At 69.8% G+C, this 111,478-nt stretch carries 119 protein-coding genes, 3 tRNA genes, 1 other RNA gene and 1 pseudogene (2 of these 124 cut by a window edge); 54 read left to right on the top strand and 70 right to left on the bottom strand.

Annotated features, from left to right (window positions below; genetic code table 11):
* Both BJ964_RS08495 and BJ964_RS08500 read left to right on the top strand, forming a co-directional pair.
* Positions 1–213, top strand: the end of a protein-coding gene (locus tag BJ964_RS08495; protein ID WP_188120166.1) for an ATP-binding protein. 1,794 nt of this gene lie to the left of the window's left edge; 213 of the gene's 2,007 nt are visible here — the last part of the coding sequence; its start codon lies off the left edge, out of view; the stop codon is at positions 211–213.
* Between the two features lie 101 nt (positions 214–314).
* Positions 315–965, top strand: a complete 651-nt coding sequence (locus tag BJ964_RS08500; protein ID WP_188120167.1) for a hypothetical protein — start codon at positions 315–317, stop codon at positions 963–965.
* Between the two features lie 103 nt (positions 966–1,068).
* Here BJ964_RS08500 and BJ964_RS08505 read toward each other — a convergent pair whose 3' ends face one another.
* From BJ964_RS08505 to BJ964_RS08525, 5 genes are all read right to left on the bottom strand, one after another.
* Entirely contained in the window at positions 1,069–2,067 is a 999-nt protein-coding gene (locus BJ964_RS08505; RefSeq protein ID WP_188120168.1) for a serine/threonine-protein kinase, read from the bottom strand.
* Positions 2,068–2,098: 31 nt separating this feature from the next.
* Positions 2,099–5,674 (bottom strand): adenylate/guanylate cyclase domain-containing protein, encoded by a 3,576-nt coding sequence (locus tag BJ964_RS08510; RefSeq protein ID WP_188120169.1) that lies wholly within the window; start codon positions 5,672–5,674, stop codon positions 2,099–2,101.
* Entirely contained in the window at positions 5,671–6,468 is a 798-nt protein-coding gene (locus BJ964_RS08515) for an MBL fold metallo-hydrolase (RefSeq protein WP_188120170.1), read from the bottom strand. The genes BJ964_RS08510 and BJ964_RS08515 overlap by 4 nt, the downstream gene beginning before the upstream one ends.
* A gap of 95 nt (positions 6,469–6,563) precedes the next feature.
* Complete coding sequence (locus BJ964_RS08520) at positions 6,564–7,025, bottom strand: RidA family protein (RefSeq protein ID WP_188120171.1); 462 nt, start codon at positions 7,023–7,025, stop codon at positions 6,564–6,566.
* Positions 7,022–7,177 (bottom strand): DUF4177 domain-containing protein, encoded by a 156-nt coding sequence (locus BJ964_RS08525; RefSeq protein WP_093619400.1) that lies wholly within the window; start codon positions 7,175–7,177, stop codon positions 7,022–7,024. The genes BJ964_RS08520 and BJ964_RS08525 overlap by 4 nt, the downstream gene beginning before the upstream one ends.
* A gap of 133 nt (positions 7,178–7,310) precedes the next feature.
* Between BJ964_RS08525 and BJ964_RS08530 the strand changes: the two genes are divergently transcribed.
* Genes BJ964_RS08530 through BJ964_RS08540 form a run of 3 tightly spaced genes read left to right on the top strand, consistent with a single transcriptional unit; the run spans position 7,311 to position 10,249 of the window.
* On the top strand, positions 7,311–8,090 hold the full coding sequence (locus BJ964_RS08530) for an Rv0361 family membrane protein (RefSeq protein WP_188120172.1): 780 nt from the start codon (positions 7,311–7,313) through the stop codon (positions 8,088–8,090).
* A 23-nt stretch (positions 8,091–8,113) separates the two neighbouring features.
* Positions 8,114–9,064 (top strand): ArsA family ATPase, encoded by a 951-nt coding sequence (locus BJ964_RS08535; protein WP_188120173.1) that lies wholly within the window; start codon positions 8,114–8,116, stop codon positions 9,062–9,064.
* 36 nt (positions 9,065–9,100) lie between these two features.
* A complete protein-coding gene (locus BJ964_RS08540) occupies positions 9,101–10,249 on the top strand; it encodes an ArsA family ATPase (RefSeq protein WP_188120174.1) in 1,149 nt (382 codons plus the stop codon).
* Here BJ964_RS08540 and BJ964_RS08545 read toward each other — a convergent pair whose 3' ends face one another.
* Positions 10,250–10,552 carry a WhiB family transcriptional regulator gene (locus BJ964_RS08545; protein ID WP_041832981.1) on the bottom strand — a complete coding sequence of 101 codons (303 nt, stop codon included), beginning with the start codon at positions 10,550–10,552 and terminating at the stop codon, positions 10,250–10,252.
* A gap of 308 nt (positions 10,553–10,860) precedes the next feature.
* On the opposite strand from BJ964_RS08545, the gene BJ964_RS08550 reads away from it, so the two are divergent.
* Positions 10,861–13,272, top strand: a complete 2,412-nt coding sequence (locus tag BJ964_RS08550; RefSeq protein WP_188120175.1) for a transglycosylase domain-containing protein — start codon at positions 10,861–10,863, stop codon at positions 13,270–13,272.
* Positions 13,273–13,325: 53 nt separating this feature from the next.
* Here BJ964_RS08550 and BJ964_RS08555 read toward each other — a convergent pair whose 3' ends face one another.
* Positions 13,326–13,778, bottom strand: a complete 453-nt coding sequence (locus BJ964_RS08555) for a GatB/YqeY domain-containing protein (protein WP_188120176.1) — start codon at positions 13,776–13,778, stop codon at positions 13,326–13,328.
* A 25-nt stretch (positions 13,779–13,803) separates the two neighbouring features.
* Here BJ964_RS08555 and BJ964_RS08560 point away from each other — a divergent pair, with 25 nt between their 5' ends.
* The 3 genes from BJ964_RS08560 to BJ964_RS08570 all read left to right on the top strand — a co-directional run bounded on the left by BJ964_RS08560 (position 13,804) and on the right by BJ964_RS08570 (position 15,503).
* Positions 13,804–14,697 carry a metallophosphoesterase gene (locus tag BJ964_RS08560; RefSeq protein WP_188120177.1) on the top strand — a complete coding sequence of 298 codons (894 nt, stop codon included), beginning with the start codon at positions 13,804–13,806 and terminating at the stop codon, positions 14,695–14,697.
* A gap of 74 nt (positions 14,698–14,771) precedes the next feature.
* A tRNA-Pro gene (locus BJ964_RS08565) sits at positions 14,772–14,848 on the top strand.
* A gap of 214 nt (positions 14,849–15,062) precedes the next feature.
* Positions 15,063–15,503 carry a hypothetical protein gene (locus tag BJ964_RS08570; RefSeq protein ID WP_188120178.1) on the top strand — a complete coding sequence of 147 codons (441 nt, stop codon included), beginning with the start codon at positions 15,063–15,065 and terminating at the stop codon, positions 15,501–15,503.
* 327 nt (positions 15,504–15,830) lie between these two features.
* Here BJ964_RS08570 and BJ964_RS08575 read toward each other — a convergent pair whose 3' ends face one another.
* Positions 15,831–16,100 carry a hypothetical protein gene (locus tag BJ964_RS08575; protein ID WP_183224301.1) on the bottom strand — a complete coding sequence of 90 codons (270 nt, stop codon included), beginning with the start codon at positions 16,098–16,100 and terminating at the stop codon, positions 15,831–15,833.
* A 151-nt stretch (positions 16,101–16,251) separates the two neighbouring features.
* On the opposite strand from BJ964_RS08575, the gene pyrE reads away from it, so the two are divergent.
* Entirely contained in the window at positions 16,252–16,779 is a 528-nt protein-coding gene (gene pyrE, locus BJ964_RS08580) for an orotate phosphoribosyltransferase (RefSeq protein ID WP_188120179.1), read from the top strand.
* Positions 16,780–17,092: 313 nt separating this feature from the next.
* On the opposite strand, the gene cutA is transcribed toward pyrE, so the two are convergent.
* From cutA to BJ964_RS08595, 3 genes are read right to left on the bottom strand one after another with little or no spacing between them, the layout of a single operon-like run.
* Positions 17,093–17,416 (bottom strand): divalent-cation tolerance protein CutA, encoded by a 324-nt coding sequence (cutA, locus tag BJ964_RS08585; protein ID WP_188120180.1) that lies wholly within the window; start codon positions 17,414–17,416, stop codon positions 17,093–17,095.
* On the bottom strand, positions 17,413–18,480 hold the full coding sequence (locus tag BJ964_RS08590; RefSeq protein WP_188120181.1) for an aspartate-semialdehyde dehydrogenase: 1,068 nt from the start codon (positions 18,478–18,480) through the stop codon (positions 17,413–17,415). The genes cutA and BJ964_RS08590 overlap by 4 nt, the downstream gene beginning before the upstream one ends.
* Positions 18,481–18,488: 8 nt before the next feature.
* Positions 18,489–19,754: an aspartate kinase gene (locus BJ964_RS08595; protein WP_188120182.1), complete on the bottom strand. Its 1,266-nt coding sequence runs from the start codon at positions 19,752–19,754 to the stop codon at positions 18,489–18,491.
* Positions 19,755–19,916: 162 nt separating this feature from the next.
* On the opposite strand from BJ964_RS08595, the gene BJ964_RS08600 reads away from it, so the two are divergent.
* From BJ964_RS08600 to BJ964_RS08640, 9 genes and pseudogenes are all read left to right on the top strand, one after another.
* On the top strand, positions 19,917–20,681 hold the full coding sequence (locus BJ964_RS08600; RefSeq protein WP_188120183.1) for a hypothetical protein: 765 nt from the start codon (positions 19,917–19,919) through the stop codon (positions 20,679–20,681).
* Positions 20,682–20,871: 190 nt separating this feature from the next.
* Positions 20,872–22,593, top strand: coding sequence for a 2-isopropylmalate synthase (gene leuA, locus BJ964_RS08605; protein WP_188120184.1), 1,722 nt, complete (start codon positions 20,872–20,874; stop codon positions 22,591–22,593).
* A 61-nt stretch (positions 22,594–22,654) separates the two neighbouring features.
* Positions 22,655–23,299 carry an HNH endonuclease family protein gene (locus BJ964_RS08610; protein ID WP_188120185.1) on the top strand — a complete coding sequence of 215 codons (645 nt, stop codon included), beginning with the start codon at positions 22,655–22,657 and terminating at the stop codon, positions 23,297–23,299.
* 16 nt (positions 23,300–23,315) lie between these two features.
* Positions 23,316–23,558 (top strand): annotated as a pseudogene (locus BJ964_RS08615) (hypothetical protein); the annotation flags it as partial.
* 97 nt (positions 23,559–23,655) lie between these two features.
* Positions 23,656–24,762, top strand: coding sequence for a calcium-binding protein (locus BJ964_RS08620; protein ID WP_188120187.1), 1,107 nt, complete (start codon positions 23,656–23,658; stop codon positions 24,760–24,762).
* Between the two features lie 163 nt (positions 24,763–24,925).
* A complete protein-coding gene (locus BJ964_RS08625) occupies positions 24,926–26,305 on the top strand; it encodes a calcium-binding protein (RefSeq protein ID WP_188120188.1) in 1,380 nt (459 codons plus the stop codon).
* Between the two features lie 35 nt (positions 26,306–26,340).
* Positions 26,341–27,900 carry a beta-N-acetylhexosaminidase gene (locus BJ964_RS08630; RefSeq protein WP_229806974.1) on the top strand — a complete coding sequence of 520 codons (1,560 nt, stop codon included), beginning with the start codon at positions 26,341–26,343 and terminating at the stop codon, positions 27,898–27,900.
* A 34-nt stretch (positions 27,901–27,934) separates the two neighbouring features.
* Positions 27,935–29,326, top strand: coding sequence for a calcium-binding protein (locus tag BJ964_RS08635; protein ID WP_188120190.1), 1,392 nt, complete (start codon positions 27,935–27,937; stop codon positions 29,324–29,326).
* A gap of 30 nt (positions 29,327–29,356) precedes the next feature.
* Positions 29,357–30,760, top strand: coding sequence for a calcium-binding protein (locus BJ964_RS08640; protein ID WP_188120191.1), 1,404 nt, complete (start codon positions 29,357–29,359; stop codon positions 30,758–30,760).
* Positions 30,761–30,816: 56 nt separating this feature from the next.
* Here BJ964_RS08640 and BJ964_RS08645 read toward each other — a convergent pair whose 3' ends face one another.
* The 10 genes from BJ964_RS08645 to ffs all read right to left on the bottom strand — a co-directional run bounded on the left by BJ964_RS08645 (position 30,817) and on the right by ffs (position 41,926).
* Positions 30,817–31,857, bottom strand: a complete 1,041-nt coding sequence (locus BJ964_RS08645) for an ABC transporter ATP-binding protein (RefSeq protein ID WP_188120192.1) — start codon at positions 31,855–31,857, stop codon at positions 30,817–30,819.
* Positions 31,858–31,859: 2 nt separating this feature from the next.
* The gene (locus tag BJ964_RS08650; protein ID WP_188120193.1) at positions 31,860–32,897 is read right to left on the bottom strand and encodes an ABC transporter ATP-binding protein; all 1,038 of its coding nucleotides are present in this window, start codon (positions 32,895–32,897) and stop codon (positions 31,860–31,862) included.
* A complete protein-coding gene (locus BJ964_RS08655) occupies positions 32,897–33,910 on the bottom strand; it encodes an ABC transporter permease (protein ID WP_188120194.1) in 1,014 nt (337 codons plus the stop codon). Before BJ964_RS08655 ends, BJ964_RS08650 begins: the two co-directional genes overlap by 1 nt.
* A 94-nt stretch (positions 33,911–34,004) precedes the next feature.
* Positions 34,005–35,759 (bottom strand): ABC transporter substrate-binding protein, encoded by a 1,755-nt coding sequence (locus tag BJ964_RS08660; protein WP_188120195.1) that lies wholly within the window; start codon positions 35,757–35,759, stop codon positions 34,005–34,007.
* A 75-nt stretch (positions 35,760–35,834) separates the two neighbouring features.
* Positions 35,835–36,830, bottom strand: coding sequence for an ABC transporter permease (locus BJ964_RS08665; RefSeq protein ID WP_188120196.1), 996 nt, complete (start codon positions 36,828–36,830; stop codon positions 35,835–35,837).
* Between the two features lie 392 nt (positions 36,831–37,222).
* Complete coding sequence (recR, locus tag BJ964_RS08670; protein WP_188120197.1) at positions 37,223–37,816, bottom strand: recombination mediator RecR; 594 nt, start codon at positions 37,814–37,816, stop codon at positions 37,223–37,225.
* 3 nt (positions 37,817–37,819) lie between these two features.
* On the bottom strand, positions 37,820–38,119 hold the full coding sequence (locus tag BJ964_RS08675; protein WP_223150040.1) for a YbaB/EbfC family nucleoid-associated protein: 300 nt from the start codon (positions 38,117–38,119) through the stop codon (positions 37,820–37,822).
* Positions 38,120–38,180: 61 nt separating this feature from the next.
* Complete coding sequence (locus tag BJ964_RS08680) at positions 38,181–38,372, bottom strand: hypothetical protein (protein ID WP_188120199.1); 192 nt, start codon at positions 38,370–38,372, stop codon at positions 38,181–38,183.
* Between the two features lie 86 nt (positions 38,373–38,458).
* Positions 38,459–41,746 (bottom strand): DNA polymerase III subunit gamma and tau, encoded by a 3,288-nt coding sequence (locus BJ964_RS08685; protein ID WP_188120200.1) that lies wholly within the window; start codon positions 41,744–41,746, stop codon positions 38,459–38,461.
* Between the two features lie 83 nt (positions 41,747–41,829).
* Positions 41,830–41,926, bottom strand: an RNA gene (gene ffs / locus BJ964_RS08690) — signal recognition particle sRNA small type.
* Positions 41,927–42,009: 83 nt separating this feature from the next.
* Here ffs and BJ964_RS08695 point away from each other — a divergent pair.
* A tRNA-Ser gene (locus BJ964_RS08695) sits at positions 42,010–42,094 on the top strand.
* A gap of 74 nt (positions 42,095–42,168) precedes the next feature.
* Here BJ964_RS08695 and BJ964_RS08700 read toward each other — a convergent pair.
* The 20 genes from BJ964_RS08700 to BJ964_RS08790 all read right to left on the bottom strand — a co-directional run bounded on the left by BJ964_RS08700 (position 42,169) and on the right by BJ964_RS08790 (position 53,568).
* A complete protein-coding gene (locus tag BJ964_RS08700; protein WP_188120201.1) occupies positions 42,169–43,488 on the bottom strand; it encodes a tyrosine-type recombinase/integrase in 1,320 nt (439 codons plus the stop codon).
* 13 nt (positions 43,489–43,501) lie between these two features.
* Positions 43,502–43,714, bottom strand: a complete 213-nt coding sequence (locus tag BJ964_RS08705; protein ID WP_188120202.1) for a helix-turn-helix domain-containing protein — start codon at positions 43,712–43,714, stop codon at positions 43,502–43,504.
* A 326-nt stretch (positions 43,715–44,040) separates the two neighbouring features.
* Positions 44,041–45,267, bottom strand: coding sequence for a DUF3631 domain-containing protein (locus BJ964_RS08710; RefSeq protein ID WP_188120203.1), 1,227 nt, complete (start codon positions 45,265–45,267; stop codon positions 44,041–44,043).
* A gap of 31 nt (positions 45,268–45,298) precedes the next feature.
* Positions 45,299–46,180 carry a bifunctional DNA primase/polymerase gene (locus tag BJ964_RS08715; RefSeq protein ID WP_188126859.1) on the bottom strand — a complete coding sequence of 294 codons (882 nt, stop codon included), beginning with the start codon at positions 46,178–46,180 and terminating at the stop codon, positions 45,299–45,301.
* Positions 46,181–46,350: 170 nt separating this feature from the next.
* Entirely contained in the window at positions 46,351–46,650 is a 300-nt protein-coding gene (locus BJ964_RS08720) for a hypothetical protein (protein ID WP_188120204.1), read from the bottom strand.
* Positions 46,651–46,653: 3 nt separating this feature from the next.
* Positions 46,654–46,848 carry a hypothetical protein gene (locus BJ964_RS08725; RefSeq protein ID WP_188120205.1) on the bottom strand — a complete coding sequence of 65 codons (195 nt, stop codon included), beginning with the start codon at positions 46,846–46,848 and terminating at the stop codon, positions 46,654–46,656.
* A complete protein-coding gene (locus BJ964_RS08730; RefSeq protein WP_188120206.1) occupies positions 46,845–47,186 on the bottom strand; it encodes a hypothetical protein in 342 nt (113 codons plus the stop codon). The genes BJ964_RS08725 and BJ964_RS08730 overlap by 4 nt, the downstream gene beginning before the upstream one ends.
* Entirely contained in the window at positions 47,183–47,455 is a 273-nt protein-coding gene (locus tag BJ964_RS08735) for a hypothetical protein (protein ID WP_188120207.1), read from the bottom strand. The genes BJ964_RS08730 and BJ964_RS08735 overlap by 4 nt, the downstream gene beginning before the upstream one ends.
* A 136-nt stretch (positions 47,456–47,591) precedes the next feature.
* Positions 47,592–49,748 carry a cell division protein FtsK gene (locus tag BJ964_RS08740; protein WP_229806972.1) on the bottom strand — a complete coding sequence of 719 codons (2,157 nt, stop codon included), beginning with the start codon at positions 49,746–49,748 and terminating at the stop codon, positions 47,592–47,594.
* Positions 49,745–50,128, bottom strand: a complete 384-nt coding sequence (locus tag BJ964_RS08745; protein WP_188120209.1) for a hypothetical protein — start codon at positions 50,126–50,128, stop codon at positions 49,745–49,747. The genes BJ964_RS08740 and BJ964_RS08745 overlap by 4 nt, the downstream gene beginning before the upstream one ends.
* 12 nt (positions 50,129–50,140) lie before the next feature.
* Entirely contained in the window at positions 50,141–50,305 is a 165-nt protein-coding gene (locus BJ964_RS08750) for a hypothetical protein (RefSeq protein WP_188120210.1), read from the bottom strand.
* A 6-nt stretch (positions 50,306–50,311) separates the two neighbouring features.
* Entirely contained in the window at positions 50,312–51,004 is a 693-nt protein-coding gene (locus BJ964_RS08755) for an NUDIX domain-containing protein (protein ID WP_188120211.1), read from the bottom strand.
* 91 nt (positions 51,005–51,095) lie between these two features.
* Positions 51,096–51,248 carry a hypothetical protein gene (locus BJ964_RS08760; RefSeq protein ID WP_188120212.1) on the bottom strand — a complete coding sequence of 51 codons (153 nt, stop codon included), beginning with the start codon at positions 51,246–51,248 and terminating at the stop codon, positions 51,096–51,098.
* Entirely contained in the window at positions 51,248–51,400 is a 153-nt protein-coding gene (locus BJ964_RS08765) for a hypothetical protein (protein WP_188120213.1), read from the bottom strand. Before BJ964_RS08765 ends, BJ964_RS08760 begins: the two co-directional genes overlap by 1 nt.
* Before the next feature lie 77 nt (positions 51,401–51,477).
* Entirely contained in the window at positions 51,478–51,609 is a 132-nt protein-coding gene (locus BJ964_RS47850; RefSeq protein ID WP_262479324.1) for a hypothetical protein, read from the bottom strand.
* The gene (locus BJ964_RS08770; RefSeq protein WP_188120214.1) at positions 51,609–51,794 is read right to left on the bottom strand and encodes a hypothetical protein; all 186 of its coding nucleotides are present in this window, start codon (positions 51,792–51,794) and stop codon (positions 51,609–51,611) included. The genes BJ964_RS47850 and BJ964_RS08770 overlap by 1 nt, the downstream gene beginning before the upstream one ends.
* Positions 51,794–51,958 (bottom strand): hypothetical protein, encoded by a 165-nt coding sequence (locus BJ964_RS08775; RefSeq protein ID WP_188120215.1) that lies wholly within the window; start codon positions 51,956–51,958, stop codon positions 51,794–51,796. The genes BJ964_RS08770 and BJ964_RS08775 overlap by 1 nt, the downstream gene beginning before the upstream one ends.
* 92 nt (positions 51,959–52,050) lie before the next feature.
* Positions 52,051–52,929, bottom strand: a complete 879-nt coding sequence (locus tag BJ964_RS08780) for an ABC transporter permease (RefSeq protein ID WP_188120216.1) — start codon at positions 52,927–52,929, stop codon at positions 52,051–52,053.
* A gap of 34 nt (positions 52,930–52,963) precedes the next feature.
* A complete protein-coding gene (locus BJ964_RS08785) occupies positions 52,964–53,317 on the bottom strand; it encodes an RRQRL motif-containing zinc-binding protein (RefSeq protein ID WP_188120217.1) in 354 nt (117 codons plus the stop codon).
* Complete coding sequence (locus tag BJ964_RS08790) at positions 53,317–53,568, bottom strand: DUF6284 family protein (protein ID WP_407650796.1); 252 nt, start codon at positions 53,566–53,568, stop codon at positions 53,317–53,319. Before BJ964_RS08790 ends, BJ964_RS08785 begins: the two co-directional genes overlap by 1 nt.
* 410 nt (positions 53,569–53,978) lie before the next feature.
* Between BJ964_RS08790 and BJ964_RS08795 the strand changes: the two genes are divergently transcribed.
* From BJ964_RS08795 to BJ964_RS08805, 3 genes are read left to right on the top strand one after another with little or no spacing between them, the layout of a single operon-like run.
* Positions 53,979–54,836 carry a GntR family transcriptional regulator gene (locus tag BJ964_RS08795; RefSeq protein ID WP_188120219.1) on the top strand — a complete coding sequence of 286 codons (858 nt, stop codon included), beginning with the start codon at positions 53,979–53,981 and terminating at the stop codon, positions 54,834–54,836.
* 6 nt (positions 54,837–54,842) lie between these two features.
* The gene (locus BJ964_RS08800; RefSeq protein WP_188120220.1) at positions 54,843–55,376 is read left to right on the top strand and encodes a kinase; all 534 of its coding nucleotides are present in this window, start codon (positions 54,843–54,845) and stop codon (positions 55,374–55,376) included.
* A complete protein-coding gene (locus BJ964_RS08805; protein WP_188120221.1) occupies positions 55,377–56,090 on the top strand; it encodes a beta/alpha barrel domain-containing protein in 714 nt (237 codons plus the stop codon).
* A 380-nt stretch (positions 56,091–56,470) separates the two neighbouring features.
* Here BJ964_RS08805 and BJ964_RS08810 read toward each other — a convergent pair whose 3' ends face one another.
* From BJ964_RS08810 to BJ964_RS08825, 4 genes are all read right to left on the bottom strand, one after another.
* Positions 56,471–59,395, bottom strand: coding sequence for a hypothetical protein (locus BJ964_RS08810; RefSeq protein ID WP_188120222.1), 2,925 nt, complete (start codon positions 59,393–59,395; stop codon positions 56,471–56,473).
* A gap of 113 nt (positions 59,396–59,508) precedes the next feature.
* Positions 59,509–59,850 (bottom strand): STAS domain-containing protein, encoded by a 342-nt coding sequence (locus BJ964_RS08815; RefSeq protein WP_188120223.1) that lies wholly within the window; start codon positions 59,848–59,850, stop codon positions 59,509–59,511.
* A gap of 190 nt (positions 59,851–60,040) precedes the next feature.
* A complete protein-coding gene (locus BJ964_RS08820) occupies positions 60,041–60,250 on the bottom strand; it encodes a hypothetical protein (RefSeq protein WP_183224254.1) in 210 nt (69 codons plus the stop codon).
* Between the two features lie 343 nt (positions 60,251–60,593).
* Positions 60,594–60,683 (bottom strand) — tRNA-Ser (locus BJ964_RS08825).
* A gap of 115 nt (positions 60,684–60,798) precedes the next feature.
* On the opposite strand from BJ964_RS08825, the gene deoD reads away from it, so the two are divergent.
* Positions 60,799–61,512, top strand: a complete 714-nt coding sequence (gene deoD, locus BJ964_RS08830; RefSeq protein ID WP_188120224.1) for a purine-nucleoside phosphorylase — start codon at positions 60,799–60,801, stop codon at positions 61,510–61,512.
* Here the strand turns inward: deoD and BJ964_RS08835 are convergent.
* The 3 genes from BJ964_RS08835 to BJ964_RS08845 form a co-directional block, all read right to left on the bottom strand.
* Positions 61,509–61,925 carry a nucleoside deaminase gene (locus tag BJ964_RS08835; RefSeq protein ID WP_229806985.1) on the bottom strand — a complete coding sequence of 139 codons (417 nt, stop codon included), beginning with the start codon at positions 61,923–61,925 and terminating at the stop codon, positions 61,509–61,511. The genes deoD and BJ964_RS08835 overlap by 4 nt on opposite strands.
* 26 nt (positions 61,926–61,951) lie before the next feature.
* Positions 61,952–62,455, bottom strand: coding sequence for a tRNA adenosine deaminase-associated protein (locus BJ964_RS08840; RefSeq protein WP_188120226.1), 504 nt, complete (start codon positions 62,453–62,455; stop codon positions 61,952–61,954).
* 360 nt (positions 62,456–62,815) lie between these two features.
* Complete coding sequence (locus BJ964_RS08845) at positions 62,816–63,118, bottom strand: hypothetical protein (RefSeq protein ID WP_188126860.1); 303 nt, start codon at positions 63,116–63,118, stop codon at positions 62,816–62,818.
* Positions 63,119–63,306: 188 nt separating this feature from the next.
* On the opposite strand from BJ964_RS08845, the gene BJ964_RS08850 reads away from it, so the two are divergent.
* The 3 genes from BJ964_RS08850 to BJ964_RS08860 are packed head-to-tail and all read left to right on the top strand — an operon-like array spanning position 63,307 to position 65,640.
* Positions 63,307–64,077, top strand: coding sequence for a M23 family metallopeptidase (locus BJ964_RS08850; protein ID WP_407650837.1), 771 nt, complete (start codon positions 63,307–63,309; stop codon positions 64,075–64,077).
* A 10-nt stretch (positions 64,078–64,087) separates the two neighbouring features.
* Complete coding sequence (locus BJ964_RS08855) at positions 64,088–65,032, top strand: prephenate dehydrogenase (RefSeq protein WP_188120228.1); 945 nt, start codon at positions 64,088–64,090, stop codon at positions 65,030–65,032.
* A gap of 35 nt (positions 65,033–65,067) precedes the next feature.
* The gene (locus tag BJ964_RS08860; RefSeq protein WP_188120229.1) at positions 65,068–65,640 is read left to right on the top strand and encodes a DinB family protein; all 573 of its coding nucleotides are present in this window, start codon (positions 65,068–65,070) and stop codon (positions 65,638–65,640) included.
* A 19-nt stretch (positions 65,641–65,659) separates the two neighbouring features.
* On the opposite strand, the gene mtnA is transcribed toward BJ964_RS08860, so the two are convergent.
* Positions 65,660–66,622, bottom strand: coding sequence for an S-methyl-5-thioribose-1-phosphate isomerase (gene mtnA, locus BJ964_RS08865; RefSeq protein WP_188120230.1), 963 nt, complete (start codon positions 66,620–66,622; stop codon positions 65,660–65,662).
* The gene (locus tag BJ964_RS08870) at positions 66,622–68,472 is read right to left on the bottom strand and encodes a M48 family metallopeptidase (protein ID WP_188120231.1); all 1,851 of its coding nucleotides are present in this window, start codon (positions 68,470–68,472) and stop codon (positions 66,622–66,624) included. The genes mtnA and BJ964_RS08870 overlap by 1 nt, the downstream gene beginning before the upstream one ends.
* Before the next feature lie 104 nt (positions 68,473–68,576).
* Between BJ964_RS08870 and BJ964_RS08875 the strand changes: the two genes are divergently transcribed.
* From BJ964_RS08875 to BJ964_RS08925, 11 genes are all read left to right on the top strand, one after another.
* Entirely contained in the window at positions 68,577–69,635 is a 1,059-nt protein-coding gene (locus tag BJ964_RS08875; RefSeq protein WP_188120232.1) for a PHP domain-containing protein, read from the top strand.
* A gap of 20 nt (positions 69,636–69,655) precedes the next feature.
* Positions 69,656–71,326 carry a DUF885 domain-containing protein gene (locus BJ964_RS08880; protein ID WP_188120233.1) on the top strand — a complete coding sequence of 557 codons (1,671 nt, stop codon included), beginning with the start codon at positions 69,656–69,658 and terminating at the stop codon, positions 71,324–71,326.
* A 514-nt stretch (positions 71,327–71,840) separates the two neighbouring features.
* Positions 71,841–72,905, top strand: a complete 1,065-nt coding sequence (locus BJ964_RS08885; protein ID WP_229806971.1) for a hypothetical protein — start codon at positions 71,841–71,843, stop codon at positions 72,903–72,905.
* Complete coding sequence (locus BJ964_RS08890; RefSeq protein WP_188120235.1) at positions 72,892–75,825, top strand: ATP-binding protein; 2,934 nt, start codon at positions 72,892–72,894, stop codon at positions 75,823–75,825. The genes BJ964_RS08885 and BJ964_RS08890 overlap by 14 nt, the downstream gene beginning before the upstream one ends.
* Complete coding sequence (locus tag BJ964_RS08895; RefSeq protein WP_188120236.1) at positions 75,822–76,268, top strand: roadblock/LC7 domain-containing protein; 447 nt, start codon at positions 75,822–75,824, stop codon at positions 76,266–76,268. The genes BJ964_RS08890 and BJ964_RS08895 overlap by 4 nt, the downstream gene beginning before the upstream one ends.
* The gene (locus BJ964_RS08900; RefSeq protein WP_188120237.1) at positions 76,265–76,726 is read left to right on the top strand and encodes a DUF742 domain-containing protein; all 462 of its coding nucleotides are present in this window, start codon (positions 76,265–76,267) and stop codon (positions 76,724–76,726) included. Before BJ964_RS08895 ends, BJ964_RS08900 begins: the two co-directional genes overlap by 4 nt.
* Positions 76,704–77,330, top strand: a complete 627-nt coding sequence (locus BJ964_RS08905; RefSeq protein ID WP_220147543.1) for a GTP-binding protein — start codon at positions 76,704–76,706, stop codon at positions 77,328–77,330. The genes BJ964_RS08900 and BJ964_RS08905 overlap by 23 nt, the downstream gene beginning before the upstream one ends.
* Before the next feature lie 122 nt (positions 77,331–77,452).
* Positions 77,453–78,226: a hypothetical protein gene (locus BJ964_RS08910; RefSeq protein WP_188120238.1), complete on the top strand. Its 774-nt coding sequence runs from the start codon at positions 77,453–77,455 to the stop codon at positions 78,224–78,226.
* A gap of 291 nt (positions 78,227–78,517) precedes the next feature.
* The gene (wecB, locus tag BJ964_RS08915; protein WP_188120239.1) at positions 78,518–79,681 is read left to right on the top strand and encodes a non-hydrolyzing UDP-N-acetylglucosamine 2-epimerase; all 1,164 of its coding nucleotides are present in this window, start codon (positions 78,518–78,520) and stop codon (positions 79,679–79,681) included.
* Between the two features lie 5 nt (positions 79,682–79,686).
* Positions 79,687–80,037 carry a hypothetical protein gene (locus BJ964_RS08920; RefSeq protein WP_188120240.1) on the top strand — a complete coding sequence of 117 codons (351 nt, stop codon included), beginning with the start codon at positions 79,687–79,689 and terminating at the stop codon, positions 80,035–80,037.
* A gap of 38 nt (positions 80,038–80,075) precedes the next feature.
* Positions 80,076–80,498, top strand: a complete 423-nt coding sequence (locus BJ964_RS08925) for a VOC family protein (protein WP_188120241.1) — start codon at positions 80,076–80,078, stop codon at positions 80,496–80,498.
* Here BJ964_RS08925 and BJ964_RS08930 read toward each other — a convergent pair.
* The gene (locus BJ964_RS08930; RefSeq protein WP_188120242.1) at positions 80,491–81,246 is read right to left on the bottom strand and encodes a dienelactone hydrolase family protein; all 756 of its coding nucleotides are present in this window, start codon (positions 81,244–81,246) and stop codon (positions 80,491–80,493) included. The two genes, BJ964_RS08925 and BJ964_RS08930, sit on opposite strands and share 8 nt — an antisense overlap.
* Before the next feature lie 58 nt (positions 81,247–81,304).
* Here BJ964_RS08930 and BJ964_RS08935 point away from each other — a divergent pair, with 58 nt between their 5' ends.
* On the top strand, positions 81,305–81,868 hold the full coding sequence (locus BJ964_RS08935) for a TetR/AcrR family transcriptional regulator (protein WP_188120243.1): 564 nt from the start codon (positions 81,305–81,307) through the stop codon (positions 81,866–81,868).
* Between the two features lie 6 nt (positions 81,869–81,874).
* On the opposite strand, the gene BJ964_RS08940 is transcribed toward BJ964_RS08935, so the two are convergent.
* Positions 81,875–82,474 (bottom strand): TetR/AcrR family transcriptional regulator, encoded by a 600-nt coding sequence (locus BJ964_RS08940; protein WP_188120244.1) that lies wholly within the window; start codon positions 82,472–82,474, stop codon positions 81,875–81,877.
* Positions 82,475–82,586: 112 nt separating this feature from the next.
* Here BJ964_RS08940 and BJ964_RS08945 point away from each other — a divergent pair, with 112 nt between their 5' ends.
* The 3 genes from BJ964_RS08945 to BJ964_RS08955 all read left to right on the top strand — a co-directional run bounded on the left by BJ964_RS08945 (position 82,587) and on the right by BJ964_RS08955 (position 86,764).
* A complete protein-coding gene (locus BJ964_RS08945) occupies positions 82,587–84,158 on the top strand; it encodes an MDR family MFS transporter (RefSeq protein ID WP_188120245.1) in 1,572 nt (523 codons plus the stop codon).
* A gap of 119 nt (positions 84,159–84,277) precedes the next feature.
* Complete coding sequence (locus BJ964_RS08950; protein ID WP_188120246.1) at positions 84,278–85,852, top strand: GGDEF domain-containing protein; 1,575 nt, start codon at positions 84,278–84,280, stop codon at positions 85,850–85,852.
* A 48-nt stretch (positions 85,853–85,900) separates the two neighbouring features.
* A complete protein-coding gene (locus BJ964_RS08955) occupies positions 85,901–86,764 on the top strand; it encodes an SAM-dependent methyltransferase (protein ID WP_188120247.1) in 864 nt (287 codons plus the stop codon).
* Between the two features lie 172 nt (positions 86,765–86,936).
* Here BJ964_RS08955 and BJ964_RS08960 read toward each other — a convergent pair whose 3' ends face one another.
* A complete protein-coding gene (locus BJ964_RS08960) occupies positions 86,937–87,296 on the bottom strand; it encodes a hypothetical protein (RefSeq protein ID WP_229806970.1) in 360 nt (119 codons plus the stop codon).
* The gene (locus BJ964_RS08965; protein WP_188120248.1) at positions 87,289–87,522 is read right to left on the bottom strand and encodes a hypothetical protein; all 234 of its coding nucleotides are present in this window, start codon (positions 87,520–87,522) and stop codon (positions 87,289–87,291) included. The genes BJ964_RS08960 and BJ964_RS08965 overlap by 8 nt, the downstream gene beginning before the upstream one ends.
* Positions 87,523–87,783: 261 nt before the next feature.
* On the opposite strand from BJ964_RS08965, the gene BJ964_RS08970 reads away from it, so the two are divergent.
* The gene (locus tag BJ964_RS08970; RefSeq protein WP_043533013.1) at positions 87,784–88,020 is read left to right on the top strand and encodes a DUF397 domain-containing protein; all 237 of its coding nucleotides are present in this window, start codon (positions 87,784–87,786) and stop codon (positions 88,018–88,020) included.
* A gap of 59 nt (positions 88,021–88,079) precedes the next feature.
* On the opposite strand, the gene BJ964_RS08975 is transcribed toward BJ964_RS08970, so the two are convergent.
* Complete coding sequence (locus tag BJ964_RS08975; RefSeq protein WP_188120249.1) at positions 88,080–88,970, bottom strand: helix-turn-helix domain-containing protein; 891 nt, start codon at positions 88,968–88,970, stop codon at positions 88,080–88,082.
* Between the two features lie 282 nt (positions 88,971–89,252).
* Between BJ964_RS08975 and BJ964_RS08980 the strand changes: the two genes are divergently transcribed.
* From BJ964_RS08980 to BJ964_RS08995, 4 genes are all read left to right on the top strand, one after another.
* Positions 89,253–89,552 (top strand): hypothetical protein, encoded by a 300-nt coding sequence (locus BJ964_RS08980; RefSeq protein WP_188120250.1) that lies wholly within the window; start codon positions 89,253–89,255, stop codon positions 89,550–89,552.
* Complete coding sequence (locus BJ964_RS08985) at positions 89,549–89,743, top strand: hypothetical protein (protein ID WP_188120251.1); 195 nt, start codon at positions 89,549–89,551, stop codon at positions 89,741–89,743. The genes BJ964_RS08980 and BJ964_RS08985 overlap by 4 nt, the downstream gene beginning before the upstream one ends.
* A 10-nt stretch (positions 89,744–89,753) precedes the next feature.
* Positions 89,754–90,092, top strand: a complete 339-nt coding sequence (locus BJ964_RS08990) for a winged helix-turn-helix transcriptional regulator (RefSeq protein WP_183224188.1) — start codon at positions 89,754–89,756, stop codon at positions 90,090–90,092.
* A 196-nt stretch (positions 90,093–90,288) separates the two neighbouring features.
* On the top strand, positions 90,289–90,894 hold the full coding sequence (locus tag BJ964_RS08995) for a malonic semialdehyde reductase (protein ID WP_188120252.1): 606 nt from the start codon (positions 90,289–90,291) through the stop codon (positions 90,892–90,894).
* 47 nt (positions 90,895–90,941) lie between these two features.
* Here BJ964_RS08995 and BJ964_RS09000 read toward each other — a convergent pair whose 3' ends face one another.
* Entirely contained in the window at positions 90,942–91,778 is an 837-nt protein-coding gene (locus tag BJ964_RS09000; protein ID WP_183224183.1) for a phosphoribosylaminoimidazolesuccinocarboxamide synthase, read from the bottom strand.
* Between the two features lie 172 nt (positions 91,779–91,950).
* On the opposite strand from BJ964_RS09000, the gene BJ964_RS09005 reads away from it, so the two are divergent.
* Positions 91,951–92,727, top strand: a complete 777-nt coding sequence (locus tag BJ964_RS09005) for a hypothetical protein (protein WP_188120253.1) — start codon at positions 91,951–91,953, stop codon at positions 92,725–92,727.
* Positions 92,728–92,784: 57 nt separating this feature from the next.
* Here BJ964_RS09005 and BJ964_RS09010 read toward each other — a convergent pair whose 3' ends face one another.
* Positions 92,785–94,032 (bottom strand): MFS transporter, encoded by a 1,248-nt coding sequence (locus tag BJ964_RS09010; RefSeq protein ID WP_188126862.1) that lies wholly within the window; start codon positions 94,030–94,032, stop codon positions 92,785–92,787.
* A gap of 190 nt (positions 94,033–94,222) precedes the next feature.
* On the opposite strand from BJ964_RS09010, the gene BJ964_RS09015 reads away from it, so the two are divergent.
* Positions 94,223–94,636 carry a hypothetical protein gene (locus BJ964_RS09015; protein ID WP_188120254.1) on the top strand — a complete coding sequence of 138 codons (414 nt, stop codon included), beginning with the start codon at positions 94,223–94,225 and terminating at the stop codon, positions 94,634–94,636.
* On the opposite strand, the gene BJ964_RS09020 is transcribed toward BJ964_RS09015, so the two are convergent.
* From BJ964_RS09020 to BJ964_RS09040, 5 genes are all read right to left on the bottom strand, one after another.
* On the bottom strand, positions 94,617–95,750 hold the full coding sequence (locus tag BJ964_RS09020) for an outer membrane protein assembly factor BamB family protein (RefSeq protein WP_188120255.1): 1,134 nt from the start codon (positions 95,748–95,750) through the stop codon (positions 94,617–94,619). The two genes, BJ964_RS09015 and BJ964_RS09020, sit on opposite strands and share 20 nt — an antisense overlap.
* A gap of 83 nt (positions 95,751–95,833) precedes the next feature.
* Positions 95,834–96,451: a DUF305 domain-containing protein gene (locus tag BJ964_RS09025; RefSeq protein WP_229806969.1), complete on the bottom strand. Its 618-nt coding sequence runs from the start codon at positions 96,449–96,451 to the stop codon at positions 95,834–95,836.
* Positions 96,448–97,248 (bottom strand): lytic polysaccharide monooxygenase, encoded by an 801-nt coding sequence (locus BJ964_RS09030; protein WP_188120256.1) that lies wholly within the window; start codon positions 97,246–97,248, stop codon positions 96,448–96,450. The genes BJ964_RS09025 and BJ964_RS09030 overlap by 4 nt, the downstream gene beginning before the upstream one ends.
* Before the next feature lie 104 nt (positions 97,249–97,352).
* A complete protein-coding gene (locus BJ964_RS09035) occupies positions 97,353–98,657 on the bottom strand; it encodes an ATP-binding protein (protein ID WP_188120257.1) in 1,305 nt (434 codons plus the stop codon).
* Positions 98,654–99,340, bottom strand: coding sequence for a response regulator transcription factor (locus BJ964_RS09040; RefSeq protein WP_188120258.1), 687 nt, complete (start codon positions 99,338–99,340; stop codon positions 98,654–98,656). Before BJ964_RS09040 ends, BJ964_RS09035 begins: the two co-directional genes overlap by 4 nt.
* A gap of 36 nt (positions 99,341–99,376) precedes the next feature.
* Between BJ964_RS09040 and BJ964_RS09045 the strand changes: the two genes are divergently transcribed.
* The 3 genes from BJ964_RS09045 to BJ964_RS09055 all read left to right on the top strand — a co-directional run bounded on the left by BJ964_RS09045 (position 99,377) and on the right by BJ964_RS09055 (position 102,824).
* A complete protein-coding gene (locus BJ964_RS09045) occupies positions 99,377–99,967 on the top strand; it encodes a DNA mismatch repair protein MutL (RefSeq protein WP_188120259.1) in 591 nt (196 codons plus the stop codon).
* A 137-nt stretch (positions 99,968–100,104) separates the two neighbouring features.
* Complete coding sequence (locus tag BJ964_RS09050; protein WP_188120260.1) at positions 100,105–102,075, top strand: M4 family metallopeptidase; 1,971 nt, start codon at positions 100,105–100,107, stop codon at positions 102,073–102,075.
* A gap of 158 nt (positions 102,076–102,233) precedes the next feature.
* A complete protein-coding gene (locus BJ964_RS09055) occupies positions 102,234–102,824 on the top strand; it encodes a biotin transporter BioY (RefSeq protein ID WP_188126864.1) in 591 nt (196 codons plus the stop codon).
* A 63-nt stretch (positions 102,825–102,887) separates the two neighbouring features.
* Here BJ964_RS09055 and BJ964_RS09060 read toward each other — a convergent pair whose 3' ends face one another.
* Both BJ964_RS09060 and BJ964_RS09065 read right to left on the bottom strand, forming a co-directional pair.
* Positions 102,888–103,607, bottom strand: a complete 720-nt coding sequence (locus BJ964_RS09060) for a YqjF family protein (RefSeq protein ID WP_188120261.1) — start codon at positions 103,605–103,607, stop codon at positions 102,888–102,890.
* Positions 103,608–103,668: 61 nt separating this feature from the next.
* Positions 103,669–104,040, bottom strand: a complete 372-nt coding sequence (locus BJ964_RS09065) for a hypothetical protein (protein WP_188120262.1) — start codon at positions 104,038–104,040, stop codon at positions 103,669–103,671.
* A 286-nt stretch (positions 104,041–104,326) separates the two neighbouring features.
* Here BJ964_RS09065 and BJ964_RS09070 point away from each other — a divergent pair, with 286 nt between their 5' ends.
* Positions 104,327–104,665 (top strand): ArsR/SmtB family transcription factor, encoded by a 339-nt coding sequence (locus BJ964_RS09070; RefSeq protein ID WP_183224422.1) that lies wholly within the window; start codon positions 104,327–104,329, stop codon positions 104,663–104,665.
* Here the strand turns inward: BJ964_RS09070 and BJ964_RS09075 are convergent.
* The 3 genes from BJ964_RS09075 to BJ964_RS09085 all read right to left on the bottom strand — a co-directional run bounded on the left by BJ964_RS09075 (position 104,662) and on the right by BJ964_RS09085 (position 108,390).
* Positions 104,662–105,864, bottom strand: coding sequence for a calcium-binding protein (locus tag BJ964_RS09075; RefSeq protein ID WP_188120263.1), 1,203 nt, complete (start codon positions 105,862–105,864; stop codon positions 104,662–104,664). The two genes, BJ964_RS09070 and BJ964_RS09075, sit on opposite strands and share 4 nt — an antisense overlap.
* 86 nt (positions 105,865–105,950) lie before the next feature.
* Positions 105,951–107,366, bottom strand: a complete 1,416-nt coding sequence (locus BJ964_RS09080) for a calcium-binding protein (RefSeq protein WP_188120264.1) — start codon at positions 107,364–107,366, stop codon at positions 105,951–105,953.
* A gap of 88 nt (positions 107,367–107,454) precedes the next feature.
* On the bottom strand, positions 107,455–108,390 hold the full coding sequence (locus BJ964_RS09085; protein ID WP_188120265.1) for a protein kinase family protein: 936 nt from the start codon (positions 108,388–108,390) through the stop codon (positions 107,455–107,457).
* A 201-nt stretch (positions 108,391–108,591) separates the two neighbouring features.
* On the opposite strand from BJ964_RS09085, the gene BJ964_RS09090 reads away from it, so the two are divergent.
* Complete coding sequence (locus tag BJ964_RS09090; protein ID WP_188120266.1) at positions 108,592–108,918, top strand: TfoX/Sxy family protein; 327 nt, start codon at positions 108,592–108,594, stop codon at positions 108,916–108,918.
* 133 nt (positions 108,919–109,051) lie between these two features.
* Here the strand turns inward: BJ964_RS09090 and BJ964_RS09095 are convergent, their stop codons facing one another.
* The 3 genes in view from BJ964_RS09095 to BJ964_RS09105 are tightly spaced (each overlapping or abutting the next) and all read right to left on the bottom strand, a layout consistent with a single transcriptional unit that may run on beyond the window.
* The gene (locus BJ964_RS09095; RefSeq protein WP_188120267.1) at positions 109,052–109,843 is read right to left on the bottom strand and encodes a sugar phosphate isomerase/epimerase family protein; all 792 of its coding nucleotides are present in this window, start codon (positions 109,841–109,843) and stop codon (positions 109,052–109,054) included.
* The gene (locus BJ964_RS09100; protein WP_188120268.1) at positions 109,840–110,979 is read right to left on the bottom strand and encodes a dihydrodipicolinate synthase family protein; all 1,140 of its coding nucleotides are present in this window, start codon (positions 110,977–110,979) and stop codon (positions 109,840–109,842) included. The genes BJ964_RS09095 and BJ964_RS09100 overlap by 4 nt, the downstream gene beginning before the upstream one ends.
* Positions 110,976–111,478, bottom strand: partial view of a Gfo/Idh/MocA family protein gene (locus BJ964_RS09105; RefSeq protein ID WP_188120269.1) — the 3' end only. It continues 640 nt past the right edge of the window; only the last 503 of its 1,143 coding nucleotides appear in the window; its start codon lies beyond the right edge, outside the window; it ends in the stop codon at positions 110,976–110,978. The genes BJ964_RS09100 and BJ964_RS09105 overlap by 4 nt, the downstream gene beginning before the upstream one ends.

Consider the following 111,478-nt stretch of genomic DNA (forward strand, 5'->3'; position numbering starts at 1 on the left):
TCCCTGATCGCCCCGCTGCCCGGCGCCGTCCGCCGCGTCCTGGTGGTGCCCGGCCAGCGGGTCCGCGCCGGTGAGCTGCTGCTCACCCTGGAGGCGATGAAGCTCGAACATCCGGTCCACGCGCCCGCCGCCGGCGTCGTCGCCTCCCTGCCGGTCCAGCCCGGCGCCGAGGTCGACACCGGCGAGCTCCTGGCGGTCCTCGACCCCGAATAGCCGTTATCCGGCCGTTATAAAGATCCACGAACCACGGGCCGTACCGTCGCATCGCACCTCATGACAGAACGACAGAGCCTGTGAAGAAAGAAGCGACAGCGATGCGACGTACGGTTCCGTTCCTGGGTGCGGTCCTCGGCCTCACCTTCGCCGTCACCGGATGCGCGGCGGGCCCGGAGCAGGTCGGTGGCGTCGCGGCCCCGGTCGGCGCGGCGGTGCCCACCACGGCGGCCACCTCGGCATCCCCCACCACGGCCGCCAGCCCCTCGGCGTCGAAGTCGAGCGCTCCGGCCAAGGCCGCGGCGCTGGTCCTCGGGCCGGACGGGCTGGGCGCGCTCGAACTGGGGATGACCCGTGCCGAGGCCCTCGCGACGGGGAAGGTCGTCAAGCAGTCCGCCTCCACGCTCGCGGAGTGGCAGGAGGTGAACGAAGGCTGCGTTCCCGAGTTCCGCCTGAAGGGCTCCCAGTCGGAGAGTGGCTGGGTCTGGTATCAGGGGATCGATGGCCTCGCCGCCATCCCCGCCCCGAAGGGCGTCGCCACGCCGGAGGGCATCAAGGTCGGCAGCACGCTCGACGACGTCCGCCGCGCCTACCCGAAGGCCGTGGACGAGCAGTTCCTGGAGGACACCGGCCGGGTGATGGCCAAGGCGCCCGGAAACCGGCAGACCGTCTACCGGATCCAGATCGACGGCGACAGCCGGAAGGTCACCTCGCTGACGCTCCAGCTGACCTTCCAGGAGTGCTACGAGTAGGTCTCGTGGCAGCTCAGCCCGGCGGGCGCGGCAAAGGCCCGACCCGGCAGAGGCTCGCGGGGAACTCCGGGAGCCTTTCCCGACGCGTACGAGAAATGGGTCTTCAGTTGCCGAGGAACCACTTGCTGAAGAAACCCTTGCGAGCCGGATTGTTATGGACCGTGGGGGTTTCGTCCAGAGTGGGGGTGCTCGGCGGGATCGGGCGCGGACGCTGCGGCGGCACGTTGTTGGCCGCGGCCGGACGGTAGACGGCCGGCGGCGGCTGCGGAACGCTCGGGTCCAGGTGCAGATTGCTGAGCAGGTCGCGCAACTGCTCCGCGGTGGGCCGGGCGGACGGGTCGTTGTCCATCCCGAAGCGGAGCACGTTGGTGAGCGCCCGCGGCACCCCGGGCAGATCGGGGATGGCCTGGTGGAACAGGTCCATCAGGGTGAGGATGCTGGGGCTGCGGTTGGACTCCCAGCGCGGTGGCCGGCCGCTCATCACCGCGTAGAGGGTGGCGCAGAGCGCGTAGACGTCGGCGGCGCCGGAGGGATTGTCGTGGCGGAACATCTCCGGCGGGGCGTAGGCCGGGGTGAGCACCTCGAGGGTGACCGCTGAGTCGCGCATCTCGCCGAGCACGGCCAGGCCGAAGTCGGCGAGGACGGCCGCGTTGAACTCCGAGTAGAGGATGTTGGCCGGTTTCACGTCGCGGTGCAGGACGCCGTTGGCATGCGAGTGCACCAGCGCGTCGGCGATCTTGATGCCGATGTCGCGGGCCTCGACGGCGTCGAGCGGGGAGACGCGCATCCGGTCGAGGTACGACCCGTCACAGAGCTCCATGATCAGGTACGGGTGCTGGTCGACCGTGACCCCGACGTCGAAGAGGTCGACCACGTGCGGGTGCGACGACATGCGGCCGGCCGCACGCGCCTCGCGCAGGAAGCGAGCCTGGTCACGGGCGCTGTCGAGGGTCCGGTTCTCCACCTTGATGGCGACGTCGCGGCCGACGGAATCCTGGGTGGCCCGGTAAACAGTGGCATAGCCGCCACGGGCCATGACCGACAAGCCGGACATGCCGGGCACGTATGGCACCGGCAGGGCACCGGGCGGAGTCTCCGTCACGGAATAGAAAATACGCCAGCCGCCACGGAGATCATCCGGGCACGTCAGACGCGTAGGCGACAGTTTCCTCGACGATGGTCGAAGAGAGCGTTTCGCGTAGTTCCTCAGCGGCCGCCCGCTCGCTCGCCTGCTCGGTCGAATATGCCAATCGGACCGCCTCCTCGGCCGCCGCCCGCGCCTCCTCGCACCGGTCCGCGGCGGCCAGCACCCGGGCCCGGACCATCGAGGCGATCACACCACTGCGGACGTCCTCGGCGGGCGCCGCGGCGGCCCGCTCGATCCATGTCAGCGCGGTGTCCACCCGGCCGTCGGCGAGCAGGGCGGAGGCGTACGAAGCGAGCGCGTGCCGCCGGGAGAACAGCAGCGACGGCGCCGACGTGTCACTGGCGATCGGCGCCAGCAGCCCGATCGCGGTCGCCGCGTCCCCGGCCCGGTTCCGCGCCTCGGCCAGCAGCACCCGCGGCCCGACCTGGGCCGGGGCGAGCGGGTTGTGCGGCTCGACGGCGACCATCACCCGGCGCGCGTCGGCCTCGGCGGTCTCCAGGTCGCCACGTTGCAGGGCGACGAACCCGCGCAGTGTCCCGGCCATGCCGAGCAGCAGCGGGTGCCCGGTCTTGTCGGCGTAGCCCAGAGCATCGGTGAGCAGGTCGTTGGCGTGCTCCGGCTCGTTCAGCCCGCGGGCGACCGCGCCGCGGACCACGAGCGCCAGCCCGCAGCCCCAGTCGTCGGAGACCTCGAGGAACTCCCGGTACGCCCGCCGCGCCTGCCCGTCGGCCGCACCGAGATCGCCGAGTTCGGCGGCCGCGTACGCCTCGACCACGCGCAGCGTGCCGACCGCCCAGCCCTCACCGACCCGGCCACCGAACGGCAGGAACAGCCTTGCCAGCCGCCGTGCCTCCTGCAACCGGCCGGCCAGCAGCCGGGCGAACGCCGTGGTGCCGCGCAGCCAGGCCCGCCCGACCGGGTCGCCCAACTCGGCGAAGAGCCGCGCGGCCCGGCCCAGCACCGCGTCGGTGCCGGCGAAGTCCCCCCGGGTGGTGGTCACCCAGGCCAGGCTCTGCAACGCCCAGGCCTGCCCGTGCCGGTCCCCGGCCGCGAGCGTCACCTGGTACGCCGCCGCGAACCGGCTGCTCGCCTGGCTGAGCCGGCCGTTCAGGAAGTCCGCCATGCCGAGCCGGCGCATCGCGTTGGCCCGCTCCGGCAGCAGCTGCGCCTCGGTGGCCACGTCGAGGGCCTCCTGCCAGGCGGCGACAGCCCTGGCGGTGTCGCCGAGCGCCTCGTACGCCCGGCCGACCACGATCATCGCCTCGGCCCGGCTGACCGGCTCCGCGGCGGAGCTCACCGCGATCTTCTCGCCCTGGGCGAGCGCCTCCTCGGCCCGGTTCAGCCGCAGCAGCGCACGGGCCTGCACCAGCTGGTCCGGCAGCGGCAGGTCGCCCTTGGCCAGGGCGGCGGCGCGTTCGCCGTACTCCAGGGCGGCGGCCGGCTCGATGTCGGCCAGCGCGCGCCGGGCCATCCGGCCGAGCGCCTCGACGCCCAGCGGGGCCACCTCCCGGGCGGCCGCGTCGGGGCGCAGCCGGACCGCGTCGGCCAGCTCGACGGCGTGCTCGGCGTGGAGGGCGATGAACGCGTCGCGCTCGCCGTCGGACAGGTTGAGCCGGACCGCGCCGTCGTGGCCGGGCTGGTGCACACTCTCCGGCGCCGCCCACGTCGCCAGGTACGCGTGCCGCTCGGCCAGGTCGCCCTTGCCGATCCCCGCGTACGCCGCCTCGCGCATGAGCGGGGTGGTGAACTGGTAGCCGCCCCGCGACCGGTGCAGCATGCGGCGTTGCAGCAGTTCGTCGACGGCCCGCTCCAGCTCGACGCCGCCGGTGGCCGCACGCCGCTCCTGGAGCGCCTCCAGGACCCCGCTCGGCACGGTGGTCCCGGCGACCGAGGCGTCACGCAGCACCGACCGGGGCTCGACGGCGAGCGCGTCGATGCGGGCGGCCAGGACGGCGGCCAGGTCCCGGGAGAGCAGCCGGCTGCCGAGCGAGCCGGCGGCCAGCTCCCACCGGCCGGCCGCGTTGGCGCCGATCGCCGGGGTGAGCGAGCCCCGCTCCATCAGCAGGGTGACCATCTCGGCCAGGTAGAACGGGTTGCCCTGGGCGGTGGCGAGCAACCGGTCGCTGTCCGCCGGGGACAGCTTGCCACCGCCCAGATAGGACGTGAGCAGCCGGGACGCGTCGGCGCCGCGCAGCGGGGGCAGGGCGTGCACCTCGGCGTCGGCGAGCCGGGTCATGGCGCCGGCGGCACGGACCAGCTCGGGCCGGCCGAGCAGCAATGCCACCGCCGGGCCGTCCAGCTGGTTGAGGGTGAGGCCGATCGCGTCGAGCGTGGTGGCGGTGGCGTCGTGCAGGTCGTCGACGATCACCACCAGCGGCTCCTCGGCGGCGAGCGCGTTGAACAGGCCGCTGACCGCCACCGAGACCGCCTCGGCGTCGATCCCCCGGGTGGCCGGGCGGTCGGCGGGGGCGGTCGGGCCGACCGGGCGGTCCGGGGCCTCGCCGTAACCCAGCAGCACCAGCAGCCGGTCGACGTCGAGGGTCACGTTGAGCCGGCCGGCCAGCTTGCGGAGACGCTCCTCCGCGACCGTACGGGCGACCGTGGTGGCCACGTCCTTGGGCAGGCCGGCCGCCTTGCGCACCAGGTCGGCCAGCGGCGCGTAGCGGCGGCGCTCACCGAACGCCCGGCAGCGGACCCGCAGCACCCGGGCGCCGTGCCCGGGGTATCCGGAGGCCAGCCGCTTGACCTCGCCGGCGAACCGGGACTTGCCGATGCCCGCCTCGGCGGTCATCACCAGGATCCTCGGGGTACCGGTGTCGATCGCCTCGGACAGCCGGCCGGAGACCCGGCCCAGCTCGGCCTCGCGGCCCACGAACGGCGCCTCGACGCCCAGCCCGGAGCGGGTGCCCGGGGCGTCGTGCAGGCCGAGCAGCTCGTACGTCGGGACCGGCTCCCGCTTGCCCTTGAGCCGCAGCGGCCGCAACTGCCGCCAGGAGGCGACGTGCCGGGTGCCGCCGCTGGTCCGCTCGCCGGCGTAGACCCCGCCGATGGTGGCGGCGTCGGCGAGCCGGGCCGCCGTGTTCACCGTGTCGCCGATCACCGTGTATTCGATGCCGGCCTGCATGCCGGCGACCACCTCGCCGGTGTTGAGCCCGATCCGCAGGCCGAGCGGGGCGCCGCCGCCGCGCTCGTCGTCGAGCACCCGGCGGACCGCGCGCTGCATGCTGAGCGCGGCCCGGACGGCCCGCTCGGCGTCGTCCTCATGGGCCACCGGGGCGCCGAAGACCGCCATGATCCCGTCGCCGGTGAGCTTGTCGACGTGGCCGCCGAACGTCTTCACGGCGCCGGCCAGGGCGGCCAGCACCCGGTCGGTGACCGCGCCGACGCGTTCCGGATCGAGGTCCTCGGAGAACGAGGTGAAGTCGGAGAGGTCACCGAAGAGCACGGTGACGATGCGCCGCTCGGCCGCCGGAAGCTGCGCGGCCACCGGAAGCGCGGCGCCGCAGTGATGACAGAAACGGGCGCCGGGAACGGGGACGGTCCCGCACACCGGGCAGGTCACGGCGTCATCCGTTTCCGGCGCAGATAGTCGAGTTGCGCGGCGGCCGACCACTCGGCCGCGAAGCGCACGCCCGGGTCGATGTCCGGATAGACCAGGTCGACCACGGCCGCGGGCGTCTCCGCCCCGGCCGCCATCGCGGCCGCCACCTGCGCCAGGCGCTCCCGGCGGTGGTCCAGATAGAAACGGGCACGCTCGGCGGTGTCGGCGCGGGCCGGTCCGTGGCCGGGCAGCATCAGGACCTCGGGGTACGCGCTGAGCAGTTCCAGACTGTCCAGGTATGCCCCGAGGTCGCCGTCGGGCTGGGCCACCACCGTGGTGCCGCGCCCGAGAATGGTGTCGCCGGTGAACATCGCGCGGTCGTCCCCACACTCGACGAGAAAGGACACCGAATCACTCGTGTGCCCCGGAGTGTCGACGACGCGTATTTCGAGACCGTTCCCACCGAGGGACTCGAAGGGGTCCAACGGCTCACCGTTACGGCAGTGCGCCGGGTCGGCGGCCAGCACCGTGGTGCCGCCGAGCAGTTCGGACAACCGGTCCGCGCCCTCGACGTGATCGTGATGACCGTGTGTGATCAGAATGAACTGGAACGGCCCGAACTCGGCGATCCGCCGCAGGTGCCCCTCGTCGAGCGGGCCGGGGTCGACCACGGCCGCGACATCGGCGCCGGGCGCCCGCAGGATCCACGTGTTGGTGCCGTCCAGCGTCATCGGCCCCGGGTTGGGCGCCCGCAGCAACGTCACCCAACCCGGTAGCCGGTCGACCTCGGCCGACTCGGGCGCAGCACCCCGCATGACCCGAATCGTACGTCGGCCCGGCGACGATGACCGAGACACGATGTCCGATCCGGTCACCTTCGGTGAGCAAATGCGCCCGAATCACCGCAAGATCAGGCCACTTCGGCGATGACCTCGACCTCGACGGGAGCACCGAGCGGCAGCTCGGCCACGCCGACGGCGGCGCGGGCGTGCCGGCCCTGCTCGCCCAGAACCGCGGCGAACAGGTCGGAGGCGCCGTTGATCACGGCCGGCTGGGCGGTGAAGCCGGGCGCCGACGCGACGAACCCGCCCACCTTGACGATCTTGACGATCCGCTCCAGGCCGACGAGCGCGTCGATGGCGGCGAGCGCGTTGAGGGCACAGAGCCGGGCCAGTGCGGCCGCCTCCTCCACGGTGACCTCGGCGCCGACCTTGCCGACCTGGGTCAGCTTGCCGTCCACGAACGGCAGTTGCCCGGAGACGAAGACGTGGTTGCCGGACTGCACGGCGGGCACGTACGACGCCACCGGCGCGGCCACCGACGGCAGGATCAGACCGAGCTCGGCGAGGCGGGCGTGCGCCGGCGTGGTCACGACTTGGGCCGCTTCAGGTAGGCGACCAGTTGCTCGGGGTTCGGCCCCGGAACGACCTGGACGAGCTCCCAGCCGTCCTCGCCCCAGTTGTCGAGGATCTGCTTGGTCGCGTGGACCAGCAGGGGCACGGTCACGTACTCCCACTTCTGCATGGCTTGCGCTCTCCCTTACGTCGGATACGCGCACAGCTTAGGACGCGGACGACCAGCGGGTTGGCTAGGCTGAGCGGGACTGTGTCACGGATTGAACACATGCCATCACGAAGAGCGATGAGCGGAGGAGGACATGACGCAGGACCCCTGGAACGGGCCGGGCGGGCACCCGGAGCCACCTCCCACCCCCGAGCCGGAACCACCGATGCCGATCCCGCCGGAGGAGCCGATCCCGGTGCCGGAGCCGCCGCACACGGCCGACCAGGACACCGCCGAGCATCCGGCGGTGCCGGGGTGGCAGCAGCCACCCCCGGCCGGTCCGTGGCACGCCCAGCACGAGAAGCCCGGCGAGTGGCAGCACCAGCCGCCGCCCTACCTGGCGTACGAGCACTCGCCCCCCGCCGAGATCCAGCCCCCGCCCGAGCCGATCTGGCTGGACCCGCCGACCGCCCATCTGCCCCCGGTGACCGACCGGCGGCGCCCGACGGTGTTCCTCTCGATCGCCTTCGTGGCCACCCTGGCCCTCTGCGGCGGCGGCGCGGTCTCCGCGTACTACCTGCTCCGGGACGCCGACAACCCGGGCGCGCCGGATCCGGCCACCGCGGTCGACCAGTTCCTCACCGCGGTCTTCACCCAGCAGGACCCGAACGCGGCGCAGGACCTGGTCTGCCGCAAATCACGGGACGAGGCGAAACTCGCCACCCGGATCAAACAGATCAGCTCGTACGCGGCCGGCTACCCGGGCCCGGCGTTCCGCTGGAACGAGCCGGACGTCGCGAACCGGGACGACAAACGGGCGCTGGTGGACGTACAGGTCGTGATGTCGACCGAGGATGAGCGGTCCGCCGCCCAGGACCTCCGGTTCACTGTGATCCGCAAGGCCGGCTGGCTGGTGTGCGAGGTGTCCGGCTGACGGGTGGCCGTACCGTTGGGTGCATGGGTGAACACCGCAACTGGCCGGAGCGGCTGCACGTGGTGACCGGCAAGGGCGGCACCGGCAAGAGCACGGTGGCCGCCGCGCTGGCGCTGGGTCTGGCCGCCGGTGGCCGCCGCACCCTGCTCGTCGAGGTGGAGGGCAGGCAGGGCATCGCCCAGCTGTTCGGGCTGGACCCCCTGCCGTACTCGGAACGCCGGGTCGCGACCACCTCCGGCGGCGGCGAGGTGCGGGCGCTGGCGGTGGACGCCGAGGAGGCCCTCCTCGAGTACCTGGACATGTTCTACAAGCTCGGCGCGGCCGGGCGGGCCCTGCGCAAGGTCGGCGCCATCGACTTCGCCACCACCATCGCCCCCGGGCTGCGCGACGTGCTGCTCACCGGGAAGGTGAAGGAGGCCACCACCCGGGCGCAGGACGGCCGCCGGTTCTACGACGCGGTGGTCCTGGACGCGCCGCCCACCGGACGGGTGGGCCGGTTCCTCAACGTCACCGAGGAGACCGCCCGGCTGGTCAAGGTCGGTCCGATCAAGACCCAGAGCGAGAGTGTGGCGTCGCTGCTGCGCTCACCGATGACCGCCGTGCACGTGGTCACGCTGCTCGAGGAGATGCCGGTCCAGGAGACGCTGGACGCGATCACCGAGCTGTCCGCCCTGAACATCCCGGTCGGCCGGGTGGTGGTGAACGGCGCGAGGCAGGCGCTGCTGGCCGAGGGGAAGGTCACCAAGGCCGAGATCAAGCGGGGGCTGAGCGCGGCCGGGCTGCCCGCGCCGCCGGCGATGGTGAGTCAGCTCACCGCCGAGGCACAGGCCCACCTGACCCGGCGGGAGCTGGAGGAGTCTCTGCGGATGGAGTTGACCGAGCTGAACCGGCCGATGGTCGAACTGCCGCTGCTGCCGGACGGGGTCGACCGCCCGGCTCTCGACGAGCTGGCCGCACTCCTCATGCGAGCTTGATCGAGGAAACGTCCGATCAAGACGCACTACCCTGAAATGGTGGCTGATTTGAGCGCTCCACGGCTCGACATCGACGGTCTCCTGGCCGATCCGGCCATCCGCATCGTGGTCTGCTGCGGAGCCGGCGGTGTGGGGAAGACCACGACGGCCGCCGCGCTCGGGTTGCGCGCGGCCGAGATCCACGGGCGCCGCACGGTGGTGCTCACCATCGACCCGGCCCGCCGGCTCGCCCAGTCGATGGGCCTGACCGAGCTGGACAACACCCCCCGCCAGGTCAAGGGCATCGACGTGGAGCGCAGTGGCGGTGAGCTGCACGCCATGATGCTGGACATGAAGCGCACCTTCGACGAGGTGGTCGAGCAGCACACCTCGCCGAAACGCGCCGCCGAGATCTTCGCGAACCCGTTCTACCAGGCCATGAGCTCGACCTTCGCCGGCACGCAGGAGTACATGGCGATGGAGAAGCTGGGCCAGCTGCGGGCCGGCGAGGAGTGGGACCTGATCGTGGTGGACACGCCGCCGTCCCGGTCCGCCCTGGACTTCCTGGACGCGCCGGCCCGGCTGTCCCGCTTCCTCGACGGCCGGATGCTACGGCTGCTGCTGGCCCCGGCCCGATCCGGCGGCCGGAGCATGTTCAGCCTGGTCACCGCGTCGTTCGGGCTGTTCTCCCGGGCCGTGCAGAAGATCCTCGGCGCCCAGCTGCTCACCGACCTGTCCGGTTTCGTGGCGGCGCTGGACTCGATGTTCGGCGGGTTCCGGCAGCGGGCCGACCAGACGTACCAGATCCTGCAGGACCCGCAGACCGCGTTCCTGCTGGTCGCGGCCCCGGAGCGGGACGCGATCCGGGAGGCCGCCTACTTCGCCGAGCGGCTGGTGGCCGAGCGGATGCCGCTCGGCGGCCTGGTGCTCAACCGGATGCACACCACCGAGCCGGGCGGGCTGACCGCCGAGGCGAGCGAGGCCGCGGCCGAGCGGCTGGACGAGACCGGCGACAACCCGGTCACCGCGGACGTGCTGCGGATCCACGCCGCGCTGCTGCGGCAGGCGGAGCGGGAGGCCGCGGTGGCGGCCGGGTTCACCGAGTCCTTCCCGTCGGTGCCGGCGGCCTCGGTCGCGGCGCAGCCCGCCGACGTCCACGACGTCGACGGGCTGCGAACGATCGGAGCTCTACTCGCACTCTCCTGATCAGCGGGTGGAGACGAGCACCTTGTCGGCGCCCTTCTCCCGCAGTGCGGCCTCGAACATCTTCCGCCAGCTCGCCACATGCGGGTGCCTGCGGAGCAGTGCCCGCCGCTCCCGTTCCGTCATGCCTCCCCAGACGCCGAACTCGATGCGGTTGTCCAGGGCGTCGGCGAGGCACTCGTAGCGGACCGGGCAGCTGCGGCAAATCCTTTTCGCCACGTTCTGCTCGGCGCCCTGCACGAACAACGCGTCAGGGTCGCCACTCTGACACGCCGCCATGCTGGGCCAGTCGCTGATCATCCCCACGGTAAACGTCCCCCCTTGCTGTCACCCCCTGACGCCGGCGGCTCCCTGTTCCCCCATGCCGGTCCGGCGTCCGTGTCTCGCCGCACCATCATGCTCTGTAGTTGGGTGATTACGCAACGTTGTCACTCAAATACGTATAGGCCGGTAGTTCCGGGCATCTCGACTGAGTAGCAGTGGCCGAACGGGGGTATCTTTGGTGCAGATGTGGGAAATCGCTCCGCCAACAGGGGTGACGGGTCACACTCGTATCGGGCGAGGGTGGCTCTCTCGGGGGGCACGCGCGTGCGTTGTTCGCGTACCCTGCTCGCGTGTCCTCCTGGTTTCGCAGACGCGATCACAACATCTTCACGAACGCGACCTCGCTTCTGATATGCGGCCTGCTGGCCGGCGTGGTCGTGGCGGCGGCGGCGTTCCCGGCCGCCGCGATGACCGGCCTCGCGGCCAAGGCGGGCGGTCAGACGTTCGCGAACCTGCCGAGTGAACTCAAAGAGTTCAGCTCACCGCAGATCACCCGCGTGTACGCGTCCGACGGCAAGACCCAGATCGCCGTGTTCTACGACGAGTTCCGCAGCGACGTGCCGCTGAAGGACATCTCGAAGCACATGCAGGCCGCGATCCTGGCCGCCGAGGACCGCAAGTTCTACGAGCACAACGGCGTCGACCTCAAGGGCATCGCCCGCGCGTTCGTGAGCAACAACCAGGGTGGCTCGCAGCAGGGCGCCTCCACGCTCACCATGCAGTACGTGCGGATGTCGCTGGCCTACTCGGCCACCAAGCCGCAGGAGGTGATCGACGCGACGGAGGACAGCCCGAAGCGCAAGGTCACCGAGATGAAGTACGCGTTGCAGATCGAGAAGCAGCTCACCAAGGACCAGATCCTGGAGCGCTACCTCAACATCGCGCCCTTCGGCAACCAGGCGTACGGGGTCTACGCCGCCAGCCAGGTCTACTTCAACAAGAAGCCCAAGGACCTGACCGTCGCCGAGGCCGGCATGCTCGCCGGCATGGTGAAGGCGCCGAGCGCGTTCAACCCGACCACGCCGAGCGGCAACGAGCAGATCACCGCGCGCCGCGACAACTACATCGTCCCGGCCATGGTCGAGATGGGCGCCATCACCCAGGCCCAGGCCGACGAGTCGAAGAAGGCCAAGGTCCCCACCAAGGTCCGCCAGGTGGGCAGCGGCTGCGTCTCGGTGGCGAAGAACCACTGGGGCTTCTTCTGCGACTACTTCCACCGCTGGTGGCTGAGCCAGGAGGCGTTCGGCGCCACCACGTACGACCGGGACCGCCGCCTCAAGAGCGGTGGCTACCGGGTCGTCACCACGATGGACCTCAAGGGTGAGGCCGGCGCCCGCCGGGAGATCGCCAAGCGGCAGTCCGACAAGAGCCAGAACGCCCTGCTGCTGGCCGGCATCGAGCCCGGCACCGGCAAGGTGCGGCTGCTCGCGACCAACCGCAAGTACAAGCTCGACGACCCGGACAATCCGCAGAACGAGAAGTCCTCGGACCCGAAGAAGCGGAACAAGGGCATCCGCGGCACCCACCCGTACACGACGAACCCGCTGCTCAGCGGCGGTGGCGACATCACCGGCTACCAGGCCGGCTCGGTGTTCAAGATCTTCCCGATCATCGCGGCGCTGGAGTCGGGCTACCCGCTCGGCTACACGATCAAGGCGGAGAAGGTCTACCACTCCGGGTACCCGGTCGGTTCCGGCCCGGCCTCGTGCGGCGGCTACTACTGCCCGAAGAACGCGGGCGGCGGTGGTGAGGGCGTCTACACGATGTGGTCCGCCTTCGCGAAGTCGATCAACACGTACTTCATCCCGCTCCAGGAGCGGGTGGGCGCCGACAAGGTGGTCGCGGTCGCCAAGCGCTTCGGCGTCCAGTTCCGCGTGCCCGACCCGGACGCGAAGTACGCCAACGACCCCGAGTCCGCCCGTAACTGGGGCGCGTTCTCCCTCGGCGTCTCGGCCTCGACCCCGCTCGACATGGCGAACGCGTACGCGACGCTCGCCGGTGACGGCAAGTACTGCCAGCCGACCCCGGTCGAGCAGATCACCACGCAGGACGGCGAGAAGATCGACGTCGGCAAGCCGCACTGCATCCAGGCCACCTCGAAGGACGTGGCCCGGGCCGCCCTCGACGCGGCACGCTGCCCGGTCGGCGACGACGCCCAGCTCGGCGCCTGCAACGGCAACACCGCGGGCGACACCCGGGGCATCGTGGGGCACCCGGTCTTCGGCAAGTCCGGCACCACCGACGCGTCCAAGACCGCCTCGCTGATCGTGGGCACCACGAAGATCGTCGTCGCGGGCTACATGGCCAACCCGGACTACCCGGACCACCGGGACCAGATGGACCACCACATCATCAACCCGGCCGTCCAGTTCACCGTCAAGGAGTACATGGAGGGCAAGGACAAGGAGCAGTTCAAGAAGCCGGGCAGCACCAAGATCGCGTACGGCGAGCAGCGCTCGATCCCGGACGTGAAGTGTGACTCGGTCTCCTCGGCGCGCAACCGCCTGGAGGACGCCGGCTTCCACGTCTCGACCGGCGCCGAAGTCGACTCGGAGTGCCCGAAGGGCACCGTGGCGGGCACCAACCCGTCCGGCCGCACGATCAAGAACGGCGCGGTGGTCATGGAGATCAGCAACGGGAAGAAGGAAGAGGAACCGCCGGTTCCCGGCCAGAACCCCAGCACACCACCGAGACGTAACTAGCGCAGACAGCGAACGGGCGGGAGAGTCACTCTCCCGCCCGTTCTCTTTGCCTCTCAGACGAGCTGGCGCCGCACCTCGGCCGCCACCCGGCCGCCCTCCGCACGCCCCGCCACGGCCGCCTGAACCGCCTTCATGGCCTGACCCATCTGGGCCTTGCCGGTGAAGCCGCCCTCGGCCAGCGCCCGGGTCACCAGATCGGCGATCTCCGCGTCGGTGAGCTGCTTCGGCAGATAGCGGTCGAGCACCTCGCCCTCGGCCGTCTCCTTGGCCGCCTGCTCGGTCCGGCCGGCGTCGGCGAAGGCGGTGGCCGCCTCCCGGCGCTTCTTCGCCTCCTTGGTCAGCACCGCCAGCACCTCGGCGTCGGTGAGGTCGCGGGCCTCCTTCCCGGCGACCTCGGCGGTCCGAACCGCGGCCAGGGCCATCCGCAACGTCGACGTGATCAGGTCGTCCCGGGACTTCATGGCGGCGTGCAGGTCATCGTTCAGGCGGTCTTTCAACGTTCCCATGGACGGAGAAACTACCCTTGCGGGCATGCGTAAGCGCTCCCTTATTTCGGCCGCCGCCACACTCACCGCACTGGGCGGCGCGACGCTCGCCTATGCCGCACTCGTCGAGCGGAACATGTTCACGCTCCGGCGCTTCGACGTACCGGTGCTGGAGCCCGACGCCGAGCCGCTGCGCATCCTGCACCTGAGCGACCTGCACATGATGCCCGGCCAGCGGCGCAAGCAGGAGTGGGTGGCCGCGCTGGCCGGCGCCGACCCGGACCTGGTGGTGGTCACCGGCGACAACATGGCCGACCCGGACGCGATCCCCGGCGTGCTGCGCGCCCTCGACCCGCTGCTCGGCCTGCCCGGCGCGTTCGTCTTCGGCTCCAACGACTACCGCGGCCCGGTCTGGAAGAACCCGCTCCAGTACCTGCTGCCCGACCGGGAGTACGTGCAGGGCGTCGACCTGCCGGCCGAGGACCTGCGCGCCCGCTTCGTGGACGCCGGCTGGGCCGACCTCAACAACGCCCGCACCGTCGTGAAGGCCGGCGGCCGCTCGATCGAGATGGCCGGCGTCGACGATCCGCACATCGAACGCGACGACTACCCCTCGGTGGCCGGCCCGATCAGCAGCGGCGCCGACCTGCACCTCGGCGTCACCCACACCCCGGCCAAGCGGGTGCTGGACGGGATGGCCGCCGACGGGTTCGCCCTCCTGCTGGCCGGCCACACACACGGCGGCCAGGTCTGCGTGCCGGTCTACGGGGCGCTCACCACCAACTGCGACCTGCCCACCTCGATGGCCAAGGGCCTGCACCGCTGGCCCGGGTCGGACGCCTTCCTGCACGTCTCCGCCGGATTGGGCACCCACCCGACCGCACCGATCCGCTTCGCCTGCCGCCCGGAGGCCTCGCTGCTCACCCTGATCCCGCGCTGACCAGCGGTTTTCCGTTTCAGGGATACCGGTTGCAGGAGCCCCCGAAGCCTCCGCTAGTATTTATCTCGCAGCGACGGGGTGTGGCGCAGCTTGGTAGCGCGCTTCGTTCGGGACGAAGAGGCCGTGGGTTCAAATCCCGCCACCCCGACCAGAGTTGCAGCAGGTCAGGCCCGGATACCGGAAACGGTAGCCGGGCCTGAATTGTTTCTCCTCCCGGGATTTCCGGTAGGCCGAACGGCCCACACAGCTAGCCGCCTTGCGATTCGCCACGTTCGTTGTCGTCTGGCACGAACTGGGGAGCTAGCCAATTGATCAACATTGCTAGCTTCTTTCGGTCAGTGCCCCCTCGCACGAGGAGATACACGATGACCACCAAGCAAAAAGTCGCCGCCGGAGCTTTTTCGGTGATCGCGGCGACCGCGACCCTTGCCGGGGTTGCCAGCCCGGCCCAGGCCGCTTACCCGACCACTACCTTCACCTTGAAGTACGGCAACAGCTACGCGTCCGGCAACATCGCCTGGCAGAACCGGAGCGTAAGGCTCACCGGTAACATCGCGGTCACCGCCGGCAACTGTCGGTGGATTGAAGCTGGCACCTACTACCTCGACAGCAAGGGCGAGCACTACATCGACGGTGACGCGCGAGGCCCCTACTGCAACAGCGGCAGCTCGACGATGATCGATCAGTTCGACTTCACCGTGCCGGCCGACATCTCCGGTGGGGCCGAGATGGTGAAGGTCGAGTTCGGCGAGGACTTGGTCAACCCCTTTGTCTCCAAGAAGTGCTTCAAGGCGACGCCCTGCTGAGCAGGTTGATCTGACGCTGGACCCTTCGAGCAAGACCGCCGGCCGATGGCGTGCGGTACAGCACGGCCGGAACACCGAGAATCCCGCCGCAACAGATCAGCGGTGTCGGCATGGGCACGAACAGGACAGGGCGACGCCGGACCCACCAGCCCGTAACCCGACGCCGAGGCTGTCGTTGTTCCCAGCGTTCGTACTTACCTCTCGCGGCTGCATGCATACCGGTTGCGACAGGTGAGGGCCGGTCTCCGGAAACGGAGAGCCGGCCCTGATCCGTTTGGGGGCTGTTCGCTGACGCCGGGCCCTCGTCGATGGCCCGGCCGGTGATTCTCAGAGGGCCAGCTGCGGTCCGACCGTGCGCAGGGCCATCTGCTGGGGGACGGCGTAGGGCCCGATCATCGACTCCACCACCGGGGCGATCGACGGGCGATCGGAGAGCTGCATGAGCCGCGTGGCGCGGGCGAGCGAACCGGTTTCGCCGTCGCGGAAGCCCTCCCGGTAGCCACGCTCGTAGCGCTCGCCGCGGCCCAGCGCGCGGCCGAGGGCGAAACACGAGGATCCGGCGAGGGCGAGCAGGAAGAGCATCGCGAAGGGTGTCACAGAAACTATCCTTCCGGGCGCGGGCCAGTAATCAGGCGAAAGCTACACCAAACAGACATACGTTGCGTCGGATCGGTGATCGAATACGCCTTCGGGTGACCGCGAGGGGCGGCGTCCACCCGCCATCACCGGCCTGACAAGCTGGGACCTTGTGACAGACTCCATCGACCTCGCACGCCAGGTCCGCAGCGTGAGCCGCCTAACCGGCGAGTTCACCCTCCGCTCCGGCCGGACCGCCACCGAATACTTCGACAAGTACCAGTTCGAGGCCGACCCGGTCCTGCTCGACCGGCTCGCCGAGCGCCTCGCCGTACTGATCCCCGAGGGCACCGAGGTGCTCGCCGGCCTGGAGATGGGCGGCATCGCGGTGGTCACCGCCCTGGCCCGGCACGCCAAGCTGCCCACCGCCTTCGTCCGCAAGCAGGCCAAGCAGTACGGCACCGCCCGCCTCGCCGAAGGCGCCGAAGTGGCCGGCCGCCGCGTCCTGATCGTCGAGGACGTGGTCACCTCCGGCGGCCAGGTCGTCCTCTCCACCAACGACCTGCGCAAGCTGGGCGCCCACGTCGACCACGCGCTCTGCGTGATCGACCGCCAGGAGGGCGGCACCCAGGCCCTGGCCGCCGAGGGCATCACCCTCCGAGCCCTCCTGACTCGGGCGGATCTCGACGCCGCCGCCTGATCATCGCCACGGTCGCGGGCCCACCCAGGGCCCGCGACAGGGCCGGCGTCACTTCCACTTCAAACCATTTCCGGTACGCGTTTCGCAAAGTCCCCGAAGCACCCCGCGAGCGTCTGCCGGGTCAAGCCTTTGCCGCGCCCGCCGGGCTCAGATCGCCACTCCCGCGGGCCCGGCCAGGCGTTCCCCACCCACCTGCCGCCGCTCCCGCAGGCCCGGCCAGGCGCGAGAGAGTGGCCACCGATCTACGCCCGGCGGGGGCGGCACAGGCGCGACCCGGCAGGGGATCGCGGCTTTGTGCGTACAGGAAAATGGGTTAAGGGGTTTGGGTTTCTGAATTGACCCAGGCGATGTAGGCGGGGTTGGCAGCCGACACCGGTAGCGCGATGACGCACGGGACGTCGTAGGGGTGTTCGGCGTCGGCGCGTTCGACGATCTGGGGGACCAGGTCGAGGCGGGTGTGCAGGGCCACCCGGGCTTCGGGATCGTCCTGGATGGAGCCGTCCCAGCGGTACAGGGAGCGGATCGCGGTGATCTGCTGACCGCAGGCGGCCAGGCGGTCCTCGATCAGGCGGCGGGTGAAGGCGGCCAGCCACTCCGGGTCGGCGGCCGTGATGATCACCTCGCAGATGCCGGTCATGCGGGGGCGCCCTTGGCCAGTTCGGCGGCGATGAGTTCGGCGATCTGGACGGTGTTGAGGGCGGCGCCTTTGCGCATGTTGTCGCCGGTGATGAAGAACGACAGGGCGCGGGGATCGTCCATCGCCCGGCGGATGCGGCCCACCCAGGACGGGTCGGTGCCGACCGCGTCGATCGGCATCGGGAACTCGCCGGCCTCCGGATCGTCGACCAGGATGACGCCGGGGGCGTTGCGCAGGACCTGACGGGCGCCGTCCGCGGTCACCTCGGCGGCGAAGACGGCGTGCACGGCGATCGAGTGGCCGGTGACGACCGGGACCCGGACGCACGTGGCGGAGACCTTGAGCGCCGGCAGGCTGAGGATCTTGCGGGACTCGTTGCGGAGTTTCAGCTCCTCGGAGGACCAGCCCAGGTCGGCCAGTTCACCGGACCAGGGCACCACGTTGAGCGCCAGCGGGGCCGGGAACGGGCCCAGATCATCGCCGACGGCCTGCCGGACGTTGCCGGGGCGGCCGCCGAGGAGCCGGTCACCGGCCACCTTGGTGAGCTGGTCGTGGAGGGTGTCGACGCCGGCCTGGCCGGCCCCGGAGGCCGCCTGGTAGGACGCCAGGACGAGTTCGCGGAGCCCGTACTCGTCGTGCAGCGGCGACACCGCGATGATCATCGCGGCGACCGTGCAGTTGGCGCTGGACACGATGCCGACCGGGCGGTCGTGGACCGCCTCGCGGTTGACCTCGGGCACGACGAGCGGCACGTCCGGGCGCATCCGGAAGGCGGACGAATTGTCCACCACGGTCGCGCCCCGGGAGACCGCGATCGGCGCCCAGTGCTCGGACACCGCGTCGGGGACGTCGAACATCGCCACGTCGACGCCGTCGAACGCCTCGGCGGTCAGCTCGCGGACGTCGAGGCGTTCGCCGCGGCAGGTCAGTGTCTTGCCGGCGGACCGCGCCGACGCGATGAGCCGGATCTCGCCCCAGACGTTGCGCCGGGACGAGAGCAGCTCCAGCATGACGGACCCGACGGAGCCGGTGGCTCCGACGACGGCGAGCGTGGGCTGCGCCATCGCCCGGGTTACCGGCCGGTACCGCCGTAGACGACGGCTTCCTCGTTACTGCCGAGCTCGAACGCGGCGTGCACGGCACGCACCGCGGTGTCGAGGTCGGTGTCCCGGCAGACGACCGAGACCCGGATCTCCGAAGTGGAGATCATCTCGATGTTGACGCCGGCGGCGCCGATGGTGGCGAAGAACTCGGCGGCGACACCCGGGTGCGAGCGCATGCCGGCGCCGACCAGCGAGACCTTGCCGATGTGGTCGTCGAAGAGCAGGCCCTTGAACTTGACCTGGTCCTTGATCTTGTCGAGCGCGTTCATCGCGGTCTGGCCGTCGGCCTTCGGCAGGGTGAACGAGATGTCGGTGCGGCCGGTGCCCTCGGTCGACACGTTCTGCACGATCATGTCGATGTTGATCTCGGCCTTGGCGACCGTCTCGAAGATGCGGCCGGCGGCGCCGGGCTCGTCGGGCACGCCGACGATCGTGATCTTCGCGTCGCTGCGCTCGTGCGCGACCCCGGTGATCAGTGCGTTCTCCACGTCAGGGTCCTCCATCGAGCCGGTGACGAGCGTGCCTTCTTTGTTCGAGTACGAAGAGCGTACGTGGATCGGCACGCTGAACCGGCGCGCGTACTCCACGCATCGCAACATCAGCACCTTCGCGCCGCCCGCCGCGAGGTCGAGCATCTCCTCGTACGTGATCTTCTTGATGTGCTTGGCGTCCGGCACGATCCGCGGGTCCGCGGTGAAGACGCCGTCCACGTCGGTGTAGATCTCGCAGACGTCGGCGTGCAGCGCCGCGGCCAGCGCGACGGCCGTGGTGTCCGAGCCGCCGCGGCCGAGGGTGGTGATGTCCTTGGTGTCCTGGGAGACGCCCTGGAAGCCGGCGACGATGGCGATGGCGCCCTCGTCCAGCGCGGTCCGCAGGCGGCCCGGGGTGACGTCGATGATCCGCGCCTTGCCGTGCACCGAGGTGGTCAGCACGCCGGCCTGGGAGCCGGTGTAGGACCGCGCCTCGTAGCCCAGGTTGTGGATCGCCATGGCGAGCAGCGCCATCGAGATCCGCTCGCCGGCGGTGAGCAGCATGTCGAGTTCGCGGCCGGGTGGCAGCGGGCTGACCTGGTTGGCGAGATCGAGCAGCTCGTCGGTGGTGTCACCCATCGCCGAGACCACGACGACCACGTCGTCGCCGGCTTTCCGGGCGGCCACGATGCGCTCGGCCACCCGCTTGATGCGCTCGGCGTTCGCTACCGACGAACCACCGTACTTCTGCACCACTAGAGCCACGGCGAAACCATTCCTTCGGCTAAACGGATCGTCACCACCCTAGCCGCGCGACTCGTACGCCTCGACATGCGATCCCAGAATCCGGCCAGGTTGGCGCGACACGCCGGGGGCGCTGGGCCGCCGTACCGGGGGCATCGCACGGTATGGGGCGAGAATGTCGCGATGCGCCTTCCCTCCGCGTTCACCGTCGCCGTGCTGGTGTTCGGCCTGGCCGGCTGCGGTGGTGAGAGTGCCCCCGAAGCGGTTCCCGAGACCGCCGCGTCGGTCGCCGACCCGGAGCCCGAGGCCCGGGATCAGCTGGCCGGACTGGCCGCGCTGGCCCTGGACCGCCGGTACGCCGCGCTGTACACGTTCGACGTCGGTGACGGCAGCCCACGGGACGTGGTCGCCTCGGTCGCCGACGACGGCACCTGGCGGGTGGACATCCCGCTCGGCGCGCTCGGCGGGACGGCCGGCGTCACGATCATCAAGGTGGCGGCCGGCGTCTACCAGTGCGGTCTGACCACGTCGACGCAGCCGGTGAGCCCCACCTGCATCCGGGTGGCCGAGCGCGGTGACAAGGTGCCACGCCGGTACGACCCGAAGGTGCAGCGCCTGTTCCGGCAGTGGCTGACCGTCTTCACCGACCGGAAGGCGCCGCTGGCGGTCTCCGCGGTGCGACCGCTGGCCGGAGCGCAGGGCGGCACCTGCTATGCCGTCGACTCGGTGAGCGCCGCCCTGGACCCGCCGGTGGACGTCGGCATCTATTGCTATTCGGCGGACGGGCTGCTGACCGCGGCCCGGGTCGAGTACGGCGTGCTCAAGCTGGTCCGTCAGGTCGCCGGGCCGCCCACCCTTCAGCTGCCCGGCCCGGAGGTGGCCGGTGAGCCGATGGGTATGAGCAGCCCGCCGCCGGTGGTGCAGCCGAGTGGCCTGACCCCGTCCTGACCGTTGCCCTTCCCACGATCCGGGCGTTCGGATAGCCGTCTGCAAACGCTTGACGTAACGTGGCTGGCGACATGTGGCAGGTGAACCTTCTCCTTCGCTGCCGCGACGAGGCCCCATCCCAGGTCGGCACCTCGTCGCGGAGGTGACGCACGCCGCCTGCTCGTCTTCTTCCTGACTGGAGCAGTCCCACATGTCCGTCTACGGCCCTCAGCAGCCCAGCCCGATGCCGTTCCAGCGCTACGAGGCGTACCAGAAACAGTTCTCCATCGCCCTGCCCGACCGGCAGTGGCCGAGCCGTGTCACCGAGAAGGCGCCGCGCTGGTGTGCGGTCGACCTGCGGGACGGCAACCAGGCACTGATCGACCCGATGTCGCCCGAGCGCAAGCGGCGGATGTTCATGCTGCTGGTGAAGATGGGCTACAAGGAGATCGAGGTCGGTTTCCCGGCGGCCAGCCAGACCGACTTCGACTTCGTCCGCCAGCTGATCGAGCAGGACCTGATCCCGGACGACGTCACCATCCAGGTGCTGGTGCAGTGCCGCGAGCACCTGATCGACCGCACCTTCGAGTCGATCCGCGGCGCCAAGCGCGCCATCGTGCACTTCTACAACTCGACCTCGGTGCTGCAGCGCCGGGTGGTCTTCGGCCTGGACCGGGACGGGATCACCGACATCGCGACGCAGGGCGCGCGGCTCTGCCAGAAGTACGCGGAGATCCACACCCCGGACACCGAGATCTTCTACGAGTACTCGCCCGAGTCGTACACCGGCACCGAGCTGGAGTACGCGCTGGAGATCTGCTCGGCCGTGATCGACGTGATCGACCCGACCCCGGCCCGGCCGCTGATCATCAACCTGCCGGCGACGGTCGAGATGGCCACGCCGAACGTGTACGCCGACTCGATCGAGTGGATGCACCGCAACCTGCCCCGGCGTGACAGCGTCATCCTGAGCCTGCACCCGCACAACGACCGGGGCACCGCGGTCGCGGCCGCCGAGCTGGGTCTGCTGGCCGGCGCCGACCGGATCGAGGGCTGCCTGTTCGGCAACGGCGAGCGCACCGGCAACGTCGACCTGGTCACCCTGGGGCTGAACCTGTTCTCGCAGGGCATCGACCCGCAGATCGACTTCTCGAACATCGACGAGATCAAGCGCACCGTGGAGTACTGCAACCAGCTGCCGGTGCACGAGCGTCACCCGTACGCGGGGGATCTGGTCTACACCGCCTTCTCCGGCTCGCACCAGGACGCGATCAAGAAGGGCTTCTCCGCACTGGAGGCCGACGCCACCGACGCCGGCACCCCGATCGACGACTTCACGTGGGGCGTGCCGTACCTGCCGATCGACCCGAAGGACGTGGGCCGCACCTACGAGGCGGTCATCCGGGTCAACTCGCAGTCCGGCAAGGGCGGCGTGGCGTACATCATGAAGGAGGAGCACAAGCTGGATCTGCCGCGGCGGCTGCAGATCGAGTTCTCCGGCGTGGTGCAGCAGCACACCGATGCCGACGGCGGCGAGGTCTCCCCGCAGCAGATGTGGGACTACTTCGCCAGGGAGTACCTGGTCGACCACCAGACCGACCCGACGATCCGGGTGGCCGGCTACAGCACGGCGACGGTGGACGGCAAGGTCGAGATCGACGCCCAGGTGGCGCTGGGCCCCGAGCGCCGGTCGCTGACCGGCGTCGGCAACGGCCCGATCGACGCGTTCGTGCAGGCCATCGCCCCGCTGGGGATCAAGGCCCGGGTGCTGGACTACAACGAGCACGCGCTGACCTCGGGCGGCGACGCGCAGGCCGCGGCGTACGTCGAGTGCGAGGTGGGTGACGTGACCGTGTGGGGTGTCGGCATCGACGCCAACATCGTGAGCGCGTCCATCAAAGCGGTGACCAGCGCGGTCAACCGCGCGAGCTGAGGTTCACTCCCCCGCGTGCGGCGATCTGCGGCGCGCGGGGGTCACCCTTACCCTGGGGTACGTGCCCCCGAGTAACGCCTTTCGATGGTTTCCCCTCGTCCTGACCGCCGCCCTGCTGACCGGCTGCACGGTGGTCGAGTCCTCCCCCGGCAGCACCGCGCCCGTCCCCGAGTCCGGGGAGGTGGGCCAGTCCGCTGATCTGCTGTCCGAATTGACCGTCGCCGCGCCCCAGTCGATGAAGGGCTACAGCCGGGACAGGTTCCCGCACTGGCGCAGTGCCGGCAAGAACTGCGACGTCCGGGACACCGTGCTGGAACGCGACGGCGACAAGGTCAAGCTCTCCGGCTGCAACGTCGTGGCCGGCACCTGGACCAGCCTGTACGACGGCGTGGTGCTGACCTCGCCCACCAAGGTGGACATCGACCACATGGTCCCGCTCGCCAACGCCTGGCGCTCCGGGGCCGACAGCTGGACCGACGACGAACGCGGCGACTTCGCCAACGATCTGGACCGCCCGCAGCTGCTCGCGGTGTCCGCCTCGTCCAACCGGTCGAAGGGCGACCAGGACCCGTCGACCTGGAAGCCGGCCGAGAAGAGCAGCTGGTGCACGTACGCTCAGGACTGGATCGAAGTGAAGTCCTTCTGGAAACTGACCGTCACGGAGAAGGAGAAGGACTCTCTCAACGAGATGCTGGGGACCTGCTGACATGGCCGACGAGCAGAGCCGAACCACCGACATCGTGCCCGGCCCGGGCGGGGTGATGACTGACGAGGTCGGGGTGGTGACCGGTGACCTGACCCTGCGCACCGAGCTCGCCGACGGTCAGGTCACCGTGCGCGTGCAGTACAAGGACGCCGACGAGTGGTACACGGTCACCGGCGGCCGTGCCGCGCTCGCCGACGCCGCCGACCTGGACGCCGTGCACACCGTCGCGGTCGGCCTGCTTCATCGTCCGGAGGGTTGACCACGGTCGACGTGGGCGTTACACAGTCGTAACCGACTACCGCGAACCAATCTCGCGGAAAGTGGATCGCACCTATCGACCGCACGGACCCACGGGGATGAAAGGCACCATCATGCAGCTGTTCCGCATCGGTATGACGCTTCTGGCCGGCATCGGCGTCGGGGTGCTCGCCGCACCGGTGGCGGCGCAGGCCGCTTCGACCGGTGTCGCGTCGACGATCGGCACCACCGTCGAGTACAAGGCGGCCTCCGGCAAGGCCAACCGGGTGGTCATCACCACGACCGACCGGGCCGTCGTCATCGACGACAAGTACCCGATCAAGGCCGGCACCGGCTGCAAGCCGGTCAAGGGCGACAAGACCAAGGTCACCTGTGTCACCGACGTGGTGGCAGCGCGGGTCCGGGTCTTCACGTACGACAAGGACGACCGGATCACCAACCGCACCGTGCTGCGCCTGGTCGCCTGGGCCGGCTCCGGCGCGGACACCGTCTACGGCGGCGCCTCCGGCGACTACCTGTACGGCCAGTCCGGCAAGGACGTGCTCGCCGGCGGCGGCGGCAACGACCGGATCTCCGGCGGCACCGCGGACGACAAGCTCTACGGCGGCGTCGGCCACGACTTCATCAGCGGAGACACCGGCCACGACTACCTCGACGGCGGCTCCGAAAACGACCACCTGATCGGGTTCAACGGCAAGGACGAGGTGTACGGCGGACGCGGCGACGACCTCATCGACATGCACAACACCAAGATCAGTGGCGACCGGGACAAGGTCTCCGGCGGTCCGGGCCGGGACACCGTCAGCTACCAGAGCTACCGCAGCATGGTCGTCGTCAACCTCCACGCGACCGCCAGCAGCGGCGGGAGCAACGGGTGGGAGCAGGACACCCTGGCCGACGACTTCGAGGTCGCCTACGGCGGCGAGGGCGACGACCGGCTCTACGGCTACGACGGGGCTCAGACCCTGGTGGGCTGGGACGGCAACGACCAGATCTCCGGTGGCGCCGGCAGCGACGTGCTGCTGGGTGGCGCGGGCCAGGACAAGCTCTACGGCAACGGCGGCGACGACCGCCTGGACGGCGCCGACGGCGCCAACAGCACCAACACCGAGGCCGACCTGCTCAACGGCGGCATGGAGAGCACCTCGGCCGGGGACCTGTGCATCGCGTACACCAATGACGTGAAGCAGTACTGCGAGCGTTGATCCAACAGCCCGGTCCTATCTCGACACGGGTTGGTCATCCTTTCGTGCCACGTTGAGCACCTACGGTTCGCGCCGGACGCGGTAGGCGGTGGGCTTCCATCGCTTACCGCGGATCAAACGGATCCTGCGCAATCGATGAAGTTCTCGGTACGGGGGAGAAAACATGTCTCGTCTCACCTGGGCGGTCAGAGCCGGCGCGGCTCTGCTCGGCACCACCGCCACGATCGCGATGGGCGCCGGCCCGGCCCAGGCCGCCTCGACCGGCGTGGCCTCGGTGTCCGGCTCCAAGCTCGTCTTCCAGGCCGGCAGCGGCCTCGCCAACCAGGTGCTGGTGACCGAGTCCGGTGGCACGGTGACCATCGACGACAAGCACAAGATCAAGGCGGGCAAGGGCTGCGCGGCGGTCGCCGGTGACAGGACCAAGGTGACCTGCACCGGCGCCAAGTACGCGAGCATCCGCCTGGGCAGCAAGAACGACATCATGGTGAACAAGAGCGGCCTGATCGTGTACGCGTTCGGCTCCACCGGCAACGACTACTTCCTCGGCGGCGCCGGCAAGGACTACCTGCACGGCGGCTCGGGCAACGACACCATCTTCGGCGCGGACGGCAACGACTGGCTGTACGGCGAGAGCGGCCACGACAACATCAACGGCGGTGACGGCGCCGACCGGCTGGACGACGGCAGCGGCAACGACCGCTCCAACGGCGGCTCGGGCAACGACACGCTGCTGGAGAGCGCCGGTAAGGACAAGCTCTACGGCTCGGCCGGCGACGACCACCTGTCCGCGAGCGGCCGCACCGAGGCCGACTACTTCAGCGGCGGTGACGGCGCCGACGTGGTCGACTACTTCGGCGCGAAGAAGCCGGTCACCGCGGACGCCGACGGGGTCAGGGGCGACGACGGCATCAAGGGCGGCAAGGACACCATCTCCTCCGACGTCGAGAACCTGTCCGGCGGCTCCGGCAACGACACCCTCATCGGCAACGCCGGCGCGAACGTCCTGCGGGGTGGCGGCGGCAACGACCGCCTCTACGGGCAGGGCGGCGACGACGCGCTCGTCGGCGACAGCGGGCACGACCTGCTGAACGGCGGCGCCGGCAACGACACCCTCACCGGTGACGACTCGGTGCACCACGACACCGAGAAGCTCTACGGCGACGTGCTGCTCGGCGGCCCCGGCGTGGACCTGGCCAACTACCACGGCTACTGGGAGCCGATCACCGTCGACCTGGACGGCCAGTCCGGCGACGACGGCGTCAAGGGTGAGCACGACTCGGTCGGCGCCGACGTCGAGAACCTGACCGGTGGCTGGGGCTCGGACACGCTGATCGGCAACGCCGCGAACAACGTCATCATCGGCGGCGACGACAGTGCCGACAAGATCCAGGGTGGCGCGGGCGACGACCGGCTCATCGCCGGCAGCGAGCCGGGCACCGCGGCCGACGGCGGCCGGGACGCCCTCGACGGCGGCACGCACGTCTCCGGTGACGCGTGCAGCTTCAACGCGGACGAGGACACCGCGGTCAACTGCGAGAGCTGAGACGGGGCTGGTGATCGATGGGTACGGTCGGGCGGGTGCGTCTCACCCGTCTGGCCGTCGCCCTCGTGACGGCTCTGCCCCTGGTCACCGCCACCGCCTCGGCGAGCCGGTCGCCGGAGCGCCCGGCGATCGCCCTGACCGACGTGCTTCCCGCGGTCGCCGAGGCGAACCCGGCCCCCGGCGACGGCTTCCGGCTCACCTCCGGCACCGTGATCACCGCGTCCGGCGCCGCGCTGCCGGTGGCCGGGCAGCTCGCGGAGGCTCTCCGGCCGGGCACCGGCTTCCCGCTGCCGGTGGTGGCGGACGGCGGGGCGCGGGCGATCGCCCTGGTGCTGGAACCGGGCCATCCGGACGAGGGTTACCGCCTCGACATCGGTCCGGCCGGCGTCGCATTGCGGGCGACCGGGCCGGCCGGGCTGTTCGCCGGGGTGCAGACCCTGCGCCAGCTGCTGCCGCCGGAGATCGAGTCGACGTCACCGCAGCGGCGCCGCTGGGTTCTTCCCGGCGGCACGATCATGGACCGGCCGAGGTACGCGTACCGCGGCGCCATGCTCGACCTGGCCCGCCACTTCCACGAGCCGGCCGAGATCCGCCGCTACATCGACCAGCTCGGCCGCTTCAAGATCAATCACCTGCACCTGCACCTGAGCGACGACCAGGGCTGGCGCATCCGGATCGACAGCTGGCCGAGGCTCACCGAGGTGGGCGGGGCGCCCGGGACCGGCGTGGGCGGCGACGGCGGCGGTTTCCTCACCAAGGACGACTACCGGCAGCTGGTCCGGTACGCCGCCGACCGGTTCGTCACGATCGTCCCCGAGATCGACATGCCGGGCCACGTGAACGCCGCACAGGTCGCCTACCCCGAGCTCACCTGCGACGGGGTGGCGCCGCGACCGCGGACCGACATGCGGGTCGGGTACAGCTCCCTCTGCGTCTCCGCCGACGTCACCTACCGGTTCGCCGAGGACGTCATCCGTGAGCTGGCCGAGATGACACCCGGGCCGTACCTGCACATCGGTGGCGACGAGGCGATGTCGACGCCGCACGGCAGCTACCTGACCTTTCAGAAACGGGTGCTGCCGCTGGTCCGGAAATACGGGAAGATCCCGTACGGCTGGCACGAGATCGCCCAGTCCCCGTCCGCGGCCGGCGCGGTGATCCAGTTCTGGGGCCGGGAGCGGAGCAGCCCCTCGGTGGCGACCGCCGTGGCCGCCGGCGCCCGGGTCGTCCTCTCCCCGGCGAACCGCTCCTATCTCGACATGAAGTACGACATGCTCACGCCGGGCGGGCTGGCGTGGGCCGGGTACATCGAGGTGCGGACCGCGTACGACTGGGATCCGGCCCGCCTGCTGTCCGACGTACCGGAAAGCGCGGTTCTCGGGGTGGAGGCCCCGCTCTGGTCCGAGACCCTCCGGGATTCCACCGACATCGATTTCCTTGCCTTCCCGCGTCTCGTGGCGATCGCCGAACTGGGCTGGTCACCGCGCTCGGCACACGACTGGTCATCCTTTCGTGCCAGGTTGGGCGCCTACGGTCCACGCTGGATCCGCGACGGGGTGGGATTCCACCGCTCACCGCAGATCAACTGGTCCTGAGCAATCGATGAATTTCTCGGTACGGGGGAGAAACATGTCTCGACTCATGTGGGCGGCCAGAGCCGGCGTGGCCCTGCTCGGCACCACCGCCACGATCGCGATGGGCGCCGGTCCCGCCCAGGCTTCCTCCACCAGCGTGGCCCGGGTGGACGCCTCCAACATCTATTTCAAGGCCGGCAGCGGCCTCGCCAACCGGGTGGTGGTGACCATGGCCCCCGAGGGCAAGGACTGGGTGATCATCGACGACAAGTACGAGATCAAGGCGGGCAACGAGTGCGTGGCGATCAAGGGCGACAAGACCAAGGTGACCTGCCACGTCATGCAGAACGCGAACTTCTACCTGGGCGACAGGAACGACACCCTGGAGAATCGGACCGGCGTCGCCCTGTACGCGTACGGCTCCTCCGGCAACGACTCGATCACCGGTGGCTCCGGACAGGATCACCTGTACGGCGGCTCGGGCAACGACACCATCTCCGGCGCGGACCGAGACGATTACCTGTACGGCGAGAGCGGCAACGACCGCCTCAACGGCGGTGACGGCGACGACCGGCTGTACGACGGCAGCGGCAACGACCGCTCCAACGGCGGCGCCGGCAACGACACGCTGCTGGAGGGCCCCGGCAAGGACCGCCTCTACGGCTCGGCCGACACCGACACGCTGCTCGCGAGCGGCCGTACCGAGGCCGACTACTTCAGCGGCGGCGCCGGCGACAACGACACGATCGACTACTCCCGCACGACAAAGGCGGTCACCGCGGACGCCGACGGGGTCAAGGGCGACGACGGCATCAAGGGCGGCAACGACACCATCGCCACCGACGTCGAGAACCTCAAGGGCGGCTCCGGCAACGACACCCTCATCGGGACCGCCGGCAAGAACTGGCTGATGGGTAACGGCGGCAACGACCGCATCTACGGGCGGGGCGGCGACGACTGGCTCCGAGGCGGCACCGGGAACGACCTGCTGAACGGCGGCGCCGGCAATGATCAACTTCGGGGCGACGGCGAGGTGGGGTACGCCACCGAGAAGCCCTACAGCGACGTGCTGATCGGCGGCCCCGGCGTGGACGAGGCCGACTACTACAACTACAGCACCCAGCCGATCGCCGTCGACCTGGACGGCCAGTCCGGCGACGACGGCCGCAAGGGCGAGCACGACTCGGTCGGCGCCGACGTCGAGAACCTGACCGGCGGCCGCGGCTCGGACATCCTGATCGGCAACGCCGCGAACAACGTCATCAGCGGCGGATGGGGGGGTGTCGACACGATCCAGGGCGGCGCGGGCGACGACCAGCTCATCGCCAACACCGATACGCCGTACGGCGACGGCGACCGGGACACCCTCGACGGCGGCACGCACGTCTCCGGTGACGCGTGCTTCTACGGCGTGGCCGAGGACACCGCGATCAACTGCGAGAGCTAGCAACATTTCGTACGGGGAAGGACCATGCACATGTCTCGTCGCACCTGGCTGACCAGAGCCGGAGTGGCGCTCCTCAGCACCACCGCCGCGGCCGGAGCGTTCGCCGGCCCGGCGCAGGCGGCCTCCACCGGCGTGGCCTATCTCGAATTCGACTCCGACGGGCCCAAGGTGGTCTACACCGCCGGCTCGGGCAAGACCAACGCGGTCGTGGTCAGCGGCAACAGCGGCGTGATCACCATCAACGACCGTGTGACCGTGAAGGCCGGCAAGGGCTGTAGCGCGGTCAAGGGCGACAAGACCAGGGTCCGTTGCACCGACCCGAAGCCGATCGCCAAGGTCCGGGTCGGGCTCGGCTCCGGCAACGACAGTGTCGTCAACAAGTCCGGCCTGCGGTTGCACGCGTGGGGCGGCAGCGGCAACGACCGGCTGACCGGCGGCGCGGCTGGGGACGAGCTCTACGGCAACGCCGGCGCGGACCGGCTCTACGGCCTGGGCGGTGACGACCGGCTGAGTGGCGACGACGGCAACGACGTGATCTACGGAAGCACCGGGAACGACTTCATCGAAGGCGGCAAGGGCAACGACCGCGAGTACGGCGGCGCCGGCAACGACGTCCACGCGCAGGGTAGGGACACCAAGTCGGCCGACGCGGACCTGGTCAACGGCGGTGCCGGTGTCGACGAGGTCTCCTACTTCCACCGCCGGAAGGCGGTCACCGCCGACTCGGACGCCAGTAGGCGCGACGACGGCCGCAAGGGCGAGGGCGACACCCTCACGGGCATCGAGGATTTCACCGGCGGGTGGGGCGACGACCGGCTGACCGGCGACAACGGCCCCAACCTGCTGCAAGGCCAGAACGGCAACGACATCCTGGTCGGCGGGGGCGGCGACGACTGGTTCCGCGACACCTACGGCGGCAACGACAAGTTCTACGGCGGCACGGGAGACGACCGGTTCGACACCGGCGCGGGCGCCGACCTCATGCTGGGCGGCTCCGGCTCGGACACGGTGAACTACACCCACCACTCCGGACCGGTCACCGTCGACCTCGACGGTGTCGCCGATGACGGCGGGGCCGGCGAGCGTGACACCGTCGGCGCGGACGTGGAGCAGATCTTCGGCTCCGCCTACAACGACGTGCTTACCGGCAACGGCGGCGGCAACCTGATCGCGGGCCTCGAGGGTGACGACACGATCCGCGGCGCCGGCGGCAACGACGTCACGGTCGGCGGCGCCGGTCTCGACAAGGTCTACGGCGAGGCCGGCGACGACGCCCTGTCCGGCGGGGATGTCGCGGACGGTAGCGCCGATCTCCTCGACGGCGGCGACAACGCCACCGCGACCGGTGACAACTGCGTCGCCGGCACCCTGGTGAACTGCGAATACTCGCAGCCGTTCAGCGTTCCAGGGCTCAAGGAGTACGGCGAGCTCTGATTGCACATGCACGAAGAAGGCCGCTCCCGGATCGGGAGCGGCCTTCTTCGTACCTCTCAGGCTTTGCCGACCACCGGGCGGCGGCCCGCCACCACCTCGTCGTCGGTCACCGGGAAGTGACAGGCGGTCAGGTGGCCGGACGGGTCGTCGAGCCGCTCGATCAGCGGCGGCTCCTCGGTCGCGCAGATGTCCTGCGCCTTCCAGCAGCGGGTGCGGAACCGGCAGCCGGACGGCGGGTTGATCGGGCTCGGCACGTCGCCGGTGAGCAGCACGCGCTCGCGCTGCGCGCGATCACGGCGGTTGGGGTCCGGCACCGGGACCGCGGACATCAGGGCCACGGTGTACGGGTGACGCGCCCGGCTGTACAGCTCGTCCCGGTCGGCGATCTCGACGATCTTGCCGAGGTACATGACGGCGACCCGGTCGGAGATGTGCTTGACCACCGACAGGTCGTGCGCGATGAAGACGTACGTCAGGTCGAACTCGCTCTGGAGGTCCTCGAGCAGGTTCACGACCTGGGCCTGGATCGACACGTCGAGGGCCGAGACCGGCTCGTCGGCGACGATCATCTTCGGGCGCAGGGCGAGCGTACGGGCGATGCCGATGCGCTGCCGCTGCCCGCCGGAGAACTCGTGCGGGTACCGGTTGTAGTGCTCCGGGTTCAGGCCGACCAGCTTGAGCAGGTCCTGCACGGCCCGCTTGATGCCGTGCTCGGTCTTGACGTTCTGGATCCGGAACGGCGCCCCGACGATCGTGCCCACGGTGTGCCGCGGGTTCAGCGACGAGAACGGGTCCTGGAAGATCATCTGCATGTCGCGCCGGAACGGGCGCAGCTTGCCCTGACCCAGGTGGGTGATGTCCTTGCCCTCGAACTTGACCGACCCGCCGGTCGGCTCGAGGAGCCGGGTGAGCAGCCGGCCGGTGGTCGACTTGCCGCATCCGGACTCGCCGACCAGACCCAGCGTCTCGCCCTTGAAGACCTCGAAGTCGATGCCGTCGACCGCGCGGACGGCGCCGACCTGGCGGCGCATCAGGCCCTTGACGATCGGGAAGTGCTTCTCCAGCCCTTTGACCGCCAGCAGTGGTTCCTGGGTCATGACTAGGCCTCCAGCTTCGGTTTCACTTCTTCCACCCAGAGTCGCTGCCGCTCCTCGGTGGGGAGGTGGCAACGGACCAGGTGGTTGGTGCCGCCGGCCCGGGTGAGCTCCGGCACCACGGTGGTGCCCAGGCCGCCGGTCCGCTCCTCGTACACGCAGCGCGGGCTGAAGGCGCAGCCCTTCGGCAGGTTGATCAGCGAGGGCGGGGAGCCGGCGATCGGCACCAGCCGCTCCTGGACCGGACGGTCCATCCGCGGCATCGAGCCGAGAAGACCCCAGGTGTACGGGTGCTCCGGCTGCTCGAAGATGGTGGTGGCGGAGGCGTACTCGATGCAGCGGCCGCCGTACATGACCAGCACGTCGTCGGCGAGCTCGGCCACCACGCCGAGATCGTGGGTGATCACGATGAGGGCCGAGTTGAACTCCGCCTGGAGATCGTGCATCAGGTCCATGATCTGCGCCTGGACGGTCACGTCCAGGGCCGTGGTGGGCTCGTCGGCGATCAGCAGGTGCGGGTCGTTGACCAGCGCCATCGCGATCATGGCGCGCTGCCGCATACCACCGGAGAACTGGTGCGGGTAGTCGTCCACCCGGCGGTCCGGCTGCGGGATGCCGACCCGGCCCAGCATGTCGACCGCCTGCTTGCGGGCCACCTTCTTGGAGACGTTGTGGTGGACCCGGTACGCCTCCACGATCTGGTGACCGACCGTGTAGTACGGGTGCATCGCGGACAGCGGGTCCTGGAAGATCATCGCCATCTTGTTGCCGCGGAGCTTGCGCACCTCGTCCTGGGCGGCGGAAACGATCTCCTTGCCGTCCAGCCAGATCTCACCGGAGATCTTCGAGTTCCGGTGGTTGTAGATCCCCAGGATGCCCAGGCTGGTCACCGACTTGCCGGAGCCCGACTCGCCCACGATACCGAGGGTCTTGCCGCGCTCCAGCTTGAAGTTCAGCCCGTCGACGCTGCGGACCACGCCGTCGTCGGTGGGGAAGTGAATCTTGAGGTCCTTGACCTCGAGGAAAGCCTGCCCGTCCGGCATCAGCCCAGCCTCACTCTCGGGTCGACGACCGCATAGAGCAGGTCCACGATCAGGTTCGCGACGACCACGAAGAACGCGGCCATCAGGGTCACGCCGAGTACCTTCGGCAGGTCGTTGTTGGTGATCGCGTCGACCGCGTACTTGCCCAGGCCCGGCAGCGAGAACACCTGCTCGGTGAGCACGGCGCCGCCCAGGAGCAGACCGAAGTCGAGACCGAAAATGGTCAGGATCGGGGTGAGCGCGGCGCGCAGGCCGTGCTTGACGTTGACGTCCCGCTCCCGCAGGCCCTTGGCCCGCGCGGTGCGGATGTAGTCCTCACCCATCGTCTCCAGCATGCCGGCACGGGTGAGCCGGGCGTACTGGGCGGAGAACTGCAACGCGAGCACCAGCCACGGCAACAGCAGGGCGTACGCCCATTCGCTGGGGCTCTCGGTGAACGGCGTGTAGCTACCACCCGGCGCCGTCCAGTCCAGCGTGTAGCTGAACACCAGCAGCGACACCATGCCGGTGAAGAAGATCGGCAGCGAGACGCCGGCCAGCGAGAAGGTCATCGCGGCCCGGTCCAGGAAGGAGCCCCGGCGCAGCGCCGACAGCGTGCCGATGGAGAGGCCGAGGAGCAGCCAGAGGATCGCGGCGCCGACGGCCAGTGACAGGGTCACCGGGAGGCGGTCGATCAACTCGGGCCAGACCGGCTGCTTCGTGATGAACGAGTAGCCGAAACACGGGGCCGGGCAGTGCTCGACCGTCGCGCCCAGGTCGTAGTCGGCACCGACGAAGATGGCCTTCACCCAGTGCGCGTACTGCAGCCAGAGCGGGTCGTAGAAGCCCAGCTTCTCGGCGATCAGGTGAACCGTCTCCGGTGTCGCGGCGCGGCCCACGTAGCGGGTCGCCAGCGTTTCCGGAGTCGCCCCGACGAGGCGCGGGATCAGATAGAAGATCCCGAAAGTGGCGGCGCTGATGATGAAGAGCAGCACGACTGCCGCGAAGAGACGCCTGATGATGTATGTGATCACAGAGTCCGGCTGAGGACGGCCGGCCCGGGGTCTCCGGGCCGGCCGCCTGCTGCCTTCACCTACCTATCGAGGTGTAGTGCGAGTCGGGAACGGGTTACGCGACACCCAGCGACAGGTAGTCGTACATGTTGTACGCGTCGCTGACGAAGACGTTGGTGAGCGTCTTCGGGCGGATGAGCAGGCTCTTCGCGGTGACGCCGGGAAGAATGACAGCCTCTTCCATGACGCGCTTGTCGATCTGGGCCCAGTAGGCGTCACGCTTCGCGGCGTCGGTCTCCGAGGAGGCCTTGTCCAGGAGGCCGTCGACCTCGGGGATCCGGACGCTGGTGTTGGACGAGCCACCGGTCTCCCGGATGACCCGGCTGTCCACGATCTGCGACAGGAAGCCGAAGCCGTCGTTCCAGTCCGCGCCCCAGCCGTTCAGGTTCAGGCCGAGCTTGTTGTTCTTCACGTACGGCGGGTTGCCGGCGTACTGGGAGAAGTAGTCACCCTGCGGGAACGGCTTCAGCGTGAGCTTGATGCCGACCCGGGCGAGCGACTGCTGCAGCGCCTCGGCGGTCGCCTTCTCCTTCGGGCGCTCGGCCCGGTACGCGATGTTGGTCTCGAAGCCGTTCGGCTGGCCACACGCCTTCAGGTGCTCCTTGGCCTTCTCCACGTCACCGGTGCCGTCGGCCGACGGGTACAGGTCGAACTTCTCGTAACCCGGGATCATCGGGGGCAGGATCGTCCCGGTGATGTCGCCGCCGGCGAGCGGGCCGCCGTACGCGGTCTGGTAGCCGACCTTGTCCGCGGCGTACTCGACGGCCTTACGGCAGTCGACGTTGTCCAGCGGGGCCACCGTCGGGTTGATCGAGGTGTACCAGAGCCGGGCCAGCGTCGGGTTGTCGGTGCTCGCCTTCAGGGTCGGGTCGCCGACCACGCGGCCGAGGGTCGCCGGCTGCACGCCGGTGCCCACCACGTCGACGTCCAGGTCGCCGGAGAGCAGCCGGTTGTCGATGTCGTCCGCGTTGACGTTCAGCTGAACGTCGTACGCGTCCGGGAGCGCCTTGCGGTTCGGGTCGGTCGCCGCGTCCCACTTGTCGTTACGGACCAGCTTGAAGCTCTTGCCGAGCTCGTTGGTCTCGAACTTGTACGGGCCCGTGGAGACCACGTGCTCCTTGTACTTGGCGCCGGTGTCCTTGGCCTCCGGAACCGGAACCGTCTGCGGCAGCGCGGCGAAGTAGTCGAAACCACCGAACGCCTGCTTCAGGTGGAAGACGATCGTCTGGTCGTCCGGCGTGGTGATCGCCGAGTCGGTGTTGACGCCCTTGGACTTGTACGGGCCCTTGTAGCCCTCCGGCAGGTTGAGGAAGCCCTCGAAGTACGCCGGACCGTTCGGGAACGTCTCCTTGTCGATGGAGCGCAGCACCGCGTACTTCACGTCCTTCGACGTGACCTCGGTGCCGTCCTCGAACTTGATGCCCTTACGGATCTTGTACGTCCAGGTCTTGCCGCCGTCGCTCGGCGTGCCCAGGCCCTCGGCCAGGTCGGGGGTGACCGAGTTGCCCTCGGCGCCCGGAACCGGCTTGAACATGAGCAGGCCACGGCCGTACAGGCGGAGGAAGTTCCACGAGTAGCCGTAGTAGGTCTCGCCCGGGTCGAGGGTGTCCCAGTCGCCGGAGTTCGCCAGGCGGATGGTGCCGCCCTTCTTCTCCGACGGGTTGAAGACCTGGGTCAGAGCCGCGTTGAACTCCGGCTTGGCGCCGCCGGAGCTGTCCGAGCCCTTGTCATCATTCCCACCGCACGCGGCGGCGGAGAAGGTAAGCGCAAGCGCGGCCGCACCGGCCACCAGCGCTCTGGATTTCCGCATCACTTGTAGCAACCTCCCTGGTGGAACGGTTCGGGTCCGAACCGCACGGCTGGTGGGAATGCGATCGGCGCCATGTCAGCGCCGCCCCTTGGGATCGAGCGCGTCACGCAGGCCGTCGCCGAAGAGGTTGAAGGCGAGCACGGTGATGAAGATCGCCATACCCGGGAAGAACATGAAGTGCCAGACCGTGTAGAATGTGGCGGCCTGCGAGAGCATGCCACCCCAGCTCGCCGTGGGCGGACGGATACCGACACCGAGGAACGAGAGCGCGGCCTCGAAGAGGATGTTCGTCGGGATCAGCAGCGTCGCGTAGATCAGGATGGGCGCCACCAGGTTCGGCAGCATCTCCTTGAAGATCACGTACGGGCCGCGGGCGCCGAGGCTCCGGGCCGCGTCGATGAACTCCCGCTCCCGCAGCGACAGCGTCTGACCGCGGACGATCCGGCCGATGTACGGCCAGCTGAAGAACCCGATGATGAAGATCAGCAGGGAGATCCGCAGCGAGTCGCCGGAGAGCCCGAACGCCTCGTCCGGGATGACACCGGCCAGCGCGATCGAGAAGACCAGCAGCGGGAACGCCAGGAACACGTCCATCGCGCGGCTGATCAGCGAGTCCACCCAGCCACCGAAGTAGCCGGCCACCACACCCATGGTGGCGCCGATGGCCACCGACAGCAGCGTCGCCAGGAAGGCGATCAGCAGCGAGATCCGCGCGCCGTAGACGACCCGGCTGAAGATGTCCCGGCCGTTCTGCGGCTCCACGCCGAACAGGTGCTCACCGCTGATGCCGGTGCCACCCTTCGGGACGAGGGTGCTGGTATCGATCAAGTTCTGGTGGAATTGGTTCGGCGGGTGGCCGAAGGCGTCCACGATCCACGGCGCCAGGACGGCCACCAGGATCAGGAAGATGACGACCGATCCACCGGCCATCGCGACGCGGTCCCGCTTGAGGCGGTTCCACGCGATGCGCCCGAGTGAGCGCCCTTCGACGGCCTTACCGGGAACGGCCCCCTCAGCGGGGTCCGGAACCACCGGAAGCTGGTCCGAGACCGTGCCGGGTCCAACGACCATGTGAAGTGTCCGGTCCTCTCCCGGCCGACCGAACGGCAGGAGTCCACAGCCACCGGGCACGGGCACACGGGGCCCTGACCGATGACGATGGCCCACGCAGCGAACGGCAACCGATCGGTTAACGCATGCCTCGAGTGCCGACCCCCGTCGCACCGACCCAGATCAGACCGACGCCACGAAGGCACTCGACGGCGGGTGTTGCCGCCATCGAGAGGAACATTCACCTAGCGCGGTACCTCGGGTCAAGTTCACCGACCGCACACGGACGGTTCCGTGTCTCCACCGTGATATTGCTGTGACCTAGATCCCGAACAAACGGAAAGTACCCCTGGAAGGCGTCAATCCAGGTGATACCTGGACATCGCGTTACTCCGCCGTTACAAGTGGTTAATTCAGATCGCGCGTCGCCCTTCAAATGCACGACCGAGAGTGATCTCATCGGCGTACTCCAGATCCCCGCCGACCGGCAGGCCGCTCGCCAAACGGGTCACCGCGATCCCCATCGGCTTCACCAACAAAGCCAGATAGGTCGCTGTCGCTTCACCCTCCGTATTCGGATCGGTGGCCAGAATCAGCTCCCGCACCTCCCCCGTCCCGAGGCGGAGAAGCAGTTCGCGGATGCGCAGATTGTCCGGCCCGACCCCCTCGAGCGGATTGATCGCCCCACCGAGCACGTGATAGCGGCCCCGGAACTCACCGGTCCGCTCGATCGCCACGATGTCCTTCGGCTCCTCCACCACACACAGCACCTCATTGGTACGGCGGGTGTCCCGGCAGACGCGGCACTGCTCCGACTCGGCCACGTTGAAGCAGGTGGTGCAGAAGCGGACCAGCTCCTTCACCTTGCGCAGCGCGGTGGCCAGCCGGTTCACATCGGCCGGATCCGCGGAGAGGACATAGAACGCGATGCGCTGCGCCGACTTCGGGCCCACGCCCGGCAGTCGGCCCAGTTCATCGATCAGATCCTGGATGGCGCCTTCGTACACGGATCAGAACCCCGGCAGGGAGAAGCCGCCGGTGGCCGGGCCCATCTTCGACTCGGCCAGCTCGCGCTGCGCCTCAGCCGCGTTGTGGATCGCCGCGAGCACCAGGTCCTCCAGCGTCTCCACGTCCTCCGGGTCCACGACCTTCGCATCGATCTTCACCGACTTGAACTCACCGAGACCGGTGACCACCACGGTGACCAGACCGCCGCCCGCGGTGCCGGTCAGCTCCGCCGCCGCCAGCTCGGCCTGCGCCTGCGCGACCTGCTCCTGCATCTTCTGCGCCTGCTTCATGATCTGCTGCATGTTCGGCTGTGCACCGGGGCGCATGGCACCGCTCCTCAATTAGTGATTCCGTAGTCAACCGTCAATACCGCACGGCGGTCGACGTTACCGCCGTCAGCGTAACCGCCACCCTCTTCATGCCCGGGACGATGCCGCCGGACACCCCGGACCACCGGCCCTTCATGCCCGGGACGAAGCCGCCGGACACCCCGGACCACCGGCCCTTCATGCCCGGGACGAAGCCGCCGGACACCCCGGACCACCGGCCCTTCATGCCCGGGACGAAGCCGCCGGACACCCCGGACCACCGGCCCTTCAGACCCGGGACGAAGCCGCCGGACACCTCGGGCCGGCGGCGACTCAGAGTTCGCCGATCTTCTCCGCGCCGAAGGCCGCGCGGAGCAGCTGCATCGCCTGCTCCTCGCCGCTCTGCCGGGCCGTCTTCTCGTCGATCACGTCGTCGAGCGGCTCATCGCCGGGATCGAACCCGGCGAAGCCCGCGCCCGACGGTGGCGGGCCGTCGTACTCCGGGTCGTAGGGCGCCTCCTCCGTCGGCGACCCGTCGGACCAGGCCGATCCACCGGCCGCGGGCCGCGCCGGCCCCGCGCCACGAGCGCCGGCCAGAACCGCCCGCGCGGCCGCGGGGCCACCACCAGAGGCATCTTTCCCGGTACGCGCGGCCGCGCGCGCCGCCTCCATGGCAGCCGACCGCGCGGGCGCCCCAGGACTCGCCGAACGTGCGGAAGCCGCCGGAGTCGCCGAACGTGCGGACGCCGCGGGGGTCGCCGAGACCGCCGCCCCGCCGAACGCCGAGCCGCCCCCGACCGCACCTCCCACCTGCCGCGCCGCTGCCCCCGTCTCGGAAGGCCCGGCTCCCGCCGCGGCCCGCGCCCCGGCGATCCCGGCCGGCGCACCAGAGGACCCGCCAGGTGTCCCAGACGACCCGCCAGCCAGTCCAGAGGACCCGCCAGGCAGTCCAGAGGGCGCGGTAGACGCCGCGGTGTACCCGCCGGACGTCCCGGAGAGCCCGGCAACTGCCGCAGGGTGCCCAGCGTCCCCCGCAGACGCCGAAGGATGCCCACCAGACCCAGGGGAGGCACCCGACTCGGCGGAAAGGCCTGCCGGCCCCGCGGAACGCCCCGTCGCGGCAGCGGCGCCCGCCGGCGTCCCGGACCCGGGCCCGGATCCACTTGCCGCCGGATTTCCTGGCCGCGCGGGTTCCGGCCACTCGGATGACGCGCTCGCAGAGGCCGGCGAGCCGGAACGGCCGGCGCCCGGCCGGACCGGCTCAGGCCAGGAATCATCGCCCGCCGCAGACCCGGCGCGCACCGAATCACCCGCACGCGATTCCCCGGAACGATCCACCGAAGCGGGCGGGCGCGCGGGCTCCGGCCAACCTCCATCGCCAGGATCCGAGGCGACCGGAGCCGGAGCAGGCGGGCGGACCGGCTCCGGCCAGTCGTCGCCGCCGGACGGGCCCGCAGAAGGGCGGCCGGCGGGTGCAGAAGGGCGGTCGGCAGGTGCAGACGGGCGGCCGGCGGGTGCGGGAGATCGGCCGTCCGGGTCGCCAGGAGTCTGAGGGCGGGCCGCCGGTCGGTCGTCGTCAGCGTCGGCGGACGGGCCACGCTGCGCCGGTCGGGACGGACGGGGCTCGGACCGGCCGGTGTTGCGTTCCGGGCCCGAGTTGCGCTCCGGAGCCGCCGTGTAGGCGCGGTTGGCGCCGCCGGACCGGTTGTTACCGGCCGTGCCGCGAGCCGGACCGGAACCGGGTGGGTCGCCGACCTCGCAGCGGACCTGCCAGCGACCGCCGAGAGCGTTGGCGAACTCGTCGGCCAGCAGATCGTTCAGGTTCCGCATCCGGGCGACCAGGCCCGCGGTAGGCGCCGTGATGACCACCTCGTGGCCGTCGACGCCGGCCAGTGCCACGCCGTGCGACTGTGCGGCGCTGACACGCTGGTTGTTCTGCCCGAGCTGTTCCCAGACGGCCCGCACGCGGTCGAAGCCGGAGACCTGGGGCGCGGGCGGCTCGTCGTCCCACGGGGGTTCTTCGCCGTATTCGTCCTCGACCGGACCGGCGGCCGCGGGGTGCGGTCGCCCGTCCGCGACACCGTTCCAGTCCGGCTCCGAGCCGGGCACATCGGCCTGCTGGACTTCGGGCGACGACGAGGACGGAGCGGCCGCTGACCCTTGAGCAGAGTCCGCGTGACCGCCGGCCGCCTGACCGGGAACCGTGACGGGCTGAGCGGGAACGGCTTGCGCAGCGGGGGCCGCCGGGGAGACCGGGCGGGCCACAGCCGGGCCCGTCCGGGACGAGGCTGCCCTGGCAGCGGCCATCGCGGCCGCCTTCGCGCCGCCACCGGCCGCGGCGCCCCGGGGCGCGTCGTCGGCGGGCGGGTGCCCACCGCCTACCCCATCGGAAGCGGACGGCCCGGCGGCGCCGATCGGAGCGGAAGCCGGGCCCGAGGCGGCGATGGAAGCGGACGGCGCGAGGGTGACGCCCCGCTCGAGCCGCTCCAGGCGCTGCAGCAGGGCCGACGACGACGCCTCCGCCCCCGGCAGCAGCATGCGCGCCGTGAGCAGCTCCAGCAGGAGCCGGGGCGCGGTCGTGCCGCGCATGTCGACCAGGCCGCTGTGCAGGATGTCGGCGCAGCGGGAGAGGGTGGCCGCACCCAGCCGGTCGGCCTGCCCGGCCATCGCCTCGAGCTGGTCGGCCGGGCCGTCGATCAGGCCCTTGGCGACCGCGTCCGGAACCTGCTGGAGGATGATCAGGTCACGGAGGCGTTCGAGCAGGTCGGAGGCGAACCGCCGGGGCTCGTGGCCGGCCTCGGCGACCCGGTCGATGGTGGCGTAGGCGGCGGCGCCGTCGCCGGTGGCCAGCGCGTCGCACATCTCGTCGATCAGGGTGGCGTCGGTGACGCCGAGGAGGGCGACGGCCCGGTGATAGGTGACGCCCTCCGGGCCGGAGCCGGCGATCAACTGGTCGAGGATCGACAGGCTGTCCCGGGCGCTGCCGCCGCCGGCCCGCACGACCAGCGGGAACACCGACGGCTCGACGGTGACGCCCTCGGCGTCGGTGAGCTGTTGAAGGTACGGCCGGAGCACCGCGGGCGGGATGAGCCGGAACGGGTAGTGGTGGGTCCGCGAGCGGATGGTGCCGAGGACCTTTTCCGGCTCGGTGGTGGCGAAGATGAACTTCACATACTCCGGGGGCTCTTCGACGAGCTTGAGCAGCGCGTTGAACCCGGCCGACGAGACCATGTGCGCCTCGTCGATCACGTAGATCTTGAAGCGGCTGTTGGCGGGCGCGAAGAACGCCTTCTCCCGGAGCTCCCGGGCGTCGTCGACACCACCGTGGCTGGCCGCGTCGATCTCGATGACATCGATCGATCCGCCGCCGTCGTTGGCCAGCGACCGGCAGGAGGTGCAGACGCCGCACGGCTCGGGGGTGGGACCCTGCTCACAGTTGAGCGAGCGGGCCAGGATGCGGGCGCTGGAGGTCTTGCCGCAACCCCGTGGGCCGGAGAAGAGATAGGCGTGGTTGAGCCGCCCGCTGCGCAACGCCTGCGACAGCGGCTCCGTGACGTGCTCCTGGCCGATGACCTCGGCGAAGGTGCGCGGACGGTACTTGCGATAGAGGGCGAGAGCCACTCCTGCCACCTCCTGAAGACCGCGTCATTCTCCGTCGAGGGTCTGACAAGAACAAACGGCGTGCCCCGGAAGAGGACCGGAAACGAAAGGACCCCCCGTGCACCCGTCAGAGCCCGCTTATCCTTGCTGCCTTCCGGCCCTGGGGAGGTTCACGAGATACACGCCGCACGAGGGGCTGATCGCAAGCCTACCCGGTGCACCGTGCGCCACCCAGACCCCCTCCCCGCGCGTACGGACCGGAGGACGTCTGTATTCTGGCGCACGGAGGATTCGCCTAGAGGCCTAGGGCGCACGCTTGGAAAGCGTGTTGGGTTAACACCCTCACGAGTTCGAATCTCGTATCCTCCGCCTGAGGAAAAGTACCGTGAGCAGGGGCGGGACCGAAAGGTCTCGCCCCTGCTTCGTCTCTGCGGTACATCCCTCTACCCGCGCCGTCTCAGTTTCCGTCTCAGTTGCGACCGGCTGACCCCCGCGACAGGCTCGGCGGCCGGCGCCTCCGCCGCCTTGACTGGCTGCCAGATCAGGCCGCCCACCCGGTCGGCGATGTTTGCGCGAACCGGGTCGCTCACGTGCTGGTAGCGAGCAGCCATGCCGGTCGTAGCCCAACCCATCACGTCCATCACGGCGCGTTCCTGGATGCCCAGCAGCATCAGGACAGTGGCGGCGGTGTGGCGGGCGTCATGGAGTCGGGCATCCCGAACGCACGCGTCCTTGAGTAGCTTCTTCCATTCGTGGTAGTCGGTATTCGGGTTGAGCGCGCGGCCGATCGGCGTAGTGAATACCCAGCCGCCATCCTCCCAGAGTTGGGCGGCTGTGCGCCTCTCTTTGTCTTGCGTATCCTTGTGTGCTCGAAGTAGCGTCACCACTTCGTCTGGAATTCCCATCACGCGGCGACCAGCGCGCGATTTCGTGTCGTCGGTATCTTTGTTGATTTGCTTGCGGCGCGGGCAATATCCCGATTTCTTGCCGCACGGATCGGTGCAACCGTGGGCGTATTTCGGTCGCAGGCGATTCTTTCGGACGCGGAGCGACTTCTTTTCCAGGTCGATGTTTTCCCATCGCAGTCCGAGCACTTCACCTTGACGTAGCCCGAGGGCAAGCGCGATTGCCCATCGAGTGCCATTCCGTGGTCGCTGCGCGGCTTGCGCAAGAATCCGTTGCACCTCCTCTACGGAATAGGGCTCGACCTCCTTTTCGCTCAAGCGCGGCGACTTGGCGAGAAGTACCGGGTTTTTGGTGAGATGCCCCCGGCGCTCCGCCTCATTCAAGGCCGTCCGCAGGGTACGGAATGCCTGGTGAGCGGTTCCGGCAGCACTACCGCCATCCTGCATCTTCCGCATCAACTTTTCGATGTGCTCGGGCGTGAGTTTCTCCAGTCGATGCGCTCCGATACCGGGGATCAGGTGCACCTTGACGGCGACCCGGTAGCCGTCCGCCGTGTTCGGCTTGACGTTCGGCGGACAGGCGATGTTCTCGATCCAGAACATGAGCCATTTGGCAACGGTCCAGAACGATCCGGCCTTCCGCACCTTGCCGGAGTCGCGTTGCCGCTCCAGCGCACGGACGGCCCGGATCACTTCGGTTTCCGTCTTCCGTTCAACGTGCCGACGGTCCGGCGTGCCGTCGTCCTTGACGCCCATGGTTACTCGCCCGTGCCATTTCCCATCGGCGCCCTGATAAATCGACGATTCGCCGTTGGGCCGACGCTTCGCCTCTCCATCGTCAGATCCGCGTTTCGCCATTCTGTTTCTCCTTTCAGGCGGCGGCCGGTAGTTGGGTGTTCTGCTGACGCAGGCGGTTGATGTACTCGGTAAGGCATTCAGCGGGGATGCGGCGGAGTCGGCCGATCTGAACGGACTCGATTTCGCCGCTGGAAACGAGCGCATAGGTGAGCGTGCGGCCGATGCCGAGCCGCTTCGCCGCTTGTTCGATGGTCAAGACGAGTGGAATGGCGTCCGTGTACTGCATGGCGTCTCCCCGTGGGTGCGCTGAGGGGTGCGTGCAGGGTGCCCACGGCGTTGTGGCCGGCCGATCGGACGCGATGGGCCTTCCGCCATGGGTTGCGTAGGGGGTGGCACGGAAGGCCGCACAGCGGCCCCCTGAGAGCGCCGTAGAGCCAAGATCTCGGGCGTCCGAGGGTTAGGCCATAGGCGTAGGTGCGGGTGCGGCTCTCAGAGGGTCGTTTCGGTGACCGGATCGACCGGGCGGCCGGTTGGGGGCGGTCAAGCCGTACCAGCCGTACCAGCCGTACCAGTGCAGGTCAGGGGCGGTACGGCTTGTCGGGGCGGTACGGCTCAAGCCGTACCAGTGGCGTCGGCCGACGGGGGCGGGGGCATCTCGTCGAGGGTGGCCTGGTACGGCTGGAGCCGTACCACGTTGTCGAGCCGTACCGCCTCTGAGCTGGGCGGGTACGGCTGGTACGGCTGGTACGGCTCTCCCTCCGGCTCGGGGCAGTAGCGCTGCCAGGCGTCGCCGAACACGGCGCGGCGGTAGCCCTTGGCCTGCCCGACCGGCTGAGGGAAGCGGATCGTGTCGGGCCGGATGTCGTACTCCCGAAGCAGCGTCCCGAGCCGCATCGGGGTGAGGCCGGTCCCGCCGTACTCCGACCACGGCGCTTCCGGGTCGGCCTTGAGCCGGTCGAGCAGCACGCCGGTCGGGATCGCCTCAGCGTCACCGAACGCGGCGCGGCAGTCGGTCAAGAGCCGGATGCGGTCGGACGTGACGGTGTTGCTGTCGCGCTCGGCGGTCAGCGACTCGGCCGCGTGCCGACCCCGATCGGGCCAGTCCCCGCCGGCCAGGTCGGCGACGGCGATTAGCGGTTCCCACGTGTCGGCCGCCCGGTCTTCCAGCGGCATGGTCGGCTCGGCGCGTTCGAGCACGTCGAGGCTGCCGCGTAGCCACTCGTTGAGGTCGTTGGCGAGTTGCCGCAGCGCGGGGCCGTCGCGGCGGTGCCGGTACGGCGAGACTGTCTCGCCCGGCGCGCGGCGCCGCATCCGGACCACGACGGCCCGGTCCTCGATGGTGTCGGGCATCTGGCCGATGCCGGCGAGCGCGGCCATGGCGAACGTGCCGATCTTCTCGACCCGGTTACGGGCGTTGTCCCACCGGATCGTGGGCCGATTGCGCTGGTGACCGGCGTTGAGCAGGCCACGCAACTCCTCGTTGGTCTCGGCCGCCTTGCCGCCGAAGATCGTGTCTGCCTCATCGACCAGCAGCGTCGGCGGGTCGTCCGAGCCGATCGACCGGTACACCGCCGCCGTGGACGCGTTGACGGTGATCAGCGGGTTGCAACAGGTCCCCTCGACCACGTCGAGCAGCCGGGACTTCCCGCATCGTTTCTCCGGGGCGCGGATTACCAGCCGGGGCGCGTGCGCCCATGCCTGTTGCGCGTGGGTGGCGGCGATCCACAACACGACAGCGTCGAGCGCTTCCGGCGAGGGAAGGACGACGTACTTCGTGAGTACGGCGTGCAGGCGGTCGAGGATCGCCGGTCCCTCGATCACCCGGTGGGGTTTGGTCATGATGGGTTCCTCTCGTTGAGCGGGTCGCCGGTCATGCCGCCGCCCTCAGCAGCGCGACGCCTTCGGCTCGGAAGCCGCCCACGATGGCAGCGCGGGTGTCGCGGTCGGTCTGTCCGGCCGCCCGTCCGGCCTGGTAGAGGGCGGCGTACGCGTCGTCGGCGGTGATCGCTCCGGCGGCGACCATGCGAGCCACGCCGCGCGTCGCGCCGTAGAGGGTGTTGCGGCGGGTGCCCTCGGGGGCGGCGGCGACCGCTTGCAGGTTGGCGGCGAGCAGCGCGGCAGGGTCCGAGATGCCCACCCCCCGGCCTAGCGGGGTCACCGTGCCGACGGGCGACACGGTGGGCGTCTCGACCGGCCGGGACAGCTCGACCAGCGCGCCGGGCATCTCGATCACCGCCCGGTCCCCGATCCGCCGGTACGGCTGACCGGTGGCCGGGTGGATCGACGGCGGCGCGACGACGTACCCGCCGTCAGCCTTGATGTCGACGCCGGGGTGATCACGGAGCTTGGCGGTCAGGATGCCGCCGGGGTGGCGGTAGTACAGGTGCCACCCGCCGGACCCGGTCCGCACGGCGCGGGTGGGCGGCATCAGGTCGCGGTCGATCGTGCCGCCGTTGCGCGGGTCGATGTCAATCACGCACAGGTCGCAGATCCGGCCGGTCCGGATCGCCAGCAGCCCGCCAGGTACCCGCTGGTGCATGGCGGCGATTCGGGCCGGGTCGCGGGTGGCGGCGTAGAAGCCGTGACAGGTCAGGTGACCGCACGACTCCGGATCGTGACCGGGGTCGATCTCGGCTTTCGGGCAGACAGCACAGTTGGCGACCGGCCGCTTGGACCGGCCGAGCAGAAAGACGGGGTAGCCCTCAGCGGCCAGCACCAGCGCGGCGGGCAGCGTCGGGACATAGTCGGGCATGGTCGACTCCCAACGGTTGATCACAGACGGCGCGTCCGCGCGGCCGACCAGCGCGGCCGGGGTGTGCGCGGGACAACGCGGTCCGGGCAGGTAGGGGCGGACATGGTCGGTGGCGAGGCAGTAGCGGCGCTCGCCACCGATCCAGTGGCCGCATATGGTGGCCGGGCTCATCAGGCGATTTCCAGATCGAAGAGGTCACCCGCCGGGGCCGGTCGACGGCGCGGTTCCGGCCGTACGGATTCGGCGACCGCGAGCCGGACGTAGACGCTGTGACGACCGGCGTCACCCGCGCCGTGCAGCCGCCGGCGCTCGGAGCGCCAGACCAGCCGCCCGGCGCTGTCGAGGGCGGTCAGCGCGGCGTCCAACTCGTCGTGCGTGCCGTTGAGCCAGATCTCCAGTCCGCTTAGCGGCGCGTCGTTGCGGAAGCTGGGCTGGTCCGGGCGTCCACTCGGACCGCGCGGGACAGCCATGATCTACCCGGCCGGGTTGGGCTGCTCGGGGTGCAGCAGCATGCCGTCACGCGGGCCGTACTCGCAGGCGAGGCAGGGGCAGCAGCAGTCGCAGTGCGCGCACTCCTCGCCCTCGTCGATCAGCTCAAACGTCTCGGCGTCATAGGTATTCGTGCACTCGCCGTGACAGTGCTCGTCTTCGGGCTGGTAGACGGTCATGCTGCGCTCCTTCGATCGAGGGCAGGCCGGATACGGCCGGCGAGAGCTTCGGGCCGGACGGCGTTGACTGCCCGGATCAGCCGATTGATCAGGTGCAGGGTGAGGCCGACCTGCCGGGCGGCGATGGGGTCACGGTGGTCGAGCCGCACGCGGATGGTGATCTCGGCGTAGTCGCGGTCACCGGCCCGCACGCGGGTCGTGACGGCTCGACCGCCGAGCGCGTCGGCGATGATCTCCGGCGAGCGGTGGGCGTCCAGGCCGCAGCGGTGATCGCGGGCGCACCAGTCGGTGTGTGGTGTCTCGGTGCGCTGGAGACGGGCCATGGTGCGGGCCTTCATCGGGTGCCCTTGTCGTGCAGCTCCCGCAGGCCGTTGATGATGCGGCGGCCGATGCGCAGTCGCCGGCCGTCGCCGCCGCAGCGGCGGCACAGGCCGAACGACTTACCGAACGGTGAGCGGCGCTTGCCGCTGCCGTGGCACTTGCGGCAGTTGCCGAACGGCCAGATCCAGCAGCCGAACGCGTAACAGAGAGTGGCGATCGCGGCGGCGAGGATCAGCGCGCCGATCATGGTGGTTTCCTGGGTTGCGGTCGCGGCGAGGGACGGCACGGTGATGCCTCCTGAGGCGTTTTCCGAGCGTGGAGGGGTGTCGGCGCGACCCGCGACCGGTGAATGTCTGTGCTGACCAGGCCGGTCGCGGGTCGAGTCGCGTTGACGCGACCGGTCGCGGGGACGCCGCGACCGGTCAGGCGGCCTTGCGGCGGTCGATCGCGGCGTCGATGTCGTCGACCTTGGCTCCCTTGAGAGCCCGCCCGCCGCGTTTGACATCTACGCTGCGTACACCGAACGCGCGGACCTGAGCCGAGATCGATTCGGCGGTGATGTCGGCGTAGTGCTCCGGCAGACGACCGGCCAGCCGCTCGGCCAGGTCCTCCCACTGCAAGCCGTTCTCGCCGCGCTCGAACATCGAGCGCACGTCGGCGAGCACGTCGCGGGAGATCCGGGCCACGTCCTCCCCGGCGGCCATACCGGTCAGCGTCCCCGTCTGTTCCCGCAGGCCACGAGCGGCGATCAGGATCTTCTCGGCGTCGTCGCCGTCGGCGAAGAACGTGCGCACCGTCGGCGTCGCGTCGGTGGCACCACGTAGGATGCCGACGCCCTTGTAGGACGGCAGCAGCGTGGACGAGTCGAAGCCTTCCGAGTACGCGCCGGAACCGAGTGCCAGGTCACTGACCTGCCACGACCCGGTGCGCAGGCTGAATCGCACCTGGTGGTTGTCGCGGAAGCTGATGAACTGCTGAGCGACCTGCCCGGTGCCGACTCCGCTGGGCCGCTGGGTTGCGTCGACGAAGATGACGCCGGCCGCCGGGGCGACCTTGACCAGATACACCAGCAGCGCGGCGATCTCCTTGGAGATGTCCCCGAGATCGAAGTACTCCTGGAACTCGTCCAGGATCACCATGCGGACCGGCATCTTGTACTTCGGATCACGGGCGATCTCTCGGGTCAGCTTGCCTTCCGGGCACACGTCCACGGGCAGCTTGGACAGCCGCTCGTAACGGTCCTGAACGTCGGCCTTGATCTCCCGCAGCGCTTCCAACACGATCTCGGCCGGGTCGCCGTCGCGGGTCATCGCCAGACCGAACGCGCACCGGTCGGCGATCAACGCGAACTTGCGCCAGTCCGGCTTACCGCCACCGTCGAACACTGTGATCTTCACGTACGGGTCGAGCGCGGCGTACAGGCCGAGCAACCGCGCGGCCCACGTCTTACCCTGCCGGGGCTGAGCGGCGATCATGATCGAGATCCACATCAGCAGGATCTCGACCTTGTTGCCGCGCTCGTCCAGGCCGAACGGGGCAGGCTGCCAGATGTCGGTGGGCTTGCACCGCAGCAGCGGCGTGCTCCCCACACCAACCGACAGCGGGTCACGGTCGGCCACCCACAGCGTGTGCCGCCGGTGCGAGGTGGCGTCGCGGGTGATGAACACCTGAGAGATCGCCACGTCCAGGCCGGACGCGATCGCGCCGCGCGCCTTGACCGCGTCGTCGAACGTCTTGCCGTACGGCAGATCGATCGACACCTGAGAGCCGGTCCCGGACCGGTCCCGGGCCATCGTCGAACCGAACGCCACCTGTTGGTGGGACCGGTCCGGGTGGCCGAGCCCGGCGGCGTAGTACGCCCGAAGGATGATGTCCGGGTTGATCCGGCGGAACCGTCCGGCGACGGTCGCCGGGGTGATGATCGGCCGGTCGTCGGGGCGGCCGATGTGGGCCAGGAACGCCACCACGCCCGCGGCGCTCGCCAGCAGCGCCCACGTCGGTGCGGTCGCGTACAGGATCGGTCCGCCGATCAGCAGCGTGAGCAGACCGGCCAGCAGCACGATCCCGCGCCACATCCGGGTGGCCTTGACCTCCCGGTGCAGCTTGAGCCACATCGCCGGGTCGTTGGCGTCGGCGGCGGCCTGCCGCAGCCCGTACTGCTCCGACACCCACCACCACTTGATCTGGCGGCCGAGCAGCCGGAACGCGCCGACGATCGACCAGAACGCGGCGAGCAGCGCGTACCAGGGCGAGCGCAGCGCGTGGAAGCCGAGCCGGTACGCGCCGATCGCGGCGGCCTGCTTCGCGCTGTGCTTGATGTTGGGCCAGGTGTTCCAGCCGACCGGCACGATCGGGATCCGGCCGCCGGTCGCGGCCGGCGGCGGGTCGACCGGGTCGCCGCCGCGCTGCGGCTCGGCGTCCAGGGCCACCTCGAAGTGGGTGCCGCCGGGCTCGGCCGCCGCCCGCCGGGCTCGGGCCGTGTCCAGGTCCACCACGGCGGCGTCGGGCTGGTCAGCCAGGTCGTATTCGGCGGCGCTCCAGTCGAACCCGTCAGGGCCGGGAGTCGGGTTGTCGCTCACGGACGGTCCTCCGTTCCGTTCATGGTGCCTGGGCATTCGAGGGGGTTGGGCAGGCAAGACCCGATCAGGCCGGGGTATTCGCCGATGTCGAACAGGCCGATGAACGTGCTCACCGGTTCGGGCACGGTGGCGCACACCGTGCCGCCCGGCGTTTCGAGGTGCACCGCGTCCGAGCCGACCGCGACGCCGGTCAGCCGCGCGTCCCGATCGAGCAGGTACCGGGCGATCGGGCACCAGTTCGGGTTCTCGGGCTCGCCCTTGACTCCGGCGCACATGAGTTCCGTCGCCACGTCCTCAGCGGTGCGGCCGAGCGCGTACATCAGGTACTCGGCGTTGTTCCGGACGGCGTCCGGGTCGATGTCGAGGTGAACGAGGGTCACGACGCCTCCCGGTCAGTCGAGGGGTCCGCAGGCGTGCTCACGCTGCGAGCCGTGACAGCCGCACGTGAGGTATCCGCCGACATCGATCAGCGGGAAGTCGTCCATGTCCGTCACCTCCGGCTCGGCCGGGGTGAGGTCGACGGCGTCCGTGTCGGGTCGCGCGGGGATGGTGGTCACTGCCGATCACTCCCCCGAGCCGAGCGCGTCGGCGAGCATCGCCCGGTGCGCCGGGAAGATCTCGGCGTAGAACTCGTCGTCCAGGTAGGTGGTCAGGGCCTTGAAGTTGTCGGCCAGCACCCACGCCGCGCACACGGCGTCGTCGCCAGCGGTGGGCTGGGGGAGCTGCCACGGGTGCTCGATGGGGCCGAAGTCGATGCGGACCAGCACGGTGACCATCCACGCCTCATCCGAGGCACGCGGGTCGGGCACGTACCGGGCCGGCAGCGTCGTGACCCACGGGTCGCTGGGGTTGGCGGAAAGGCTGGTCTCTTCCCGGAGTTCCCGCACGGCGGCGTCGGTGGGGTCCTCACCCGGGTCGACGTAGCCGCCGGGGAGCGCCCATCCGTGGCCGTCGGAGCGCTCGACCATGACGATCCAGCGGTGTCCGGCGGAGTCGACGGCCGACACGAGGGCGTCGGCGCAGACCTGCTCGCCCCAATGGCCCAGCTCGTTGCGGCCGTAGCGGATGCCGGTGCTCTCACACGGGTTGACCGGCCGCCCGTCGATCACGTTGAACGGGATGACGGCGGCGGCCTGCCGGGTCGTCCAGTCGATGCGGGTCGGGTCGGTCTCGGGGTCGGCCCACGACGCGCCGGCCGCAGCGGCGGCGAGCACGTCGGGGTGGGTGAAGGTGCGGTGCGTGTGTTGCGGGACCATGAGGGTCCTCTCTCGTGTCGGTGATACGGGGGTGAGGACCGGCGGCACGGCACGGGTTTCCAGGCCACAAGGGCCGTGCCGCCGGGCGAAGTCAGGACTGATCGGCCTTGCGTTTCTGCTCGCCGTAGATCAGGCGGCGGCGGGTCGCGTCGTCGGAAAGCACGTCGCGGTTGGCCTTGTGGGCGCGACGGCTGATGTCGTCCCACTGCTGGTCAGTGATCGTGTTCGGGACGCGAGCCGACATCAGCGCTTGTCCTTGCTGCGCTGCTCGGCCATCCGGCGGAAGTACTCCCGCGTCGCGGCCTGCTCGCGCCGGGCGCGGTCCTCGCTGTAGCCGGCCCGCTTGAACATGCGGTACTTCTCGTCGGCTACCTGCTCGGAGACCTTCTTAGTCATGACGATTTCCTTCCCGGTCGCCGATCTGGCGGCCACCGCACACGACCGGCGCACAGGTCCGGTCGCGGCGGCGGCGGTCAGCGCTTGGCGTTCTGCCTGGCCCGGCGCTCGTCGGCGAGGCGCTGTGCCTCGCGCATCTGCGCTTCGCGGGCCTGCCGGTTGCGTTCGCGGATCTCGTCGCGCTGGGCGTGCAGCCACTTGTCAGCCATCAGGACCTCCGACCGGTGACGGCCCGGAACAGCGCCCGGCCGGCCGCGCTCGCGGCGTCGCCGGCCACGCGGGCGATCTGGTTCTCACGGAACGTCGCGGGGTCCTCGGTGCTGCCCTTGGGCATCCGGCCCTTGCTGGCGCGGCCGGTCTCGAAGTCGGCCACCCATCCGGTCTTGCGGCCCATCAGTGGCCACCGCTCTTGCCGATCGAGCGGCGGTCGCGGCCGGCGGCGCGCGCGGTGCGGTCCTTGGCCGTGTCCTCGGTGCGGGCGCGGGCCTGATCCGCCTTGATCTCGGCGGCGGTGCGGCCCATGTACGGGCCTCCCGCGCTGAACAGGTTGCTTGCCATACTGGTGACCTCCCAAAGGTCTGCTGACTGGATGGGGTGACCGGCGGCGCAGCACGTTGCTTGCAGGCCTTGGGCTGCGTCGCCGGGCGGATCTAGTGCGAGCGGTGCATCAGGTGCGCGAGACCGGCGCCCATGCCGAGCACGGCGACCGGGATGCAGGAGACGGCGGCGGTGATCGGCCACGGGGCCGACTCCCACCCAGCGGCGGCCATCAGGTGGTAGGCGACCTGGCCGAGCGCGCCGAGCAGCAGCGACGCGAGCGCCGACCACTTGGCGAACTTGAGCGCCGGGCCAGTGACCATGCCGGACAGCCACACGTACAGCGCGTACGCGGCGTAGGTCTCCACGCCGATCGGCAGCGTGATCGCCGTGTTGATCTGGAAGTCAGAGATGCCGGGCAGCAGCGTGACCATGCCGAACCCGGTGAGGCGTCCCATCTCGACCCAGCCGCCCCAGATCGCGACGAACGCGGGCAGGCAGAGGATCAGCACGGGCCAGACGATCGGCCGGCGGCGCTTCGGCGCGGGCTCGGCGACCGACTCGGCCGCCGGCGGCTCGACCGGCTCGGCGGGCGGACGGGCGATGCCGACCCACGCCATCTCGTCGCCGGGGTCGATCAGCGGAGGCGGATATACGACCGGCTCGACCGGCGAGACCGGGTCGTTCACCCGGCCCGCTCGGCGGAGCAGATCCTCGCGTTCCGCCGCGCTCGCCTCAGGCGAGTCCCACCCGCGACCAGTAGTCACGGTGGGCACGGCGATCGGCGGGACCGGCTCGGCGGCGGTCGGCGCGGCCGGGGCGGTCGTGAGCGCGGCGATCAGCTCTTTCGCCTTCGGTCCGCCGACCTTGAAGGTCTTCATCAACTGGTTGCGGCTCGGGATCTCGCCGAGCCGGTCGACCAGGTCGCGTGCGTGCGGGATCAGTTCGTCGACGGTGCGCGGGTAGGCGCTCGGGGTGGTCGTGGCGGTCATCGGCTGTTCCTCTCGGAGCAGGGATAAAGGCAGGTCACGCGCACTCGATGCAGCAGCCGAGCGAGCGCGGGATGCAGTAGGGCCGGACGGTCGAGCAGGTCGAGCAGGTGCGGCGAGCGCGCATCGCCTTGGCGAGCGCCGCTCGGACGGCCGGCGTCGCGGTGCGCTTGGGCCGGGCCAGGTCGAGCCGGTACAGGTAGGCGGCGCGGACGCCACCGACGCCGCGCCACATGATCTGAGCGGCGACGGGTTGTCCGCCGGGACAGAGGCCGCGTTCTCGCAGTTGGCGTCGGGTGGCGTAACCGGCAGGGGCACCCCGCCACCAGTAGGTGGGGATGCCGTACCGGTCACCGTCCGGGTCGTGGAACGCGGCCCGGATGCGGGCCATCAGGCCGCGCGGCGCGGGCTCGGCGACCGAGTCAGCCGGGCCACCAGCGCGAACGTCTCGCGGATCACCGCGCGCTCGGCGCGGCGCACCCGGCGCACGTCCAGCTCACTCACCGGTCCGCGCTCGGCCGTGTTCAGCAAGGTGATCTCGGTGTCCAGCCAGACCAACTCGGCGTTGATCAGCGGTTCCTCGATCTCGATCGCCGCCAGGTCGGCGGCGGTCGGCTCGGCGTAGAAGTCGTGATCACTCACGGGGTGTTCCTCCATAGGAAGGGTCAGCGCGACACCGACGCGAGCGGCCGATGCCGCACTGACCAGCGAAAAATGACGAAGAGATGCATGGATGACCAGCGCCCATGCGCGGCGACCTTTTCGGGAATCCGTCCCTTGGGAGGTGCAGCCCAGCGGCTCTATGGAGTTCTCAGAGAACGTGTGCGCGGCGGGACGATCACGAACGGTGCAGCCTGAGCCACATCCGCCGTGTCGGAGCCCGACCGGCTATGCAGCTCACGCTAACAGTTGTTAGGCATTCCAATCAACTGTTATGGCACGAACCAGCCTTGACCAGCAGAGACGGGCCTCACAGCGCGGACAACTGTTAGGTCTTGATAGGCTCGGCGGGTTGGCTACCGGAGCCGCGTGCGGCAGTGAGGACAACCCAGATGGCTACGTCTCGCCCCCGCCTGACCCCGCCCGAGTCGCTTCATCAGCAAATTGCGAGGAACATCCGCAACGAGATTGAGGCCGGCGTGCTTCGCGACGGTCAGGTGTTGCCCTCAACGCGCGACCTCGCGGCGCAATGGGACGTAAGCGTCTTCACCATTTCCGAAGCGATGAAAGTCCTCATGGAAGAGGGACTGGTGGTAAGCCAGTCTCGATCCCGCCGAGTTGTACGCGCGCCGGCACAGCCGGTACCACAGTCCGAGTACCGGACCTCAACTCCGCACGTGATTTTCATCGGCGGATTCGCCGGGAGCGGAAAAACCGAACTTGGCCGCATCCTCGCACGTCAGACCGGATGGCCGATACTAGACAAAGATACGCTCACGAGGCCCGTAGTCGAGGCGGCACTCGAAGTTCTCGGCATGTCGCCGAATGACAGAGAATCCGCTACTTACTTGGATCTCGTCCGGCCGCGTGAATACGAATCACTGCTCGCGGCCACCGATGAGAACGTAGGGTGCGGGAATAGCGCCATCGTAACCGCGCCGTTTCTGCGTGAATTCGGGGATGCCGCATGGATTGGTCGGATCAGTGCCCAGATGTCGAAGTACCGGGCACAAGTGACCTTAGTTTGGGTGTTCTGTGACGAACCCACGATGCAGGCATACATCCGGCATCGTGGGGCAGCCAGAGATTCCGCCAAGCTCGCCGACTGGAATGGTTACATCGAGCGCATTGGCTTGGACTTCCGCCCCGTCTCACCATACGAGCTAGTCGACAACAGTGCCTCAAGTTCGCCGCTCCAAGAGCAGGCTCAAGAGCTACTAAAGGCAATTCTTGCCAGCGAGAGTGAGTGAGACGCGATGAAAGGCGTCATCCTCTATGGCCCACCGGCCTCTGGCAAAGACTCGATAACCGCCGCGCTGCATGAGATCAATCCTGTTTATTGTCTCTTTCCCCGCGTCAAGGTCGGTCCGGGTCGGACAAGCGGCTATCGGATGGCAACCGGGCAAGAGGCCGAGCAGCTACGGAAACAGGGTGAGGTGGTATGGGAGAACGCTCGATACAGTTCCAGCTATATCATCGATCGGTCTTTCCTTCTTGACCACATCGGCCGATCCATAACGGTAGTACATCTAGGCCAGACTCAGGCCGTGTCAGAGGTGACGAAAGCGATACCGGAAGCCTCATGGACGGTCGCATATCTTTGGTGCCCCAGAGATATCGCCGCGATTCGCATTCGAGCGCGCAACACTAACGACGACGAAGAGCGCTTGCGCGCTTGGGACGCAACCGAACCACTTCAAGACGCAGACCTATTCATTGACACATCGAAGATATCGATCGAGCAGGCCGCGAAGCTTATCGACAGATTCCAGAAAGAGGCGTCTCGCTAGATGATTGTCTGTGTTCCTGCCTTGACCCCTGGCGCACAGGGAACGATCGACACCAGCGCACTCAGGCCGTATATCAACCGCGCGGCCAACACGTGGGTTCACTCATTCCTGTTATCTGGCTCCACTACGCGCGGCGATCTGCTAACCGCCAAGGATAAAGGGTCGATCATCGATATCTGGCTAGAGCAGTTGCCGCCTGGCAGGATAATCGCCTGTTGCTGGAATAGTGACGACATCAAGGAATCGAGCGCCCGTGGCGTTCGAGCCATGGCGGTTCTCCAGGCACTTCCGAACGAAAATGCCGCTCTAGATTTTCTAGCCTCACTTCCGGGCGGCTCTTACATTTACAGTCATCCGATGTACACACCGACTGTTTTCAATACGGAGCTAGCTACGCTCGCCGCTAAAGCCGGAGTACTCCCGGCGGGCGGAAAGGTGGCGAAAATCGGCTTCTCCGATATCACGGGAATCAGGAATGCAACAGGGCCGGAATTTGCCCTCCTAGACGGCTCATCGCGTCAAATAGGCAAGCGCATCGAGGCGGGCGCGTCAGGGGTAATTGCAACGCCCCTGAGCCACATCCCGTCACCGTTCCCGACTGCTGACCTGCCCGCGCTCCAGCCGGTGATCGACGCGTCTCAGGCGACGCTAGACGCCCTGCCGGACCGACCTGCCAGGACGGCTCACCTACTGCAAGCTGCGTTCGGGAGCTGAGCCAGGCGACCGCCTGACCGGGGGGTCGGAGCGAGCCAACGCCAGCGCGCCACCGTCTCAGTTTCCGTCTCGTTCGCCGTCGCTCGCGACCGTTCACGGGCGTCCGACATTCCATGTCTGCCCAGGTCACGGATGGTGGCGAACGACGGCGAACGACGGCACGCAGACTTGGAAAGCGTGTTGGGTTAACACCCTCACGAGTTCGAATCTCGTATCCTCCGCCAAGCCCTACCAGGGCAGACGTTGAAGGCCGAGCCGGTTGGCTCGGCCTTTGGTCGTTCTGGACCCGGCCTCGGCCGGCCAGTGGAGCGGTCTATTGTCGGGACCGAAAACAGTGCGGGCGAGGGCCGGCTCCCGATCGGGGCCGGCCCTCGCCTCTTTCACTTCTTGATCTTGTAGGTGGCGGAGACGGCGCGACCGTCGTAGTGACCGGTCCGCTTGGCGATCACGGTCAGGGTCAGCTTCTTGCCGGCCCACGACTTCTTGATCTTCAAGGACGACGTCACCGCGACCAGCTTGCCGTTCACGCGCCACTCGTACCGGAATGTGGTCGGCTGGGGTGACCAGGCACCCACCGTGGCCTTGACCGTCCGGCCCGCCTTCACCGTGCCGTTGATCTTCGGCTTGGCCGACGTCTTCGGCGCCGCGCCGTAACCCACCACCAGCGTGCCCGAGGACGCCGGGGTGGAGACCCGGTCGGCACGCTTCGCGGTCACGGTCACCCCGAGGCGTTTCCCGCGCAGAGAGGCCGGGATCTGGTACGACGAAGCAGTCGCCCCCTTGATCGCCACACCGTTCGCCGTCCACTGGTACGAGTACGACGCCGGCGCCGGATCCCAGGAACCCACCGCGGCCCGCACCGTCACGCCCACCCGCACCGACCCGGTGATGCCCGGCGCCCGTACGACCCGGAACGGCTCGAGCGTGACCGGCACGCACGGCTCGCCGTCGCAGGTCGTCTCGGCCCGGAACGGCAGGTTCGCGTTCTCGGTCTTGGGCGCCAGCACGAACAGTGCCATCCCGGTCGGCTGCTCGTACGGCAGGCTCACCTGGCAGCCGCGGCCGCCCTCGGCGTACGAGCAGGAGGTGATCCCGCCGTCGGCCAGGGTGGTGAAGTAGTACGGCTCGGGCGTCTCGGTTCCGCCACCGGTGTTGCTCAGCGCCACCGTGAAGGAGCTCCGGTTCTTCACCGGCACCGACGCGCAGACCGCTGTCCGCTGGTCGGAGAGGGTTCCGGCGAGCGGGCCGACGCCGGTCACCGGGCACTGGGCGACCGGCTGTCCGGCGCTGGTCAGCCGCCAGGTGTCCACCCGGTACGGCACCTGCTGCCCGTCCACCGCCGGCCAGACGAAGATCTGGTAGGCGGTCGAGCCGCCGACCCGGCACGGCACCACGTACCCCGCGCAGCGGTCGGCGCCGGACGCGTCGGTGATCCAGTAGCGGGCGGCGTACCCGGTGCTGCGCACGCCGAGCCAGTGGCTGTCGGCCGCCGCCGCGGTGACCCGGTAGCAGCGCACCTCGTCGTCGGTCCGCAGGGTGCCGGCCAGCGCCGGACCGCCGAGCACCGAGTTCGACGGGGTCTCGCACCGCGCCCCGGCCGGGCTGTAGTCCTCCCGGTGGATCCGGTACTGGAAGTCGGCGGCCGCGGCGGTCAGCACCACGGTGTACGCCTTACCCGTCTCGAACTTGCAGCGCAGGAGCTGGGCGGACGCGTACCGGGCGCTGCCACAGACCTGCTTGCCGGTGTCGTCCCGGACCGAGATCGAGGCCCAGCCGTCGTGGCCGGTGACCGGGGCGTACCCGATGATCTCGGCGGTCGAGTGCCGGTCCGCCGGGATGCTGTAGCAGGTGGCGAACCGGCCCGCCGAGAAGGCGGTGTTCACGCCGACGGTGGCGCCGATCGAGCCCTGCGGCAGGACGGCACACCCGCTCACCCGGTCCATCCGCTGCACGACCACGGCGTAGTCGCCGGAGGCGGCGCCGTCCGGAGCGTTCAGCAGGATCCGGTACGGGGCCCGGCCGGTCAGCACGCAACCGTTGGTGGCGCACAGATCGGTACCGTCGGCGTTGATCAACGTCCAGTCCGGACGGGCGGCGCCGGTCACCTTCGGCGGGTACAGCAGCCCGATCGAGGCGCCGGCCGTACCGGTCAGCTCCAGGCAGCCGGTCTCGCCCGCGACGGTGAACGAGCCCCGCACGGCGCCGCCGGAGATGCCCTGGTCGGAGACCTGGACACAGCCCGTGGCGGTGGGCCGGGCGAACACCGTGGCGTACGCGGTCTCGGTCACACCGGAACCGGCGATCAGTGTGTAGCGGCCGGCGGCCGGGAAGTCGCAGAGGCCCCCGGCGGTGCACACATCCCTGCCCTGGGCGTCGTACACCTGCGCCGACGTCTCGTAGCCGCGGGCGTCGACGACCCGCACCAGGTGGCGACCGGCGGCCGGGACGTCCAGCAGGCGGCAACGGTTGACGTCCGGCGCACCGGCCGGGCCGGTCCCGAAAGTGCCGGGCGTGACCACCACGCACCCGGAGGGCGCGGACAGCCGCCGGACCTGGTAGCTCAGCTCACGGTCGGCGTCGCTGAACGCCACCAGACGGTACGGGCCCGAGCCGGGCAGCGCGCAGCCGTCCACCTCGTCGTACTCCTGGTCGGCGCAGATCCTCGCGCCGGTCCGGTCGGAGATCCACGACAGGTCGGCCCCGGAGACGTACGAGAGGATCCGCTCGCCGGGCTCCGCGGTGAACGGAAGGCAGAACGCCTGCAACGGTGACGTCGGGGTGATCCGTCCGGTCGGCCGGTCCCAGCCGGTGCCGGTCGCGGAGGTACAGCCCTGGTCGGTGTTCAGGTTGAGGAACACCGCCTGGTACGCGTAGGTGTCCCACTCGTCGTTGCGCAGCCACAGCGTGTACGTCCCCGCCTCGGCCAGGTCGCAGGTGCCGCCCCACTCCGAGCAGACCACCCCGCCGGCGTCGCTGAGCTCCCAGTCGAGCTGGCCGCCGTCGGAGGTCCGGACCCGTTTCAGGCCGGCCGAAGCCCGCACCGACCAGCAGTCGAAGCCGTCCGGCTCGACCTCGCCGGCCGCCACCTGGTCTTCGGCGAGGTCCCCGAAGCCGGCCTCGCGCAGGGTGCCGCAGCCGACCGGAATGTCCGCCTGCTCCGTCGAGGCGGATCCGGGCGAGAGTGTGGGCGTGGGCTCCGACACCGTGGGAGAGATCGAAGGGGACGGGGTGGCCGCGTGGGCGGCTCCCGGCAGTCCGGTCGCGATCAACAAGCCGCCCAGCAGAGCGGCGCTCCAACGCCTCATGGGCGCTGCCTAATGCACATTTCTGGATCTTGACAGTCGCACAGATTGACCGGCGCCTAGCTCCCACCATTCGGGAAGAGCCAGGTCAACCGTGGCGACGAAACCGTCCCGGCCTAGATCTGGGCAGCCGCTATCGCATCGTCGACTTCCGGAAAGATCGCGAAATATCGGCTGAGACCGACCGTCTCCATGAGCTGTGCGAGGAACGGGTTGGCGCCGGCGAAGCTCAGCCACCCGCCACGCGCGGAGATCACCTGTTTACTCGTGATGAACGCGCTCAGCCCCACCGAGTCGCAGAACTTCAGCCCGGTCAGGTCGACCACGATCCGCGGCACCGGGCGCTCCAGCAGGCCGGCCAGGGCCGTGGACAGCTGACCGGCGGTGTCGGCGTCCAGCTCGCCGCGCAGGTGCAGCACGGCGACATCGGAGCGGTGATCGGTGACTGTGGCGTGCATGATGATCGGCTTCCTACCCGTGTGATGGGAATTTCAGGCTAGATCCAGAACTTCTCCACACACCGGACAGAGCGTGCGTCAGACAAACACGAACGGGCCGGACCCCATGTGGGATCCGGCCCGTTTCGAGGCTGGCCGGTTCAAAGTCAAGCACTTGAGGCGCAGCCTTGGGGGGCTCCTGGCACGGCTCCTAGAGCTCGCGCCACCGCCAGCGTGGACCACGCCACGCGTCGGCCAGGATCATCGCTGACGCCTTGCCGGGACACTGCTGCACCTTCGACTTGCCCTCGGGGCCGCCCATCTGGGCCTCGACCTCCCAGAGCGCGCCGTCGGTGCGGACGTAGACGTCTCGGCGCGCGAGCCGGACGTCGCCATTCCACCAGTGATGCTCAACTCTCACGTGTCAAATCTAGGACAGATATCGACGAACCTGGGTCGAGTGATTCTGTGAATTCTTCTCGCCGCCAGGTCGGAACCACATTGTCTGATCCGGTATATTTTGCCAGCGTGACTTGCGCGACACCCTATGTATTAGGGCCGCGCACGGTCGGCTACAGAACGTGATCCCATGCTCTGAACTGCGAAGAAACATGCCCGTTACAACATGCGGGCTGATCATGGAGAACGACCGAACGGATGAGCCGTCACTCCCGCGGTCGGCCGACCCGGAAACCGGCGACGGAGCGTAACAGGAACACGGTCCGAAAGACAGAAAGCCCGGTCCGTCGGACCGGGCTTTCCCGTGGCGGTGGCGGCGGGATTTGAACCCGCGGAGGGCGTAAACCCTCACACGCTTTCGAGGCGTGCTCCTTAGGCCACTCGGACACACCACCGGGAAGTACGTTACCCGACGCCGGAAGGCGCTTGCCGCCGGGTCACCCATAACCCGCCGTGACCCGGCTGACCTGGCAAGATCGTCGCTATCGACACGGAAAACGGAGAAATCGCATGAGCGTGCACATCGGTGGCAAGCCCGGAGACATCGCCGAACGGGTGCTGCTGCCCGGCGACCCGATGCGGGCGAAGTGGATCGCCGAGACCTTCCTGGAGGACCCGGTCTGCTACACCCAGGTCCGGGGGATGCTCGGCTTCACCGGCACCTGGCAGGGTGTCCGGGTCTCGGTGCAGGGTTCCGGCATGGGCATGCCGTCGGCCTCCATCTACACCCACGAGCTGATCAACGAGTACGGCGTGAAGTCGGTCATCCGGATCGGCTCCTGCGGCGCCCTCGCCATGGACCTCAACCTGGGTGACGTGGTCGCGGCGATCGGCTCGGCCACCGACTCCAACATGAACCGGGCCCGGTTCGACGGTCTGATCGACTACGCCCCGGTCGCCGACTTCGGTCTGCTGCGCACCGCGGTCGACGTGGCCGAGGCGCAGGGCGTGCCGATCCGGGTGGGCCCGATCCTGGCCGCCGACGCCTTCTACACCGACCGCCCCGACCTGTACGACGCCCTCGCCGACTACGGCGTGCTCGCGGTCGAGATGGAGTCGGCCGCGATCTACACGATCGCCGCCCGCTACGGCGCCAAGGCGCTGACGATCCTCACCGTCAGCGACCACATCAAGCGCCACGAGGCGATGGACTCCGCTCAGCGCGAGCAGGGCTTCAGCAACATGGTGAAGATCGGCCTGGCGACAGCGATCGCGGACGCCTAGCGGAAGAAGTCGCGCATCAGCGTGGCGCACTCGGTTTCCAGGACGCCGCCGTAGACCTCCGGACGGTGGTTGAGGCGGCGGTCCCGGACCACGTCCCAGAGGGAACCGACCGCCCCGGTCTTGGGTTCCCAGGCGCCGAAGACCAGCGTGGAGATCCGGGCCAGGACCAGCGCGCCGGCGCACATGGTGCACGGCTCCAGGGTGACCACCAGGGTGCAGCCCTCGAGCCGCCACTCGCCCAGCCGGGCGGCGGCCCGGCGGATGGCGAGGATCTCGGCGTGCCCGGTCGGATCACCGGTGAGCTCCCGCTCGTTGCCGGCGGACGCCAGCTCGGCGCCGTCCGGGCCGAGGATGACCGCCCCGACCGGGACGTCGTCGGGCGAGGTGGACGCGACGGCGAGCGCGCGCCGCATCCACTCCTCGTGCTGCCTGCGGCGTATCACGCCTCGCGCAGCTCCTCCATCTCGTCCCCGCAACCGATCCGCTGGCAGATCTCGGCGGTGACGTCGGACGGCAGCATCCCGTCCATCCCGCACAGGGCGAGCAGCCGCTGCGCGTTCACCCCGAGATCGCCGAGCAGATCGGCGTCACCGACCGGGTCGGCGTCCGGCTCGGCCGGCTTGTCGTCCTCGTCACCCGAACCCAGGTCGTCCAGCCCGAGGGCCGGTGTCTCCACCTCACCGAGCAGCACCGATCCGATCCGCGACTCCTCGGCGAAGGCCGAATCGGACCCGAAGACCCGCAGATCCTCGCCCTCGTCCAGGCGCAGGATGGCGAGGTACTCGTCGTCGCTCTCGACGAACAACACCGCGAGGTCGGCGTCCGGCTCGGTATCCCGGAGCGCGTCCACCACCTCGTCGATGTCGGCCAGGCCTGAAAGGTCCAGCTCCGACGCCGTCCATCCGCTCTTGGCACGGGCGACAGCGGCAGCGAAAATCGACACGATTCCCCCAACGCGACTCTAAACTCTCAGCGCCTGACGGTAGCGGGTACGGCGGCGGGTGCATCGCGCCACGCCTTGACGGGCTCGAAGTCAGTTCACCAGGCGACGTCGCGTGGCGATCAACTCGCGGAGCCGTAGACCACGGAGACGTTGTGAAGGCATCGACTCACGGGACGACTTCGCCTGGGCGAGAGCCGCCAGTAGTTCGAGACGTCGACGGCAGCGATCGGGGTCGAGCCGTTCTGGCGAGGGGGCCATGACGCCGAGAGTGCCGAGCCGTACGACGTTCGTCAAGGGTCGATGGCCACATCGGCAGAACCACTGCTCAGGGCTACCGAGAGGGCACGTGTGGTGGTCGTCTCACCAGAGCGGCCAGTCGTAGGTGGCCACCCATCGGAGTGTGACGAAGAGCAGCGCGATCGACAGCGCCAGACCACTCGCGACGGCCACGCCGACGGCCACGCCACGGTCGCCGAGCACGGCCAGCAACAGGGCCACCGCCCAGGCGGCGAGCGCCGCGCCGATGGTCCACCACGCGTACGACGTCAGACTGCTCCCGAGACTGCCGAACAACACGAACCAGGCCGTGGTGGCGGCCAGCCCGGTGAGGACGGGGGCCGCGGTGACCGGATGGGGCTCCCGGTAGGTGGGCCGCTGCGGCATCGCGCCGAACGGCGGGGGCGGTGGCGGAGTGCTCCGCGGCGGGAGGTAGCCCGGTGGTGGCGGCAGGGCCGCGGGCCAGGAACCTTGCCGGTCCGCCATCTGTCGCCCGCCTCCTCCCGATCACGCCACGCTCCCGATGAAGCCTAGCCAACCCATCCACCGGTACGCGGTCTGCACGATTTCCGCTCATCTGCCAGGATGTCGCGGTGCGTTTACTCCGTACCCTCTCTGGTTTGACGATCGCGGCGGTCTGCCTGGCCGGCTGCGGGTCCACCAATGGGTCGGCCACGCCGACCTCGACCCCGCAGTTCGTCGACCCGGCCGCACAGGCGTCCTCGGCCGATCCGGCGGCGGCCCCCTCGGCCCCGGCCGGCGCCGCTCCCGGCCCGAGCACCGCGCCCAGCACGCCGCCGTCGGTGAAGCCGTCCACGAGCGCGACGGCCCCGGTCGACGTGAAGTACGTCTTCCCCGTCGACGCGTCGAACGTCGACTGGCACGACACCCACTCGAAGTACCCGGCGACCGACATCTTCGTGAACTGCGGCTCCCGGTTCGTCGCCACCACGAGTGGACGGGTGCTGGAGGTGAGCCTCACCGACACCTACGTCGAGGGGAAGCCGGACGGCCCGGCCAACGGTGGGCTGTCGGTGTCGATCCTGGGTGACGACGGGGTGCGCTACTACGGCTCGCACCTGAGCAAGGTGCAGTCCGGCATCCGGGCCGGCGTGCGGGTGAAGGCGGGGCAGCTGCTCGGCGTCACCGGCAAGACCGGCAACGCCAACGATGTCTGCCACCTGCACTACGGCATCTCGCCACCGTGCGCGAAGACCGGCGACTGGAAGGTGCGGCGCGGCGTGGTCTGGCCCTACACCTACCTGGCGTCGTGGCGTAAGGACGGCCAGAAGAGCCCGGTCGCGTCGGTCGCCACCTGGAAGCGCAAGAACAACTGCCAGGCCTAGGCTCTGCGTCGTGAGCACAGCGGTGATCGGACTCGGGCTGATCGGTGGTTCCCTGCTGCGGGCGCTGGCCGCCGCCGGACACGACGTGGTGGGCTACGACGCCGACCCGGCCACCCGGGAGGCGGCACGCGCGGCCGGGTTCCGGGTCGCCGGCACGGTGCCCGAGGCGGTCCGGGGCACGGAACTGACCGCTCTGGCCGTACCCCTGACGGTGTTGCCTGAAGTGATCGCCGAGATGGCCGGTCACGACGGCCTGGTGACCGACGTGACCTCGGTGAAGGGTCCCGTCAGGGACCTGATGAAGGGTTTCCGGTTCGTCGGCGGGCATCCGATGGCCGGCAAGGAGACCTCGGGGTTCGCGGCGTCGGAGGCGGCCCTGTTCGCAGGATGCGCGTGGGTGCTCTGCCTGGAGCCGCACGGCACCGATCTGGCCGACTGGCTGTCGCTGGCCGGGCTGTTCACCTCGATGGGCGCGCGGGTGGTGCCGGTGACCGCGACCGAGCACGACACCGCGGTGGCCCGGATCAGTCACGTGCCGCACCTGTTCGCCGCCGCACTGGCCACCCAACTGGTGGCAGATCCGCTGGCCGGGACGCTGGCGGCCGGATCGTTCCGGGACGGCACCCGGGTGGCCGCGACCCGTCCCGAACTGACCGCGGCGATGTGCGGGGGCAACCGGAGTGCCGTTCAACGGGAGCTGCACCGGCTGATCGGTGATCTCCAGCGGCTGGAGGAGCACCTCTCGGCCGGCGACCCGACCTCGGCGCTGGTGCCCTACCTGTCGCTCGCCTCGCAGGCGCGGGGCGCGTGGCCGCCGGCGCCGGGCACGCCGGAGAAGGTGCCGGCCGACGTCGAGGCGCTTCTGGAGCTGGGCCGGGCGGGCGGATGGGTGACGTCGGTGAACGACACCGAGCTTGTCGGAATGCGGCCGGGATCTGACCTCTATCTCTCCTAACGTGATGGGTGACGCCCTACCGCTTAGGAGTTCCGATGCCCGGTCAAGTTCGCCCCGTCACCGATGAGCAGGACGGTCTGCTCGCCTACCTCGCCCAGATGCGTTACGTGATCAAGCTGACCGCGTACGGGCTCACCCCGGAGCAGCTGCGGGCCGTGCCGAGCGCCAGCGAGCTCAGCGTCGGCGGGCTGATCCGGCACTGCGCCGCCACCGAAGAGGGCTGGCTGTCCACCGTGCGCGGCGAGCACGGCCCGGTCGACTACGAGGCCTACGAGCGCAACTTCAAGCTGGCCGACGGGGAGAGCGTCGAGGAGCTGTTCGCGTACTACGACCGGGTGGCCGAGGCGACCGAGAAGACGGTCCGGGACATCGCCGACCTCGACCACCCGGTGCCGATCGACCATTCGGTGCCGTGGAACCCCAAGGAGTACGACGCCTGGTCGCTGCGGTGGGTGCTGCTGCACCTCATCCAGGAGACGGCACGGCACACCGGGCACGCCGACGTGATCCGGCAGACCGTCGACGGCGCCACCGCGTACCCGCTGATGGCGGCCGCCGAGGGCTGGCCGGAGTCGCCGTGGATGAAGCCCTGGAAGCCCCAGGACTGAGCCTGCTGGCTCCGATTCGCTAGGGCTTCTCACCCCGGTCCACCCGGATCACGCGGCGGTCCGTGACGATCGCCGTGACCAGGTCGTACGGGGTGATGTCGAAGGCCGGGTTCACCGCCTCGCTCCAGGCGGTGACCTCGGCCGAACCCCGGTCCTCGATCTCCACCCGCGCGCCGGAGGGCGTGCCCACGTCGACCGTGGACTCCGGCGCCACCACCAGGAACGGGATCCCGGCCCGCTTGGCGCCGAGCGCGTGCGCGTACGTCCCGATCTTGTTGATCACGTCGCCGTTGGCGCAGATCCGGTCGGCGCCGAGGATCACCGCGTCCACCTCGCCGCGGGCCATCAGGAACGGCCCGGCCGAGTCGACCGCCACCCGGTGCTCGATGCCCCACCGGGTCAGCTCCCAGGAGGTGAGCCGGGCGCCCTGCAACAGTGGCCGCGTCTCGCTGGCGATCACGCCGGCGAGCAGGCCACGCTGGTGCAGCTCACCGACCACGCCGAGGGCGGTGCCGGTGGTCACCGCACACAGCCCGCCGGTGTTGCAGTGGGTGAGCAGCCGGGGCCGGGTCCCGCACATCTCGACGACCAGGTCGGCGCCGAGCCGCGCCATGGCCGCCGACGCCTCGATCTCCTCGTCACGGACCCGGCAGGCCTCGGCCAGCACGGCCTCCGGCCCGTGCGGGAGCAGCGCGGCGGCACGGCGGGCTCCGCGGGCCAGGTTCACCGCCGTCGGGCGCGCGCTCTCGATCTTCCGTACGGCCACCGACAGCGCCGCCGGATCATCGGAGTGGACCCGGGCCGCCAGCGCGACCCCGAAGGCCCCCGCCACGCCGAGCGCCGGTGCGCCCCGGACCGCCAGCGACTGGATCGCCGCGATCAGCTCGCCCACGGTGTGCAGCCGCAGCACCCGCTCCTCGTTCGGCAACGCGGTCTGGTCGATGATCTCGACGGCGCCGTTGACCCAGTCGATCGTCCGCATCAGCGCCCGGCCCGCTCGTTGAGCCGGTTCAGGATCTTCTCCAGGGTGTCCTGGCTCTTGCCCAGCTCCTCACCGGTCCACCGGGCCTTGATTCGGACCGTGGAGCCGTCGTGCAGGTCCACCTCGGCGTTGATCGGCACCGGCTTGAGCACCCGGGCGCCGGTGACCTCCTCGTACGGCAGGTAGCGGTAGATCTGGGCCAGCGTCGCCGGGTCGTTGTTGGACAGCATCTCCTTGAGCCGCTTCTCACCGTCGTCGGTGCCCTTGGGCGCGGGCACGAACACGAAACCGCGGTCCAGCATGATCAGGTCGGTCTCCTGGTCGTTCACGCGGACGTTGGCCATCGCCCCGATCACGTCCGAGCCGCCGGCCGTGGCGCGGGACTCGACGACCCGGGCCGCCTCGATCTGGATACCGAGCGTACCGAGCCGGGCGCGGGCCTCGGCCACACTTTCCGGCACGACCGCCAGCTTGGCGATCTCGGTGAAGTCGGCCGGCTGCCCGTCCCGGCCGACCAGCTGTGCCGGGCCGGACCAGGAGTGCTGGTAGCCGACCACCCCGGAGTGCACCGCGGCGAGGGTGATCAGGTCGTCCATCGGGTCGGCGAAGGCGAGGGCGGCCTCCTTGCGGGTGGCGTCCGGGAAGAACTCGGCGGCCAGTTTGCCCAGCTTGCCGTCGGCGGCCAGGTCGAGGATCTCGGCCAGTCCGGCCTCCTGGACGCCGAGCAGCCGGGCCGTGGACCGGAAGATCCGGTCGGCGCCGCGCTGCCGGGCCGCGGTGATCGAGGCGGCGGTGAACTCGGCCCAGGGCAGCACCGGCCGGTCACCGAAGTCGAACGCCTCGGCCTGGAGGGCCCGGCCGAGCTCGTCGACGTTCGGCAGCAGGATCGTGGCCGGGCGCTCGTCGGCGGTGTGCTGGACCGGGGGCAGGGCCCGGATCGCGGTGATCCGGTCGCCGAGGGCCGGGTGGGTGTCCCACACCGAGGTCTCGTCGTCCGGCTCGATGTCGCGCAGCCCGGCCAGTGCCTCGGTACGGGCCGCGTGCATCTGCCCGAAGCCGCCGAAGATGTCGTCCGGCGCGTAGCCCAGCTCCACGCCCTGGGCGACGTACTGTCCGAAGTAGAAGTTCCAGGCGAAGGTGGCCACCGGCAGCTCGCGCATCACGCCGACGGCGGCGTCGGCACCGGCCACCCGGACCGCGACCTCGTCGGCCTCGAACTCCTGGCGGCGGCCGACCGCGTTGCTGACCAGGCGGTAGAGGCGGCCGTAGCCCTTGAAGACCCAGCCGAACACGTTGTACCGGCCGACCCGGCTGAGCGTCTCGTACATGGCGAGCCGGCCCCGGTACGCGATGGCGCCGAGCCGGGTGTGCGAGCCGGAGTAGTGGCCGAGCTCGTGCCCGAGGACCGCGCGCAGCTGGTCGACGGTGAAGGTCTGCAGCAGCGGCATGCCCAGGTAGAGACGACGGGTGCCGCCGAGCAGGCCGAGCAGCCGGGCGTCCTCGCTGACCGCCGCGTTGACCATCGGCTCGAGGCGGATCTCGTCGGGGGCGCGGGTGCCGGCCGCGGTGGCCAGCTCGCGGACCGTCGCCCACAGCTCGGGCGCCTGCTCCGGGGTGATCAGCAGGCCGTCCGGCTCGCTCGGCTTGGTCCGGATCGCCCGCCACAGACCGGCGAGCACCGCGCCGACCGCCGCGAGCAGCAGCCAGCTGAGCTTGGCCGCTCCGGCGCCGTGCATGTGCGTCCAGATCTCGTAGAGCAGCCAGCCGACCAGGGCCAGCTGGAGCAGGCCCAGCACGTAGAAACCGACGAGCATCGCGACCGAGACGGCGGCGCGCAGCGTAGTGGACATGACGGTGGTTCCCTCCCCGTGATGCGCCCGTCCGGGCGGCCGTCGGAAGATACCGACCTCGATATGCGCCGGGCAAGATCCTTAAAAGGTCCTAGGCTGCGGTTATGGCTTCTCGTGATCCGGTCGCCGATCTGCGGCGCATCGCGTTCCTGCTGGAGCGGGCGAACGAGGCGACGTACCGGGTGCGCGCCTTCCGGTCGGCGGCCGCGACCGTGTCGAAGACCCCGCCGGACGAGCTGGCCGCCCGGGCCGGGGCGGGCACCCTGGCGAAGTTGCCCGGCATCGGCGACGTGACCGCGCGCTGCGTGGCCGAGTCCCTGGCCGGGGAGGAGCCGGTCTACCTGCGCCGGCTGACCGCCACCGAGGGCACCGAGATCCCGGCCGCGGCCGCCGCGCTGCGGGCCGCGCTGCGCGGTGACTGTCACGTGCACTCGGACTGGTCGGACGGTGGCTCGCCGATCGAGGAGATGGCGCTGGCCGCCGCCGACCTCGGCCACGAGTACTTCGTGCTGACCGACCACTCGCCGCGGCTCACCGTGGCCCGGGGGCTGACCGCCGACCGGTTGCGGCGCCAACTCGATCACGTGGCGATGCTGAACGAGGCGCTGCCCGAGGGGTTTCGCATCCTCACCGGCATCGAGGTGGACATCCTCGAGGACGGGAGCCTGGACCAGGAGGAGGAGCTGCTGGCCCGGCTCGACGTGGTGGTCGGCTCGGTGCACAGCAAGCTGCGCGACGACGCGTCCCGGATGACGCGGCGGATGGTGACCGCGATCGGCAACCCGCATCTCGACGTCCTCGGGCACATGACCGGGCGCAAGGTGTCGGCCGCCGGCGAGGGCGACGCCGCGCACCGCCGGGCCCGGACCCGGCCGCCCAGCGACTTCGACCTGGAGAAGGTGCTGGCCGCCTGCCTCGACCACGGCAAGGCCATCGAGATCAACTCCCGGCCGGACCGGCTCGACCCGCCGAAACGGATGCTCACCGTCGCGGTGGAGGCGGGCTGCGTGTTCAGCATCGACACCGATGCGCACGCCCCCGGCCAACTGGACTGGCTGGACTTCGGTTGTGGGCGGGCCGCGCTGTGCGGCGTGCCGGCCGACCGGGTGGTGAACACCTGGACGGCCGAACGCCTGCTGGAGTGGACCGGATCACATGGTTGAGATCACGTAGGGTCGGCGGCGTGGGACGAATTGACGAACTCGCGAACCGATACGTCGACGAATGGGCCGCGCTCAACCCGACCGGCGCCACCGCCACCGGCATAACCGGTTACGAGGACAAGACCGACGACCTCTCCCCGGAGGGCTTCGAGGCTCAGGCCGAGCTGCTCCGCCGGACCATCAACGATCTCGACGTGACCGAGCCGGAGCACGAATCCGAGCAGGTCGCCAAGGACGCCATGCTGGAGCGGCTGGGCCTGCAACTGGCGCAGTACGACGCGGGCTATGTGAGCACCGACGTCAGTGTCATCACCAGCTCGCTGCACGAGCTGCGGATGGTCCTCGACGTGATGCCCACCGAGGGCGAGCAGGCGGTCGCCGACATCACGGCCCGGCTCAACGCCTTCCCGTACGCCCTGGAGCAGTACCGCCGGACCCTGCTCGAGGGCGCCGGCGACGGCCGGGTCAGTGCCCGGGCGCAGCTGCTGGCGGTGGCCGAGCAGTGCGAGGCGTGGACCGATCCGGCCCGTGACGACTTCTTCCACGGGCTGGCCCGGCGGCTGGGCGCGTCCGGCGCGCTCGCCAAGGAGCTGGAGCGGGGCGCGGCGGCGGCCACCGCGGCGACCGCCTCCTTCGGTGACTTCCTCCGCGACGAGCTGGCCCCGCGCGGCCGGGAGAAGGAGGCTGCCGGCCCCGAGCGGTACGCGCTGGCCTCCCAGTACTTCCTCGGCGCCAAGGTGGACCAGCTGGAGACGTACCACTGGGGTTTCGCCGAGCTGGACCGGCTGGAGCGGGAGATGCGCGCCGTGTCGGCGGCGATCGCCGGCGCCGGGGCGACGGTGAACGAGGCGGTCGCCGTGCTCGACGCCGACCCGGCCCGCAACATCCGCGGCAAGGAGGCCTTCCGGGACTGGATGCAGGCGCTCTCCGACCGGGCGATCACCGAGCTGAACGGTGTCCACTTCGACATCGAGGGCCCGGCCCAGAAGCTGGAGTGCTGCCTCACGCCGACCAGCGACGGCGGCATCTACTACACCGGCCCGAGCGAGGACTTCTCCCGGCCCGGCCGGATGTGGTGGGCGGTGCCGGAGGGCCAGGAGGTCTTCTCCACCTGGCGCGAGGTCACCACCGTCTATCACGAGGGTGTGCCCGGCCATCACCTCCAGGTCAGCCAGACGCTGCTGCGCGCCGACCAGCTGAACCGGTACCAGCGGCTGCTCTGCTGGTGCTCCGGCCACGGCGAGGGCTGGGCCCTGTACGCCGAGCGGCTGATGGACGAGCTGGGCTACCTCACCGATCCGGGCGACCGGCTCGGCATGCTCGACGGCCAGGCGCTGCGTGCGGCCCGGGTGATCGTCGACATCGGCATGCACCTGGAACTTCCGATCCCCCAGGACAACCCGTTCGGCTTCCACCCGGGTGAACGATGGACGCCGGAACTCGGCTGGGAGTTCCTGCGGGCACACACCCGGATGCCGGAGGAGGTCCTCCGGTTCGAGTGGAAGCGCTATCTGGGGTGGCCGGGGCAGGCGCCTTCGTACAAGGTCGGCGAGCGGATCTGGTTCGAGGCCCGCGACGAGGCGAAACGCCGCAAGGGCAGTGACTTCGACCTCAAGAGGTTCCACCGGGACGCGCTCAACCTCGGTTCGCTGGGGCTCGACCCGCTCCGTAAGGCACTGGCCAGGATTTGAGTCATTCGGGTCTCTCCGTGCCGAAAACGGGACGGAGAGACCCGCCTTTTTGTATTTGATCCATTACTCTGCGCACAATTCCTCCGCTGAGCGATCGTTCAACCACGCTCCGCGAATGGGCCGCTACCCAGATGTAACAAATCCGAAGTAGAACTCATATTCACGTCCCGCCTGAGGTGCGGATACGATCTCCCGCGGCGCTCCGCACTTGTTCCGGAAGCAGCGTGGACTGGGCCTTTCTCGATCCGGCCCCGGCCCGGGCGTTCGTACAGCCAAGTCGGCAGTGCCGCGTATCCCCCGATCAGCCGAGCGAACTCTGACCCTTGGAAAGGGGTTTTCTGAGGATTTCTCGGATAGATTGACCCGGATCGGTGTGCCCGCATGGCTACTCTCCGTAGCCCCCCACTGGCCCATAGCGTGTGCATGGCGGAGGACTAAAGCAATGTCAGTCTCGGTGAACAGCCGGCGAACGCGTTTACGCTCCGCCCTCGCGGTGGTGCTGACGGTTCTCGTCGTGCTGCCGACCGCAGCCCTGTTCCTGCGTGTCCTGGACGAGATCAACACTCAGCGGGACGAGACGCAGCTCAAGCAGCACGGTGTCGAGTACCTCGTGACCCTGGCGCCGCTGGTCAGCGCGCTCGCCGAGTCACAGTCGCAGGCTCTGCAGGGTGTCACCGCCGAGCCCCAGTCGCTGACCGCCGCCGTCGCCCGGGTGCAGGCCGTGGACGAGCGCCTCGGCGAGGAGCTGGACACCTCCAGCCGCTGGGCCGGCCTGAAGGAGAAGATCGGTCGCCTGCCCGGCATCGCCGGCACCGCGCAGACCGTCTACGACTCCCACGTCGAGGTCGGCGAGCTGGCCCTCGCGCTGTACAGCGCGGTCCGCGAGAACGCCAAGCTCAACATGGACCAGCAGTCCGACATCTGGTTCCTCCAGGAGACCATCACGGTGGACATGCCCGAGGCGGTCACCAACGTGAGCCGGATGAGCGACTCGGCCAACATGCTGGCCGCCGCCGGCCAGCGGCAGCGGGCCGTCCTCCAGGTGCAGCTCGGCGTCGCCGTCGCGGCCGTCGAGGAGAGCGTCGAAAAGCTGACCGACCACCTCCAGGCCGCCGCCGAGGACACCGAGAGCTCCACGCTCGCCGGCAACCTGGTGAGCAACCTCGACTCGTTCCGTCGTGGCGTCGAGTCCGCCAACCGTGGCACCAACTACGGTGGTCAACCGAACGTGTCGACCCTGGTGACCGCGCAGAGCACGCTGTCCACCGCGCTGAACGCGCTGACCACGGTGACCCTCAAGGAGCTGTCGACGCTGCTCGAGGAGCGCGACGACGACCTCCAGATCCGCCAGATCGAGGCGTGGGCGCTGCTCGGCGTCTCCATCGCGCTGCTGCTGGTCGCCGCCTTCTGGACCCGGAGCCGGGCCGCCCGGGTCCGCGACTCGCTCGACAGCAGCCGCAACGTCTCGGTGCGTGCCGACAGCGACGGCCCAGGGTCGTCCGCGGTCAGCCCGTACGACCAGGCCCCCGTCTACGGCGGCAGTGCTACTGGGCGGGAGCGTTCCGGTGCTCTTCGGTAAGTTCCGCATCCTGGGCAAACTCGCCCTGCTGATCCTCGTACCGCTACTCGGCGTCCTCGGCCTGAGTGTTCCGGTCATCTACGAGCGCGTCGACGCGGCTCGCGTCGCCGGTGAAATCTCGGACACCATCCAGCGGGCCACCCAGGTCAGTTCGGCGCTTATCGAGATCCAGGAAGAGCGCCTGCTCTCGGTCGGCTATCTACTCGGTCTGATCGACCGCACGACCCTGGTGGTGCAGAGCGCGGAGGCCGCCGACGCGGTAGCCGGGCTCGCCGATGATGACGCCCCGGTGGCCCTACGCCGTGCCGTCGCTGCCGCCACCCGACTCACCAGCACTCGGCAGAACGTGCTGAACCAAGCGATCGACGTCTCCCAGGTCGTCGCGGATTTCACCGGCGCGGTCGACCCGCTGATCGACGGTCTGGGCCTGTCCAGCAAGGCTGACCTGACCACCGGCCTCGGCCGACAGATCTACGCGCTGGACCGCTCCATGCGCTCGGACGACCTGATCAACCAAGCGGCCTGCTGGATGGCCTCGGCGGCGGTCGCGGCCAGCAGCAACCCGCGGGACGCCGCGTTCCTGCTGAGCCAGTTCAACGCGACCTTTGCCCAGGTCGAATCGATCATCCGCACGTCGCGGATCTACTTCACCGACCCGCAGTACAAGCTCTACCTCGCCAACCAGCAGGCGTTCGCCGGCCGTATGGGCTCCACCTTCGTCAAGGGCCTTCAGACGAACCCGACGGGGGCGCTGCAGAAACTGAACATCAGGACGGTCTTCCCGTCCCTCCAGACGGTGGTCGTTCTGGGTAGCTTCGTCGAGAAGCGCGTGGCCCAGGACGTGGACACCACGGCGACCGACAACCGGGAAAGCGCCATCCGCCAGTCGGTGCTCCTCGGTGGCGGCACCTTCCTGCTGCTGATCCTGGTCGCCACACTGTCGATCTTCATGGCCCGTGCGGTCGCCCGGCCGCTGCGCCGTCTGACCGTCTCGGCCGACCGGATCGCCCGCGCCGCCGAGTCCGAGCTGGAGCGCGTGGCCGACGACGAGGCCGAGGCCCAGGTCCGGCCGATTCGACTCGACCCGGTCGACGTCGAGGCCCAGGACGAGATCGGTGACCTGGCCCGCGCGTTCGACCGCGTGCAGACCACCGCCGCCCGGCTGGTGGAGCGCCAGGTTCTCGGTCGCCGTAACGTCGCCCAGATGTTCGGCCACGTCGGCCGTCGTACCCAGAACCTGGTCGGCCGTCAGCTGAGCCTGATCGACTCCCTGGAGCGCAAGGAGACCGACAGCGACCGGCTCCGCGAGCTGTACCGCCTGGACCACATGTCCAGCCGTCTGCGCCGGAACGCGTCCGCGCTGGTCGTGCTCTCCGGTGGCGCCGGCGCGAACGAGCACATGGCCCCGCTGGCCCTCTCCGACGTGGTCCGTCTCGCCCTCGGTGAGATCGAGGACTACACCCGTGTCGAGGTGGACATCCCCGAGGACATCATCGTGGTCCCGGCCGTCCTCGCCGACCTGACGCTGCTCCTGGCCGAGCTGCTGGAGAACTCCACCTCGTTCTCCCCGCCGCACACCAACGTCACGGTCACCGCCGACGAGCTGCGCGGCGGCGCCCGCCTCGCGATCATCGACCACGGCCTGGGCCTCGCGCCCGAGCGTCTGGCCGAGGAGAACGCGCGACTGACCCGCCGTGAGCGTCTCGACCTGGCCCCCACCGAGGTGCTCGGTCTCTTCGTGGTCGGCCGGCTCGCCCGCCGGCACGGCATCGAGGTGACCCTCACCGACACCCCGGACGGCGGTCTGACCGCCTGGATCGACCTGAACCCGTCGCACCTGGTCGCCCGGGTGGAGAACCTCGCCCCGCTCGCGGCGCCGAGCTTCCCGTCGGCCTTCCCGGCCGCACCGGTGCCGCCGCAGATCCGGGCCGCTGAGCCGGGCGCCGCGGCGCCCGCCTACTCGCCCGCCCTGCGCGGCAACACCACCGAGGTCGCGATCACCAGCGGCGCGGTCCGGTCGGTGCCGGGCAGCCAGCAGCCGTTCGACCCGGTGGTGCTGGGCCGGGCCACCGAGATCGTCGAGGCCGGCCAGTCCTGGAACGCTTTCGGGGGGCGGTCCGCGCCGGCCCTCGAATCGGCCCCGGCCGCTGACCCGTACGCGGACCAGCCGGTCTACGACGCCGAGCCGGTGTACTCGCCGCGCCCGGCGTACCAGGAGCCGGCGCCCGCGTACGACATGGGCACCCCGGTGGCCGGCCGCGTCCCGAACTCGCGGCCGGAACTGCCCGCCGGGCAGGGTGGCTGGCACACCCCGATGCCGCAGGAGACCGCCTGGGCCCCGGCCGCCGCCATCCCGGCGCCGGTCAGCCCCGCGCCGTACACCCCGGAGCCGGTCGCCGCTCCGTCGGTGCACCGCGAGGAACCCGCCGCCCCGCTGCGCCGCCGGGTTCCCGGCAGCCAGCTCCCGGCCGCGGAGGACGCCACCGTGCAGAGGATGGCGGTGCCCACCACACCGGACGACGCGCTGGCCGCCCGGGCCATGTTCGACGCCTTCGAGGCGGGTGTCAGCCGGGCCCACGGCGACATCAGCGACACCAGCGTCTCGATGCCGGCTCCCGACTTCGGCACTCCGGCGTGGGAGACCCCCGCTCCGGTCTGGGCGGAGCCCGCTCCCGCATGGGAGCCGCCGCCCGCGCCGATCGTTCCGCCGGCGCCGCCGTCACCCAACGGTGGCCCGCAGCTGACCCGTCGTGTGCCGGGCGCCACCCTGCCGCTCGACGAGATGCGCCAACCGATCACCCCGCCGGCCCCGGCCACGCTCGACCCCGAGGCCGCCCGAGCCCTGATGGATCAGTTCGAGTACGGGGTCGCACTCGCACTGAATGAAAGTCAGCCACAACACGAGGGACAACCGCGATGACTTCCCCCTACTCCACCGCGCAAAGTCAGCTCAGCGCCGAAGCCAAGACCTTCAACTGGCTGCTGGACTCGTTCACCTCCGGCACCGCGGGCGTGATCGAGGCCATCGCGGTCTCCTCGGACGGCCTCCTGATGGCCATGTCCGCGATCAAGGACCGGCCCAACGCCGAGCGCCTCGCGGCCGTGGTCTCCGGGCTCACCAGCCTCGCCGGTGGTGCGGCGAGCTGGTACCGGCTGGGCGCCCTGAACCGGGTCATCATCGACATGGCCGACGGGTACCTGCTGGTGACCGCGATCAGCGCCGGCTCGGTGCTGGGCGTCATCGCCGACCGGTCCGCGAACCTCGGCACCCTGGCGTACGAGATGACGCTCTTCGCGACCCGTGCCGGTGGCGCCCTGAGCCCGCGTCTCATCGCCGAGTTGAAGAACGCAGTCCAGCAGTGACCTACCCGGATTCCGACGACCCGGTACCTCCGGCGCGGCCCGGAGTCCGGCCCTTCCTGCAATCCGGTTCTCAGCACTCGACCGGCGGCTACACCCCCACCGGGGAGCACCCGCCGGTCGAGGCCTCGACCAATACGCTGCGCCCGTTCGTCATCACGGCCGGGCGGACCGATGGAGGCGATCCCGACATCGGTATGGAGACGCAGGTGACGCTGGTGCCGGGTGCGCCGGCGTCCCGGCTCTCTCCGGAAACCAGGGCGATCGTGGCTCTCTGCGAGGAGAGCCCGATCTCGGTAGCCGAGATCTCCGCGCGCCTCCACCTGCACCTGGGCGTGACCCGAATCCTGGTCGGCGACCTGCGTGCCACCGGCCAGCTCGACGTCCACGTGCTGGACAACGACACACCTGACCCCGAGACCATCATGCGAGTGATCCGTGGACTTCGATCCATCAGCTAACCGCGTCGTCGGTACCGCGCGCATACCCGGCGCGCCGGAGCCCAAGAAGGCGCCGGTTCCGGTCAAGATCATCGTGGCCGGCGGCTTCGGGGTCGGCAAGACGACCACCGTCGGCGCCATCTCCGAGATCTCGCCGCTCACCACCGAGGCCGAGATGACCTCGGAGTCCGTCGGCATCGACGACCCCGGTCAGGCGACCATGAAGACCGGTACCACGGTCGCGATGGACTTCGGCGTCCTCACCATCGACCAGACGCTCAAGCTCTACATCTTCGGCACGCCCGGCCAGACCCGGTTCGCGTTCATGTGGGACGACCTGGTCCGGGGTGCCCTTGGCGCACTGGTTGTGGTAGATACCAACCGAATAGACGACTGTTATCCGGCAGTCGACTACTTCGAGCGCCAGGGCCTCCCGTTCGTTGTCGGCATCAACACCTTCAACGGGCAGATGTCGTACAGCATCGACGAGGTTCGGTGGGCCCTCGCGGTGCGCGAGGACGTGCCGGTCATATCCTTTGACGCACGGTTCCGCGCATCCGTGCGGGATGCCCTTCTCGTTGTGCTGGACCAGGCACTCGACAAGGCGATCCGGATGAAGTCATAGGGTTGTGACCGGTTGCCCGGTCACGGATTCCGCAGCGATCCCAGAACGGGACGGTTCCCAAACCGGCCGGTCGAGGAGCAGAGTGGGAACCGGGCGACCGCGCAGCGAAAGAGGACGGTGAAGTGCGAGGCGGACTGGACGACGCGCTCGACAAGCTCGCCCGGCGGGATGAGCTGAGGCGCCGCGCCGCCGGCGAGGCCAACGGCACCCCGCCGGCGGTGACCGAGCTGGTCGAGGCGATCGCGGCCGTGGTGGCCCGGAATCCCCAGTTGGGCGTCACGGTCGGCGTCGAGGGCGCGGGCGACCCGGTGCTGCTCCATTTCTCGTTCGCCGACGGCACGGTCCAGGTGAACGCCGACAATCGGGTCACGGCCCGGGCCACCGACGCCGCTCCGCGGCACGTCGATTTCGAGATCGACGTCGAGGAGCCGGCCGAGGAGCCGCCGCCCGTCCCCCGGGCCAGCCGCGACGACCAGGACCGCTTCGGCCCCACCGACTTCGAGTACCCGGAGCCCGCCTACCAGGAGGCGGGCGCCTACGGCGAGCACGCGGCCTACGACGAGCCGACCACGGCTGAGCAGCCCTTCGTGTTCAACCGCCACGAGCAGGCTTTCAGCCACGATCCGGCCGGCTACGCCGACCAGGGCAACACCACGCCGCATCCGTTCGCGCCGACGCCGCCTCCGCATGTGCCGTCCCAGGCGACCCCGCATTCGTACGTTCCCGCGCCGCCCGCACACGCATACCCGGAACCATCGCACCCCGAGCCACAGCCGGGGTTCCCGGAGCCGCTGCCCGAGCCGATCCCGCTACAGGTGGAGCGTCCCGAGGAGACGGAGCTGGCGGCCCGCCGTCTGGCCGCGATGCTGCGCGACAACCCGTCCCTCCTGGACTGACCGCGGCATTTCCACTACTCGCGGTAGTCAACGTCACGCGAGCCAGAACATCACTCTCCGAAGTCACTTGATCACTCTTCACGTTTGCCGGAAAACACCCGGTTTTCGCTGATCAGTGCGGTCTGAGATGTCTGGCTTCGCCCGTTTAGCCGATCTTCCCCTCCGTTCCGCTCACCACCCTTGAGTCACGCTCGGTAGCGACATAGTGTCCTACTGCCTCGGCTGACGACACCGACAGTGATCATTGCGGAGGAGATCCCCGCCTGAGATCCCCTCGAGAAGAGGCTCCCCATGTCTCGTCGTGAAGCCCACCTGGTCGGCGGCACCCACCCCGAGGCCGTCAGGCTCGCCCCGGTCGCCCTCGCCATGCGTGCGGCCGGTCTGCTCGAGCCCGTCCTGCTGGCCGCCGGTGAGCACGCCACGACGGTCACCGGGGCGCTCGCCGCGTTCGGTCTCGAGCCGGACATCACGCTCCAGGCCGAACCGTCCGCCGGCGGCCGTGCCGAGGCGCTCACCGCGATGGTCCGCGAACTGGACGAGCTGTGGTCGGTACGCACCCCGGCCGCCGTGCTCGTGCAGGGCGACACCACCACCAGCATGGCCGGTGCGCTGGCCGCGTTCTGGCGCCGCATCCCGGTCGTCCACCTGGGGTCCGGCCTGCGCTCGGGTGACCTGGAGTCGCCGTTCCCGGAGGAGGGCGACCGCCGCCTGGTCGCCCAGGTCTCCGCCCTGCACCTGGCGCCCACCCCGCTGGCCGCCATGAACCTGCTGGACGAGCGGATCCCGGCCCGCGACGTGCTGATCACCGGCGACACCGTGGTGGACGCGACGCTCGCGTTGGCCGGCCGGAAGCAGCCGTTCGAGAACCCGGACGTCGCCGCGGCCCGGGCCACCGGCACCAACCGCCTGATCCTGGTGACCGCGCGCTGCCACGACCGGATCCTCGCCGCGGTCCGCGAACTGATCGGCCGCTACCCGGACATCGACGTGATCCTGCCGGGCCACCCGGACCCGGCGGTCCGGTCCCAGGTGGACACCGTGCTGGCCGGGGTGGATCGGGTGACGGTCACCGGCCCGCTGTCCTACCCGGACCTGTCCCGGCTGCTGTCCGAGGCCTACCTGCTGCTCACCGACTCGGGCGGCCCCCTGGAGGAGGCCCCGTCGTTCGGGGTGCCGGCCCTGGTGCTGCGCGACGGCACCGAGCGGGTCGAGTCGCCGCACACCGACTGCGCCAAACCGGTCGGCCCGGACACCGCGCTGATCGTGTCGGAGGCGTCCACGCTGCTGGACAGCCGGTTCCGCCGTGACGCCATGACGGCCGGCGGGAACCCGTACGGTGACGGTCTGGCCGCCCGGCGCACCGCGCAGGCCACCGCCGCCCTCCTGGGTCTCGCACCCGTCCCCGAGGCCATGCCCGTCACCCCGCACATCCCCGACGCGATCCTGAACGGCTGAGGCACATGGACGTAGTGGATTTCTGGATCCGTTCGTGGACCAGTGACGACCTGCCCGGGGCGCGGAAGCTGCTCGCCCCGGACGTCGAGGCGGAGTGGAATCTCGACGCCCCGGTCGACGACGAGGAGATGCTCCAGGTCCTGCACCGGATCGCCGCCTTCGCGGACGGCGTCTCGGTGGTCGCCCGGACCGACGCGGTGGACGGGTCCGCGCTGATCTACGACCTGACGGCGCCGTTCGGCACGGCCCGCCTGGTCGAGTTCCTCGGCGTGGACGGTCAGAGCATCAACGAGGTCCGGCACGTGTACGACGTGACCGCGATCGATCGATTCTTCCCCGGCCTGTACGCCAATTAGGCCGTTTTCTGACCTGAACCGTGGGTAGCGTGCGGTCCATGGCATACGACTTCCAGATCGTCGTGGACTGCGCCGAACCCCACACGCTCGCCGACTGGTGGGCCGAGACCCTGGGCTGGAACGTGGAACCCCAGGACGAGGCGTTCATCAAGGAGATGGTCGCCAAGGGCTTCGCCACCGACGAGGAGACCACCCACCACCGCGGGAGGCTGGTGTGGCGGACCGGTGCGGCGATCCGCCACCCGGAGACCGACCAGCGGGTCCTCTTCCAGTTCGACGCCGCCGCCAAGAGCGTGAAGAACCGGGTGCACCTCGACGTCTTCGTCGGCGCCGACCAGCGGGACGCGGTCCGCGACCGGCTGGTCGAGCGCGGCGCCACCTTCCTCTGGGCCGGCCGTCAGGGCCCGCACTCGTGGCTGACGATGGCCGACCCGGAGTCCAACGAGTTCTGCGTCACCTGACCGGCAGGGTGCGGCCCAGCAGGGCGAAGAGCGCCTCCCAGTGCCGCTGCTCGCCCTCCTCGTGGTGCATCGAGGTGTCCGACATGGTGAAGCCGTGCGGCGCGCCCTCGTACAGCTCCGAGGTGTAGGTGACGCCCGCCGCGTCGAAGGCGGCCTCCAGCGTCTTGATCTGCTCGGGCGTCATCGAGCCGTCGTTGTCGGCGTGCGCGATGTAGACCTCGGCGGTGATCGCGGCGACACCCGTGTGCGGGCTGTCCGGCGCGCCGGTCACCATCCCGCCCGCGTGGAAGCTGCCCAGCGCCGCGATCCGGTCCGGCAGCGCCGCCGTCACGATCAACCCGTTGCGGCCGCCCATGCAGTAGCCGACCAGCCCGGCCGGACCGTCCGCCACCTTCTCCTGCCCGGCGAGGAAGTCCAGGTAGGCGGTGGCGTCGGCGGTGATCCGCTCCGGTGTGAGGGCCCGGATCATCGGCATCAGGCGGCCGAACGCGGCGCCCCGCTTCGCGCCGTCGGTCAGTTCCTCCGGGGCGACCAGGGGGCCGCTCGCGTCGCGGTAGAAGAGGTTCGGGACGAGAACCGCGTACCCCCGGGCGGCGATCCGCCGCGCCATCTCCATGAGCCGCGGGCGCAGACCGAAGGCATCCATGAAAATCAGGACCGCGGGGTACGGGCCGGCGCCGTCCGGAGTCACGAAATACGCCTCGGCGACGCCGTCAGCAGCCGGGACAACGATCTCACTGGGTGACATAGCGGCACCGTAACATCGGATCTCCGTGATTCACGCCGCACGCCGTATCCTGTGGCCCATGGCCACCCGGCTGCGTGCGGACGCCCGCCGTAACCGTGCAGCCCTGCTCGCCGCGGCGCGCGAGGTCTTCGCCGAGCAGGGCCTAGACGCGTCGCTCGACGAGATCGCCCGGCGGGCCGGCGTCGGCAACGCCACCCTCTACCGGCGCTTCCCGAGCCGCCGCCATCTGATCGCCGAGGTCTTCGCGAGCCACATGACCGCCGCGGTCCATCTGGCCGAGCAGGCGCTCGAGCATCCGGACCCGTGGGCGGCGTTCGTCGGCTACCTGACCCGGGTCTGCGAGTTGCAGGCCACCGACCGAGGGCTCGCCGAGTTGCTGGTCACCACGGCCTTCGACGACGACGAGCGGCTGGCCGCGCTGCGGGTCGCCGCCCAGCGGCGGGCCGTCGACGTGCTGACCCGGGCCCAGCGGGCGGGCCGGCTGCGGTCCGACTTCACCCGGGACGACCTGGGCCTGCTGATGATGGCGAACGCCGGGGTGGCACAGCACTCGGCTGATCCGCACGCCTGGCGGCGGCAACTCACCCTCGTCATCGGCGGCCTCGGCACACGGCCGGCCTGAGGGGCCCTATCGCTGGGCGGCGAATCCCCGGCCCGCGTCGGCCAGCGCCTCACCGGCCAGCGCCCAGAACGACGTCGCCGTGGGATCCTCCAGCCACACGTTCAGCGAGATGCGCAGGGCGGCCAGGAAGGTGGCGGCGAGCAGCGTCGCCCGTACCCCTGAAGGGTCTGGGTCCTTGATCCGGACCGCGACCTCGGCGGCCAGCTCGCGCTCCAGCTCGGCGAAGATCCGCACCTGGGCGGCCGCCAGCGACGGGTGCCGGCGGACCAGACGGCTCCGGGAGATCCACTCGGGATCGGGATCGCCCCGGTCGCCGTAGAACTCGCCGGCGGCCGCGGTCAGCGCGGCCCACGGCGGCTCGTCCACCGGACGTGCCCGGACCAGCCCGGCCAGCTTCCGCATGCGGCGCAGATCGCCGTAGAAGAGCGCCTCCTCCTTGTTGGCGAAGTAGTTGGAGAAGGTCCGCCGGGAGACACCCGCCTCGTCGGCGATCGCCTCGACCGTGATCCGCTCCGGCCCGTGCTCCAGCGCCAGCCGCAGGGCCGCCTGGTAGAGGGCCTGCCGGGTGGCCTCTTTCTTGCGCTCCCGCAGGCCCGCCTCACTCATGACCTGAGCGTACCGGCGTGTGATTCAGTTCCCAACGCGCAAACTTGCACACCGGGCAACCTTGAGCCGACAGTTGTCTGTACAAGCTTTCCGAGGAGAGGCCGGCCGCCTGATGAGCGCACCCACCCTGGACCAGGTGGAGCAGCAGAGCCCGATGACGCACCGCGAGATCATGGAAGCCCTGTCCGGCCTCCTTCTCGTGCTCTTCGTCGCGATGGCCAGCTCCACCATCGTCTCCACCGCCCTACCGAAGATCATCGGTGACCTGAACGGCAGCCAGACCCAGTACACCTGGGTGGTCACCGCGACCCTGCTGACCGCCACGGCGACCACCCCGATCTGGGGCAAACTCTCCGACCTCTACAGCAAGAAGCTGCTGGTCCAGCTCTCCATCGTGCTGTTCGTGCTCGGCTCGCTCGCGGCCGGCTTCACCCAGACCACCGAGCAGCTGATCGCCGCCCGGGCCTTCCAGGGCCTCGGCATGGGCGGTGTGCAGGCGCTGGTGCAGGTCGCCATCGCCGCGATGATCCCGCCGCGGGAACGTGGCCGCTACAACGGGTACCTGGGCGGCGTCCTGGCCCTCGCCACCGTCGCCGGCCCGCTGCTGGGCGGCGTGATCGTGGACACCGAAGCGCTCGGCTGGCGCTGGTGCTTCTTCATCGGCGCGCCGTTCGCCGTGATCGCCCTGCTGGTCCTCCAGAAGACCCTGCACCTGCCGGTCATCCGCCGGGAGAACGTGAAGGTCGACTACCTGGGCGCCACCCTGATCGCCGCCGGCGTCAGCACCATCCTGATCTGGGTCTCATTCGTGGACGACTCGTTCGGCTGGGTCTCCTGGCAGACCTTCGCCATGGTCGGCGGCGGCCTGGCCCTGCTCGGCATCGCCACCTGGGTCGAGTCGCGCGTCGCCGAGCCGGTGGTGCCGCTGTCGATCGTCCGCCAGCGCACCACGGCCCTCGCCATCCTCGGCAGCCTGGCGGTCGGCATGGCGATGTTCGGCGGCTCCGTCTTCCTCGGCCAGTACTTCCAGATCGGCCGCGGCTACAGCCCGACCGAGGCCGGCCTGCTGATGATCCCGATGATGTTCGGCATCATGCTCTCCTCGACCATCGCCGGAAAGGCCATGACCAAGAGCGGCAAAATCAAGCCGTACGTGGTGGCCGGCACGATCATCCTGGTCATCGGGTTCGCCGGGCTCTCCGTGCTCGACCACGAGACCCCGCTCTGGTACATCGGCTCCGCCATGGCCCTGGTCGGCATCGGCGTCGGCATGTCCATGCAGAACCTGGTCCTGGCCGTGCAGAACACCGTCTCGCTCAAGGACATCGGGGCGGCCAGCTCGACCGTCGCGTTCTTCCGGTCACTGGGCGGCACGATCGGCGTCTCGGTCCTCGGCGCGGTCCTCGCCCGGCGGGTCACCGACTCGATCACCGAGCAGCTCACCGCGATGGGCGTACCGGCGGGCGGCAGTTCGGGCACCAGCTCGCTCAACCTGAGCAGCCTGCCGGAGTCGATCCAGCACGTGGTCCGGGCCGCGTACGGGGACGCCACCGGGCACATCTTCCTGATCTCCATGGGCGTCGCGGTGATCGGCGTGGTGGCCGCGGTCGCCATGAAGCCGGCCAAGCTGCGCTCGACGGTCGATGTCTCCGCCCCCGCGAAGGTTCCCGCCTCCACGAAGTAGGGCAGATCACTCCGCACTCCTTGGAATGATCCGCTCACGCAGCGCTAATCTCGGGTTTCCTCAGTCGTAACGTTCCCCGGCCGATGGTTCACGTCGGCAGAACAGAGGAGGAGGCTCGGATGGTGCGGTCGGTCGACGCCGAGGTGCTCTCGGCCGCTCTGCTCACCATCGAGGACGAGCGTTCCTGGGACGCGCAGGCCGAGTTGACCCGGGCGATCTCCATCGAGGAGGCCGCCCGGGTCCTCGGCGATCCACTCCTGATCGCCCGGGCCCGGCTCTGCCAGGCCAACATGCGGATGCGCTCGGGCGACGTCGCCGGGGCCGCCGAACAGATCTGGCAGGTCCACGAGTGGGCGGTCGGCAACGACGCCCGTCTCCTGCTCGCCCGCACCCATCTGATCTGGGCCTGCATCCACCAGTACCTCGGCGACTCCGAGCAGGCCCTGGAGCACGCGCTGCTCTCGGTCGAGCTGCTCGACGACGAGTCCACCACCCACATGCACATCTGGCACCGCACCAAACTCGCCGACGCGCTGTGGGCGGCCGGCTCGATGGACGCCGCCCGGCTCCGCTACGCGCAGGCCGAGGAGCTCGCCGTCCTCAGCGGGTCACCGGCCCTGCTCTGCCTGCTCAACAACCACGCCTACGCGGAGTACGACACCGGCCACCAGCAGCGCGCCGAAGAGGTCGCGAAACGCCTCCAGCGGCTGGCCGACGAACGCGGCATCCCCCTCGAACCGGCCTTCCTCGACACGGTCGGGGCCATCCAGATCGGCAACGGGCGGTTCGCCGAGGCCGAGGCCACCATGCGGCTGTGCATCGAGCGGCATGCCGAGGGCCGCCACGAGGACGCCGACGCCCTCCCGGAGTACCTGTTGACCCTCGCCCAGGCGCAGCGCGGCCTCAGGGCGTATTCACGGGCCCAGGAGAGCCTCGACGAGTGCCGGGCCCTGTGCACCGAACGCGACCTCGTCGACGTCCTCGCCCGGGCGCACCAGGAGCAGGCCGAGCTGCACGCCGCCCGGGGCGAGTTCGCCGAGGCGTTCGCGGTGCACAAGACGTTCTTCACGGCGTACCAGAATCTGCACTCGCTCCAGCGGGAAGCGCGTACCCGTACCCGGCAGGCGATGTTCGAGACGGTCGAGGCCCGGCAGGAGGCCGAGCGGTTCCGCGAGCAGGCCCGCCGCGACCCGCTCACCGGGCTGCACAACCGCCGCCACGTCGACGAGGTGCTGCCCGTCCTGATCGCGTCGGACCCGGCGCTCACCATCGCGCTGGTCGACCTCGACCACTTCAAACAGGTCAACGACCGACTCTCGCACAGCGTCGGCGACCAGGTGCTGGTCAAGGTGGCCGCCCTGATCGCGGACGGGGCGGCGGCCGTCTGCCCGGAGGGTTTCACCGCGCGGATCGGCGGCGAGGAGTTCCTCGTCGTACTGCCCGGCACCCTTCCGGCCCGGGCGTTCGCCCTGCTCGACGGCATCCGCCGGACGATCCGGGAGCATGACTGGCGCGACCTCACGCACGGCCTTCCGGTCACCGTGAGCATCGGTGTCGCCGCCGCCGCGGACGTCCCGGCGCCCACCCAGCCGACCCTTCTGTCCACTGCGGACGGTCACCTGTACTCTGCCAAGCACGCCGGACGTGATCGTGTCGTCTCGGCCGCCTCCCGGGGATACGCCTCGGCCGCCTGAAATCCCCGATCGCGGGGGTGAAGTCGGTCGATCGTTCGGGCTAGGCTGATGGCGCTTGAGCTCGACAGGTTGTGTCGCAAGGAGGCGGTCGTGACAGAGGGCAGTTCCGCACCCACCGAGGTGGCTCCGCCCGGGGTCAACATCAACGTGCCGCACTCCGCCCGCATCTACGACTACTGGCTCGGCGGCAAGGACAACTTCGCCGTCGACCGTGCCGTCGGAGAGGCGATCATCCAGGCCATCCCCGGCATGAAGTACATGGCCGGCGAGAACCGGAAGTTCGTCCACCGGGCGGCCCGTGACCTGGTCGCCAAGGAGGGCATCCGCCAGTTCCTGGACATCGGCACCGGCATCCCGACCCGGCCCAACCTGCACGAGATCGCCCAGCAGATCGCACCCGAGACCCGCGTCGTCTACGTCGACAACGACCCGATCGTGCTGGTCCACGCCCGCGCCCTGATGATCAGCGACCCCGCCGGCCGTAGTGAGTACATCGCCGCCGACATCCGCAAGCCGCGCTCCATCCTCGACGACCCGGCCCTGCGCGACACCCTCGACCTGACCCAGCCGGTCGGCCTCACCCTGATCGCCATCCTGATGCTGCTCGCCGACACCGACGACCCGTGGACCAAGGTCGCCGAGCTGCGCGACGCCCTGCCCTCCGGCAGCTGCCTGGCCATCACCCACCCGACCGCCGACTTCAACCCGGCCGAGGTCGACGCCGCGGTCGCCGCCGCCACCGGCGCCGGCATGACCCTGGTGGCCCGCAACCGCGAGGCCGTCGAGCGCTTCTTCGGCGACTGGGAGCTCCTCGAGCCCGGCCTGGTCCCGGTCTCGGCCTGGCGCCCGGACGGCAAGGTCGAAAACCCGGAGGCCGCCTACTACTGGTCAGGCGTGGCCCGCAAGCCTTAACCCCTTCTCCGGTACTGGGGACAGATGATTCCCCGGCGCCCGCGGGGCGTGCCGACGTCGGGGAACCACCTACCTCGCCACCGCCGGTGTTTGCCATGGAGCAAAACGAGGTGGTCGAGCCCCTACCCGGGTGGGCGGCCCAGCACGGGGAACCGCGCCGCCCACCCGGTGATCAAACGGGCGTGCTGCGCAACACCCTCAGGCGGGGGCGCTTGCACGCCGGGGGGACCGGCACGCTGTCGGCGCGGACGAGCATTTCGCGGACCGGACCCTCGCGGCCGGTGCGGTCGATGACGATGGCGTGGACGCCGAGCCAGAGGTCTCCCTCGTGCGGGATGGGCTGTGCCCAGTTCACCCGGAGCAGGCGGATCCGGATCGGGCCGATGCCGTAGCAGTAGTCCGATTCGGCGAACTCGTACACCGGCCAGGCCGGACCGCTCGGCCGCAGCCGGTGGTCACGGACACGCGGCGCCCGGGGCCGCGGCAGCCTGGCGGATCGTTGCTGGCGGTGGCAACGGACGAGCTCAGTCACGCGCGTCGGACTCATCCTCCTCGGCAGGCGGCCGTCGCAGGATGGTCCCGCCGGGCCGGCTCAATCCAAAACGGTGGGTGACCGCGCTGGCCCGGGTCGACGCCGCGAACACATCGTCCGCGAACGGCTCGTCCCGGTAGACCAACGGGTTCGCCCGGCGCGAGCTGTCGGACGCGCCGGGCTCACTCGAATCGGGGTGCTCGGGGCCGAAGTTGGGTATCGACATACTCGTCACCTCTCGCTCGGACGCCCCCGCCAGGGAGCCTCGCGCCGAGGCCGCAGACGTCGCTCCGCAGCCGACCCGTCACCTAAAGATGTCACCCTGAGTGACACCCCTAGGAACCAGTACGTGCGTTATCATGCTCAGAATCTCGTGACTACGCAAGGCCAGATGCACGTGCATTTGCATCAGCGCCCAGTTTAGGCACGCAGAGACCACCGATTCCCGGATCGATGGGCGATCCGGGGCAAATCTAGGGAGCTTGGAATGACCTATGTGGTCAACGGCATGCCTGCCGGCGAGCTGCAGGGCGTCACCTGGCAGAAGAGCCGGCGCAGCAACCCAAGTGGCAACTGCGTGGAGTGCGCCGTCCTGCCGGGTGGCGATGTTGCCGTGCGTAACTCCCGCGATCCCGAGGGTGCGGCACTGATCTACACCCGGGCCGAGATCGAGGCGTTCCTCGGCGGCGTCCGCGACGGAGACTTCGACAACCTGATCGCCTGACCCTCAGGCATTCGACCGGGTCCGGCCGCGCGATGTCGCGGCCGGCCCTTTCGTGCTGATCAGGCCGGGCGGCCGACCTCGTTCAGCAGCTTGCCGAGGATCTCCGGCGTGTGGTTCGGCGGTTCCGCGTCGATGCAGACGCGCTCCATCGCCATGGCGTAGTGGTCCACGTCCTCGCGCTTGTCCAGGTAGATGGCGCTGGTCAGCTGTTCCACGTAGACCACGTCGGGCAGCTCCGGCTCGGGGAACCGCAGGATCGCGAACGGTCCGCCGGCCGCCGCGTGGCCGCCCGCCTGGAACGGGATGATCTGCAACCGGACGCTCGGCATCTTCGACGCCTCGATGAGCGCCTCGATCTGGGCGCGCATCACCTCGACGCCGCCGATCGGGCGCCGCAGCACCGCCTCGTCGATCACCGCCCACAGTTGCGGGCCACCCGAACGGGTGAGGATCTGCTGCCGCTGAAGACGAACGTCGACCCGCCGGTTGATCTCGTCGGCGGTGGCGCCGGCGTGACCCAACATGATCACGGCACGGGCGTAGTCGGGCGTCTGGAGCAGGCCCGGAACGAACTGGATCTCGTACGTCCGGATCAGCGAGGCCGCGGCCTCGAGACCGAGGTACGCCTGGAACCAGCCCGGAAGGACATCGCTGAAATGCTGCCACCAGCCGGGGTTGTTGGCCTGGCGGGCGAGATTGATCAACGCGTCCCGCTCGGCCGAGTCGCTCACGCCGTACATGGTCAACAGGTCCGCGACGTCACGTTCCTTGAAACTGACGCGGCCCAGCTCCATGCGGCTGATCTTCGATCCGGACGCACGGATCTCGTAACCCGCGGCCTCCCGGGTGATCCCCCTCGACTCCCGCAGCTTCCGAAGCTGGGAGCCGAGCAGGATGCGCAGCACGGTCGGGCCGCCTCCCGGCGCCTCCTCCTGCGAACCCGCGCTCACCTGACTCCTCGTCGCTGCTCTGTGACTGCCGGCGCAGCCTTACGCATCCTAGAGCGGAGATCCTTCTCGCGGTACCGGCGGGATCGCGGCCTCACGATCGTTCGTTCATTGCGGATGCACGTGCATCCGGCCTTGCGAACGCACTTGATGACGAGCATGATAGCTGACAGACACGTACCAACCGCTGACGGAGCGTGCCGAAATCTTCGGCTGCTCAGCCGGTTGTGGGTGTTGCTCATGAAACACCGGAGCACCGCCTCGACACCTTGGAGGCAATCCCCCATGCCGAACCTGATGGCGTCCACTCCCACCGTGACCCCGCCCTACCGTGACCCGGCAGAGGTGGCCCCGGCCGAGAGCTACCGGCCAGCAGATCCGGTGTGGGTCTACCGGGACGGCTGGCGGGCGGGTGTCATCGAGGCGGCCTCGCCACGCGCTGTCACGGTCACCTACCGGCCGGAGAACCATCGGGGCACCGGCGTGGACACCTTCACGGCGCCCTACGTGACGTCGCGGGCCGACGCCGACCCGGCTCTCGACCAGCGCGCTCTACGCCTGGTTCGCCGGAATCCGCTGCGATGACCGGCGCGGTCACGGTCTCGGCGGTGGTCGGGCTGCTCAGCCTCTTCTCCGGGGTCGCCCTCGGGTGGTATCTCCGTCGCACCAACGACTGGTGCCCAACCTGCGGCGAGCAACTCTCGTGCGGCGCCTGCAAGATGCCGATCAACTGGTCGGAGCAGCAACAGAGCACCGCGCAGCGCTCGCCCGTGTAGTTTTACCAGCATGACAGCGGTGAATGAGGAGCAGCAGCTGTCGTGCCGGGTCCGAGACGCCGCGCTGTCCCGGGCCTTCGAGTTCCTCGGCCGCCGGTGGAATGCCGCAGTGCTGGGCAAGCTTCACGACGGCCCGGTCGGTTTCCGGGAGCTGTCCCGCGGCATCGACGGGATCAGTGACTCGGTGCTCTCCAACCGCCTGTCCAGCCTGGTGTCGGCCGGCCTGATCATCCGGGCCGTCGACGAGGGCCCACCGGTCTCCGTCTCCTACACGCTCACCGAGGCCGGACGCGCCCTGATGCCGGCTCTCGATCAGATCGCGCTCTGGGCCAACGAGCACCTGCCCTGAGGTTTTGGAGCGCAACCGCTCACGCACGTCGCCCGGTGGGGCTCGCGTTCTGGACGCGCCAGCGGCCAGCGAGACGCGCCGGGCCCTCGGCGGGAGCAGCGGTCTGTACCACCCACCCCGCTACGACAGGGATTTTCGGTTCTTAGTGATCATCTTCACGGGGGCTTTCTGATGGTAAGCCACTAGTTTTTTAGAAGTGGATACTTTTTCAAGAGCTGGTCTGACCGCGGATGCTCGGGCGCTGCTGTTCACCGAGGCGCGCACGGCGAGCGCGTTCGCGGCCACGCCGGTGACCGACGAGGAGCTCGCGGAGCTCTGGGATCTCGCCAAATGGCCGCCGACCGCGGCGAACACGCAGCCGCTGCGGGTGCTGTTCGTGCGCAGCGCGGAGGGTCGGGAGCGCCTCATCCCGCATCTCGCCGAGGGCAACCGGCCCAAATCGCAGAGCGCACCGGCGGTGGCCGTGCTGGCGCTGGACACGTCGTTCCACGAGTACGTGCCCGAGGTGTTTCCGCACAATCCCGGGCTGAAGGACGTCTACGAGGCGAACGAGGCCCTGCGTCTGACCGCCGGCAACCTCAGTGCCGGGCTCCAGATCGGCTACTTCATCCTCGCGGCGCGGGCGATCGGCCTGGTCGCCGGCCCGATGAGCGGTTTCGACAAGGCGGGTGTGGACGCCGAGTTCTTCCCCGGCGGGCGCTACCGGTCACTGGTCGTCGTCAACCTGGGTCACCCGGGCGAGAACGCGTGGCGCGACCGGCTGCCCCGCCTGCCCCACGAGACCACGGTCCAGTGGGCCTGAATCCGTGAAAAACGGCCCGGTGGCGCCTCGCCACCGGGCCGTTTCCGTCAGCGCCAGCGGTCGCCGGTGAGGCGCTCGTAGACCTCGACGTACCGGTTACGGGTGGCCTCGACCACCTCGTCCGGGATCTCCGGGCCCGGCGCCGTCCGGTTCCAGTCGGTGAGCTGCCCCGACCAGTCCCGCAGGAACTGCTTGTCCAGGTAGCGGGGCACGCTGCCCGGCTTCCACTCGTCGGCGCCCCAGAACCGGGACGAGTCCGGCGTGAGCACCTCGTCGCCGAGCTTCAGCGTGCCGTTCGCGTACCCGACCTCGATCTTGGTGTCGGCGATGACGATGCCCTTGGCGGCGGCGATCTCCGACCCGCGGCGGTACACCTCGAGCGTGACCCGGCGCAGCTCCTCGGCCAGCTCCTTACCCACCCGGTCGACCGTCTGCTCAAAGGTGAGCGGCTCGTCGTGGCCGCCGCCGACCGGCTCCTTCGTGCTCGGCGTGAAGATCGGCTCCGGCAGCCGGGACGACTCCACCAACCCCTCCGGCAGCACGTTGCCGGAGATCGTCCGGTTGCGCTCGTAGTCCTTCAGCCCCGACCCGGCCAGGTAACCACGCGCGATGCACTCGACCATGACCATCTCCAGGCGCTCACACCGGATGGCCCGCCCACTCCACTCCGCCGGCACGTCGGTGGCCGAGATGACGTGGTTCGGGATGACGTCGGAGAGCTGGTCGAACCACCAGAGCGAGAGCTGGGTGAGGATCTTGCCCTTGTCCGGGATCGGCGTGGGCAGGATGACGTCGTAGATCGAGATCCGGTCGGAGGTGACCAGGATCAGGTCGTCGCCGTCGGCGTAGACGTCCCGGACCTTGCCGGAGTGCAGGAGCTCCACTTGTTCCCCTCGGTGGGCGGCGGGTGAGGTGCGCTTTCACGCTATCGAACACCGCGCGCCAGGAGCACACCTCCCACCGGGAGCACCCCTGAACGACACAGACGCGGACTTCTTGGCACGCCGCTAGGGCGCCCACCGATACGGTCCGCCGAAAACGCGGGGAGTGCTATCGATGGGCGTTCGCGACGGTTTGCCATGGCTGCTCGACGAATACTGGATCGTGGGCGATCTCTGGCTGCGACGAGGCCGCACGGTGGGAACCGGTGACCCCGAGGTTGTGGCGATAGCCAGCCTTCTCGGCCGCAGTCCCAGCTCGGTCAGCAGGCGGGTCGGCAACTTCGCCGGCACCGATCAGCCGGGTAAAGGGTTGAAGCCCTTGACTGGCGAACCCCTCCGCATTTGGGAGTCGCTCCGCGGGAATCCCGCGGCTTTGGCTCGTGCCGTGGCCCAAGCGCGTTCCCGCCTTACGCTGCTGAACAGCGGCTTCTCGGTGAGCCGCGTCGGTGCGGGTGTCCGGATAATCGCGCCAGAGCTGCCGAACACCGAGCCGGTCGCCGTCACCACTCAAGAGACAGTCAGGGAAGCCAAGCAGGCGGAGGCCGAACTTCGGGAGCAGTTCCGAGTGTGGCGGGATCCCAAAGGACAACGGCTGCGTGGCATAGCGATCAAGGCACCGGAATCAACACTTCGTGTCGATCTTTACGACCAATCCATCAACCTCCTCATCGAAGTGAAGGCGACCACGGATCGCGATCTTCTCCGGTTCGCGGTTGGCCAACTCTACGATTACCGCCGCTACCTGGACTTCGAGGTAGATCTGGCGATTCTTCTTCCCAGCCGGCCCAACGAGGACCTGATGGGTCTGTTGGAGGTCGCACGGATCGGCGCCATCTGGCGTGACGGCACGTCCTTCACCGATTCCCAGGACGGTCACCTTCTCCGTTCTTGACGGAGAAACCAGAGAATGCCGCCCGGCGGGAAGATCGGGCGGCATCGCCGGTGTGGGTCAGGCGGGCTGTTCGGTGGGGCGACCCAGCAGGAATGCCAGGCTGAGCGACCGCCCCTTCAAGCGCACCAGCGCAAGCCCACCCGCCACCGCCGCGGTCGTGGTGACCGTGCCGGCCAGGAGGAGGGCGCCGCGGGGGCCCAGCGAGTCGCAGAGCCAGCCGATGGCGGGGGCGCCGACGATCGCGGAGAGGGACGAGACGATGCCGACGGTCGCGAGGACGCGGCCGCGCATCTCCTCGCGGGTGTCGAGCAGGACGCGGGTGGAGACGATGGTGTCGACGATGACGGCGCCGGCGGCGATGGGCAGGATCAGGGCGGCGAAGCCGAGGATGTTCGGGGCCAGGCCGGAGCAGAATTGCAGGACGCTGATCAGGAGGCCAGCGCCGAGCAGGACGCGCAGGGTGGAGCGGCCGCTGCCGGCCAGCAGGAGGCCGCCGGCGACCGCGCCGACCGCGAAGACCGTCGACACCAGACCGTACGATCCGGACGAACCGCCCAGCGGGCCGGAGACCATGGCGGCCATCGAGACCTGGTAGTTGCGGCCCAGGGAGCCGAGCACGAACGACAGCGCCAGGACGATCAGGATGACCGGCTGGCCGAGCAGGTAGCGGAAGCCGGCCAGCACGCCGCCCTGGCCGGCGGGGGCGGAGGCGAGGGTGCGCATGTCACCGAGGCGTATGGCGAGCAGGGCGGCGATCACGCCGAGGTACGAGACGGCGTTGATCAGGAAGAGGGCGGACGGGCCGGTGATACCGATCAGCACGCCGCCGAGGGCCATGCCGCCGATGCGGCCGGCCGAGTTGAGGACGGAGCCGAGCGCCACGGCGGAGGCCAGGGTGTCCTTGGGCACGAGGGCCGAGCCGAAGCGGCCGAGCACCGGGCCTTCGAAGGCGCCGATCACGCCGGAGGCGAGTGCGACGCCGTAGATGAGCCAGTTGCCGCCGGCGAATGCGGCCGGAAGGAGGGCGGGGAGGATCAGGGCGAGGGCGAGCAGAGCGCGGAGCGCCTGGAAGGTGATCAGCAGCGGCCGGGCCGGGAGGCGGTCGGCGAGCGCGCCGCCCCAGCTGCCGAGGAGCAGCACCGGCAGCGATTGCAGCATGATGACCGCGCCCATCGCGGTGGCCGAGCCGGTCGCCGTCAGGATCAGCCAGTTCAGCGCCAGCACCTGCATCCACGTGCCGCTGACCGAGACCAGGTCGGCGGCCGCCCACAGGCGGTAGTTGCGCTCTCGGAGCGGCGCGAACATCGGAGCCAAGGCGGCGGCACCCCCACGAGGAAAGTGGCGCCGTCTCTCGGTGCCGCCTCCCTCTTCGGGCCGGCCTCGCGTTCCGCTTCGGCCGGAGCCTCCGGAACACCGCAATCGCAACCTGCATGGTTGCGCTCCTCAGAAAGACCTTTCCCGGTACGGGTGAAGCACCCGGATTACGCTCCCTGCCATGACCGACGTTCCCGCGCAGCCCACCAGGGCCCGCTCCATCTTTCAGACGGTCGGCGCCCTCGCCGTGGCCGTCCTCTCCGCGCTCACCTGGTTCGGCTGGCTGGGCTGGGACCACGAGTACCAGGCCGACGGCAGTGGCCCGTACCAGGCGTGGCAGGTGGTGGGCTGCGTCCTGAGCCTGATCGTGATCATGTTCGGCGCCGTGCAGCTGGGTGTGCTGCCGTTGTCCGCGGCGGCCGCCATGACGCTGGGGTTCACCGCGGCGTTCAGCATGACGGCTTCCGATGACGAGACCGGCCTGTGGGCGGTCGGCGCGCTGATGATCTTCGTCTCGCTGGCGTCGGCGTCGGTCCTGGTCGGGTTCCTCTCCCTGCACCTCCGGCATCGGCGGCTCAGGGGGCGTACGCGCTGAGCGTCCCGTCGAGCACCTGATGGATCCGCCCGCCGGCGACGATGACCGCTCCGTCGTAGGCGGGCCCGGTCACCGTCCCGTCGGCGGCCTTCCGCACCTGCCCGGCGCTGTAGAGCAGTCCACCGGCCCGGACCGGCTGGGCCATGTCGGCGGCCGCCCGTACGCTCCAGACCCGTTTCCCGTCGGTCACCCGGAGCGCCTCGATGCCCTGGTCGAACACTCGGTAGAGCCGGTTCCCGTCGATCGCGATCATGGACTGGAGCAGCGGCGGCGCCGTCCACGTGGGCTGCCCGTCGGCGACCCGGACGGCGCTGAGCCGTTCGGCCTGCTTGTCCCGGACGTAGAACCGGGTGCCGTCCGGGTCGGCGGCTTCCGCGGTCCAGTCGGCCTTGCGGGTCCATCGCACCCGCCCGCTGACGATGTCCACGGCGGCGCTCTCGCCCTCGGCGGCCTCGCTGCCGTCGGTCCGGCGCAGCAGGATCGTCCCGTTCGCGGACACCCCGGAGGACAGGTGTTTCGCCTTGGTCCAGAGGGTCCGGCCGTCCCGGGCCGAGAACGCCACGACCTTGTCCTCGTCCGAGGGCGATCCACCGGACACCACGATGACGCCCTTGTCGACGGCGGTGTCGTTCACCGGGATGTCCGTGCTCTGGCTCCAGCGGGGCAGCCCGCTGCGCAGGTCGAGGGCGATGATCTGCCCGTCCGGGTCGCTCTGTGAGTTGCAGCCGTTGTTGGCGAGGATGACGAGCCCGTCGACGACTCCCAGCCGTGGTGTCCCGTTGTCGCCGGGGTCGTCCCAGTCGTAACGCCACAGCAGCCGCCCGGTGTCCGCCGCGTAGGCCGAGACGCCGAGCTGGTCGCTGGCGACGACGCGCCCTCCGGACAGCAGGGGGGCCGACCAGCCGGAGCAGCTGGTGTCGCTGGACCGGAGCTTGACCTGCCATTTCTTGCCGACCCGCCGGATGCTGCCGGCGTTGATCACGTTTTCCGCCGGGTTGTAGTAGCTGTTCTCGGCGTCGTAGCCGGGGTGGTCCCAGACCGGCGTGACGGCCGCGGCGGCTGGGCTCGCTGCCGCGCCGGCGGCAAGGGTGACGGAGAGGAACCAGGCAAGCATGCACATAAGGTATGCGGACCAACCTGCCTGAAGAGCAAGAATGGGACGACCCGGGTGGGCCGTCCCATTCTGGTCCCGCTGATTCAGCCGGCGAGCAGCTTGAGCATCTGCTGGACCTGGTCGGTGCGGGACTGCTTGACCCGCTCGGCGAAGGCCTTGGCCTGCTCGTTGCCGCCCTTGGAGAGTTCGAGCTGGGCGAACTCGACGGCGTTGTGCTGGTGGCCCAGGAAGAGGTTGAGGAAGGCGGTCTCGAACTGCGCCTTCTTCATCGTCTTCAGCGCCGCGATCTCCTTCTCGCTGGTGGCCGGCAGACCACCGTGATCGGCGTGCAGACTGGTCCGCTCGTCGAGGGTGGCGGGTTTGCCCCACTCGGTGAGCCAGTTCGTCATCATCTTGATCTCGTCGGCCTGGGTGACCTGTACGGCCTTGGCCAGCTCGACGACCTCGGGGCGACCGGCCCGCTTGGCGGCGATCTGCGCCATCTGCTGCCCCTGCTGCTGGTTGTCGATCAGCATCTGGAGGAACATCACGTCGGTGTCGTTGAAGGTCGACCCGGCGGTGATCTCGGAGACGTTCTTGACGTTCTGCGCCGGGGCCGTGGCGGCCGGCGCGGCCTCCTGCTTGTCGACCGCGGTGCCGCACGCCCCGAGCAGGAACGGCGCGGCCGCGACGACCAGGGCGGCTACGTGACGGGCCTTCACAGCGGCAGCCAGAGGGCGAGCGTCCAGATGCCGGGCTCCCAGCTGCGGATCGACGTGTGCGCCTGGCGGCACTGGTAGGAGACGCCCTCGTAGCTCACCACGTCACCGGTCTTGTACGACACTCCCGGAGCCCACGCGACCCCCTTCCCAGGAGCGGTCGTGCTGGTCGGGGCGATCGTCGGCGCGGTGGTGGGCGCCTTGGTGGGAGCGGTGGTGGGCGCCTTGGTGGGAGCGGTGGTCGGCGCGGCCGTGGTCGGCGCCGTGGTCGGCGTCGTCGAGCCGGTACCGCCGACGTTGACGTCCACGCAGTTGTAGAAGGCGTTGACGGTGTCCCCGATGTTCCACACCGCGAGGACCGTCTTCCGGCCCGAGAACCGGCTCAGGTCGACGGTGTGCGAGACGGTGGCCGCGGGGATGGCGTTGTTGTCGTTGAACGAGGCGACCTCGGCGCCGTCCACGTAGTACACCCAGGTGGCGGTCCGGTGCCGGGCGGTCAGCACCCAGTTGAAGGTCACCGACCTACCGACGGTGGTGGCCGGCCAGTTCCTGGACTCGTCGTTCAGGACCGTGAAGTTGGCGTTTCCGCCGTTGCACTGCTTGGACCCCTTCGGGGCCTCCACGCTCTGCGGCTCGAACTGGATGGCGCCACAGTTCGCGACCGTGCCGGCCGCGCAGAGCGCCTGCCGACTCGGGGGCGAGGAGACGTAGCCGTGTGCGAGGGCGGGCGACGACGCGACCGCCAGGGTGGAGGCGACCATCCCGAGGGTGGCCAGCGGGTAGGCGATCTTCCTGCGCATGTCAGCTCTCCAACGGTTCGACCTGGCAGTTACCGGCCGAACATTAGGAGTGGCTGCCATAACGGAGCCTTAACGGAACCGTCAAACCCCTTTAAAAGCCTGCCCTACCGACGTCTGCGCTGGTCAGCAGGCTCGAGAACGGGCGCGTGGAGAAGGAATCCGATGCGCGCGCCACCCAGCGGGCTACGGTCGATGACCAGTTGCCCACGGACCGTCTCCGCGGTCCGGCGCACGATGTCCAGGCCCAGACCGGTGGAGCCGGCGCCGCTCACGCCACGCCGCACGGCGGTCTCCGGATCCGGGATGCCGGGGCCGGCGTCGTCGACGAGCAGGCCGCTGGCCGAGACGCTGACCCGGAACGCGGTGCCGTCCGGGGTGTGCGAGAAGACGTTGCCGAGCAGCGCGTCCACCACCAGGATCACGTCGGCGGCCGACATCGGGATCATCACCGGCTCGTTGCCGCCGACCACCTCCCACGGGCGCTCCTGGTCCTCGGCCAGCACCGACCAGAAGGCCAGCCGGTCGGCCAGCACCTCGACCAGGTCGCACTGCTGGGAGCCGCGCTTCTCGATGCTGCCCAGCCGGGCGCCGGTGATGATCGCCTCCAGCTCCTCGTCGAGCAGGTCGCACGCCTGCCGCATCCGCTCCGCGATCGGGCCGGGTGGCATCGCCTCCACGTCGAGACGAAGACCCGTCAGGGGCGTACGCAATCGGTGTGAGAGATCTGCGGCGAGCTCGCGCTCCCGGTCGAGCAGGCGCCGCAGATCGTCGGCCATGCCGTTGAAGGCGGTGGCGGCGTCGCGCAGCTCGCTCGGGCCGATCGGGGTGATCCGCTCGTTGAGCTCGCCGCCGCCGAGGCGGCGGCTGGCCGCCGCGAGCCCGCGGGTGGCCCGGACCAGCTGGCTGCCGAGCCGGTCGGCGAAGAGGATCGAGCCGCCGACCAGGACGACGGCGAGCGCGCCCAGGTAGAGCCAGGCCGTGCCGACGCCGCGCCGGGTGTCCGCCTCGGGGATGAACACCTCGACGACCACGGTCCGGCCGTCGGTCAGCACGGTCGGCTGAAGGTAGGCGACGCCGCCGGCACTGTCCGCGGTGGCGGCCCGGCGGTCCTGCGCGGCCCGCCGCACGGTGGCGTCGCTGAGGTGGCTGGCGCCGATCGGCTCGATGCCGGGCAGGTGGACCGCCAGGTTGCCGGCGCTGCCCGCGGCGGTGCTGGCCACCGCGTTGGTGAGGGACACCAGGTCGCTGTCGACACCGAGCACGGTGACCATCGAGGTGGCCTGCTGCCGTGCGTCCGAGATGGCCCGGTCGTACGCGATCTGCCGGGTGGCCACCGCGAGCGGCACCAGGAAGGCGAGGGCCACCATCGAGGTGATGGCCAGCGCCAGCCGGTTGAGCGCCCACCTCATTGCGGATCGACCATCATGACGCCCACTCCTCGGACGGTGTGCAGGAAGCGCGGTTTCGCGGCGGTCTCGCCGAGTTTGCGGCGCAGCCACGAGATGTGGACGTCGATGGTCTGCTCCTCGCCGATCCGGGCCTGCTGCCACACCTGGTTCATCAGCTCGCGCCGGCTGATCACCTGGCCGACCCGCTCGGCAAGATACGCGAGAACGTCGAACTCGCGCCGGGTCAGCTGCAACGGCTCGCCACGCAGCTCCACCCGGCGCTGCCGCGGCTTGATCACCAGTTCACCCACGGTGATGGTGTTGGGCTGCTGCTCGATGGTGGTCCGGGCGCGGCGCAGCACCGCCGAGATGCGGGCCAGGATGTGGCCGCCGGAGAACGGCTTGGTCACGTAGTCGTCGGCGCCGGCCGAGAGGAGCGCGATGATGTCCGCCTCCGACCGGCGGGCAGTGGCGACGATCACCGGTACGTCGGACACGGTCCGCATCATCCGCAGCGCGTCGGTGCCGTCGATGTCGGGCAGTCCAAGGTCGAGAATCACCAGGTCCGGCCGCTCCTGGGTGACGATCTTCAGCGCCTGGGCAGCCTGACCGACCGGGCGCACCACGTGCCCGGCGTCGGTCAGCGCACGGGTCAGCGCGGCCGTGATGATGCGGTCGTCCTCGACCAACAGGATCATCGCCATGGCGACAACCATAAGACCGGGTGAGAAGATGGCCGCGTGCGATCTTCCAGGTGGGTGCCGATAGCGGGTTGGTGCCTGGCCACCGCGACCAGCATCGTGCTCGGCTCGGTGGCGCTGTCGCCGGTTTTGACCGCGGCCCGCGCCGACAACGGGGCGCTGCCGGACATCGATCAGCTTCCGGCGCCCGCCGCGGTCTCCGAGACCAGCGACGCGCCGCCGCCGGCCGAGACGACCGCACCGGCCCGGACCACCCGGCCCACCACGTCCGCGAAGCCCGGCCGGACCCGTCCCTCGTCGGCCCGGCCCACCGGCGCCACGACCACGCCGGCCGCCACGACGAAGCCGGCGACCACCACCGAGGACGGGTGGACCGTCACCACCAGTGACGGCGTGAAGACGTACGTCCGGTCCTTCACCACCGAGGGTGGCACGGCGGTCGTCAAGATGACCAGCGAGGGCATCGTCTCCCTGGTCACCGCCACTCCGGCGGACGGTTACCGGGTGGAGAAGACCGGCTCCGACGTCAACCTGGCGGTCTACTTCAACGAGACCAACCACAGCTTCATCATTCACGCGCAGTGGTTCAACGGCGCGCCCTTCGTGGAGGTCAGCGAAGTCGGCGAGTGATCGCAAGGGTTTTCCCCGATTCGCTGACGCCGGTCGATATCTAACGTCTCACCTCAAGTCACCTCGGTGTGACCCACCGCCCCTTCCCGGGACGGTCGAGGCCCGCCCGCCATCCCCCGGGCGGGAGAGGAGAAGGCGTGAAATCCCGTACCCCCGTCGTCATCGCGCTGACCGCCGCCACCGCGGCGGCGTCCGCGATGGTGGCGGTCGCCGGACCGGCGACCGCCCTGCCTCCCACCGACCCGGCCGCCGTCGCGGCCCGGGCGGCGGGCACCGCGTCGGCCCTCGTCGCCGACCGCCCATCAGTGCTGCAGGCCAGCGCGGATGAGGCGTTCGTGCAGCACCAGGTGATCACCACGGACAACCTGCAGTACGTGCCCTACGACCGCACCTACAAGGGACTGCCGGTCATCGGCGGTGACTTCGTCGTGGTCACCGACGCGGCCGGGCAGACGAAGTACACGTCGGTCGCACAGACTCAGCCGATCGGTGAGCTCTCGGTGACCCCGAAGCTCTCCGCGGCCGACACCGTGACCATCGCCAAGGGCGAGCTCAAGACGATCAAGAACGTCGAGAGCACCCGCCTGGTCGTGGTCAACACCACCGGCGCCCCGGCGCTGGCCTGGGAGTCCATCATCAACGGCACCCGGGTCAACGATCACGGTGAACTGGGCGTCAGCCGCCTCACCGTGGACGTGGACGCGGCCTCCGGCTCGGTCCTGCGCACCCACGAGAACGTCACCGGGGTGAGCGGCACCGGCACCGGCTGGATCACCGGCTCGGTCACCCTGGACACCACGCTGTCCGGCTCGACGTACAGCCTGCGTGACCCGTCGATCACCACGCTGAGCTGCCAGGACTCGTCGACCAACACGGTGTTCAGCGGCACCGACAACGCGTGGGGCAACGGCACCGGCACCAACAAGGAGACCGGCTGCGTGGACGCGTTCTACGCGGCGCAGAAGCAGAAGGCGATGCTCTCCAGCTGGCTGGGCCGCACCGGCTTCACCAGCAGCGGCGGCGCCTGGCCGATCCGCGTCGGCCTGAACGAGACCAACGCCTACTACGACGGCACCCAGGTCCAGATCGGCAAGAACAGCGCCGGCCAGTGGATCTCGTCGCTCGACGTGGTGGGTCACGAGATCGGCCACGGCATCGACGACAACACCCCCGGCGGCATCTCCGCCAACGGCACGCAGGAGTTCGTCGGCGACGTCTTCGGCGCGGCCACCGAGGCCTACGCCGCCAACGCCAACGACCCGGCCGACTACCAGGTCGGTGAGGAGGTCAACCTGGTCGGCAGCGGCCCGATCCGGTACATGTACAACCCGTCGCTCGCCGGTGACGACAACTGCTACTCCAGCAGCACCCCGAGCCAGGAAGTGCACGCCGCGGCCGGTCCCGGCAACCACTGGTTCTACCTGCTCGCCGAGGGCACCAGCCCGACCAACGGGCAGCCGGCCAGCACCCGGTGCAGCGGCACCGGCGCCCTGACCGGCGTCGGCATCCAGACCGCCACCAAGATCTTCTACAACGCGATGCTGATGAAGACCTCCAGCTCGTCGTACCTGAAGTACCGCACCTGGACGCTGACCTCGGCCAAGGCCCTGGACAGCACCTGTGGCCTGTTCAACAAGACCAAGGCCGCCTGGGACGCGGTCAGCGTGCCGGCGCAGACCGCCGACCCGACCTGCACCACCAGCACGCCCACCACGTCGCCGACCGCATCGCCCACCACCTCGCCGACGACCGCGCCGGCGAGCTGCACCGGGACCAACGCCACCGATGTCTCGATCCCGGACGCCGGTTCGGCGATCTACAGCGACATCGTGATCAGCGGCTGTGCCCGCAGCGCGTCGTCCACCTCGACGATCGCGGTGAACGTCGTCCACACGTACCGGGGTGACGTGAAGCTCGACCTGGTCGCGCCGGACGGCACCACCTACGCCCTGAAGGCGACGTCCAGCTCCGACAGCACCGACAACATCAGCGCCACCTACACCGCGAACCTGTCGAGCGAGGCGGCGAACGGCACCTGGCGTCTCAAGGCGCAGGACGTCTACTCGTCGGACACCGGTTACATCAACACCTGGACTCTCACACTCTGAGAGCCCGGTTCCGCCGGCGCCGCACCTGCGGCGCCGGCGGAACGATCACCAGCTGATCACGTTCGTCACTCAGATCTGCCGCTCGGGCCGGGAGGGCCATAAGGTGCCTCCTAGATGTACGGACAGGAGGGCCCCCGGTGACTTACAGCGTGTACGGAATGACGGCCGGGCGGCCCACCGGCGTCCTGGCCGACGTGTGGGGCCGTTCGCTGGTCCGGGACGTGGTGCTCACCGTCGGAGCGGCCGCCGCGGTCGGCCTGGCCGCGCAGATCTCCCTCCCGGTCCCCGGTTCCCCGGTCCCGATCACCGGGCAGACCTTCGCCGTCCTGCTGGCGGGCGCCACCCTCGGCGCGACCCGCGGCGCCGCCGGCATGCTGCTGTACGTGGTGGCCGGCGCCCTGGGCGTCCCGTGGTTCGCGGACGGCGCCTCCGGCTGGCCCTCGGCCACCGCCGGCTACCTGATCGGGTTCGTCCTGGCGGCCGCCCTGGCCGGCCAGCTGGCGGCCCTCGGCGGGGACCGCCGCCCGGTCCACACGGTCGGGCTGATGGCCGCCGGCAACGGGCTGATCTACCTGGTCGGGGTGCCGTGGCTGGCGTTCTCCACGGGCATCGGCCTGACCACCGCGCTGAGCCTGGGCCTCACCCCGTACCTGCTGGGTGATGTGCTGAAGACGCTGCTGGCGGCGGCTCTGCTGCCGGGCGTCTGGGCGCTGATCCACCGGCACGTCGACACCGGCGATCGCTACTGACAAGCGATACACACAGGCTGTGCACACAGCCTGTGGATAACTCGAACAGATGTGCGAATCCGGTCAGCGGATCACCCTGGGTAGACCGATCCGGGTTCGCACGCCGGGCGACGAATGCACCAGCGGGGCGCCGTGCGGCATCGGCAGACCGGCCGCCGTGGTCAGATCCTGTTCCAGATCGAGTACCCGCGCCCGGTGCAGCACCCACGGCGGATGCCACACATCGACGCTGGTCAGGCGGCCGGCGACCACGGTGTAGAGGCGGTACTGGGTGGTCAGGAAATGGTCGATCCGGCCCAGTTCGGCGTCCGGGAACCGCTCTCCGGACCGGACCCGGAGCCGATACCCGGCACCGCGCGGCTCGTAGCGACGGCTGCCGCGATACACGGTCACGTCGCCGTCGGTACACAGTGTCATCCGCGACCACCGGTACGGCAGATTGAGACCGGCCCGGGCGGTCACCACGGCCGGCAGCCGGGCGGCGTCGAGCGAGAAGAAATAGATCCCGGCACCGCCGTCCGGACCGCGTACGTACGTGCGCAGGTTGGTCTCCGGGAAAGTGGAGAGCCAGGGCAGGGCGGGCAGCCAGGGTGGGCGGATCTCGTCCATCAGGAACGGGAGCATGCCCACCCAGACCAGGCCGTCCTTGGCGTCCGGCGTGAGCCCGGCCGGAAGCAGCGGGCCCACCACCTCGGCCGGGTAACGCCAGTGCAGAAACGTCATCCGGCGCCACCACTGGATCATCATGGCGGTGCGGACCTCGGCCATCGGCGGGGCGAGCACAGTCGACCACCTCCCGCCTCGAGTGTCCCCGGTCCACCGCTCGAAACGGACCGGGAAACGCTCAGATATCCAGAGCCACCTCGATCCGCCGCAGCTGGTGCCGGGCCAGGGCCAGATTGGCACGATCCTTGTTCAGCGCCAGGTAGAGGAACAGGCCCTGCCCGGAACGGCCGGTCAACGGCCGGATCAGGTGGTACTGGGTGTCCAGTGAAATCAGGATGTCCTCGATCTTCTCGTGCAGGCTCAACATCTCCATGGTGCGCAGCTTCGCCCGTACCACCTCGGTGTTCGCGGCCGACGCCACCTGGAGATCGAAGTCCCTGCCCCCGCCGGCGATGCCCAGCGCCATACCGCTGGATCGGTCGACCAGGGCGACGCCGATGGCGCCGTCGATCTGCATCGCGTCCTTGAGGGCTACGTCCATGTCCGGCATCTCGGGTGTCCTCCCACTTCCTCGGGTCTGGGCCTGAGCGTGATGGACACCGGCGGTAACCGGTCGCACACGATGTGCGCCTCGACCTCATCCGGTCATGGGATCTTCAGGTGTACGACGGCCGAGTTGCGGTTTTCTTCAAGTCAGAAACTGCTCATGGCTTCACGTTGCGGTCCGTCGTGGTCACGCTCACGGATCGAAAACCCTTGGGGGTACGCCGTAACCGCGCCCGATTCTCCGAAGTTGGGCGTCGGTAGAGCCGGGGTCTAGGCGGAGGGGACGCATGGTGTCAGTGCCGCTGTACCAGGCGAAGGCCGAGATGTTCCGGACTCTCGGCCACCCGGTCCGGATCCGGGTGCTGGAACTCCTCCAGGACGGCCCGAAACCGGTCCGCGACCTGCTGGCCGAGATCGACGTGGAGGCGTCGAACCTCTCCCAGCAGCTCGCCGTCCTGCGCCGGGCCGGCATCGTGACATCGTTCCGCGACGGCGCCCTGGTCATGTACATGCTCAGCACCCCGGACGTCGCCGACCTGCTCGCCGCGGGCCGGCGCATCCTGGGCGCGGTCCTCACCGACCGCGACGGCCTCCTGGTGGAGCTCCGCGCCCAGGGCTCGACGAGCTAACGCTCGCAGTTCACCACCACATCCGGCGCCGCGTAGTCGCACTCGTCCCCGGCCGCCGTGGCGTTCTCACCGCCGTCGAGGCGGTCCGCATCGTTTTCGAAGTCGCCGGTGTCCGTACGGAGCAGATCGTCGCCGCCCTCACCGAAGAAGGTGTCGACACCCGCGGTGTCGTGGATGAAGTCGCGTGCGTCGCCGCCGTGGACGACGTCGTCTCCCCACCCTCCCGAGATGTCGTCGTAGCCCCCGCCACCCCGGATCTCGTCGTCGCCGTCGCCACCCCGGATGAGATTGGCCGCGCCGTTGCCGATCAGGACGTCGTTGCCGCTGCCACTCCAGATCCACTCGACGTCATCGCCGACGGTGTCGCCCTCACCCGCCTGGCCGTCGTTGCCCGCCGGCCCACCCAGGTCGACACGGACCGGATCGAGGTAGTTGTAGTAGTCGACCAGGTCGAGCCCGGTGTTGCCGATGAGGACATCGGCCGACACCGCGTGGCTCAGCGGGTCGTCACCGGCCATGCTGTCGTTGCCGGGCCCGCCGTCGATCCGGTCCGGGCCGGCCTCGCCCGAGAGGTAGTCGTGGCCGGTGCCGCCCAGCACCATGTCCGCGCCCGCGCCGGCCTCGACCACGTCCGCGTGGGAGCCGCCGTCGATGAAGTCGTTGCCGGTCTGGCCACGGAGCAGGTCATACCCGGCGCCGCCGGAGATGACGTCGTTGCCGCTGCCGCCGTCGAGCGTGTCGTCGCCGGCCGCGCCGTAGAGCTTGTCGTTGCCGGTTCCGCCGTTCAGCACGTCGGCAGCCGATCCGCCGGTGAGCACGTCGTTGCCGGCCCCGCCGTCGGCGGTCAGCGGGATGGCGGTGCGGTTGGTGACCGTGTCCGCGCCGCCGTAGGTGTAGATCCGCAGCCCGGTGGGGGCCTTCGGGAGCTTGCAGGTGACCTTGGTCTTGTCGCCGCTCACGGCCTTGCAGCCGGTTCCGGGCTTGACCGCTACCGCGTCGTCGATCATCACCGTGCTGCCGGAGCGGGTGATCACCAGGCGGTTGGTCCTGCCGGCGGCGGCCTTGAACTGGACCTTGGTGGTCGCGTAGACGGACGCGACGCCGCTCGTGGCGGCCTGTGCGGGCGTGGCCAGCACACCTGCCGAGATCGTCGCGAGAAGGGTCATGCCGACCCGGGACAGCCAGATATGACGGGACACAGTGGATGCTCCCCTGAGAGCCGGCGGCCGATGCGCCGCGCGGGAACCAAGATCATAAATGGCCGGCCCGGGTCGTCAAGGCCCGGTCAGGGGGTTACGAGGATCTCGCAGCGCTGGAAGCGGTCGAACTCCCACTGCACGCAGCTGTCGCCGGACGGCTCGGTCACGTGCTCGCCGCCGTCGAGCTGGTCCTCCACGCCGTCGTCGCCACCGTCGAGGTAGTCGTCGCCCTCGCCGCCGAGCAGGTAGTCGGCACCGCCGAGGCCGTGGAGGCGGTCGTTGCCAGGGCCGCCATCCAGGTCGTCGGCGCCGGACCCGCCGGTCAGCTCGTCGTCACCGCCGCCGCCGGTAAGGCGCTCGACGTCGGCTTCGATGGTGTCGCCCTCGCCGTCGGCGCCGTCGTCACCGATGACGCCGTCCGCGTCGGCGGTCACGTCCGAGTGCTGGTAGCGGTCGTAGTAGACGATGTCGAGGTCGCCCGCGCCGCCGGAGTAGTAGTCGGCGTCCACAGCCTCCTTCTCACCCTCGCCCGCCAGGGTACCGGCGTCGATGAAGTCGTTGGCGCCGCCGCCGTACAACCGGTCCCGGCCCCAGTCGCCCTGCATCCGGTCCATGCCCTCGCCGCCGTAGAGCACGTCGTCGCCGTAGTCGCCGCGCAGCTCGTCGTCGCCGTCGCCGCCGGACACCAGGTCGTTGCCGCCGTCGCCGAAGACCACGTCGTTGCCGGCCGCGCCGTAGAGCGAGTCGGCGCCCTCGCCGCCACGCAGGTAGTCGCGGGTGTCGCCGCCGTCGATGACGTCGTTGCCGCCCTGACCGAACAGCTGGTCGTAGTCGGCGCCGCCGGAGATGCGGTCGGCCTCGTTGCTGCCGTAGATGGTGTCCTTGCCGGCGTCACCCCAGACCCGGCTGCCACCGGTCCAGACCTCGACGTGGTCGTCGCCGTTGCCGCCGGACACCTGGTTGGCGCCGGTCCACCCGTACAGGCGGTCGTCGCCGTCGCCGCCGGAGATCCGGTCGTCGCCGTCGAGGCCCCAGATGCCGTCGTTGCCGGCGCCGCCGTACAGGGCGTCATGGCCGGCGTCGCCGTACAGGACGTCGGCCGCGGAACCGCCCACGAGGGTGTCGTTGTCGGCGCCGCCGCTCGCGCTGAGCGGGACGTTCGTGCGGTTGGAGACCGCGTCGGCGTAGTCGTACAGGTAGACGCGCAGCAGGGTGGGCGCCTTGGACGTCGTACAGGTGACCCTGGTCTTGTCGTTCTTGACCGGCTTGCATCCGGGGCCGGCCTTGAGCGCCACCCGGTCGTCAATGGTGATCGTGTTGCCCGAGCGGGTCAGCACGACGCTGTTCTGATACTTGGCGGCTGCCTTGAACTGCACCTTCGTCGTCTCCACGACCGAGGCCACGCCGACCGTGGCGGCCTGCGCGGGCGCCGCGAATGCCACGGCGGATGCGGTGGTGAGAACGGTGAAGGTGATGCGAGGCAGCCAGACGGAACGGACCATTGTGGATCCTCCCCCATGGCTCCGGCGGTTACCTACCGCGCGGTAGCAAGATCGTAGGTGTCGTCGATGTTTCGCGCAGCCCCCGTTTTCAGTGGCCGCTCTCGACGATCCCGGTGATCACGGCCGGCGGCATGGTGAGCCGCCACGAGTCGGTCAGCTTCCCGTACAGCAGTACCGCGCCGATCGTCACGGGCAGAGCCGCCACCAGGGTTATCGCTGCGATTCGGCGCTTCCAGACGTACGCCGGAGGGGTTGCCGGAAGGACCACCGGTGACGCCGGGGTGATCTCCCGGCCGGGCGCCGCGGGCAGCGGAATCGTCGCGCCGGAGGCGTGCCACACCTGGCGCAACCGGGCCGCGAAGCCCGCCATGCTGTCGACCGCCGGAACCGGCGTGAGCACCTCGTCGAAGAGCCGCGACAGACCGGGCCAGGCCGAGATGATCCGGTCGGCGCGGTCGATGTCACCGGGCCAGTCGTCGCCGGTCAGCACCCGGAAGAGCAGCGCGCCGAGGGCCGTCACGTCGTCGCGGGGCTCCGGCGCGGTCCGCCCGAGCGGCGCCGTGAAACCGGTGAGCATCGGTTCGCCGGACGCGCCGATCAGGACGACCTCCGGGCGGATCCGGCCGTGCACCATCCGCGGGCGCATCGCATGCGTCCGGGCCAGCGCGTCGGCCAGGACGATCGCGTGGTGCAGGGCCTCGGCCGGCGACGGGGGCCGGTCGCGCAGCACGTCGTCGAGGGTACGGCCGTCGATGAGGTCGAGCGCCAGCCAGGGCCGTCCGGTCGCGGTGATCCCGCCGGAGCGGACCGGGACGATCGCGGTGGTGGCGCCCAGGCCGACCGACGCGGCGACATGCGCGGCGAACGCGGACTCCTCGGCGCGGCCCCGGACGAAACGGTGGAAGAGCTTCAGCGCCACCCGGCGTCCGGCCCGCTCGTCCCAGGCCTGGTAGAGATCAGCCTCGGCGCCGGTGCTCATCCGCTGCAACCGGGTGTAGCCCGCCGGGGTGTCGATCCCCGCCACGTATCGCCCCCCTCTGACCGATCTTGAATAGAAATATCACCCACCGAACCGGCAGCGGCAACGACCGCCCAGCCAGCAAGATCACCCGAACCGCCATGGCGAACCTTTGATGTGAGCCGAGTCACTCCGGTAACGGCGCGCGGCGAGAAGGGCGCGCGGCGGAGAGGCGAGGGCTCGGGCGGGGAGCCGATAGGTTGAGGTATGGCCTTTGATCAGGCGCTTGCGGATCGGATTCAGGACGAGCTCAGGGACCTCGACGGTGCCGGTGATCGCAAGATGTTCGGGGGAATCATCTTCATGGTGCACGGCAACATGGCCGTGGGCGTGATGGGCGACGACCTCATCGTGCGGCTCGGTGAGCAGGCGGCGGAGGTGGCCCTCAGTGAACCGGGCACCCGGGTCTTCGACATCACCCGGCGGCCCATGCGGAACTGGGTCGTCGTCGACGGCGAACGCCTGGACGACGACGCATTGGTGCGCTGGCTGCGGGCCGGCGTGGCGTTCGCGAGTTCGCTGCCACCGAAATGACTCCGGACGGGGAGCGGCGGGCGGCCTGACGACGGCGCACGAGGTTGAGCCGGTCCGCGAGCGTCGTTGACCGCGGACCGGTGGTTCAGTGAGCGCGGGCGGCGTGCTGATGAAGCTGCCCGGGGGTGGAGCGTCAGATGCTCTGGTAGCCGGCGATGGTCGCGGCCAGGATGTCGGGGCCGGGGCGCTGCCACAGCTCCTCGTTCATGACCTCCACCTCGATCGGGCCGGTGTAGCCCGCCTTGGCCACGGCGTCGTGGAAGGCGCGCATGTCGACGCAACCGTCGCCGGGCAGGCCGCGGCCGGTCAGGACGCCCGCGGGCAGCGGGGTGATCCAGTCGGCGAGCTGGTAGATGGCGATCCGGTCGCCGGCCGCCTCGATCTTCGGCAGTACGGTGTCGTCCCACCACAGGTGGTACGTGTCGACGGTGACGCCGACCTGGCCGGCCGGGTGCTGTTCGGCGATCGACATGGCCTGGTCCCAGGTGTTGATGACGCAGCGGTCGGCCGCGTACATCGGGTGCAGCGGCTCGATCGCCAGGGTGACTCCGGCGGCGGCCGCGTGCGGCGCCAGCTGGGCGATCGCGTCGGCGACGTGTGCGCGGGCGCCGGCGATGTCCTTGGAGCCCTCGGGAAGACCCCCGGAGACCAGGACGAGAACCGGTGTTTCCAAGGTGGAAGCCTCGTCGATGGCCCGGCGGTTGTCGTCGTACCAGCCGTCGAGCTGGAAGAAGCCGCTACGGCAGAGGGTCGTGACGGTCAGCCCCGCGTCGCGGACCAGGGCGGCGGAGCGCTCGAGACCGTGTTCGGCGACCGGTTCACGCCACAGCGCGACCTTGTCGACGCCCGCGTCCACACAGCCCTTGACCAGGTCGGTCAGCGCCCAGTGTTTCGCGGTGATCTGGTTGAAGGAGAATCGGTTCATCCCACTGTCACCTCGAAGAACCTGTTGGCCCGGCGTGCGGCCAGGTCCGGGTCGGGGAGCAGGCCGGCGGCGTCGGCGAGCTCGATCAGTTTGGCGAAGTGCGGCACCGAGCGGCCGGACTGGAGGCCGCCGACCATGGTGAAGTGGTCCTGGTGGCCGGCCAGCCAGGCGAGGAACACGATGCCGGTCTTGTAGTAGAAGGTCGGCTTCTCGAAGATGTGCCGGGACAGCGGCACGGTGGGGGCGAAGATCCGGTCGTACTCCTCCAGGTCGCCCCGGTCCAGGGCGGCGAAGGCCGCCGTGGCCGCCGGTGCGATGGCCGCGAAGATGCCGAGGAGCGCGTCCGAGTAGCCCTGCTCGTCACCGCGGATCAGCTGCGGGTAGTTGAAGTCGTCGCCGGTGTAGAGACGCACCCCGGAGGGCAGGCGGCGGCGCAGCCCGATCTCGTGGTCGGCGTCCAGGAGTGAGATCTTGATGCCGTCGACCTTCGCCGGGTTGCTGTTGATCAGCTCCAGCACGGTCTCGGTGGCCTTGTCCACGTCGGACGAGCCCCAGTAGCCCTCGAGCGCCGGGTCGAACGCCGTGCCCAGCCAGTGCAGGACCACCGGCTTGTCCGACTTGTTCAATAGTTCACGATAAATAGTGAGGTAATCATCGGCGTCCCGCGCGGTGGCGGCCATGTGACGGCTGCACATCAGCACCGGTACGGCGCCGGCGGTGAGGACGTCGGCGAGCTGCTCCTCGTACGCCGAAAGCACTTGATCCAGAGACGCCGGACCCGGCGCCAGCTGATCGGTCGCGACCCCCGCGACGATCTTGCCGCCGACCGAGGCCGCCTCCGCGGCACTGCGCCGGATCAGCTCCCTGGTCGCGGTGTAGTCGAGGCCCATGCCGCGCTGTGCGGTGTCCATGGCTTCGGCGACGCCGAGGCCATGCGACCAGAGATGGTGGCGGAACGCCAGGGTCCGCTCCCAGTCCAGGACCGCGGGGGCGCCGGGCGCGTTCTCCGCGCGCGGGTCCGCGACGACGTGGGCGGCCGCGTACGCGATCCGGCTGCCCGGCGCACCGGCCGGCTTCTGCCAGGTCTTCGTGGAGAGCGTCAGCCGCCGCCCGTCGGGAAGGTCGACGATGCTCACAGCGTGATCCGCCGTCCCTCACGGGCGGACTGGAGGCCGGCCTCGGCCAGCGCGACACCGCGGGCGCCGGAGGTGAAGTCCCAGTGGAACGTCTCGCCCGCGACGACGTGCCGCAGGAACGCCTCCCACTGCACCTTGAAGCCGTTGTCGAACTCCTCGTTGTCCGGCACCTCGGTCCACTCGTCGCGGAACGACTTCCCGGTCAGCGGCAGGTCCGGGTTCCACACCGGCTTCGGCGTGGTGGCCCGGTGCTGGATCTTGCAGCCGCGCAGGCCGGCGACGGCGCTGCCGTGGGTGCCGTCGACCTGGAACTCGACCAGCTCGTCCCGGTTGACCCGGACCGTCCACGAGGAGTTGAGCTGGGCGACGATGCCGCCCTCCAGCTCGAAGATCGCGTACGCCGCGTCGTCGGCGTCGGCCGCGTACTCCTCGCCGCGCTCGTCGACCCGCTTGGTGATGTGGGTCGCGGTGGTGCACTGGACCGCCCGGACGTTCCCGA

The organism is Actinoplanes lobatus (assembly GCF_014205215.1).
GTDB lineage: Bacteria > Actinomycetota > Actinomycetes > Mycobacteriales > Micromonosporaceae > Actinoplanes > Actinoplanes lobatus.

Excerpts from the sequence above, each read along its gene's own strand:
- BJ964_RS08515 (WP_188120170.1), bottom strand. The coding sequence starts at position 6,468 with ATGCGGGGTGCTGCGCCCGAGTCGGCCGAGGTCGACCGGCTACCGGGT.
- deoD (WP_188120224.1), top strand. The coding sequence starts at position 60,799 with ATGAGCGTGCACATCGGTGGCAAGCCCGGAGACATCGCCGAACGGGTG.
- BJ964_RS09080 (WP_188120264.1), bottom strand. The coding sequence starts at position 107,366 with ATGGTCCGTTCCGTCTGGCTGCCTCGCATCACCTTCACCGTTCTCACC.
- BJ964_RS08810 (WP_188120222.1), bottom strand. The coding sequence starts at position 59,395 with ATGAGGCGTTGGAGCGCCGCTCTGCTGGGCGGCTTGTTGATCGCGACC.
- BJ964_RS08680 (WP_188120199.1), bottom strand. The coding sequence starts at position 38,372 with ATGAAGGGCCGGTGGTCCGGGGTGTCCGGCGGCTTCGTCCCGGGCATG.
- BJ964_RS08625 (WP_188120188.1), top strand. The coding sequence starts at position 24,926 with ATGTCTCGTCTCACCTGGGCGGTCAGAGCCGGCGCGGCTCTGCTCGGC.
- BJ964_RS08675 (WP_223150040.1), bottom strand. The coding sequence starts at position 38,119 with ATGCAGCAGATCATGAAGCAGGCGCAGAAGATGCAGGAGCAGGTCGCG.
- BJ964_RS08535 (WP_188120173.1), top strand. The coding sequence starts at position 8,114 with ATGGGTGAACACCGCAACTGGCCGGAGCGGCTGCACGTGGTGACCGGC.
- BJ964_RS09055 (WP_188126864.1), top strand. The coding sequence starts at position 102,234 with ATGACGGCCGGGCGGCCCACCGGCGTCCTGGCCGACGTGTGGGGCCGT.
- BJ964_RS08705 (WP_188120202.1), bottom strand. The coding sequence starts at position 43,714 with ATGCAGTACACGGACGCCATTCCACTCGTCTTGACCATCGAACAAGCG.
- BJ964_RS08950 (WP_188120246.1), top strand. The coding sequence starts at position 84,278 with ATGGTGCGGTCGGTCGACGCCGAGGTGCTCTCGGCCGCTCTGCTCACC.
- BJ964_RS08725 (WP_188120205.1), bottom strand. The coding sequence starts at position 46,848 with ATGACCGTCTACCAGCCCGAAGACGAGCACTGTCACGGCGAGTGCACG.
- BJ964_RS08560 (WP_188120177.1), top strand. The coding sequence starts at position 13,804 with ATGCGTAAGCGCTCCCTTATTTCGGCCGCCGCCACACTCACCGCACTG.
- BJ964_RS08660 (WP_188120195.1), bottom strand. The coding sequence starts at position 35,759 with ATGCGGAAATCCAGAGCGCTGGTGGCCGGTGCGGCCGCGCTTGCGCTT.
- BJ964_RS08925 (WP_188120241.1), top strand. The coding sequence starts at position 80,076 with ATGGCATACGACTTCCAGATCGTCGTGGACTGCGCCGAACCCCACACG.
- BJ964_RS09010 (WP_188126862.1), bottom strand. The coding sequence starts at position 94,032 with ATGTTCGCGCCGCTCCGAGAGCGCAACTACCGCCTGTGGGCGGCCGCC.
- BJ964_RS09020 (WP_188120255.1), bottom strand. The coding sequence starts at position 95,750 with ATGCTTGCCTGGTTCCTCTCCGTCACCCTTGCCGCCGGCGCGGCAGCG.
- BJ964_RS09040 (WP_188120258.1), bottom strand. The coding sequence starts at position 99,340 with ATGGCGATGATCCTGTTGGTCGAGGACGACCGCATCATCACGGCCGCG.
- BJ964_RS08845 (WP_188126860.1), bottom strand. The coding sequence starts at position 63,118 with ATGCCGCAGCGGCCCACCTACCGGGAGCCCCATCCGGTCACCGCGGCC.
- BJ964_RS08665 (WP_188120196.1), bottom strand. The coding sequence starts at position 36,830 with ATGGTCGTTGGACCCGGCACGGTCTCGGACCAGCTTCCGGTGGTTCCG.
- BJ964_RS08935 (WP_188120243.1), top strand. The coding sequence starts at position 81,305 with ATGGCCACCCGGCTGCGTGCGGACGCCCGCCGTAACCGTGCAGCCCTG.
- BJ964_RS08980 (WP_188120250.1), top strand. The coding sequence starts at position 89,253 with ATGCCGAACCTGATGGCGTCCACTCCCACCGTGACCCCGCCCTACCGT.
- BJ964_RS08895 (WP_188120236.1), top strand. The coding sequence starts at position 75,822 with ATGACTTCCCCCTACTCCACCGCGCAAAGTCAGCTCAGCGCCGAAGCC.
- BJ964_RS08930 (WP_188120242.1), bottom strand. The coding sequence starts at position 81,246 with ATGTCACCCAGTGAGATCGTTGTCCCGGCTGCTGACGGCGTCGCCGAG.
- BJ964_RS08650 (WP_188120193.1), bottom strand. The coding sequence starts at position 32,897 with ATGCCGGACGGGCAGGCTTTCCTCGAGGTCAAGGACCTCAAGATTCAC.
- BJ964_RS08955 (WP_188120247.1), top strand. The coding sequence starts at position 85,901 with ATGGCGCTTGAGCTCGACAGGTTGTGTCGCAAGGAGGCGGTCGTGACA.
- BJ964_RS08715 (WP_188126859.1), bottom strand. The coding sequence starts at position 46,180 with ATGCCCGACTATGTCCCGACGCTGCCCGCCGCGCTGGTGCTGGCCGCT.
- BJ964_RS08870 (WP_188120231.1), bottom strand. The coding sequence starts at position 68,472 with ATGTCCACTACGCTGCGCGCCGCCGTCTCGGTCGCGATGCTCGTCGGT.
- BJ964_RS08640 (WP_188120191.1), top strand. The coding sequence starts at position 29,357 with ATGTCTCGTCGCACCTGGCTGACCAGAGCCGGAGTGGCGCTCCTCAGC.
- BJ964_RS08945 (WP_188120245.1), top strand. The coding sequence starts at position 82,587 with ATGAGCGCACCCACCCTGGACCAGGTGGAGCAGCAGAGCCCGATGACG.
- BJ964_RS08755 (WP_188120211.1), bottom strand. The coding sequence starts at position 51,004 with ATGGTCCCGCAACACACGCACCGCACCTTCACCCACCCCGACGTGCTC.
- BJ964_RS08770 (WP_188120214.1), bottom strand. The coding sequence starts at position 51,794 with ATGGGCCGCAAGACCGGATGGGTGGCCGACTTCGAGACCGGCCGCGCC.
- cutA (WP_188120180.1), bottom strand. The coding sequence starts at position 17,416 with ATGACCGGCATCTGCGAGGTGATCATCACGGCCGCCGACCCGGAGTGG.
- BJ964_RS47850 (WP_262479324.1), bottom strand. The coding sequence starts at position 51,609 with ATGGCTGACAAGTGGCTGCACGCCCAGCGCGACGAGATCCGCGAACGC.
- BJ964_RS08805 (WP_188120221.1), top strand. The coding sequence starts at position 55,377 with ATGATTGTCTGTGTTCCTGCCTTGACCCCTGGCGCACAGGGAACGATC.
- BJ964_RS08530 (WP_188120172.1), top strand. The coding sequence starts at position 7,311 with ATGACGCAGGACCCCTGGAACGGGCCGGGCGGGCACCCGGAGCCACCT.
- BJ964_RS08815 (WP_188120223.1), bottom strand. The coding sequence starts at position 59,850 with ATGCACGCCACAGTCACCGATCACCGCTCCGATGTCGCCGTGCTGCAC.
- BJ964_RS08920 (WP_188120240.1), top strand. The coding sequence starts at position 79,687 with ATGGACGTAGTGGATTTCTGGATCCGTTCGTGGACCAGTGACGACCTG.
- BJ964_RS08765 (WP_188120213.1), bottom strand. The coding sequence starts at position 51,400 with ATGACTAAGAAGGTCTCCGAGCAGGTAGCCGACGAGAAGTACCGCATG.
- BJ964_RS08775 (WP_188120215.1), bottom strand. The coding sequence starts at position 51,958 with ATGGCAAGCAACCTGTTCAGCGCGGGAGGCCCGTACATGGGCCGCACC.
- BJ964_RS08635 (WP_188120190.1), top strand. The coding sequence starts at position 27,935 with ATGTCTCGACTCATGTGGGCGGCCAGAGCCGGCGTGGCCCTGCTCGGC.
- BJ964_RS08730 (WP_188120206.1), bottom strand. The coding sequence starts at position 47,186 with ATGAAGGCCCGCACCATGGCCCGTCTCCAGCGCACCGAGACACCACAC.
- BJ964_RS08710 (WP_188120203.1), bottom strand. The coding sequence starts at position 45,267 with ATGACCAAACCCCACCGGGTGATCGAGGGACCGGCGATCCTCGACCGC.
- BJ964_RS08965 (WP_188120248.1), bottom strand. The coding sequence starts at position 87,522 with ATGTCGATACCCAACTTCGGCCCCGAGCACCCCGATTCGAGTGAGCCC.
- BJ964_RS09065 (WP_188120262.1), bottom strand. The coding sequence starts at position 104,040 with ATGCCGGACATGGACGTAGCCCTCAAGGACGCGATGCAGATCGACGGC.
- BJ964_RS08500 (WP_188120167.1), top strand. The coding sequence starts at position 315 with ATGCGACGTACGGTTCCGTTCCTGGGTGCGGTCCTCGGCCTCACCTTC.
- BJ964_RS08645 (WP_188120192.1), bottom strand. The coding sequence starts at position 31,857 with ATGACCCAGGAACCACTGCTGGCGGTCAAAGGGCTGGAGAAGCACTTC.
- BJ964_RS09095 (WP_188120267.1), bottom strand. The coding sequence starts at position 109,843 with ATGAACCGATTCTCCTTCAACCAGATCACCGCGAAACACTGGGCGCTG.
- BJ964_RS08600 (WP_188120183.1), top strand. The coding sequence starts at position 19,917 with ATGCGCCTTCCCTCCGCGTTCACCGTCGCCGTGCTGGTGTTCGGCCTG.
- mtnA (WP_188120230.1), bottom strand. The coding sequence starts at position 66,622 with ATGCGGACGATCGACTGGGTCAACGGCGCCGTCGAGATCATCGACCAG.
- BJ964_RS08970 (WP_043533013.1), top strand. The coding sequence starts at position 87,784 with ATGACCTATGTGGTCAACGGCATGCCTGCCGGCGAGCTGCAGGGCGTC.
- BJ964_RS08800 (WP_188120220.1), top strand. The coding sequence starts at position 54,843 with ATGAAAGGCGTCATCCTCTATGGCCCACCGGCCTCTGGCAAAGACTCG.
- BJ964_RS09090 (WP_188120266.1), top strand. The coding sequence starts at position 108,592 with ATGGCCTTTGATCAGGCGCTTGCGGATCGGATTCAGGACGAGCTCAGG.
- BJ964_RS08875 (WP_188120232.1), top strand. The coding sequence starts at position 68,577 with ATGGCTTCTCGTGATCCGGTCGCCGATCTGCGGCGCATCGCGTTCCTG.
- wecB (WP_188120239.1), top strand. The coding sequence starts at position 78,518 with ATGTCTCGTCGTGAAGCCCACCTGGTCGGCGGCACCCACCCCGAGGCC.
- BJ964_RS08590 (WP_188120181.1), bottom strand. The coding sequence starts at position 18,480 with ATGGCGCAGCCCACGCTCGCCGTCGTCGGAGCCACCGGCTCCGTCGGG.
- BJ964_RS09015 (WP_188120254.1), top strand. The coding sequence starts at position 94,223 with ATGACCGACGTTCCCGCGCAGCCCACCAGGGCCCGCTCCATCTTTCAG.
- BJ964_RS08860 (WP_188120229.1), top strand. The coding sequence starts at position 65,068 with ATGCCCGGTCAAGTTCGCCCCGTCACCGATGAGCAGGACGGTCTGCTC.
- BJ964_RS08785 (WP_188120217.1), bottom strand. The coding sequence starts at position 53,317 with ATGGCCCGCATCCGGGCCGCGTTCCACGACCCGGACGGTGACCGGTAC.
- BJ964_RS08570 (WP_188120178.1), top strand. The coding sequence starts at position 15,063 with ATGACCACCAAGCAAAAAGTCGCCGCCGGAGCTTTTTCGGTGATCGCG.
- BJ964_RS09005 (WP_188120253.1), top strand. The coding sequence starts at position 91,951 with ATGGGCGTTCGCGACGGTTTGCCATGGCTGCTCGACGAATACTGGATC.
- BJ964_RS08795 (WP_188120219.1), top strand. The coding sequence starts at position 53,979 with ATGGCTACGTCTCGCCCCCGCCTGACCCCGCCCGAGTCGCTTCATCAG.
- BJ964_RS08780 (WP_188120216.1), bottom strand. The coding sequence starts at position 52,929 with ATGACCGCCACGACCACCCCGAGCGCCTACCCGCGCACCGTCGACGAA.
- BJ964_RS08720 (WP_188120204.1), bottom strand. The coding sequence starts at position 46,650 with ATGGCTGTCCCGCGCGGTCCGAGTGGACGCCCGGACCAGCCCAGCTTC.
- BJ964_RS09035 (WP_188120257.1), bottom strand. The coding sequence starts at position 98,657 with ATGAGGTGGGCGCTCAACCGGCTGGCGCTGGCCATCACCTCGATGGTG.
- BJ964_RS09030 (WP_188120256.1), bottom strand. The coding sequence starts at position 97,248 with ATGCGCAGGAAGATCGCCTACCCGCTGGCCACCCTCGGGATGGTCGCC.
- BJ964_RS08760 (WP_188120212.1), bottom strand. The coding sequence starts at position 51,248 with ATGTCGGCTCGCGTCCCGAACACGATCACTGACCAGCAGTGGGACGAC.
- BJ964_RS08540 (WP_188120174.1), top strand. The coding sequence starts at position 9,101 with ATGGTGGCTGATTTGAGCGCTCCACGGCTCGACATCGACGGTCTCCTG.
- BJ964_RS08940 (WP_188120244.1), bottom strand. The coding sequence starts at position 82,474 with ATGAGTGAGGCGGGCCTGCGGGAGCGCAAGAAAGAGGCCACCCGGCAG.
- BJ964_RS08835 (WP_229806985.1), bottom strand. The coding sequence starts at position 61,925 with ATGCGGCGCGCGCTCGCCGTCGCGTCCACCTCGCCCGACGACGTCCCG.
- BJ964_RS08985 (WP_188120251.1), top strand. The coding sequence starts at position 89,549 with ATGACCGGCGCGGTCACGGTCTCGGCGGTGGTCGGGCTGCTCAGCCTC.
- leuA (WP_188120184.1), top strand. The coding sequence starts at position 20,872 with ATGTCCGTCTACGGCCCTCAGCAGCCCAGCCCGATGCCGTTCCAGCGC.
- BJ964_RS08620 (WP_188120187.1), top strand. The coding sequence starts at position 23,656 with ATGAAAGGCACCATCATGCAGCTGTTCCGCATCGGTATGACGCTTCTG.
- BJ964_RS08555 (WP_188120176.1), bottom strand. The coding sequence starts at position 13,778 with ATGGGAACGTTGAAAGACCGCCTGAACGATGACCTGCACGCCGCCATG.
- BJ964_RS08700 (WP_188120201.1), bottom strand. The coding sequence starts at position 43,488 with ATGGCGAAACGCGGATCTGACGATGGAGAGGCGAAGCGTCGGCCCAAC.
- BJ964_RS08525 (WP_093619400.1), bottom strand. The coding sequence starts at position 7,177 with ATGCAGAAGTGGGAGTACGTGACCGTGCCCCTGCTGGTCCACGCGACC.
- BJ964_RS08990 (WP_183224188.1), top strand. The coding sequence starts at position 89,754 with ATGACAGCGGTGAATGAGGAGCAGCAGCTGTCGTGCCGGGTCCGAGAC.